This is a genomic window from Streptomyces sp. NPDC059866, assembly GCF_042731325.1.
Taxonomy (GTDB): Bacteria; Actinomycetota; Actinomycetes; order Streptomycetales; family Streptomycetaceae; genus Streptomyces; species Streptomyces flavusporus.
The window spans coordinates 378,843-491,445 of sequence record NZ_JBHWJT010000001.1; the positions used below are offsets into that span (position 1 = coordinate 378,843).

Consider the following 112,603-nt stretch of genomic DNA (forward strand, 5'->3'; position numbering starts at 1 on the left):
GACGACGCCGAGACGGCTGCGTTTCGGCGTGAACAGCTGCGCCTTGGCCCGGAAGTAGTCCTCCATGTCGGAGTGGAACTCCATGTGTTCCGGGCTGAGGTTGGTGAAGACGGCCACGTCGAAGACACAGCCGTCGACCCGGCCGAGGACCAGCGCGTGGCTGGAGACCTCCATGGCGACCGCCCGGACGCCGCGTTCGCGCATGACGGCGAACAGGGCCTGGAGGTCGGTGGCTTCGGGGGTGGTGCGCTCGGACTTGATGCGCTCGTCGCCGATGCGCGTCTCGACGGTGCCGATCAGTCCGGCCGCACGGCCGCCCGTCCGCAGACCGCCCTCGACGAGGTAGGCGGTCGTGGTCTTGCCGGACGTGCCGGTGATGCCGATCTGCAGCAGATCGTGGCCGGGCCGGCCGTAGATCGTGGCCGCCAGTTCGCCCATCCGCGCGCGCGGGTCGTCGACGGTGAGGACCGGCAGGCCCGTGGCGGCGGCGCGTTCGGCGCCGGCCGGGTCGGTGAGCACGGCGACCGCGCCGAGGCCGACGGCCTGGGTGACGAAGTCGGCTCCGTGCGCGCGGGCGCCGGGCAGGGCGGCGTACAGGTCGCCGGGGCGGACGGCCCGCGAGTCGTGGGTGATGCCGGTGACCTCGACGGTGCCGGCCGGTGCGGCGACACCCAGCTGGTCGGCGAGCTCCGCGAGGGGTGTGGCGGAGACCCGTTCCGGCCGCGGCGGGCCCGGATATGTCACGGGAACGCCCTTCTGGGTGGTTTGGGACTGATCAGCGTGTGGCACGGCGGTGAGCGTACCGGGCGCACCCGCTCCGGAGCGAAGTGAGGGGCGAGGGACGCTCTGGTCCTCGGGATCGGGGGTGATCGTTGTCACGGGTGGTTCCTGGGTGCTCGGTGCTGAACGGATGGTTCCGGCTGCTCGCCGCTGATCAGGGTTTGAAGGTGACCGGGAGTTTCGCCGGCGGCGTCCCGGTCGGCGGAACCTGGAGGGTCTTCAGGGCGAACTCCATCACCTTCTTGTAGACGGGGCCGCAGATCTGGCCGCCGAAGTAGCTGCCCTCGGTGGCGTTCTGGATGGCGCAGTACACGGTGACACGGGGCTTGTCCGCGGGGGCGAATCCGGCGAAGGACGAGGTGTAGCCGCGGTACTTGCCGGTGGCCGGATCCACGCGGTTGGCCGTGCCGGTCTTGCCCGCCACCCGGTAGCCGGGGATACGGGCCTTGGCGCCGGTGCCCTCCCTGTCGTCGACGACCGACTCCAGCATCCGGGCGAGCGTCCTGGCCGTCTTCTCGCTGACGACCCGCGTCTTCTCCGGCTTCGGGGCGGGCGTGAAGACGCCGTCGGGGCCCTGCGTGCCGCGCACGAGCGAGGGTTCGACACGGACGCCGCCGTTGGCGATCGTCGAGTAGACGGACGCCGCCTGCATCGCGTTGATGGAGACGCCCTGGCCGAAAGGAATCGTGTACTGCTGCGACGTCGACCAGGTGTCCGGGGAGGCGAGGATGCCCTTGGTCTCACCGGGGAAACCGAGCCCGGTGTAGCTGCCGATGCCGAACTTGCGCAGGTACTTGTGCAGCACCCGGTTGGCCTCCGCCTGGTTCTTGCCGAGCTGGCCGGTCGCCAGGATGGTGCCGATGTTGCTGGACTTGGCGAGCACGCCGTTGAGCGTCAGGTACCAGGTCTCGTGGTCGATGTCGTCCCGGAAGAGCCGGTCGCCGCGGTGCAGCCGGTTGGGTACGACGACATGCGTGGCGGGCGTGGCGACGTTCTCCTCCAGTACGGCGGCCATCGACATCACCTTGGCGGTGGAACCGGGCTCGTAGGCGTCCTGGACGGCCGCGTTGCCCATGGCGGTCGCGTCGGCCGTGGTGAGGTCGTTGGGGTCGAAGCCGGGCGAGTTGGCCATGGCGAGGATCTCGCCGGTGGCGGTGTCCTGCACGATGACATAGCCGCGGTCCGCCTTGGACTCCTTCACCTGTTCGGCGATGGCGTTCTGCGCGGCCCACTGGATGTCCCGGTCGATGGTCAGCTCGATGTCGGAGCCGGGCACCGCGGGGGTCTCGGTGGAGCCGACGGTGGGCACCTGGTGGCCGCCGGACTGGGCGTAGCGGATCTTGCCGTCCTCGCCGGCCAGCTGTCCGTTCAGCTGCTGCTCGATGCCGCCGCCGCCCTTGCCCTCGGCGTTGACCCAGCCCAGTATTCCGGCGGCCAGGTCGCCGTTCGGGTACACGCGCTTGCTGCTGGGTTCGGCGAGGACACCGGCGAGGACGTTGACCGTGCTCTTGTCGGTCTCCGCCTTGTCGGCGAGCGCGGTCCTCAGGTCCTTGATCTGCTTCCAGACCTGCGGGGTCTGCCGGCCGGCGAGCTTGACGTAGCGGAGCTTCTTGTCCTCGGGCCGGAGCTTGCGGGCGAGCTCCGCCTGGTCCTGGCCGAGGATCGGGGCGAGGAGGGCGGCCGCCTGCTCGGGCCCGTCGTCGATCTTCAGCTGCTCGGAGGTGAACAGCGTGGGGTCGGCCGTGATGTCGTACGCGTCCACGCTGGTCGCCAGGGCCACGCCGGTGCGGTCGGTGATCTCGCCGCGCTGGGCGGCGAGGGTGTGCACCACGTACCGGTTCCGCTCGGCCTTCGCGGCGTATGCGCTCGCATCGACGGCCTGCACCTGGAGCAGCCGTACAACGAACACGAGCAGTACGAGGGTCAGCGCCAGGCCGACCATGCGCAGGCGGGGCCGGGGGCTGCCGAGCCGGATGACGTGCGGTGCCGGAGAGCGGGGCGGTGCCGGAGAGCGGGGCGGGGCCGGACGACGGGCCGGGCGGGCGCCGGGGCCGGGGCGCCGTGCGCTGCCGGAGCGGTCGGGCCGTGCGGGTCCGGGCACGCGGCGGTGCGGCGCTTCCCTGTCGGTCACTTCCGTCACCTGCCGGGGGTCGTGGTCGGGGTGGAGGCGGAGCGGGGTGTGGGGGTGGATGCCGAGCGGGGTGTGGCGGGGGCCGTGCGGGTGGCCGGGGTGGGGCTCGGGGCCGGCGAGCCGAACGGCGTCGGGCTGGCCGCGCCCGGCGGGAGCTCATCGGTCATCGCCTCGGGGGCCAGGACGAACGGCGTGCGCACGGAGGCCTGCTCGGCGGCGGAGGGGGCGCCCTTGACGGTGCCGTCGGGGTCGAGGAAGGCGGGGTCCCCGCCGGGCACCATGCCGAGTTCGCGGGCGCGGCGCTGGAGGGCGTCGGGGGCGGAGTAGGCGTCGATGTCCCGCTGGAGGGCCTGTTCCTCGTCGGTGAGGTTCTTGGTCTCCTTCTGCAGGTCGTCGAGTCGGAACGACCCTTCGCTGAGTGCCGAGTTCAGCATCAGCAGTCCGATGAGACCGCCGCCCAGCAGAAGGACGACCAGCAGGACGAACGGAGTCCGGGCGGCCTGCGCCCGACCGGTGGGAAGAAGCCGTGCGAGGCGGGCGGCCCTCCCCTTCAGCTCGGGTTTCCTGCTCGGTTCGGGTTTCCTACTCACTCGCCCTCCCCCGGGCTCGGCACCCGAACGCCCGCCCTTGCCGCCGCCTCACTCGACGTCCTCCCTGATGCGTTCGGCCGCGCGCAGTCGCGCCGGGGCTGCCCTGCGGTTCTCGGCGACCTCTTCCTCGCTGGGAAGTTCGGCACCGCGCGTGAGCAGCTTGAGCCGGGGCTGGTACCGCTCGGGCACGACCGGCAGCCCGGGCGGCGCGGTGCTGGCGGCGCCGGCCGCGAACACCTGCTTGACCAGCCGGTCCTCCAGCGAGTGGTACGACAGCACCGCGATCCGTCCGCCCACGCCGAGGGCCTGCACAGCGGCCGGGATCGCCCGCTCCAGCACGGCCAGTTCGCCGTTGACCTCGATGCGCAGGGCCTGGAAGGTGCGCTTGGCCGGGTTGCCGCCGGTCCGCTTGGCGGCCTGCGGCAGCGCGTCCCGGATCACCTCGACGAGCCGCCCGCTGTTCGTGAACGGCTCCTTCTCCCGTTCGCGTACGACGGCGGCGACGATCCGCTTGGCCTGCTTCTCCTCGCCGTACGCGCGCAGGATCCGCACCAGCTCACCCGCCGGGTAGGTGTTGAGGACCTCGGCGGCGCTGATGCCGGTCGTCTGGTCCATGCGCATGTCGAGCGGGGCGTCCTGCGCGTAGGCGAAGCCGCGGTCGGCCTCGTCGAGCTGCATGGAGGAGACCCCGAGGTCGAACAGAACGCCCTGCACGCGCCCGATGCCGAGCCGGTCGAGGACGTCGGGCAGCTCGTCGTAGACGGCGTGCACGAGCGTGGCGCGGTCGCCGTACGGGGCGAGGCGCTCGCCGGACAGGCGCAGCGCCTCCTTGTCGCGGTCGAGGGCGATGAGCCGGGCCTCGGGGAAGCGGGCGAGCAGTGCCTCGCTGTGGCCGCCGAGGCCGAGCGTGCAGTCGACGACGACCGCTCCGGGGGCCTGGAGGGCGGGGGCCAACAGGTCCAGGCACCGCTGGAGCATCACCGGGACGTGTCGACTCTTGCTCAAGGGGCCCTCTCAGGTCCGGCGGGCCGTACGCACCGCCGGGTCCCCGCCCGCTCGTGAAGGGGAGACCTGCCGGCGCCGGAAGCGTCAGCCGGCCGGGAGCGGGTGGAGGCCGAGCCGTACGTACGCGCCGCGCACGTGGGGAGATCTCCGGCAGCAGTGCCGGGGTCTTCGGGAAGTTCAGTCCAGCGGGGAGAGCCTCGCCTCCCGCTTTCGCGTCACTTTAGTCCACCCTGTCTCGCGGTCAATCAACCGGCCTGCGCGTCGCGGCGGCCGACGGCGAGGAAGCGGCGAACCGGAAGGAACCACTCGAACGGACGCACCCTTCTCACGCCTGTGGGTTAGCTCACAACACGGCGTGATGACGCTCTTTGTCCTCCCTCACAGCAGGACCGGATCGCCCGTGACCAGTACCGTCGTCACCATGACGACTTCCGCATCGGTTCCCGCCGGCTCCGAGGACGCCATAACCCGCGTCGGCACCGTCACCGACCGTCTCGTCGAGGCGAACGAGCGGTACGCCACCGCCTTCACCGACCCGGGTATGGACGCCCGCCCCGTCCTCCGTGTGGCCGTCGTGGCCTGCATGGACGCCCGACTCGACCTGCACGCCGCGCTCGGCCTGGAGCTCGGCGACTGTCACACCATCCGCAACGCGGGCGGTGTCGTCACCGACGACGTGATCCGCTCGCTCACCATCAGCCAGCGCAAGCTCGGCACGCGCAGCATCGTCCTCATCCACCACACCGGATGCGGTCTGGAGAGCCTCACCGAGGAGTTCCGCACCGAGCTGGAGCTGGAGGTGGGCCAGCGCCCGGCCTGGGCGGTGGAGTCCTTCCGGGACGTCGACCAGGACGTACGGCAGTCGATGCAGCGCGTGCGCACCTCGCCGTTCCTGCTGCACACCGACGACGTGCGCGGCTTTGTCTTCGACGTGCGGACGGGTCTGCTGCGCGAGATCGACCCGGCGTGACCGTCACCCGGGGTTCCCGGTTTCCGGGAACCCCGGGCTTCGGATGGAACAAACTGCCGTAAGGCCTGACATATCGCGGCCAGTTGTCCACAGGCGAGTGACACGAATCGGTAACGGCAGCAAGAATGCGGGTTGTGGCGTCGCGCGGAACTTTTCACGCGTGGTGTCCGTGTTTCGGGGTGGGCCGGTTACGCGTCACAGAGCGTCGGCCCGTAAGAAAGAACGGGCCGAGGAGGGCCGGGTGACGACCTATGACGATCGAGCGAGCCTTACTGATCTGACTGCCACCGTGGATCGGGTCCGCAGTTCGGTGGAAGAAGTGATCGAGGGCAAGCCCGAGGTCGTACGGCTTTCGCTGACCGTACTGCTCGCCGAGGGGCACCTCCTGATCGAGGACGTCCCAGGGGTGGGCAAGACGATGCTGGCCAAGACGCTGGCGCGGTCCATCGACTGTTCGGTGCGGCGTATCCAGTTCACGCCCGACCTGCTGCCCTCGGACATCACCGGTGTGTCGATCTGGGACCAGCAGCGCCGGGACTTCGAGTTCAAGCCGGGCGCGATCTTCGCGCAGATCGTGATCGGCGACGAGATCAACCGCGCCTCGCCCAAGACGCAGTCCGCGCTGCTGGAGTCGATGGAGGAGCGCCAGGTCACCATCGACGGGCAGACCTACGAGCTGCCCAGCCCCTTCATGGTGGTGGCCACGCAGAACCCGGTCGAGATGGAGGGCACCTACCCGCTGCCGGAGGCACAGCGCGACCGCTTCATGGCCCGTGTCTCCATCGGCTACCCCAGCGCGGAGGCCGAGCTGCAGATGCTGGACGTGCATGGCGGGGTGAACCCGCTGGACGACCTCCAGCCGGTGGCGCACGCGCACGACGTCGTGAAGCTGATCGAGGCGGTGCGTGGCGTCCACGTCGCCGACACGGTCCGGCGGTACGCCGTGGACCTGGTCGCCGCCACGCGCAACCACCCCGATCTCAGACTCGGCGCCTCCCCGCGCGCGACGCTGCACCTGCTGCGCGCGGCGAAGGCGTCCGCCGCCCTCAGCGGCCGGGAGTACGCCCTGCCGGACGATGTGCAGGCCCTCGCCGTCGCCGTGCTGGCCCACCGTCTGCTGCCCACCGCCCAGGCCCAGCTCAACCGCCGCACCGCGGAGCAGGTGGTCCAGGAGATCCTGCAGCACACCCCTGTGCCGGCGGCGCCCCAGCAGAACGGTTTCGGGCTGGGGCACGGCTCGTCGGCCTACGGCCAGCAGCCGCCCCGGAGGCTGTGATGTCCACCGCGGCGGGCCCGGGCCATGCCGAGACCGACCGGGGCGACAAGGGCGGCGTGCGCACAGCCCTGGCCGGTCTGACCACCCGCGGCCGCTCGTTCCTGGCCGCCGGAGTCGCCGCCGCCGTCTGCGCCTACGTGCTGGGCCAGAGCGACCTGCTCCGGGTGGGGCTGCTGCTGGCGGTCCTGCCGCTGGTGTGCGCGACGGTGCTGTACCGCACCCGCTACCGGGTCGCCGGCAGCCGCAGGCTCTCCCCCGCGCGCGTGTCCGCCGGTGCCGAGGCCCGCGTCCATCTGCGGATGGACAACGTCTCGCGGCTGCCCACGGGTCTGCTGATGCTCCAGGACCGGGTGCCGTACGTGCTCGGCCCGCGCCCCCGCTTCGTACTCGACCGGGTGGAGGCCGGCGGCCGCCGCGAGGTGTCGTACCGGGTCCGTTCCGATCTGCGCGGCCGCTACCCGCTGGGCCCGCTGCAGTTGCGCCTGACCGACCCGTTCGGGATGTGCGAGCTGACCCGGTCCTTCTCGACGTACGACACGCTGACGGTGATCCCGCGTGTGGAGCCGCTTCCGCCGGTGCGGTTCAGCGGGGAGGCGAAGGGATACGGCGACGGGCGGCAGCGCTCGCTCGCCCTGGCCGGCGAGGACGACGTGATCCCGCGCGGCTACCGCTACGGCGACGACCTGCGCCGGGTGCACTGGCGCTCCACCGCCCGGTACGGCGAGTTGATGGTGCGCCGCGAGGAACAGCCGCAGCGCTCCCGCTGCACGGTGCTGCTCGACAGCCGGGGCACGGCCTTCCGCGGTGCGGGCCCGGACTCGGCCTTCGAGTGGGCGGTGGGCGGAGCCGCGTCGGTGCTGGTGCACATGCTCGAACGAGGCTTCTCCGTACGGCTGTTGACGGACACCGGCAGCTCGGTGCCCGGTGAGGGTGCCGACGGGTTCGCGGGCGCGAGCCAGGAGTCGGCGGACGCGGCGGGGCTGATGATGGACACCCTCGCGGTGATCGACCACTCCGACGGCACCGGCCTGTCCCGTGCCTACGACGTGCTGCGCGGCGGGAACGAAGGGCTGTTGGTGGCTTTCTTCGGCGACCTCGACGAGGAGCAGGCCACGGTGGCCGCGAAGATGCGCCAGCGCAGCGGCGGCGCGCTCGCCTTCGTCCTGGACAGCGAGACATGGGGGCGGGAACCGACCGATGTGCCCGGCCCGTTGAACGGGAGCGAGGAGCGGCTGCGGATGCTGCGCGAGGCCGGCTGGACGGTCGTGAGCGTTCCGCGGGGCGCTTCGCTGCACGACTTGTGGCGCCAGGCCGACCGGGAGCGGACGGGCATCGTGGCGGCGGGCGGGACCAGCGGCGGGGAGGGGCGTTGATGAGCGGGCAGGCACGTATGGCGCTGTGCGCGACGGCGGCGACGCTGATGGCCGCGTGTGCCCTGCTGCCGTTGGTCGACGAACCCATGTGGCTCCTCCAGGCGGCCGTGCTGCTGGCGATCCAGGCCGGCGTGGGCGCGGCGGCCCGGCGGGTGCCGCTGGCCCGCCCCCTGACGGTGGCCGTGCAGGCTCTGGTCACACTGATGCTGCTGACCCTGGTCTTCGCCCGGGAGTACGCGCTCGCGGGGCTGTTCCCCGGGCCGGACGCCTTCGTGCACTTCGCCGACCTGCTCCAGCAGGGCACGGACGACGTCGGGCGGTACGCCATCCCCGCGCCGCTGTCCGACGGCATCAAGCTGATGCTCATCGGCGGTGTTCTGGTGATCGGCCTGGCCGTGGACGTCCTCGCGGTGACCTTCCGCAGCGCGGCTCCGGCCGGGCTGCCGCTGCTCGCGCTGTACTCGGTGGCCGCGGGGCTGTCCGACGGCGCCGGCGGCTGGGTGTGGTTCCTGATCGCGGCGGCCGGCTATCTGATGCTGCTGCTCGCCGAGGGGCGGGAGCGGCTCTCGCAGTGGGGCCGGGTCTTCGGCGGGGCACCGCGCACTCCGGGCGGGGAGCCCGGTTCTCCGGTGGCGCCGGTGCGCACCGGGCGGCGGATCGGCGTGGTCGCGCTGGGTGTCGCCCTGGTGGTGCCGCTGGCCCTGCCCGCCATGAACGGCGGACTGCTGGACAGCGCCGGGACGGGCGTGGGCTCGGGCAGCGGGGGCGGCGGCACGATCTCCGCGGTGAACCCGCTGGTGTCGCTGCGCGACAGTCTGAACGTCGACGAGGACCGCACGGTCATGACCGTGCGCACCAGCACCAACGACATCTCCAACCTGTACCTGCGGATCGTCTCGCTGGACGACTTCGACGGCACGACCTGGAAGCCGTCCCGCCGGAACATCGTCGCGGTGCCGGACGAGCTCCCCACGCCCACCGGCCTGGGACCCGACGTCCGGCGCTCGGAGGTCCGTACGCGCGTCGCTGCCGCCGACTGGTACGCGCAGGACTGGCTGCCGATGCCGTACCCGCCGAGCGACGTGCGGGTCGACGGCAGCTGGCGGTACGAGCCGGTGGGGATGACGCTGGTCGGCGACCACGGTCAGAACACCAGGGGCGCGAACTACGAGGTGACCAGCCTCGATGTGCGCCCGACCGCCGAGCAGCTCGCCTCGGCGCCGGCGCCGCCCGGCGCCTTGGAGCGCGAGTTCACCGAGGTACCCGATGCCCTGCCGTCCGTGGTGTCGAGGACGGCCCGCCAGATCACGGACGGCGCGGCCAACCCTTATGAGCAGGCGGTCAAGCTCCAGGAGCACTTCGCCCTGACCGGCGGGTTCCAGTACGACACCGAGGTGGAGGTCGGCGGCGGCTCCGACGCGATCGCCCGCTTCCTGCGGGACAAGCGGGGCTTCTGCGTCCACTTCTCTTTCGCGATGGCATCGATGGCCCGCACGCTCGGGATACCGGCCCGCGTCGCGGTGGGCTTCGCGCCCGGTACGCCGCAGGCGGACGGCACGGTGACGGTGGGGCTGCGCGACGCGCACGCCTGGCCCGAGCTGTACTTCGAGGGCGTGGGCTGGACCCGCTTCGAGCCGACGCCGAACCGGGGCACGACGCCCACCTACACGCAGCCGGAGATACCGGGCAGCAGCGTCCCGGACCTGCCGGAGGCCTCCAGCTCGGCGGACGCGGCTCCTTCGGCGGCGCCGTCGACGAGCGAGAGCTGCTCGGCGGACGACAAGCGGCTCGAGGTGTGCGGTGAAGCGCTGCCGCTGGACCCGGGAACCTCGGACGACGGGGGCCGGCCCTGGTATCAGACCGCGGGCTGGATACTCCTGGGGCTGGCGGTGGTCGTGATACCGCTGCTGCCGATGTTGTGGCGGCTGAGAAGACGGTCGGTGCGGCTGGCGTCGGCCCGGCACACAGCGGCGGCAGCGCAGGGTGTGCTCACCAGGGAGCGGGGCGGCGCGGGCCGTGACGACGGGGTGGAGGCGTCGGCTCTGCAGGTGGAGCCTTCCGAGCAGCATGTCGCCGAGGTGACCGCCGGGCATGTGCTGGCGGTGTGGCGCGAACTCACGGACACGGCCTGGGACTACGGCATCGTGCCGGACGACGCGCTGACTCCGCGGAAGGCGGCCGCCCGGATCGTGCGGCTCGGGCATCTGGACGAACAGACGGCCGAGTCGGTGCACCGGGTGGCGAGCGCCGTGGAGCAGGTGCTGTTCGCACCACGGCCGCGGGCCGAGGCCGGGCTGGCGGACGAGGTGCGCAGGCTGCGCATGGCGCTACGGTCCAGGGCGGGCTGGCGGACCCGGGTGCGGGCGGTCGTCGCGCCCCGTTCGGCCATTCGCGCCGTCTGGGACCTCACCGACCGCTGGACGGCCGTCAAGGCTCGTCTGGCCACCCGCTGGGCGGCGATGGTACGGCGCCCGTCCGGTCAGCAGAGCGGCTGAGGCGACAAGGACGACAGACAGCCGTGGCCCCGTCAGGGCATGCGTGAGGGGTTGCCGCCCGTCGGGTGGCAACCCCTCACCTGTGTCATCGGGAGCTGATCGTGGAAATCAATGGCCCTGTTCGTCGCGGCGTCGCTGCCAGCGCTGTTCGATGCGATCCATCATCGAGCGTCGCTGGCGTCCCTGACGGCCGGCCTGCTGACCACCGCCGGCGGGCTGTTCCCCCGGCTTGGGGGCCTTGCGCCAGCCGGTCACGGCGAGTACCGCGCAGCCCAGCATGACCAGGAAGCCCACCACGCTGAGCCAGACCTGCTTGGCGACCATTCCGGCCATGAGGAGCGCGATACCTACGAGGAAGCCCGCGACCGCCTGGTAGACCCGTCGCCGGGTGTACGTACGCAGCCCGCTTCCCTCAAGCGCTGTCGCGAACTTGGGATCTTCGGCGTACAGCGCTCGCTCCATCTGCTCGAGCATGCGCTGCTCGTGCTCTGAGAGCGGCACGGAGTCCTCCTCATCGTGCAGTCGCCGGGGCGACCCGGGGGTCCCTTCAGGATAGGCAGGGAATCGCCCCCGTGAAACCCGCCCCTCTGCGCCATTTGGCCAACCGGAACCCGCCATGGTCGGACCGGCCCGCTGAGGCTTCCATTCCCCGGCGGCCGACCCGTCATGCCGGTCGGTCTCCCTCGATCATACGGCGGGAAGGCCCCGATCGGGGGGCCTGTGGCGTACTCCATCTGCAACCAACGCGCTGATCAGCGGCGCGCCCCGGCAGGCTGCTCAGGCGTCGGCAGCCCCTGGCGTCTCGCCGAGCACATGAAGCTGCGTGGCCACCGCGTGGAACGCCGGTACCTCGGCCGCCGCCGCCTCCAGCTTCAGCAGGGCGTCCATGGCTCCGGGCTCGGTGTCCACCAGCACACCGGGCACGAGGTCGGCGAAGACCCGTACGCCGTGCACGGCGCCGACCCGGAGGCCGGCGGCCTCGACCAGTTCGGTCAGCTGGTCGGCGGTGAAGCGGCGGGGCATCGGGTCACCCGCGCCCCAGCGGCCGTGCGGATCGCCGAGGGCCTGCTTGGCCTCCTTGAAGTGGCCCGCGAGGGCGCGCGCGAGGACGGCACCGCCCAGACCGGCGGCGAGCAGGCTGAGGACGCCTTCGGGCCGCAGCGCGGCCACCGCGTTGCGGACGCCCTCGGCCGGGTCGTCGACGTACTCCAGGACGCCGTGGCACAGCACCGCGTCGTAGCCGCCGCGCTCGACCACGTCGAACAGGCCGTGGGCGTCACCCTGCACACCCCGCACCCGGTCGGCGACGCCGGCCTCGGCAGCGCGGCGCTCCAGGGCGAACAGCGCGTTGGGGCTGGGGTCCACGACCGTGACCCGGTGGCCGAGGCGGGCGACGGGCACCGCGAAGTTGCCACTGCCGCCTCCGGTGTCGAGGACGTCCAGCGACTCCCGGCCCGTGGCCTTGACCCGGCGGTCCAGAGCGTCCTGGAGGACCTCCCAGACCACGGCGGTACGGAGAGAAGCGCGGGGGCGCATCGGGTCCGACACGGCAGTTGACTCCTCGGCGCGGCACCGCCTCGGGGCGGAGCGAACGGGCTGCCTCCCCGGACCCGGGGTGCGGGAGGGGATGGCTTCAGGCGCTCTCCACCCTATTGCCTCCACGGCCCTGACCGGTCACTCCTGTGGTCCCGCCTCGGTGGGGATCCGAGCCGGGGTCGCGGTCCGCTGCCTCGTCCGCGTCCGGACGTGGCTGGGGCAGGACCGGCTGGAGTACCAGCATCCGCTCGACGAGGCGGATGAACATCGCCACGTCGCGTATCAGGTCGTCGGCGTCCCGGCGGCTGGCTGCGCCCTTGATGCCCGCTTCGGCCCGGGCGCGACGCCGGGCCCCCGAGGCGAACAGGGCGCTCCACTCGGTGAGTTCGGGCGCGATTTCGGGGAGCACTTCCCACGCGCTCCGGATCCGGGCCCGGCGTCGGGGGTTGGTCTCCGGGCGTCCCCGCGCGGCGAGGACGGCGGCGGCGGTGCGCAGGGCGGCGAGGTGGGCCGTCGCGTAGCGCTCGTTCGGCGTTTCGAGGACGGTTGCCTCGTCGAGTCCGGCACGGGCCTGGGCGAGCAGGTCGAGGGCGGCGGGCGGGGCCGTGGCCCGGCGGAGCACGGGGTGCACATCGCTCGCCGGGCCGGTCAGTGAGGGGGCAGGGCCGGTGGCGCGGCGCCGGCGTGCGGCGGCTGCGGACGAGTTGGCCATGACGAACCTCCTGTCGTCTGTGTGACGGCACGCCCTGATACGGGGTGCCGTATGTGCCCATCGTGAGGTATGGCACTGACAATCCGTTCTGACCTGGGCTTTTGCTTCGATCGAAGGTTCGGGTTAGATTTTGCACTGACCAGTCAGTTCAAAAATCCCTGGGGGAATTGTGGGGGGACTCGCTGTCGCCGCCCGCGACTTCGGGCTCAGGGGGCCTCGCGGCTGGGCCTTCCGCGGCGTCTCCTTCACCGCGGAGCCCGGCTCGCTGATCGCGGTCGCGGGACCTTCGGGCTCGGGCCGTACGAGCCTGCTGCTCGCGCTGACCGGACGGATGAAGGCCACCGAGGGGACGGCGGCCGTCGGCGAGGCCCGGCTGCCGAAGCAGTCGGCGGCCCTGCGCCGGGTCAGCGGGCTCGCGCACGTTCCCGGCGTGACCGACCTCGACCCCGCCCTGACCGTGGCGGAGCACCTGCACGAACGGGCCTTGCTGCAGAGCCGCTTCGGGGACTCGCTGCGGGGGCTGCTGCGGCCGCGCGCCGACCGCACGAACGAGGCGAAACTGCGGATCGACACCGCCCTGGCCGCCGCGGGCCTCGACCGGGAGGCCCTGCCCAAGGGCTCCCGGACCGCCGTACGCGACCTGGAGCGCCTGGAGGCGCTGCGCCTGTCCGTCGCCCTGGCCCTCATCGGACGCCCGCGGCTACTGGGCGTGGACGACACCGACCTGAAGCTCTCCCCCGCCGAACAGGGCGAGGTCTGGGCCCTCCTGAGGTCGGTCACCGAGGCCGGGACGACGGTGCTGGCGGTGTGCAGCGAGGCACCGGAGGACGCGGTCGTGGTGTCCACGCAGGCCCGCGACAACGACGTACGGGTGCCCGAGAACCAGCCGGAGGACCAGCCAGAAGGCCGGCCGGAAGACCAGCCCCTGGACGACGAGGTGAAGGAGGCGGCGGATGCGCTCGCCGAAACTGGCCGCTCTTGAGCTGCGCCGCTTCGGGCGCGGCAAGCTGCCCCGCGCCGCCCTGGTGGCGCTCCTGCTGCTGCCCCTGCTGTACGGCGCGCTCTACCTGTGGTCCTTCTGGGACCCGTACGGCCGCCTCGACCGGCTCCCCGTGGCGCTGGTCAACGACGACAAGGGGGCGACCGCGGACGGGAAGAAGGTCAACGCGGGCGACGACATCGTGGCGGGGCTGCGCGACAGCGAGGTCTTCGACTGGCACGAGGTGAGCGCCGCCGAGGCCCGCGCGGGCGTCGAGGACGGCACGTACTACCTGTCGCTGACCATGCCGGCCGACTTCAGTGCGCGTATTGCCTCCAGTGCGGGCGACTCCCCCGAGACGGGCGCCCTTCAGGTCCGTACGAACGACGCGAACAACTACATCGTCGGGCAGATCTCCCGGACGGTGTTCAGCGAGGTGCGTACGGCGGCGTCCACGAAGGCGTCGCGGTCGTTCCTGGACCGGATCTTCATCTCGTTCTCCGACATCCACGGCGAGACGGTGAAGGCCGCGAGCGGCGCCGACAAGCTCAGGAGTGGCATCGGTACGGCGGAGAAGGGCTCGAAGGATCTCGCCGACGGTCTGAAGGACGCCGAGGACGGCAGCGGGAAGCTGGCCAAGGGCCTGAAAAAACTCAACAAGGGCGCCGACGACCTGGAGGACGGTTCGAAGCGGGTCGCGGAGGGGACGCAGGCGCTTGCGGACAAGGTGAACGGGGTCGCGGACAAGGTGGGGCCCTTCCTCGAGGACAACGAGAAGGCCATCGGGGACACGGCCCAGTTCGTCGCCGACTCGTCCGGGGCGATCCGCGACAACCTCGAGACCCTGGTGAAGCGGGCGCCGACGGCCGCCAAGGATGCCCGGGCGGCCTCCGGCACGCTGAACGACGTCCACAAGAGGCGCTGCGAGACTCCCGTACTGCCCGATGCGGCCTGCTCCGACCTGGAGAAGGCCAAGGACGCGGCGGCCGACGTGGCGACGATCGCCGACGACGTCAACACACTGATCACCGATCACGACAGCGACCTGAAGAAGCTGGACGGCCATCTCGCCACCCTGGAGGAGCAGTCCCAGGCCCTCGCCGACCGCGCCCCGCACCTCTCCGAGGACCTCGACGACGCCGTCACCAGGATCAACAAGCTGAACGAAGGTGCCGGAAAGGTCGCCACAGGTGCGAAGTCGCTGCACACCGGGCTCGGCACCGCCAAGACCGGCGCCGTGGACCTCGACAAGGGCGTCGGCGACCTCAGGACGGGCGCGGACGACCTCAGCGGCGGCATGTTCAAGCTCGTCGACGGTTCCGGGAAGCTCGCGAACGGGCTGCACGACGGCGCCGAGCAGATTCCCGACTACGACAAGCAGCAGCGCGACGCGCGGACGGAGGTCATGGCGGACCCGGTCCAGCTCGCCTCCAAGACGCTGCACAAGGCACCCAACTACGGCACTGGTTTCGCCCCGTACTTCATCCCGCTGTCCCTGTGGGTGGGTGCGATGGTGGCGTACATGCTGATCCCGCCGCTCAACCGGCGGGCGCTGGCCACCGGCGCCTCGGCCTGGCGGATCGCCCTGGCGGGCTGGCTGCCGGTGCTGGCGATCGGCGTACTCCAGACGGTGGCCCTGATGTCGGTGCTGCACTGGGCGGTCGGGCTGGAGATGGCGCGGGCGGCCGGGACGGTGGGCTTCCTGTTCCTGGTGACGGCGTGCTTCGCGGCGCTGATCCAGTGGCTGAACGCCCGCTTCGGAGCCGCCGGCCGCATCCTGGTCCTCGCCCTGCTGATGCTGCAGCTGACGTCCGCGGGCGGCACCTATCCCGTGCAGACCAGCCCGGGCTTCTTCAACGCGCTGCACCCCTTCCTGCCGATGAGTCACATCGTCGAGGCCCTCAGGAGGCTCATCTCGGGTGGTGGCCTGGAACCCGTGTGGCACGCGTGCGTGGTGCTGGCCGCCTTCACCGCGGGCGCCCTCGCACTCACCGCGCTGTCGGCCCGGCGCCGGCAGGTGTGGACCCTGGACCGGCTGCACCCGGAGCTGAGCCTGTGAAGACACCTCCCGCCCCTGCGAGGCAGCGGTTTCCTGTGACAATCGGGGCCATGGAAAGCAGCAACACCGCCTCGGGGGCCAGTACGCGCCGAGAGGCCACCCGGCAGAAGCTCTACGAAGCGGCCGTCACGCTCATTGCGGAGCAGGGCTTCTCCGCCACCACGGTGGACGAGATCGCCGAGCGGGCCGGGGTCGCGAAGGGCACGGTCTACTACAACTTCGCCAGCAAATCCGTCCTCTTCGAGGAGCTGCTGCGGCACGGCGTGGGCCTCCTCACCGCCTCCCTCCGGGAGGCGGCCGAGCAGACGGCGAAGGACGGCGGCACCAAGGTGGCCGCACTGGACGCGATGATCCGGGCCGGGCTCGTCTTCATCGACCGCTATCCGGCCTTCACCCAGCTGTACGTGGCCGAGCTGTGGCGTACCAACCGGGCCTGGCAGTCCACCCTGCTGGTGGTCCGGCAGAAGGCGGTGGCGGTCGTCGAGGACGTGCTGCGCGAGGGCATCGAGAACGGCGAGTTCAGCGAGGAGATCGACGTGCCGCTGACGGCGGCGGCGCTCGTCGGCATGGTGCTGGTGGCCGCACTGGACTGGCAGGCGTTCCAGCCGGAGCGTTCCCTGGACGACGTCCACGCAGCCCTCTCACGGCTGCTCCAGGGACGGGTCAGCGGGCGCCCTTAGGCGGCACGTACAGGCAACACGAACAGGCGGCACGAAAGCGCCGGTCCGAGATGGCCGCGTCCCCCGCGGGCCACACTCGGACCGGCGCTTCTCTGTGCGCCCCCGTTTTCCCCCGTTGGGCCCCGTTTTCCCCCGTCGGGCCCCTTCGGTCCTCCCCCGGACTCCCCCGTGCCTCGCTCCCGCCGACCGGGGCCGGCGGAAGGAGCGGATCGTGGGCCGGGCCGTTCCGGCGCCCCGTGTCGCCGGTGCCGGGCCCGTGCCCCTCTCCGTGCCTCCACTCTCTCGTTCGCGCAGGTCGGCCCCCATCCGCGCGCGTACTCATCTCGTCGCCTGAGTACGGATACTCAGCCGTACGCACTCGCCCCCAGGACGCCTCGGCCACGGCTGGTTACAATCGCCTCCGTGTCCGTACTCCCCCTGGTGTTCACCAGCGGCTGGGCCAGCGGCGTCAACGCGTACGCGGTGGTGCTGGTGCTCGGCTTCTTCGGTGCGACGGGGCTGAGCGACGAGGTCCCCGAGTCACTGCAGCGCCCCGAGGTGCTGATCACGGCGGGGGTGCTGTTCCTGGGCGAGGCGGTCGCCGACAAGATCCCGTACGTCGACTCGGCATGGGACTCGGTGCACACGCTGATCCGGCCGGCCGCCGGGGCCTGGATCGGGGCGCTGCTCGCGGGCCAGAGCGGTTCGCTGTCCGATCTGACGGCGGGCGCCATCGGCGGTTCGACGGCGCTGGCCAGCCATGCGGTCAAGGCCGGCACGCGGATGGCGGTCAACAGCTCGCCGGAACCCTTCAGCAATGTGATCATCAGCGTGGCCGAGGATCTCGGGGTCGGCGGGATCGTCACGTTCGCGATGTTCCATCCGGAGGCGGCGGCCGTCATCGCCGGCGTGTTGCTGGTCGCCGGGCTGGTCATGCTGTACTTCCTCGTCTCTCGCATCCGCCGCTTCCGGCGCCGCAGGGCGCAGCGCCGGGAGGAACGGCGATTGGCGGCGCGGGCCGGACCACCGCCCGGCTGACCTCCGGGCCATGGGAGCGTGCAGGTCACAGGCCCGCGGGCGGATTGTCAGTGGCGGCCGATAAAGTCGCAGGCATGGCACGGATTGCGGTGATCGGCGCCGGGATGGGCGCGATGGCGGCTGCTGCCCGGCTGGCCGTCGCGGGCCACCGGGTGGCGGTGTACGAGCGTACGGAGACGTACGGCGGCGCGGTGCGCCGACTGGAGCGGGACGGATTCTCCTTCGACACCGGCCCGGGGCTGCTGCCGCTGCCCGCGGTCCACCGCGACCTGTTCCTCAAGACCGGCAAGGAGCCGCTGGAGGCGTGCGTCGAGCTGGTCCAGGTCGACCCGTCGGCCCGGCATGTCTTCGCGGACGGCACCGAGGTGTCGCTGCCGAACGCCTCGCGCGCGGGAGCGGTCGCCGCCCTGGACGAGGCGCTGGGGTCGGGGGCCGGGGGACGCTGGGGCGACTTCCTGGTGCGGGCCCGCGAGGCCTGGGACCGGACCCGCAGGCCTCTCCTGGAGGAGCCCCTGTGGCCGAACTGGCCGGTGCTGGCCGAGCGTGAGCCCTACCCCGCCGTCCCGCACAAGCGGCTGCTGCGCACCCGCCGGGCCGGCACACTCGCCGAGGTCGGCACCTGGGAGCTGCGCGATCCCCGGCTGGTCGCCCTGCTGGAGAGTCAGGCCCTCGCGTACGGCCTGGACCCGCGCGTCGCTCCGGCCGCCGCCGCCGTGCTGCCGTACCTGGATCACGCCTTCGGCACCTGGTACGTGCGCGGTGGCATCCGGGAACTCGCACGCGCGGTGTACGAGCGCTGCCTGGCCCGGCGGGTCGAGTTCGTCTTCGGCGCCGAGGTGACGACGGTGCTGGAGAAGGACGGCCGGGCCGCGGGGGTGGAGCTCGCCGACGGGACGGTGGCTCAGGCGGACTTCGTGGTCGCCGGTGTCGCACCGGAGGTGCTGAGCCGTGTCGTGCCCGGTACGGCGATACGGGGGGCGGGCGAGGTCCCGGGGCAGCGCGGGCTGCCGAGCCGTCTGACGGTGCTGCTGGCGCTGCGCGGCGGGCGTCCGGAGGGGACGGTTCATCGGACGGTGGTGCACGCGGAGGACCGCGAGCTCGAGCTGGGGTCCGTGTTCGGCACGCCCGCGGGGATGGCCGCCCGTCCCACGGTCACGGTGCTGCGGCCCGACGATCCCCAGCTGGTCCCGGACCCCGCGCACGAGGCGGTCACGCTGACCGCCACCGTCCCCTCCATGCCGGGCGAGTGGAGCTGGGCGGATGCAGAGGTCTTCGACCAGCACGCCGAGGCCATGATCACCATGGCCGGACGCGTCATACCCGACCTGCGGGACCGCCTCCTGTGGCGCGAGGTGCGCACTCCGGCCGACATCGCGGAGGTGACCGGCGCGGAGGGCGGGGCGGTGCCGGCACCGGCGCTGGCGGCGGCCGAGGGCCGGCTGCTGCACCCGTCGAACACGACCGGGCTGCCCGGCCTGTTCACCGTCGGCGGCTGGTCTCACCCGGGCGGCGGTCTCCCCCATGCCGGCATGTCGGGCGCCCTGGTGGCGGGGCTGATCGTGGAGGGGCCGGGCTTCCGGGGATCTCAGTGAAAGGCGGCGTTCAGAAGCGGTACCGCTCGTCGTACTCGTTCCCCTGCGCCTGACCGTCGCCCTGGTACGGGTAGGGCTGCTCGGGCGGGAGTTCCCCGCCGTAGGCGTCGTCGGTGCTGCGCTGCTGCGGTACCCACACGCCGCCGGGCGGGGTCTGGCCGCCGTAGCTGCCGGTGGCGTACTGGTCCTGGCCGTAGGCCTGCTGACCGTACTGCTGCTGGTCGTAGCCGGTGTCGTACGCGGCGCCGCCGTAGGCCTGGGTGCCGGCGTACGGGTCGGAGTACGCGGCGTACTGCTGCTGGCCGGTGGTGTCGTAGCCGTACTGCTGCTGGCCGTAGGAGTAACCGTCGTAGGCGTAGTTCTGATCGGCACTCTGGGCGGCCGTTGCGTACTGGTCCTGGGTCTGCCCCGCGGCTGCGTACGCGGTGTCGCCGTATATGCCGTACGAGCCGGTGTCGTCGGGCATCGGCTGCGGTTCGTACACGGCGGTGGCCTCGGCAGCCGTGGGCTCCGAACGGGCGGGCGTGAACACGTCGTCACGGTCGTAGTCGTCCTGGCCCTGGGAGGCGTTGCGGTGACCGTACTGGGCGCTGTCGTCGCCGTAGTCGCCCGCTTCCAGATCGGAGACCTCGAGGGTCGGGTCCTGGTGCTCCGGCTCGCCGCGGCGGCGCTTGCTGCCGCCCAGGCCCGAACGCCCGGCGACCGCCCAGCCGGCGGCGAAACCGCGGCGGAACGACAGCGTGACGTACGTCTGCCCGACCGCGAAGGCGGCGGCGCCCAGTCCGATCACGACGACGGACGGGATCAGTACACCGACGACGACACCGAGGAAGCCGGCGAACGCCAGCAGCCGCCAGCGAAGCCGTGCCTTGTACTGCAGCAGGACCTCGCCGAGCAGCCACAGCGCGACGATGCCGAACGCGATGTAGAGGACCGTCCAGCCCATGTACGCCCCTCTCCCAGTGGCCGCTACGCAGTGTGTCGTATGAGCGTGCGACCGGTCTAGGCCCGCGGTGGGTGGTGCAGGCCCAGATTCTCGTAGATTTCCAGCGTCGCCGTGGAGTTGTTGAGCGTGATGAAGTGCAGTCCGGGCACTCCCTCGGCCAGCAGCCGCGCGCAGAACTCCGTGGCGAACTCGATCCCCATGGAGCGTACAGCGGCCGGATTGTCTTTTGCTGTGAGGATTCGCTCTTTCAAGGTGGACGGAAGGTGAGCATTACTGAGCTGCGGCAGTCGTTCCAGCATCCGGACGCTGGTCACGGGCATGACCTCCGGGATGACCGGGGTCTCACAGCCGGCCGCGGCGACCCGGTCGCGCAGCCGGAGATAGGACTCCGGCTGGAAGAACATCTGGGTGATCGCGTAGTCGGCGCCGGCGCGGCACTTGTCGACGAAGTGCGTGACGTCCGTGTCCCAGTCGCTGGAGCGCGGGTGCATCTCCGGGAAGGCCGCGACACCGACGCAGAAGTCGCCCGACTCCTTGATGAGCCGGACGAGTTCGGCGGCGTAGGTGAGGCCCGTGGGATGCGGCACCCACTCGCCCATCGGGTCGCCGGGCGGGTCGCCGCGCAGGGCGAGCATGTTGCGGATGCCGGCGTCGGCGAACTGGCCGATGACGTTGCGCAGTTCGGTGATGGAGTGGTCGACCGCGGTGAGGTGGGCGACCGGGGTGAGGGTGGTGTCGGCGACGATCTGCTCGGTCTCCTTGACCGTGCTCGCGCGCGTCGAGCCGCCGGCGCCGTACGTCACGGAGACGAAGTCGGGGGCCACCGCCTCGACCCTGCGGAGGGCGTTCCACAGGCTGCGCTCGCCCTTGGCGGTCTTCGGCGCGTAGAACTCGAACGAGTACGTCGTCTTGCCGGTGGCGAGCATGTCGCGCACGGTACGTGCGCGATCAGTCCTGGTGGATGCGGTTCCGAGGGCCATACGGGCAGGTTAGCCAGGGGGCGGCGGTCCCCCAACCGGATGCCGCAAATTTGCCCGATTTGTCGGCTTGTTGTCCATCCCTTGGACACCTTGGACAAACGTGCGTGTCACGCCTGTCGCAGCCGCTTGGCGAACTCCGCCGCGGCCGCACCAGGGTCGTCCGCCTCCGTGATGGCCCGGACGACCACGACCCGGCGGGCGCCCGCGTCGAGCACCTGGTCGAGGTTGCCGAGGTCGATGCCGCCGATGGCGAACCAGGGGCGGTCGGTGCCGAGCCCCGCCGTGTACCGCACCAGGTCGAGGCCGGGGGCGTGGCGGCCGGGCTTGGTGGGGGTCGGCCAGCAGGGGCCGGTGCAGAAGTAGTCCACACCGTCCTGGACGGCGGCCGCGGCGGCCTCGGACTCCGCGTGCGTGGAACGGCCTATGAGGATGCCGTCGCCGAGGATCGCCCGGGCGGCGGGGACGGGGAGATCGCCCTGGCCGAGGTGGAGTACGTCCGAGCCGGCGGCGTGCGCGACATCCGCGCGGTCGTTGACCGCGAGGAGCCTGCCGTGCCGGGCGCAGGCCTCGGCGAACATCTTCAGGTGCTCCAGCTCCTCGGCCGCCTCCATGCCCTTGTCGCGCAGCTGCACGATGTCGACCCCGCCCGCCAGGACCGCGTCCAGGAACTCCGGCAGATCACCTTGGCGCTTGCGCGCGTCCGTGCACAGGTACACCCGGGCGTCGGCGAGCCTGGCGCGGGCGGTGGCGGCGGTGGCGGTCATGTGTCCCCCGTTGTGGGTGGCGTACGGGCTGCGGGTGAGCGTGCTGGACAGCGGCCGTGGCCTGCGCGCGCCGCGGCCCGTACGCCGGACGGTTTTCGGATCAGACGGCGAGCGCCTGGGCGCGGCGCTTCACCTCCGTGCCGCGATTCTCGCTCAGCGCCTGTGCGGGGGTGCCGGGCAGGGTCGGATCGGGGGTGAACAGCCACTCCAGCATCTCTTCGACCGTGAAGCCGTCGTCCCGCAGGAGCGTCAGGGTTCCGGAGAGGCCCTTGACGACCTTGTCCCCGTCGATGAAGGCGGCGGGGACGTGCAGCGCGCGGTTCTCGCCGCGGCGTACGGCGATGAGCTGGCCGTCCTTGACCAGCTGCCGCACGCGCGTCACCTCGACACCGAGCTTTTCGGCGATGTCGGGAAGGGTGAGCCAGGCGGGGACGAGAGCGTCGATCTTTGTGTCAATCTCGGTCACGGAAACCAGCCTGCCATCCCCCACTGACAGTCGGAAGCCGGACCGGTCCGACCTGGGGCGACGGACCACTGGGACGGACCGGGAGCAAGGGGCCGTCCGGGCGGTGCCTACGACGGCTGCGCCACCGCCGATTTCAGCGGCCGCGCCGGGTCCGCCAGCAGTTCCGGGTTCATCGGTGCGCCGGCCTCGATCAGCCGTCGCCCCTGGGCCAGATCCCTCGGGCGGCCCACCGCCAGCAGGGCGACGAGCCGGTTCTCGCGCAGCCAGCAGACGGTCCAGGCGGGGCCGGACGGGTCGCCGCGCCATACGGTGCGGTCGGCGGACGTGTGGTGGCCGGCGTACTGGACGAAGCGGCCGAACTGCTCGGACCAGAAGTACGGCACCGGGTCGTAGACCACCGGGGCCTCGCCGGTCGCCTCGCCGATGATGTTCGCGGCCACCGTACGAGGGCCCTGCAGGGCGTTGTCCCAGTGGTGGACCAGAAGGCGCTCGCCATATCTTCCCGAAGGGAAGGAGGCGCAGTCGCCCACCGCGTAGACGTCCGGCGCGGAGGTGCGCAGGTGCTGGTCGGCCACGACCTCGCCGTATGCGCCGAGCTCGATGCCGGCGCCGGTGAGCCAGGCGGTGGCGGGCCGGGCGCCGATACCGACCACGACCGCCCCGGCGGGCAGCCGCGAACCGTCGTCGAGCACGACCGCGCCGGGCTCGACCCGCGCCACGCGCGCGTGCGTGCGCAGTACGGCACCGCTGTCCGCGTACCAGTCCGCCATCGGCGCGGCGACCTCGGCGGGCAGCGCCCCGGCGAGCGGGCGGTCCGCGGCCTCCACGACCGTCACGGCGCAGCCCGCCTCGCGCGCGGCCGTGGCGAACTCCGCGCCGATCCAGCCCGCGCCGACGACGACGATGTCGTGCCGGCGGGCGAGCACGGGCCGCAGCCGCTCGGCGTCGTCCAGGGTGCGCAGCAGATGCACGCCGGGGACGCCCTCCGCGCCCGGCAGCGTGATCGGTTCGGCACCGGTCGCGAGGACCAGGACGTCGTACGGCACCGGCCCGGCGGCCGTGTCGAGCTCGTGCTCGTCGGGGCGGACGCCGAGGACCTCGCGCCCGAGGTGCAGCTCGATGTCGAGCGCCTCGAAGTCGACGTCGAAGGCGGAGCCCTCCGCCGTGCCGAGCAGGACGGCCTTGGACAGCGGCGGACGGTCGTACGGCTGGTGGGGCTCGGCGCCGATCAGCGTCACCGTGCCGGTGAAGCCCTGTTCCCGCAGGGCGACCGCGGTCTGCACACCGGCCATGCCCGCACCGACCACGACCACGCGCCGCGGCTGCGACAGCCCCGTCTCCTGCGTCTGCTCGCTCACCTGATCACCATAGTCAACTGACTTTCTGTCAGTCAGCGGTGGGTTCGGTGACCTGCTCCACAACGCTCGTCCCGTTGCCCTGCTGCGACTCCCACTCCCAGGTCTCCTCCAGCCGCACCCGCCCGTCGGGCAGCTCGACGACCCTGGACTCGCAGTGCCCCGAGGACGTCGTCCCGTCCTGCTTGAGCTGCACGTACCGGAAGTCGAGCAGGTCGCCCTCCCGGGTCCCCACCAGGTACCCGCGCACGACGTCGCCGCCCGCGTACTCGGCCCAGATCTCCCCGTCCTGCTCGTGGTACGTGAACCGGGTGCGGGTACCGACCTGACCCGGTGCCTGGTCGGCTACGGGGGCGAGGACGAGGCCGTCGAGCGAGCTGGGCATGACAACAGGCTCCCTTACAGAGGCGTGGATGCAGAGGCTAGGGTGGCCAACGTAGAGCACTCGCGGGAGCCCGGACGCACCGGGCTGAGAGGGAGGCTGGCGGCCTCCGACCGTACGAACCTGATCCGGGTCATGCCGGCGAAGGGAGGGGCGCAGCGCCCGTGTCGTCATCCACACGTACGTCAGACGTCCTCGTCATCGGGGGCGGAATCATCGGTCTGGTCACGGCCTGGCGGGCCGCGCAACGCGGCTTCGCGACCGCCGTCGTGGACCCCGAACCCGGCGGCGGGGCCGCCCAGGTGGCGGCGGGCATGCTGGCCGCCGTCACGGAACTGCACTACGGCGAGCAGACCCTGCTCGGCCTGAACCTGGCCTCGGCCCGCCGCTATCCGGACTTCGCGGCCGAGCTCACCGACCTCACCGGCCACGACCTCGGCTACCGCCGGTGCGGCACGCTCGCCGTCGCCCTGGACGCCGACGACCGCGCCCATCTGCGGGAACTGCACGCCCTGCAACGGCAGTCGGGCCTGGACTCCGAGTGGCTGTCCGGGCGGGACTGCCGGCGCCTGGAGCCGATGCTCGCACCCGGTGTGCGGGGCGGGCTGCGGGTCGACGGCGACCACCAGATCGACCCGCGGCGGCTCACGGGGGCGCTGGTGGCCGCGTGCGAGCGGGCGGGCGTGGTCTTCCACCGGGAGTGGGCGGAAAGGCTCGTGGTCGTACGGGACCGGGCCGCGGGGGTCGTCACACGCGCGGGCACCGAGCTGGCCGCCGGGCAGGTGGTCCTGGCCGCGGGGAGCCTCAGCGGGCGGCTCGCGGGTGTCCCGAACGCCGTCCTGCCTCCGGTACGGCCCGTGAAGGGGCAGGTGCTGCGGCTGACCGTGCCGCAGCGGTACGCGCCGTTCCTGAGCCGGACCGTGCGCGCGGTCGTCCGCGGCAGCCATGTCTATCTGGTGCCGCGCGAGAGCGGCGAGCTGGTCGTCGGGGCGACCAGTGAGGAGCTCGGCTGGGACACGACGGTCACGGCCGGGGGCGTGTACCAGCTGCTGCGGGACGCGCACGAGCTGGTGCCCGGCCTCACCGAGCTGCCGCTGACCGAGACGCGGGCCGGACTGCGCCCCGGCTCGCCCGACAACGCGCCCCTGCTCGGACCGACCGGGCTGGACGGACTGCTGCTGGCCACCGGGCACTACCGCAACGGCGTCCTGCTGACTCCCGTCACCGGCGACGTCATGGCGCATCTGCTCACCACCGGCGAACTCCCGGACGTGGCCCGCCCCTTCACCCCGAAACGCTTCAGCGCAGTACTCACGGAGCAGCCCGCATGAACATCCATGGAGCAGCCGGCATGACCATCTCCGTCAACGGCGAGCCGCGCGAGGTCGAGCCCGGCACGGCTCTCGACGTCCTGGTGAAGACCCTCACGGCAGCCCCCTCCGGAGTGGCCGCCGCCCTCAACGAAACCGTCGTCCCGCGCGCGCAGTGGCCGACCACACCCCTCTCCGAGGGGGACCGTGTCGAAGTCCTCACCGCCGTCCAAGGAGGCTGACCCATGGCCGACGATCCCTTTGTCCTGGGTGGTACGACCTTCACGTCCCGGCTGATCATGGGCACCGGGGGTGCGCCCAGCCTCGACGTGCTGGAGCGGGCGCTGGTGGCTTCCGGAACGGAGCTGACCACGGTGGCCATGCGGCGGGTGAATCCCGATGTGCACGGGTCCGTGCTGTCGGTGCTGGACCGGCTGGGGATTCGGGTGCTGCCGAACACCGCGGGGTGTTTCACCGCGGGTGAGGCCGTGCTCACGGCCCGGCTGGCGCGGGAGGCGCTCGGGACGGAGCTGGTCAAGCTGGAGGTCATCGCCGACGAGCGGACGCTGCTGCCGGATCCGATCGAGCTGCTGGAGGCGGCGGAGACGCTGGTGGACGACGGGTTCATGGTGCTGCCGTACACGAACGACGATCCCGTGCTGGCGCGGAAGCTTCAGGACGTGGGCTGTGCCGCGATCATGCCGCTGGGATCGCCGATCGGGTCGGGGCTCGGGATTCGCAATCCGCACAACTTCCAGTTGATCGTGGAGCACGCGCGTGTGCCGGTGATTCTGGATGCGGGGGCCGGTACGGCGTCGGACGCGGCGTTCGCGATGGAGCTGGGGTGCGCGGGTGTGATGCTCGCCTCGGCCGTGACGCGGGCGCAGGAGCCGGTGCTGATGGCGGACGCCATGCGGCATGCCGTGGAGGCGGGGCGGCTGGCGTTCCGGGCGGGGCGGATTCCACGACGGCACTTCGCGGAGGCGTCCTCTCCTGTGGAGGGGATCGCTGCGCTGGATCCTGAGCGGCCCGCGTTCTAGGTTCGTGGGTTGCGTCACAGGTGCGCTTCAAGTGGGCCCGCAACAGGGCTGAACGGGGGCGGCGTGTCGGTGGCGGCTCGTACACTCGCCTGCGTGGACACGACCCTTCAGGACCCTCTCGTCGGGCAGTTGCTCGACGGCCGTTATCGCGTCGACGCGAGGATCGCGGTCGGCGGGATGGCCACGGTCTACCGGGCCGTGGACACCCGCCTGGACCGCGTCCTCGCGCTCAAGGTGATGCATCCGACGCTCGCGACGGACGGCACGTTCGTCGAGCGGTTCATCCGCGAGGCCAAGTCGGTCGCCCGGCTCGCCCACCCCAACGTCGTCCAGGTGTTCGACCAGGGCGCCGACGGGTCGTACGTCTACCTGGCCATGGAGTACGTCTCCGGCTGCACCCTGCGTGATGTGCTGCGCGAGCGCGGGGCGCTGCAGCCGCGGGCCGCGCTGGACATCCTGGAGCCGGTCCTCGCCGCGCTCGGCGCCGCGCACCGCGCCGGGTTCGTGCACCGCGACATGAAGCCGGAGAACGTCCTGATAGGGGACGACGGCCGGGTCAAGGTCGCCGACTTCGGGCTGGTCCGGGCGGTGGACACGGTCACCAGCACCACCGGCTCCGTCCTCGGCACGGTGTCCTACCTCGCACCGGAGCAGATCGAGCAGGGCAGCGCCGACCCCCGTGTCGACGTGTACGCGTGCGGTGTCGTGCTGTACGAGATGCTGACCGGCACCAAGCCGCACTCCGGGGACTCCCCCGCCCAGGTGCTGTACAAGCACATCCACGAGGACGTCCCGCCGCCCTCGGCCGCCGTGCCGGGCCTGGCGTACGAGCTGGACGAGCTGGTCGCCTCGGCGACATCGCGCACCCCGGACGTCCGCCCGCACGACGCGGTGGCGCTGCTCGCCCGGGTCCGCGAGGCGCGCGGCGCACTCGGCGCGGACCAGCTCGACGCGATGCCGCCGCAGGCGCTCACCGCGGAACACGACAACGCCGACGACCGTACGAGCGTGATCCCGCGCGCACTGACCGCGCTGCGGCAGCTGCCCGTCAACGAGGACGAGGCGCCCCCGCTCAACCGGACCAGCCGGCTGCAGGCCCCGCCGGCTCCGGCTCCGCGGCGCTCGGCCCCGCCCCGGCGCACGCTGTTCACGATCATCGCCGCCGTCCTGCTGGTGCTCGGCGTCGGCACGGGCGTCTGGTACATCAATTCCGGCCAGTTCACCAAGGTCCCGCCGCTGCTGGCGAAGACCGAGGCCGAGGCCAAGGACCGGCTCGCGGACGCCGGGCTCGAGGCCGGGCAGATCGAGCACGCCTACAGCGACACCGTGAAGCGCGGCACGGTCATCAGCACCGACCCGGCGCCGGGCGTCCGGATCCGGCACAACGACTCCGTCGCACTCACCATCTCCGACGGCCCGGAGACGGTGAAGGTGCCCGATCTGGCGGGGTACCGGCTGGACAAGGCACGCGACCTGCTGGAGGACAGCGGGCTGGAGCCGGGCATGGTGACCCGGGAGTTCAGCGACGACGTCACCAAGGGGTTCGTGATCGGCTCGGACCCGCAGACGGGCACTCAGACCCGCGCGGGCACGGCGATCGCGCTCACCGTCAGCAAGGGCAGCCCGGTGGACGTCCCGGACGTCACCGGCCGCGACCTGGACGACGCCCGGAGCGAGCTCCAGGAGGCCGGCCTCAAGGTGCGTATCGCGTCCCAGCGGGTCAACTCGGAGTACGACGCGGGCCAGGTCGCCCGGCAGTCGCCGCAGGCCGACGGCCGGGCCGCCGAGGGCGACACGGTGACGCTGACGCTGTCCAAGGGCCCGGAGATGGTCGAGGTTCCGGACGTGGTCGGTGACAGCGTCGACGAGGCCAGGCAGCAGCTGGAGGACGCCGGCTTCCAGGTCGACGAGGACCGCGGTCTGCTCGGGCTGTTCGGCGACGAGGTGAAGGGCCAGTCGGTGGAGGGCGGCGACACGGCTCCCAAGGGGTCGACGATCACCATCGAGATCGGCTGACGGGGCACACGCGGGGACATGACACCCTGAACGCGTGAAGAGTCAACACCCCTCCCGCAATCCCGTCGGCGGTCACGTCCCCGTCGCCGGCGGTCTGCACTCCGTAGGCCTGACGTACGCCCACGACCTCAAGGCCGAGACCGTGCAGGTCTTCGTCGCCAACCCGCGCGGCTGGGCCACGCCCGTCGGGAACCCGGCGCAGGACGAGGCGTTCCGGGAGGTGTGCGCGACGGAGTCGATACCGGCCTATGTGCATGCGCCGTACCTGATCAACTTCGGCTCGCACACCGAGGCCACCGTGGAGAGGTCGGTGGAGTCGCTGCGGCACTCACTGCGGCGTGGACGGGAGATCGGCGCACGGGGTGTGGTCGTGCACACCGGGAGCGCGACCGGTGGCCGGGACCGCTCGGTGGCCCTGAAGCAGGTACGGGAGTACCTGCTGCCGCTGCTGGACGAGCTCACCCATGACGACGATCCGTACCTGCTGCTGGAGTCCACGGCGGGACAGGGTGCCTCGCTGTGTTCGCGCACCTGGGACTTCGGGCCGTACTTCGAGGCCCTGGACGCCCATCCGAAGCTGGGGGTCTGTCTCGACACCTGCCATGTCTTCGCCGCCGGACACGACCTGACCGGCCCGAACGGCATGCACCAGACGCTGGACCTGCTGGTGGACACGGTCGGCGAGGGCCGGCTGAAACTGATCCATGCCAACGACTCCAAGGACGTGGTGGGCGCACACAAGGACCGGCACGAGAACATCGGCGCCGGACACATCGGCGAGGACCCGTTCCGGGCGCTGATGACCCACCCCGCCACCGAGGGCGTACCGCTGATCATCGAGACACCCGGCGGCAAGGAAGGGCACGCGGCGGACGTGGCCCGGCTGAAGGGGCTCAGGGACGACGGCTGACGCCGAATGTCACAACTCGGGGCCGTCCCCGGGCTCCTCCTGGTAGGAGTAGCGCTGTTCCTTCCAGGGGTCGCCGATGTTGTGGTAGCCGCGCTCCTCCCAGAAGCCACGGCGGTCGGCGGTCATGTACTCCACACCGCGGACCCACTTGGGGCCCTTCCAGGCGTACAGGTGCGGGACGATGAGCCGCAGCGGGAAGCCGTGCTCCGCGGTCAGCAGTTCGCCATCCTTGTGGGTGGCGAAAATCGTGCGCTCGGACGCGAAGTCCGACAGGCGCAGATTGGAGCTGAAGCCGTACTCCGCCCACACCATCACATGGGTGACATTCGGGGCGGGTGGGGCGATCTCCAGGATGGTCCGCGCGGGGATTCCACCCCACTCCGCGCCGAGCATGCTGAACTTCGTGACGCAGTGCAGATCGGCCACTACGGTGGTGTAGGGCAGGGCCGTGAACTCGTCGTGGTTCCAGCAGTGCTTCTCACCGTCGGCGGTGGCGCCGAAGACCCTGAACTCCCAGCGTTCGGGCCGGAACTTGGGCACCGGCCCATAGTGCGTGACCGGCCAGCCGCGCTGCACTCGCTGCCCCGGCGGAAGCTCGCACTGTGCTGCTTCTCCAGATTCGCGCCCCACCGGATGACCCATGGCTCCATCCTGACAGACCCGGCGCAGTGCACTTGACCAGGCCGGTCCAGAATCGGGCAACCCGCACTAAGTGTGTACTTACTTACTAAGTCACCACTTACTGGACGATCTTCGACACCCGGTGCAATCATGCGGCGGCAACCTCCCATTCCCCACGCGGAAGGAGCCGCTGCCATGCAGGGCGACCCCGAGGTCATCGAGTTTCTCAACGAGCAGCTCACCGGCGAGCTGACCGCGATCAACCAGTACTTCCTGCACGCGAAGATGCAGGAGAACCTCGGCTGGTACAAGCTCGCGAAGTACACCCGGAGCGAGTCGTTCGACGAGATGAAGCACGCCGAGATGCTCACCGACCGGATCCTGTTCCTGGAGGGACTGCCCAACTACCAGCGGCTGTTCCACGTACGGGTGGGGCAGACCGTCAAGGAGATGTTCGAGGCGGACCGGCAGGTCGAGGTGGAGGCGATGGACCGGCTCAAGCGCGGTATCGAGGTGATGCGCAACAAGGGCGACATCACGTCCGCGAACATCTTCGAGTCGATCCTCGCGGACGAGGAACACCACATCGACTATCTCGACACCCAGCTGGATCTGGTGGAGAAGCTCGGTGAGGCGCTGTACATCTCGCAGCTGGTCGAGCAGCCGGACAGCTGAGCGACCGCCCGAAGGCTACGCGGCCTCGTCCAGGCCTGCGACCTCGGACAGTACCGGCTTGCCCTGGTCGGCCAGCTCCCGGCGCGGGCACGCGCCCCTGCCGAGGAGCGCCTGGATCCGGCGTACGCACGAGCCGCAGTCGGTGCCCGCCTTGCAGGCCGACGCTATCTGGCGTGGGGTGCAGGCGCCGTTCTCCGCGTGCTGCTTGACCTGCTGCTCGGTGATGCCGAAGCAACTGCAGACGAACACGCGGTCCACCTCCCGCCGGGATCAAAGGGTCGTGCCGTAACCGATGGAGCACGGGCCCGCTTGATCGGTGAGGCAAACCTAACCTTACCCGTCACGGGGGTGCCGTAAAAGTGGGAGGGGGCGCGGATCGTATGTGATCCGCGCCCCACCACACCGTCCGTAACAGGTCGACAACAGGTCGGCCGCTACTGGTCCCGGTACATCTCCGCGACGAGGAACGCCAGGTCCAGCGACTGGCTGCGGTTCAGCCGCGGGTCGCAGGCCGTCTCGTAGCGCTGGTGCAGATCGTCGACGAAGATCTCGTCGCCGCCGCCCACGCACTCGGTGACGTCGTCGCCGGTCAGCTCCACGTGGATGCCGCCCGGGTGGGTGCCCAGCGCCTTGTGGACCTCGAAGAAGCCCTTGACCTCGTCGAGCACGTCGTCGAAGCGGCGGGTCTTGTGACCGGAGGCCGCCTCGAAGGTGTTGCCGTGCATCGGGTCGGTCACCCAGGCCACGGTCGCGCCGGACGCGGTGACCTTCTCGACCAGCTCGGGCAGCTTGTCGCGGACCTTGTCGGCGCCCATGCGGACGATGAAGGTCAGCCGGCCGGGCTCCCGCTCGGGGTCGAGGCGGTCGATGTACTGCAGTGCCTCCTCCGCCGTCGTCGTCGGGCCGAGCTTGACGCCGATCGGGTTGCGGATCTTCGACGCGAACTCGATGTGCGCGCCGTCCAGCTGGCGGGTGCGCTCACCGATCCACACCATGTGCCCGGAGACGTCGTACAGCTGCCCCGTACGTGAATCGACCCTGGTCAGCGCGGACTCGTAGTCGAGCAGCAGCGCCTCGTGCGAGGAGTAGAACTCGACGGTCTTGAACTCCTCCGGGTCGGCCCCGCAGGCGTGCATGAAGTTCAGCGCCTGGTCGATCTCGCGCGCCAGCTGCTCGTAGCGCTGCCCGGACGGGGACGACTTCACGAAGTCCTGGTTCCAGGCGTGCACCTGGCGCAGGTCGGCGTAGCCGCCGGTGGTGAAGGCGCGCACCAGGTTCAGCGTGGAGGCGGACGCGTGGTACATCCGCTTCAGCCGCTCGGGGTCCGGGACGCGGGCCGCCTCCGTGAAGTCGAAGCCGTTGACGGAGTCGCCGCGGTAGGACGGCAGCGTCACGCCGTCACGGGTCTCGGTCGGCTTGGAGCGCGGCTTGGAGTACTGGCCGGCGATCCGGCCCACCTTCACGACGGGCACGGACGCGGCGTACGTCAGCACCGCGCCCATCTGGAGCAGGGTCTTGAGCTTGTTGCGGATCTGGTCCGCGGACACCGCGTCGAAGGCCTCGGCGCAGTCGCCGCCCTGGAGGAGGAACGCCTCTCCCTTGGCGACGGCCGCCATCCGGGCGCGCAGCTGGTCGCACTCGCCCGCGAAGACGAGCGGCGGATACGACTCGAGGTCCGCGATCACTGCGCGCAGAGCCTCGGCGTCGGGGTACTCGGGCTGCTGCGCCGCGGGCAGGTTTCGCCAGGTGTTGCCAGCGCTCGCGCTGGTCTTAGCGTTCACGGTCACGACGTCAACATTACGGGGTGATGTCCGGCTTCCGGCCCGGTGCCCAGCAAATGAGACACCAGTTACGGTCTGCGGACATGGGGTAGGGTGCGACTCATGTTCGCGCACTCGCACCAGACCTGGTGGTGGACCGCTTCTCCGGCGGCCCGCTGACTGCGCGTACCCAAGACTTCGCGAAGGCCGCCCGAGGGGCGGCCTTCGGTGTTTTCCCGACCGGGCCGCTCCTCTCTCAGAGACCCTCAGAGAAGGAGCTCCCGTGAACCTGCTCGAACTGCTCGACGATCCCCGCCCCTTCGCCCTGCTCCGCCGCCGCGCTCCCGGCCACGACCACGACGTGGTGGAGCTGCTGCTCGGCCCGGTCAGGACGTACGACCGGCTCGCCGACCTCCCCGACGAGGGCCTGGCCCTGGTGCCCTTCCGTCAGATCCGCGAGCGTGGCTTCGACGTCCGCGACGACGGCACGCCGCTGGTGGCGCTGACGCCGGAGGAGACGTACGAGATCCCGCTCGCCGAGGCCCTGACCCGGCTCCCCGCGCACGAGGTGCGGGTCGAGGGCGGCGGGTTCGACGTCGGCGACGAGGAGTACGCGGAGATCGTCGGGCGGGTGCTGCGGGAGGAGATCGGGCGGGGGGAAGGCGCGAACTTCGTGATCCGGCGGACGTACGGGGGCCGGATCCCGGGGTTCGGCAGGGCCGATGCCCTCGCTCTCTTCCGGCGGCTCCTCGAGGGCGAGCGGGGCGCGTACTGGACGTTCGTCGTGCACACCGGGGACCGGACGCTGGTCGGCGCCAGCCCCGAGGTGCACGTACGGATGTCCGGCGGCACGGTCGTGATGAACCCGATCAGCGGGACGTACCGCTATCCCGCCGAAGGGCCGACGCCCGAGCACCTGCTCGGCTTCCTCGCCGACGGCAAGGAGACCGAGGAGCTGTCGATGGTCGTCGACGAGGAGCTGAAGATGATGTGCACCGTCGGCGACATGGGCGGGGTCGTCGTCGGGCCGCGGCTGAAGGAGATGGCGCACCTCGCGCACACCGAGTACGAGCTGCGCGGGCGGTCGTCGCTGGATGTGCGGGAGGTGCTGAAGGAGACCATGTTCGCGGCGACCGTGACCGGCTCACCCGTGCAGAACGCCTGCCGGGTCATCGAGCGGCACGAGACCGGCGGGCGGGGTTACTACGCCGGTGCGCTGGCGCTGACCGGGCGAGACGCCGGGGGTGCCCAGACCCTCGACTCCCCCATCCTCATCCGCACCGCCGACATCGACACGGACGGGCGGCTGCGGGTGCCGGTCGGCGCGACGCTGGTACGGGGCTCGGACCCGGCGGGCGAGGTCGCGGAGACGCACGCGAAGGCGGCGGGCGTGCTGGCGGCTCTGGGGGTACGGCCGTCCAGGCCGCGCGAGGAGCGGGCGCGGCCCCGGCTGGCCGACGACCCTCGGGTGCGGGCGGCGCTGGACGGGCGGCGGGCCGCGCTCGCGCCCTTCTGGCTGCGGATGCAGAAGAGGTCGGACGCCCTGGCGGGCCACGCGCTGGTCGTCGACGGCGAGGACACCTTCACGGCGATGCTCGCGCATGTGCTGCGGTCGTCGGGGCTCACGGTCACCGTGCGGAGGTACGACGAGCCGGGGCTGCGGGATGCCGTGCTCGCGCACGAGGGGCCGCTCGTGCTCGGCCCCGGGCCCGGTGACCCGTCCGACCTGGCCGATCCCAAGATGCGGTTCCTCCGGGATCTCACCGCCGAGGTGTTGCGGGGGCAGCGGCACGGTGTGCTCGGCGTGTGCCTGGGGCACGAGCTGATCGCGGCCGAGCTGGGCCTGGAGATCGTACGGAAGGACGTGCCGTACCAGGGGGCGCAGACGACGATCGACCTGTTCGGGCGGGCCGAGACCGTCGGCTTCTACAACAGCTTCGTGGCGCGCTGCGACGACGAGGCGGCCGGGGAGCTGGCCGCGCACGGCGTCGAGCTCAGCCGGAGCGCGACCGGCGAGGTGCACGCGCTGCGCGGGCCCTCCTTCGCCGGGGTGCAGTTCCACCCGGAGTCGGTGCTGACGCTGAACGGCGCCGCGGTCGTGGCGGAGCTGGTCGGTCAGCTGCGCGGCACCAGCACGTTCTCGGAGCGGCGGCCCGCCGTGTAGTCGAGGACGTTGCGCACCGTCGTCTCGACGATCTGGCCGACCGCCTCCTGCGTGTAGTACGCCTGGTGGGAGGTGACCAGGACGTTCGGGAAGGTGACGAGGCGGGCCAGGGTGTCGTCCTCGATGGCCTCCAGGGACTTGTCGAGGAAGAACAGGCCCGCCTCCGCCTCGTACACGTCGAGGCCGACCCCCGTGAAGCGGCCTGCGCGCAGTTCACGTACGAGGGCGGCGGTGTCGATGAGGCCGCCGCGGCTGGAGTTCACCAGGATCACGTCGTTCTTCATCGTCTTCAGGGCGTCCGCGTCGATGAGGTGCTGGGTCTCCGGCATGAGGGGGACGTGCAGGGTGACCAGGTCGGACTCGGCGAGCAGTTGTTCCTTGGCTACGTACCGCATGCCGAGCTGCATGCACGTGGGGTTCTCGGCGATGTCCCAGCCGAGCAGCCGCATGCCGAAGCCGTGCGCGATCCGGGCGAACGCCTCGCCGATCTTGCCGGTGCCGAGGACGCCCGCGGTGCGGCCGTGCATGTCGCGGCCCATCAGGCCGTCGAGACGGAAGTCGAAGTCGCGGGTGCGGGTGGAGGCGCGGACGATACGGCGGTTGACCGCCATGGCGAGGGTCCAGGCGAACTCGGCGACCGCGTACGGGGAGTAGTACGAGACACGGGCGACCGTCATGCCGAGGCGTTCGGCGACGGTGAGGTCGATGTTGTTGAAGCCGGTGGAACGCTGGGCGATCATGCGGGTTCCGGCGGCGGCGAGGGCCTCCAGGATGCGCGGGCCGAGATCGGCGTTGACGCTGGTGGAGATCACCTCGTGGCCGGCCGCGATGGGGACGGTGTCCTCGTTGAGGAAGACGTCCAGGCAGCGGACCTCGTGATGGGCCTGGAAGGCCTGCTCGATCAGGGGCTTCTCGTCGGCCTGTACGCCGAAGGCCAGGATCTCCACGGGTGCCCTCCGGGGGGGTCACCGGAATTGTTGCCGTACGAGGCGAATATACGGGGCTGTGGGTGGGCGTGCTCGGACGACCCTGCGTCCGGGCCGTGCCGTCGCGCACGGCGGGCCGGACGGTGGCGAATGTGCCGGCGTTGCGCTCCAGCAGCACGCGCAGCCCCGGTTCGTTCCACCATCCGGCCATAGCGCCTCCCCCACCGTTCCCGTTCCTTCCAGCGCGGCCTGGGAGTTGACGAGCTGTCAGCCGGAGAACGCCCCGCAAGTCAGCCGAAGAACACCCCGACCTCCTCGTACAGCTTCAGGTCGACCGTCTTCAGCCGGGCCGTGGCCTCGGCGATCGGGACGCGGACGATGTCCGTGCCGCGCAGGGCGACCATCGTGCCGAAGTCGCCGTCGCGGACGCAGTCGATGGCGTGCAGTCCGAAGCGGGTGGCGAGCCAGCGGTCGAAGGCGCTGGGGGTGCCGCCGCGCTGGACGTGCCCGAGGACCGTGGTGCGGGCCTCCTTGCCGGTGCGTTTCTCGATCTCCTTGGCCAGCCACTCGCCGACGCCGGACAGCCGCACATGCCCGAAGGAGTCGAGGGACTCGTCCTTGAGCACCATGTCGCCGTCCTTCGGCACGGCCCCTTCCGCGACGACCACGATGGGCGCGTACGACGCCTTGAAGCGGGAGGTCACCCAGGCGCACACCTGGTCGACGTCGAAGCGCTGTTCGGGGATGAGGATGACGTTGGCGCCGCCGGCCAGTCCCGAGTGGATCGCTATCCAGCCGGTGTGACGGCCCATCACCTCGACGACCAGGACGCGCATATGGGACTCGGCGGTGGTGTGCAGCCGGTCGATGGCCTCGGTCGCGATGCCGACCGCCGTGTCGAAGCCGAAGGTGTAGTCCGTGGCGGACAGGTCGTTGTCTATCGTCTTCGGGACCCCGACGCAGGGCACGCCGTACTCGTCGGACAGCCGCGCGGCGACGCCCAGGGTGTCCTCGCCGCCGATCGTGATGAGCGCGTCGACCTCCTGCTTGGCGAGGTTCTCCTTGATCCGGGCGATACCGCCCTCGTGCTGGAACGGATTGGTGCGCGAGGAGCCGAGGATGGTGCCGCCGCGGGGCAGGATGCCGCGCACGGCCGGGATGCCGAGGCGAATGAGGTCACCGTCGAGCGGACCGCGCCAGCCGTCCCGGAAGCCTACGAAGTCATAGCCGTACTCCTGCACGCCCTTGCGGACGATGGCCCGGATGACGGCGTTGAGCCCGGGGCAGTCGCCGCCTCCGGTCAGTACTCCGACCCGCATGGAATTGTCCCTTCGCCGCGGTGGTCGTATGCCCTGCGAGCACGCTAATGGTGATGCAGGTCACTACGGCATGGTCCGTGCGGGCAATTCCTGGGAATGGCCCAGCGGTTGGGGCCACGTGGCTCACTCCTCGGAGCCCAGGCGGCTCACTCCTCGTCGAGTCCGCGCTCTATCGCGTACCGCACCAGCTCCACCCGGTTGTGCAACTGGAGCTTGCCGAGGGTGTTCTGGACGTGGTTCTGCACCGTGCGGTGGGAGATCACCAGTCGTTCCGCGATCTGCTTGTAGCTCAGGCCCTTGGCGACCAGCCGCAGCACCTCGGTCTCGCGTTCGGTCAGCCGCGGCGCCCTGGGCTCGTCGGTGTCCGGTCCCGCGCCGGGTGCCGGGTCGGAGGCGAGGCGGCGGTACTCGCCGAGGACCAGGCCGGCGAGGCCCGGTGTGAAGACCGGGTCGCCGACCGCCGTGCGGCGCACCGCGTCCAGCAGTTCCTCGGTGGAGGCCGACTTCAGCAGATAGCCGGTGGCACCGGACTTCACGGCCTCCAGTACGTCGGCGTGCTCGCCGCTCGCGGACAGGACCAGGACCCGCAGGGCGGGGTTGTGGGCCACCAGCTCCTTGCAGACCTGGACGCCGGGCTTGGCGGGCAGATTGAGGTCGAGGACGAGAACATCGGGCGCGGCGGCCTTGGCGCGCCGGACCGCCTGTTCGCCGTCGCCCGCGGTGGCGACCACCTCGAAGCCGGACTCGGTCAGGTCGCGGGCGACGGCATCGCGCCACATGGGGTGGTCGTCGACCACCATCACCTTGATCGTGCCCTGCTGTTCACTCATCGCCGCCCCCGCGCCATCGTCGTGTCCTTCGGTACCTTCAGCTCGACTTCCGTGCCCTGCCCAGGGGTTGAGACCAGTTCGGCCGTGCCGCCCAGGTCGCGCAGCCGGCCGCGGATCGACAGGGCCACCCCGAGCCGCCCCTCACCCTCGGCCTGGGCGAGCCGGCCCTCGGGGATGCCCGGTCCGTCGTCGCGTACGGTCACGATCACCGAGTCGGGTTCGTCCTCGACGAGGATCCAGGCCCGGGCGCCCTCCCCGGCGTGCTTGCGGACGTTGTCCAGGGCGGCCGCGACGGCCGCGGCCAGCTCCCGCGCGGCGTTCGGCGGCAGCAGCACGGGAGCGCCGGGCTCGGCGAGGCTGGTCCGGGCGCCGGCGTACGGGACGAGCAGCGCGCGCACATCGACCGGGCCGTCGTCCTCCGGCTCCTCGACGGTGCGTACGACCGCCCCCTCGGCGGCGTCCTCCGACACCCGGGGGACGGGCACCAGCCCGCCGGAGACCAGGGTGCGCAGCGCCACCTCCTGTTCGCCGGCCAGCCGGCCCAGCTCGGCCGCCTCACCGCCGATCACCGCTCCGCGCCGCTGCACCATCGCCAGCACCTGGAGGACGCTGTCATGGATGTCCCGGGCGAGCCGTTCCCGCTCCCGGGTCGCGGCCTCGATCTCCAGGGCACGGGCGAGGGTGCGCTCGGAGGCGCGGGCGACCTCGACGACGTAGCCGATGGCGATGGAGGCGATCCAGACGAGCAGCACCATGTGGACGGTGTCGCGGGTCGGTACGCCGGACCGGTGGACCAGGTTGGCGGCGGCGACCAGCGTGGAGGCGAAGGCCGCCCAGCGCCAGCCCCCCTTGATCGCGAACGCCAGCACGGCACCCGCGGTCCAGATCGACGGCAGGGTCGGCGCACTGGCGTCGATCCGCTCGGGGGTCTCGGCGACCCGGGTGAGCAGGATGCCGGTCAGGGCGATGGCGAGGTCGACGGTGAGGAAGGGCTTGGTGCAGCTCGCGGCGTTCGCGACCCTGGGCAGGGTGGCCAGGGTCCAGACGGCCAGTACCGCGAAGTAGGCGATGGCCACCCGAGGGCGGGCGACCTCGTCGTACGCGCTGATGAAGAGCCCGATCGCGTACACCATCGTCAGGACGCGATAGCCCATGAGCGCACGCCACAGCGGCTGCTCGACCGACATCCTCATGACGCGCTCGCGCCTGGCCATGTTCCCCCCACCCCGGCTCGGCCCGTTCCTGCTGGAAGGCCTGTTCCTACTGGTCGGCCTGGTCCTTTTCCTTCTGCGCCTGTTCCTTCTCGGCCTGCGCGAGCGCGGCCTTGGCCGCCTTGGCCGCTTCCTTCTCCGCCTTGGCCGCCTCCGCGATCTGCCGCTTGGCGGCGGTCGCGTACATGTCGACGTACTCCTGGCCGGAGAGCTTCATGATTTCGTACATGACCTCGTCGGTCACCGCGCGGAGCACGAATCGGTCGTGCTCCATGCCCTGGTAGCGGCGGAAGTCCAGCGGCTTGCCGATGCGGATGCCCGGCCGCATCAGCTTCGGCATGACCTTCCCGGGCGGCTGGATCTTCTCCGTGTCGATCATCGCGACCGGGATGACGGGCGCGCCGGTGGCCAGCGCCACGCGCGCGAGGCCGCCGGGCTTGCCGCGGTAGAGGCGACCGTCCGGCGAGCGGGTGCCCTCCGGATAGATACCGAACAGCTCTCCGCGCTCGATGACCTCGATCCCGCTCCTGATCGCCGCCTCGCCCGCGCCGCGGGCGCCGGAGCGGTCCACCGGCAGCTGGCCGACGCCCTTGAAGAACGCGGCGGTCAGCCGGCCCTTGATGCCGGGGGTGGTGAAGTACTCGGCCTTCGCGATGAAGGTGACCTTGCGGTCGAGGACCGCGGGCAGGAAGAACGAGTCGGAGAAGGAGAGGTGATTGCTAGCCAGGATCGCGGGGCCCTCGGCGGGTACGTTCTCCAGGCCCTCCACCCAGGGCCGGAAGACGAGCTTCAGCGGACCCCCGACGGAAACCTTCATCGCGCCGTACAACAACCGAGTGCCTCCTGTGTCTGTAAATCAGACCTTAACCCGGCGGCCGGGCGAAGAGCCCGACGGCCCTGGTCGGTGTCAGTGCGGTCGCGTACGGTGATGCACACCTGGACTCGTTCTCGCCCCTCTCATGAACAGGAGACCGAAGGTGCCGGTCCTTCCTGGAGCCGAGCCGTACCGCCATGACGGCGGGGAGGTCGGCGTCCTGCTCTGCCACGGCTTCACCGGTTCACCCCAGTCACTGCGCCCCTGGGCGGAGTATCTCGCCGGGCACGGTCTGACCGTCGCCCTGCCGCTGCTTCCCGGGCACGGCACACGCTGGGAGGACATGCAGCTCACGGGCTGGCAGGACTGGTACGCCGAGGTGGACCGCGAGCTGTGGGCCCTGCGCGAGCGCTGCGCGCAGGTGTTCGTGTTCGGCCTGTCCATGGGCGGCGCCCTGGCCCTGCGGCTCGCCGCCAGGCACGGGGACGCCGTCAGCGGCGTCGTGATCGTCAACCCGGGGAACAAGGTGCACGGCCTGTCGGCGTACGCCCTGCCGGTGGCCCGGCATCTCGTCCGGACGACGAAGGGCATCACCAGCGACATAGCCAAGCCGGGCGCGGAGGAGATCGGCTACGACCGGGTGCCACTGCACGCGGCGCACTCCCTGCGGATCTTCTTCCGCCTGGTCGACGGTGAGTTGCCGCAGGTCACCCAGCCGCTGCTGGTCCTGCACAGCCCACAGGACCATGTGGTGCCGCCGGCCGACTCGGCGCGCATCCTCAGCCGGGTCTCGTCGACGGACGTCACGGAGCTGCTGCTGGAACAGAGCTACCACGTGGCGACGTTGGACCACGATGCGGACCGGATCTTCGAGGAGAGCCTCGCGTTCATCGGCCGGCTCGCACCCAGTGTCGGCAAGGAAGGGACGGCGGCAGGTGGCTGAGCACGACTCCGACCGCGAGGACCGCGAGGAGCGCGACGAGCGGCAGGAGCGGGAGCATCGCGAGTCCGGCGAGCAGAACGTGCCGTTCGACGAGGAGGCCGCCTGGGCGGCGATCGTCGCCGGCTACGGGGAGGAGCCGCCGGACCCGCCGGGCGCCAAGCCGTTCAAGTCGGTCGAGGACCTGGCGCTGCTGGAGCCGGAGACCAACGACAGCACGGGCAGCAAGGGCAGCACGGGCGATACGGCCCAGAATGAGCCGGAGCCCAAGCAGGAGACGCCCAAGCCGCTCGGCAGCTCCGTCAGCTTCGCCCCCGGCGTGAGCGGCGGCCCGCGCGACTACAGCCTGCAGGAGCCGTCCGACGACGACCTCGGTGAGGACGACGAGGGCCACTTCGTGCCGCCGGAGCCGCCGCCGCTGCCCTCCGCCGACGCCACCGCCAAGTTCGCGTGGCTGGGTGTGATCGGCGGCCCCGTGCTGCTTCTGCTGGCGGTGCTGCTCGGCTGGGACATGACGTGGTGGCTGACCACACTCAGCATCGGCGGCTTCCTGGGCGGCTTCGCGACGCTGGTGATGCGGATGCGGACGGACGACGAGGACGACGACGATCCGGGTCGGGGCGCGGTGGTCTGACCCGCTTACGCCGGTGGAATTCTGAGGGCGGCCAGGACCGGAAGGTGATCCGTGGCCGCCCTCAGGTCCCGCTCCGTCACACCCGGGTGTCCCCACGGAACACCACAGCCCAGGACCTCGATGCCCTCGGTCGCGAAGATCGCGTCGATGCGCTGATGGGGGTCGGTCGGTGTCGAGGTGTACTCGCTGCCCCAGGGGGCGACGGCCCAGCAGTCCTGGAGGCTGTCGGCCAGGCGTCGGAAGGTGGGTCCGCCGGGGCGTTCGTTGAGGTCACCGCCGGCGATGGCGTGCTCGACACCCAGCCCGGCGAGCCGGTCCAGGAGCATGCCGCCCTGCGCGTACCGCTCGTCCTTCTGCAGCGAGAGATGGCAGCTCAGGACGCCGAGGCGGGCGCCGCCGAAGCGGACCACCGCGGTCGCGAAACCGCGCCGGTGCAGGCCGGGGGTGAGCGGCAGCAGGACGTCCTCGGTGCGCTCCACCGTGGCGCGCAGGGAGCACAGCAGGGCGGGCCCCGCCGCGGGGGCGCCGCCCGAGAGGATCACCTGTCCCGACGCGGCCGCGAGCCGGGCCAGCTTCTTGCGCCAGCGGAAGAACCGCGGGGCCTCCTGGACGAGGACGAGGTCGGGCTCGCAGGCGCTGATCACCCGGGCGAGCGCGTCGGTGTCGTCGCGCATGGAGCGGATGTTGTAGCCGAGCACCCGGATCACGGCCGAACCGTCGGCTCCGGTACCGGAGTTGGGCAGCGGACTCGTCGTCATGGCGATCAAGATACGACGGAGCCCGCCGTCCCCGGGCGGGGCTCGGCGGGCACGGTCGTACCGGACTGCGGCGTCACATGATCGGGTCGGGCTCGCGGGCCAGGTCCGCGGCGCCGACCAGGCCGGCCTTGTTGCCGAGCTGTGCGGCGATCACATCGGCGACCGGGCGCCAGTTGCCGCCGACCAGCCAGCGCTTGTACGACTTGCGGATGGGGTCGAGGACCAGCTCGCCCTCCTCCGACAGGCCGCCGCCGACGATGAAGGCGGACGGGTCGAAGAGGGAGGCCAGGTCGGCGAGGCCCGCGCCGGCCCAGCGGGCGAGCTCGCGGTAGGAGTCGACGGCGACCGGGTCGCCCTGGCGGGCGGCCATGGAGATGTGCTTGCCCTCGATGCCCTCGGGGGTGCCGTCACCGAGGGAGAGCAGCACCTCGGCGTTCTCGGGGGTGGCGTTGGCGCGCTGCTTGGCGTACCGGACGAGCGCGCGCCCGGAGGCGTACTGCTCCCAGCAGCCCTGCGAGCCGCAGCCGCACAGCAGGCCGTCCGGCACCATCCGGATGTGGCCGAACTCGGCGGCCACGCCGTAGTGCCCGCGGCGCAGCTTGTTGCCGATGATGATGCCGCCGCCGAGGCCGGTGCCGAGCGTGATGCAGATGACGTTGCGGTGGCCCTTGCCCGCGCCGAACTTGTACTCGCCCCACGCGGCGGCGTTGGCGTCGTTCTCCACGACGACGGGGAGGCCGGTACGGGCCTCGACCTTCTCCTTCAGCGGCTCGTTGCGCCAGTCGATGTTGGGCGCGAAGTAGACCGTCGAGCGCTGCCGGTTGACGTATCCGGCGGCACCGATGCCCACGCCGACGATCTCGTGCCCCGCGCGCGCACCCTCCACTGCCGAGGCGATGGCGTCCACGATGGCCTCGGGGGTGGTGGGCGTCGGCACCTTGAAGGTCGAGAGGATGTTGCCTTCCTCGTCGACCACGCCGGCCGCGATCTTCGTGCCGCCGATGTCGACGCCGATGGTGAGTCCCATGAATCCCTCAGTTTCGGTCGAGCCCCGCTATGGCCAACCGTACCCGAGGCCCTGTGGTCGGGTGCCTGCCGTCCGCCCGGAGGGCGGGGCCGGTGACGACCGGGTCAGTGGCCGTCAGTCCAAGTCGATGCGTTGGCCGGGGCCGGTGCCCTCGCCCCGGTCGTCGCGGTCGTCGGGCTCGTCCAGCTCGTCCATGCGGCCGGTCCAGCGGCGCTCCTGTGTCTCGACCGCGGAGCGGTAGGCGGCGAGCAGCTCGTTACCGGCCGCTGCCAGGTGCTCGAAGACATCCGGGTTGCGTTCGATGACGGGCTCGACGGCGGCCTTCGCCTGCTGGACGACCTGCTGCAGCATCTGCTGGGCGGCGGGCCCGGCGACCGCCCCGAGCAGCGGGGACTGCAGGCCGGACAGCTTGTCCGCGACGGTGTCGACGAGCCGGCGCAGCTCCTCGGCGGCCGAGCCCGCGGGCGGGCCGTGCTGGGCACGGATGCGGGCCTTCTCCGCTGCGAGGTCCTCGGCACACGCGGTCGCCCAGGCGTCGTCGTCGGTGACCGACGGCACCTCGTCGGCCGCCTGCTCCTGAGCGGCGTCGGACGGGGGGCGCTCTTCGCTCATGGCGGACTCCTGACTACGGCTTGTCCCTACGACGTTACCCGAACGGCGGTAGCCGCTTCACCGTGCCGCGGGCCACAGTCCGGGGTCCGGTGCGAAGCGGATGCGGAGCTCGTCGTCGCGCAGGGCCGCGCCGTCGACGGTGCAGCGGCGCAGGGCGGACGGCAGGGGGAGGACGCGGCGGAACTGTCCGGCGGTGACGACGAGTTCGTCGCCGCGCCGGACGAGGTCGAGGTCCTCGCGTACGGCTCCGGGCAGCGGGATGTGCCAGACGAGCACGCCGTCCGGGACGAGCCGGTCGACGACGGGCCGGTCGACCCTGGCGTCGGCCGGCCCGGCCTCCGGCACGGCGAGCGCCAGCAGGTCCTCGGGGCCGCGCGGGTCGCGGCCCAGGTGGGCGACGGTGCGGACGTCGTACGAGGTCTGCCACTCGTCGATGACCTTGCGCTGCTGGGCGAGCGGACCGGCGAGCCAGCCGTCCCCGCCCTCTTCCGGGAACACCCGGTTGGCGATCAGCCGGTCCGGGCGCAGGCCGCGCAGGGCGAGGCCGAGGGCGGCGGTGTGGACGGCGTCGGCGCCGGCCGGGGAGGGTTCGGCGACCAGCCGTACGGTCGTGTCCCGGTCCGCGAGGACCGCCTCCACGGCGGCGAGTTCGACGTCCCAGCGGGCGGCCGTCTCGTACAGCCACTCCGCGGGCATGGGGACGCCGGCGAGCCGGCCGAGGACGGGGCGCAGGGCGCGGGCCGCCTGGCGTTCGGGCGGGAGCAGACGGCGCAGATAGCGGCGGAGCTCCTCCGGGAGGGCGAGCAGGTCGAGGGCGTGCGGGAGGGGCGGCAGGTCCACCACGAGGAGGTCGTGGCGCTCGGCGAGGGCGGCGTCGCGCAGGGCGCGGAGTACGGCGATCTGCTCGGCGCCGGGCAGGGGGGTGAGCTCCTCCGGGTCGAGGCGGGAGGCGCCGAGGAGGTCGAGGGCGGCGGAGGCGCGGTCCTGGAGGGCGGTGAGGTCGTCCCGGAAGCCGGCGGCCGGGTCGGGGCGCCAGGCGGCGAGGTGCGGGGCGATCTCGACCGGGGCCGGGCCGGTCGCCGCGCCCAGGGCCGCGCCGAGGGTGTCGGTGCGGTCGGTGCCCAGGAGGAGGGTGCGGGTGCCCTGGCGGGTGGCGGCGAGCGCGGTGGCTGCGGCGACGGTGGTACGGCCGGTGCCGCCTGGGCCGGTGATCAGGATGGTGCGCATGGGGCTGAACCGTAACGGACGTTTGGGTTCAGCCGCGTTGCACCGTTGCCCGGCGTGGTTGCTCGGAGGTGGGTCGCGCTGCCCGGCGCTGACGGGGTGCCGCCCGCGCCCACCCGTGCCGCCCCAGGCGGCACGAATGCCCGCGGCTCAACGAAAAGCTACTCCCCCGACTCCACGCGCTTCTTCAGGCCCGCCAGTGCGCGGTCGATGATGACCTTCTCGGCCTTGCGCTTGATCATGCCCAGCATGGGGATCTTGACGTCGACGGTGAGCTGGTAGGTCACCTCGGTGGCGCCCGTGCCCGCCGGCTTCAGGAGGTACGAGCCGTCCAGCGACCGCAGCATCTGGGACTTCACCAGCGTCCAGGAGACCTCGTGGTCGCCGGTCCAGGTGTACGCCAGCACCTGGTCGTCCTTGATCGCGCCGGCGTCCATGACGAGGCGGACCTGCTCGGCGCGTCCCTGGGCGTCGGTCTCGAGGACCGCGGCCTCCTTCACCTCACCGGTCCAGTCCGGGTAGCGGGCGAAGTCGGCGATCACCGCCATGACGTCGGCCGGGGACGCCTCGATCTCGATGCTCGAGCTGGTGTGTTCCGCCATCGCCGTGGCTCCTCCAGATGCGGTCCGGCAAGAGGTGGTCGTGCGCACGTGTGTGCAGCGTGAAGGCTACCGCGCGCCGACCGGCCCGACGTCACCCCTACCTGGGCATACCGGAGGCGGACTCACCATTCCAGCGCCCACGGCCGCCCCGTCCCGGCGAAGTGCCCCACGTTCACGCACTCGGTCGCCCCGATCCGCATCCGCCGGACGAGCGGCTGGTGCACATGGCCGAAGAGTGAATAGCGGGGCCGGGTGCGGCGGATGGCGTCGAGCAACGCCCGGCTGCCCCGCTCGAAGCGCCGCGCCACCGTGTCGTAGACCAGCTCCGGCACCTCCGGCGGGATGTGCGTGCACAGCACGTCGACCTCGCCCAGCGCCTCGATCTTCGCCGCGTACTCCTCGTCGCTGATCTCGTACGGCGTCCGCATCGGTGTGCGCAGCCCGCCGCCGACGAAGCCGAAGACCCAGCCCCCGATCTCCACCCGCTCCCCGTCGAGCACGGTCGTACCGGGACCGGCGTACTCCCGCCACAGTGGCGGCATGTCGACATTGCCGTAGGTGGCGTACGTCGGCGTGGGGAACGCGGCGAACAGTTCGGCGTACTGCTTGCGCACCGCCTGTTCGATCACCGCCGCCCGGTCCTCCCCGACCCCGGCCCACAGCCGGGCACCGAACGCGCGTGCCTCCTCGTAGCGGCGGGCGGTGCGCAGGGCGACGATGCGGTCCGCGTTCTCGACGCCGAACAGGTCGGGGAAGATGCCGCGCGAGTGGTCGGCGTAGTCGAGGAAGAGGACCAGGTCCCCGAGGCAGACGAGCGCGTCCGCACCGTCCCCGGCCCGTGCCAGGTCACGCGCATTGCCGTGCACATCGCTGACCACGTGGATGCGCGTCCTGCGATTACCGGCTGGTGTGGGTGCCATGGCGATCAAGGGTAGGCGTGTGGGACATACGTGAACAGTGGCGGCCGGACCTGCGATTACTCGCCAGTGGGGAAAACCGTGGACTACTGTGCGTGCAGGAACACCAATCAGTGTGACGCAGCGAACATCTCGCCGGGCCCCCCTGTCGTAGACGCCATACCGGCGGGTAACGTCCGGGCAGTCCAGTCGTGCTCAGGTTTTCAACAAGTGGGCCCCTACGACTCATGATGGATTCCTGAGCACCTGCCCGAGCCTTGGACCGGACCGTCGCATCACACAACGTCGTGGCGCCGGCGCCCTAGAGGAGCAGCAGTCTTGCGCGAGTTCAGCCTTCCGGCTTTGTACGAGGTCCCCTCGGACGGCAACCTGACCGACATCGTCCGCAGAAACGCCGCGCAGCATCCCGACGTCGCCGTGATCGCCCGCAAGGTCGGTGGCAACTGGCAGGACGTGACGGCCACCGCCTTCCTCGCCGAGGTACGAGCTGCCGCCAAGGGGCTCGTCGCCGCCGGCGTCCAGCCGGGCGACCGGGTCGGCCTGATGTCCCGGACGCGTTACGAGTGGACGCTCCTCGACTTCGCGATCTGGAGCGCGGGCGCGGTCACCGTGCCGGTGTACGAGACCAGTTCGCCGGAGCAGGTGGCCTGGATCCTCGGCGACTCGGGGGCGACGGCCTGCATCGTGGAGCTGGACGGGCACGCGGCCGCCGTCGAGTCGGTGCGCGACCGGCTGCCCGCCCTGAAGCACGTCTGGCAGATCGAGCGCGGCGGTGTCGAGGAGCTGGGCCGCCTGGGCAAGGACCTGAGCGACGACACGGTCGAGGAGCGCAGCTCGCTGGCGAAGGCCGACGACCCGGCGACGATCGTCTACACCTCCGGCACCACCGGCCGCCCCAAGGGCTGTGTGCTCACCCACCGCAGCTTCTTCGCCGAGTGCGGCAACATCGTCGAGCGGCTGCGCCCGCTGTTCCGTACCGGCGAGTGCAGCGTGCTGCTGTTCCTGCCGCTGGCGCATGTCTTCGGCCGGCTGGTCCAGGTCGCGCCGATGATGGCGCCGATCAAGCTGGGCGGCGTCCCGGACATCAAGAACCTCACGGACGAACTGGCCGCGTTCCGGCCGACGCTGATCCTGGGCGTGCCGCGCGTCTTCGAGAAGGTCTACAACTCGGCCCGTGCCAAGGCGCAGGCGGACGGCAAGGGCAAGATCTTCGACAAGGCGGCGGACACGGCGATCGCGTACAGCAAGGCGCTGGACACCCCGTCCGGCCCGTCGCTCGGTCTGAAGATCAAGTACAAGGCCTTCGACAAGCTCGTCTACAGCAAGCTGCGCGCGGTGCTCGGCGGTCGCGGTGAGTACGCCATCTCCGGCGGCGCCCCGCTGGGCGAGCGGCTCGGGCACTTCTTCCGCGGCATCGGCTTCACGGTCCTGGAGGGCTACGGCCTGACCGAGTCCTGTGCCGCCACCGCCTTCAACCCCTGGGACCGGCAGAAGATCGGCACGGTCGGTCAGCCGCTGCCGGGTTCGGTGGTGCGGATCGCGGACGACGGGGAGGTGCTGCTGCACGGTGAGCACCTGTTCAGGGAGTACTGGAACAACCCGGGCGCGACCGAGGAGGCCCTGGCCGACGGCTGGTTCCACACCGGCGACATCGGCACCCTCGACGAGGACGGCTACCTCAGGATCACCGGCCGCAAGAAGGAGATCATCGTCACCGCCGGCGGCAAGAACGTCGCCCCGGCCGTGATCGAGGACCGGATCCGCGCGCACGCCCTCGTGGCGGAGTGCATGGTGGTCGGCGACGCGCGGCCGTTCGTGGGCGCGCTGATCACCATCGACGAGGAGTTCCTGGGCCGTTGGGCGGCCGAGCACCGCAAGCCGGCCGGCTCCACCGCGGCCTCGCTGAAGGACGACCCCGACCTGCTGGCCGCGATCCAGACCGCGGTCGACGACGGCAACGCCGCGGTGTCGAAGGCGGAGTCGGTACGCAAGTTCCGCATTCTCCCCTCGCAGTTCACCGAGGAGTCGGGCTACCTCACGCCGTCGCTGAAGCTGAAGCGGAACGTGGTGGCGAAGGACTTCGCGTCCGAGATCGAGGCCATCTACCAGAAGTAGGCACGGCATGTGACGCAGCGTCATGGCGCGGGCCCCGGCGACGGGACCCGCGCCATCGCTGCTACAACAGCTCCTTCAGCCGCTCCGCGAGCAGATCCCAGCGCCACTTCTCCTCGACCCAGCTCCGGCCCCGCTCCCCCATCCGGCGGCGCAGTTCGGAGTCCCCGAGGAGGGTGACGATCCGGTCGGCGGCGTCCTCGGCGGAGCCGCCCCGTACGACCCAGCCGGTCTCCCCGTCGAGCACCGCGTCGGGCGCGCCGCCGGAGTCCCCGGCGACGACGGGCAGGCCGGTCGCGGACGCCTCCAGGTAGACGATGCCGAGGCCCTCGACGTCGAGCCCGCCGCGCCGGGTGCGGCACGGCATGGCGAAGACGTCGCCGGCGCCGTAGTGGGCGGGCAGCTCCGACCAGGGCACCTCGCCGGTGAAGACGACCGACTCCTCGACCCGGGTCTCCCGCGCGAGTTTGCGCAGCTCCTTCTCGTACGGCCCGCCGCCGACGATCAGCAGGACCGCGTCGGGCTCCTTGGCCAGGATCCGCGGCATGGCGAGGATGAGCGTGTCCTGGCCCTTGCGCGGCACGAGCCGGGAGACGCACACGACCACCGGCCGGTCGGTGAGCCCGAGCCGGGCGCGCACCCGGTCGCCGCCGGAGTCCGGATGGAAGGTCCTCTCGTCGACCCCGGGCGGCAGTTGCACCATGCGGGCGGTGGCGTCCGGGGTCAGCGCGGTGGCGATCCGTGACCGGGTGTACTCGCCGAGGTAGGTGATGGTGTCCGTGGACTCGCCGATCCGGCGCAGCAGGTGCCGGGCGGCGGGCAGTTGGGCCCAGCCGGCCTCGTGCCCGTGGGTGGTGGCCACCAGCCGCTCGGCACCCGCCCTGCGCAGCGCCGGTGCCATCAGCCCGAGCGGCGCCGCCGCCCCGAACCACACCGACGTACATCCGTGTGCCCGCAGCAGCGCGACGGCCTGGCGGGTCGCGGCGGGCATCGGCAGCAGCATGGTCGTCCGGTCGCGCACGACGGTGAAGGGCTGCTCGGCGTCGAAGGCGGCCGTCGCCTCGAGGCCCTCCCGGCCGCGCTTCCAGGTGGAGGCGTAGACGACGAACCGCTCGGGGTCGAGCCGGAGTGCCATGTTGTGCAGAAATGCCTGAATACCGCCCGGCCGGGGCGGGAAGTCATTCGTCACGATCAGGGTCTTGCGCATCGACGCCGACCTTACCCAACGTACACTCGCAGCTCGGTACGGCCGCGCTGCACGGCTCTCGCACAGGCGGCCGGGAGATCATGGCCCCGCACACGAGGGGCAGCGCCCCGAAGGCGGACACGGACCACGAACAGGGGCTTCGGTGGACAGGACGCAGGGCACGCGGTCCCTGGCAGGGCTGCTGGTGGTCTGGGGACTGACCCGCCTGGCACTGCTCCTGTTCGTCTTCAAGGTCCTCGTCTTCCCCGGCCCGGACGTCACCAGCGACGTCTCCGTGATCTACCAGGGCTGGTACGAGGTGCTGCGCACCGGAACGTTCCCGCTGGACGACGTCACCTGGCAGTACCCGCCCGCCGCCGCGCTGCCGGTCCTCTCCCCGGCGCTGCTGTTCTTCCTCGACTACGCGCAGGCCTTCTTCGTCCTCGCCTGCCTCGCCGACCTCGTCGTCCTCGCCCTGCTGCTGTACGCGGGCCTGCGGCCGGGCCGGTCGGTGCGCGGCGCCTGGGTGTGGGTGGTGGGCGTGCCGCTGCTCGGGCCGACCGTGTACGCGCGCTACGACGTGATGGTCACCGCCGTCGCGGTGGCCGCGCTCCTCGCGGGCCAGCGGCATCCCCGGCTGATGGGGGCGCTGGCCGGGTTCGGGGCGATGCTGAAGGTGTGGCCGGTACTGCTGCTGATCGGTGCCGTGCGGCGCCGGGCATGGGCCGCGGCGACGGTGACGGCCGGGGCGCTCGCGGCGCTGTTCGCGCTCGCCATGCCCGGCGCGTTCGCCTTCCTGACCTTCCAGCGCGACCGGGGCACCGAGGTGGAGTCGCTGGGCGCCCTCGTCTTCCATGTGGCGCGGCACTACGGCTGGGACGGGCGGGTGCTGCTCAACTACGGCTCGGTGGAGTTCCTCGGCCCGTACGTCGACATCGTGAGCTCCGCCGCGCTGGCGCTCACCGGGATGGCGTTCGGCTGGCTGCTGCTGTGGCGGCTGATGGCCTCGCGGTTCCTGTCGCACACGCTCGCGGATGCGGCGTTCGTGGCGGTGCTGATGTTCACGACCACGAGCCGGGTGATCAGCCCGCAGTACATGGTGTGGCTGGTCGGTCTCGCGGCGGTGTGCCTGTGCTTTCCCCGCAGCGGGATGCGGCTGCCGGCCGGCCTTGTCCTGGCGGCGTCCTTCGTGACGATGCTGGAGTTCCCGCTCTGGTTCTCGCACGTCGTCGCGAGCGACACCCTCGGCATCACCCTCCTGATCCTCCGCAACGGCCTCCTGGTCCTCGCCACCCTCACCGCGGCCCGCACCCTGTGGCGCTCGACGGTGCCCCGGCCCGCCACGAAAGCCCCGTTCCCCCGTCACCCGGCCCGCACCGAGGAGACCCCGGTCTCCTCCTGACACCGTGCCCGCCGGAAGAGCACCAGGACCGCATCCCCTCGCGAGCGCCGACGCCAGGCACACGGCCGGCAGCCCGAGTCCGGACAGCCCGTACGCCGGCACCGGCTGGACCCGCCTCAGCCGAACTGATCCCGCAGATACTGCCGCCACTGCGCCGTGAACTCCTCCGGCGTCGTCCCGAGCACGTCCTGCATCGCACCCTCGACCGCCCCCGCCCGCTTCTCGTGCGCGCCGACCGCCCGGTAGAACTCGCCCAGCCGCGCCTCACCCCACCGGTCCGCGATCATCCGGCAGGCCATCCAGCCGCCCTCGTACGCCCGGGCCAGCGAGGTGGAAGCGCCGGTGAAGCCGAAGTCGGCGTCGGTCGGCAGCGCGGCCGGGACGTCACCCGAGGTCACGGCGTGGGCGAGTTCCGGCGCGGCCTGGGCCGGGGGGCGCCCGCTGTCGCGGTAGCCGACCCAGTCGGCGTATCCCTCGGACAGCCACAGCGGGGTCGCGGCGTTGGTATGGGCGCGGGTGGCGACATGGGTCGCCTCGTGGGTGAGGACGACCTGCTTGCCGACGTCGCCGAGAACCCCGTACGCGTCGGGGTTGACGATGATCCGGTCGGCGGGCGCCTGTTCCGCCCCCGTCTCGCCGGTCGTCACGGCGGCGATCCCGCGGTAGGAGGAGGCGGGCGAGCCGAGCAGCCCCGCCATCCCCTCCAGCGACCTGGGCACGAGCAGCACGACCTGCCGGCTCCAGGCGGTGCCCCAGGCGTCCGCCACGGCGGGCACCGCGCGGTCCCCCAGGTCGGCGAAGACGTGCAGCGCCGCGCGGGACCGGCCGACGCCCAGCACGAGGCTGTGCTCGCCCCGTACCACCGTCACCGGGCCCTGGTCCCACAGCTGCTGGCCGGATGTGCGGGCGGGCCGGTCGGAGACCACGGTCCACCGCCCGTCGGCGGCACGGCCGAGGCCCAGGGTGCGGCCGGCGGTGACCGGCGCCTTGTCGTGGCCGTCGAGGCGGTAGCGCAGTTCGGCGTCGGCGGTGGCCGTGTCGCCGGTGCGGTGCACGGCGGTGACCTCGTACGACCAGTCGGCGAGCGGCACCGCGCGCAGGTTGGTGAAGCCCACCGCCGTACCGGTCCGCCGGTAGGCGCTCTCGTCGCGGTCGAGGAGGGCGGCCGCCCGCCGGTCGAGCAGCCGCTGCACTTCGGCCTCGGCGCGGTCGGCGGCGGGCCGGCCGCCGCAGGCGACCAGCGAGCCGAGCAGGGAGACGAGCACCAGACAGAGCGCCACGACTCCGGATCCCGACGCACGCCCTCGACCAGCCATCCTCCCGATCGTACGGGGAGTGCTAGGGCCTGGTGACTGCCGAGACCGGCATCATCCCGACCGGGTCGTAGCGCACGGGCGCGCCGGGGTAGGGGGCGTGGATCACCTGGCCGTTGCCCATGTACATCGCGACATGGCTGGCGTCGGAGCGGTAGGTGACCAGGTCGCCGGGCCGGGCCTCGGAGAGCGGTACCTGCCGGCCCGCCGCCCGCTGGGCCTGCGAGGTACGCGGCAGAGCGACCCCGGCCTGCGCGTACGACCACTGCATGAGGCCGGAACAGTCGAAGCCGCTGGGACCGTTCGCGCCCCACACGTACGGCCTGCCGACCGCGGACATGGCGGCCGCGGCCGCCGCGGCCGCGCGGCCCGAGGCGGGGACGGCGCCGCCGAAGCCGGGCAGGCCGGAGCGGCCGGAACGGGAGGCCCGGTCGTAGGCGGCGCGTTCGTCGGCCGGGAGGGCGTTGAGGAGCCGGCGGGCCTTGGCGAGCTTCTTCTCGACGGTGCGTTTGTGGGAGGCGACGGCCTTGCGGCTCTTCTCCAGTTCGCCGAGCTTCTCGGCCGCCTCCGCGCGCTCCTGGCTGAGTTCGCGCATGGCCTCCTGAAGGTCCTTCAACTGCCCGGCCTGGTGGGCGGTGATCCGGTTCAGGACGGACGCCTTGTCGAGGTATTCGTCCGGGTCGTCGGAGAGCAGCAGCGCGAGGGAGGGGTCGATGCCGCCCGAGCGGTACTGCGCGCCGGCCAGCGAACCCAGCGCGTCCCGCAGGGTGTTGATGCGCTCCTGCTGCCGGGCGACCCGGTCCTGCGCCCGGCTCACCTGCCCGCGCAGTGCGTCGGTGCGCTCGTCGGCCTTGTTGTAGGCCTCGGTGGCCTTCTCGGCCTCCGTGTAGAGGCGGTCCACCTCGGCGCGGGTGTCGTCGTGCGGCGCGGCCTGCGCCGGGAGGGTGCCGAGGGCGGCCGCGGTGGCCGACAGGACGGACAGCGCCACGCAGGCGCCCCGGTCGAACCCGGACGGTGCAAGGCGGCGATGGGACCCCACGGGTAGCCGCGCTCCTTCCACTGGCGGACAGGAAAATCCCCCGGTGCCGGGACGGGAGCCCGGCGGTGGGGAAACGCGGCAGACAGTAGCCCCGTCGCGGGGTGCCGGCCAAAGAGATCCGCGGCCACACAACGTGACGCCCCGCCGCTGACGCAGGTCACCGGCGGGGCGTGGGGTCAGTCGCGGTTGCCGTAATTCGCCCGTTCGGGCGGCACGCCGTGCTGATCTTGAAGGGTCGCGGCCCGTGGATCAGATCCGGACGCCGAACTGGTACGGCATGTTGTTGATCGACTCGTAGCGCACGACCGTGCCGGTGCGCGGGGCGTGCAGCACCTGGCCGTTGCCCGCGTAGAAGCCGACGTGGTGCAGGTCGCCGTAGAAGATGACCAGGTCACCGACCTTGAGGTCGGACTGGCTGTAGATGCGCGTACCGGCGTTGGCCTGGTCCTGCGAGATGCGCGGTATGGCGACGCCGGCCTGGGCGAAGGCCCAGGAGGTCAGGCCCGAGCAGTCGAAGGAGGACGGGCCGGAGGCGCCGTAGACGTAGGGCGAGCCGATCTTGCTCTGGGCGGCCTGGAAGGCGGCCATGGCCCGGCCGGAGGCGGCGCCGGTGTTGCCGAGGTCCACGCGGGCTTCGGACGACCGGCTGGCGCGCTCCTCCTCGGCGGCGAGGGCGGCCTTCTCGGCGGCCGTCAGCGTGTTGAGCAGCTTCTGCGCCTCGGCGAGCTTGGCCTGAACTTCCTTCTTCTTCTTGCCCAGTTCGGTGCGGGTGGAGGCGAGGTCCTTGAGCTTGTCGGAGGCCTCGGCACGCTCCTGGGCGAGTTCGCGCTGCTTCTCCTGGATCTTCTTGAGCGCCTCGACCTGCTGGCTGCTCAACTGGTCGAGCGTGGAGGCCTTGTCGAGGTAGTCGTCCGGGTCGGCGGAGAGGAAGAGCTGGACGGAGGGGTCGATGCCGCCGGAGCGGTACTGGGCGGTGGCCATCGAACCGAGGCCGTCGCGCAGCTCGTTGACCTCTTCCTGGCCGCGGGCGACGTTGTCCTGGATGGTGGAGATCTCCTTCTGGAGCTTCTCCTGCTTCTCCTTGGCCCCGTTGTACTTCTCGGTGGCCTGCTCAGCCTCTTCGTAGAGCTTGTCGACCTTGGCCTTGACCTCGTCCTTGCTCGGCTTCTCGCTCGGCGCGGCGTTGGCGGCCTGCGAGCTCAGGGCCACGGCAGCGGCGGCTGCGGTGGTCAGCACGGTCACTCGTGCGCGACTCGGCTGCTTGGGTCGACGGTGGGACGCCACGGGGGCGAGCTCCTTCATGTGAGTGATCACCCGGTAGGAGGTTCGAGCAGACCCTAGTGACCCGACTGTGATCAGTTCAAATCCTCAGCTGAAAAATCCCGTCACACCCTGCATTCTTTACTCACAACTCACATGATGTGACGTCCACCTGACGCTACGTTGTGCACAGATATGACCAATTCAGGCAAGCGGTCCGTGCGTTGCGATTGGGGCGTTACGTAGTGCATGGGACGTACGCCGCACAGGCTCAAATCCGTTGAAAACGGACTCAACCTCGTTGAAATCGCTTGAGAAGCACCACCGACGCCACCGGCCGTGCTCCCGCCCGTGCCACCCCGTCGGCCACCTCACGGTCGGTCGAGACGACGATGACCGGACGGCCCGGCGGTTCGGCGCGCACCAGCTGGCGGATCAATTCGTCCGCGGTGACGCCCGGTTTGGAGAACAGCACCCGCACCCCACGCGGCGGCGCCAGCAGCACCGGCGCGGCCAGCTCGGCCCCGTCGAAGACACAGGTCACCTCGGCACCGGACTGGGCGGCGAGCTGCGAGAGCTGCCCGAGCAGCCTCAACCGCTGTTTCTCCAGAGGCATTTGGGGATAGCCGGTCTTGGTGACGTTGTAGCCGTCGACGACCAGATGCGCCTGCGGCAGCGCGAGGAGCTGATCGAGGATCGCGGGGTCGTTCTCGGACAGGGCCCGCGCGGCGATGTCCTTCGGGGTCATTCGTCCCGGTTCGACCGCGTCCACGGTCTCGGCGGGACGTACGGACACCGGCGGCAGCGCCAACTCCCGCCTGAGCCCCTGCGCCGCGTCCAGCACGGTGTCGAGCAGCAGCCGCACCCGCATGTCCTCGACGCTGCGCCCCTCGCGCGCGGCCTTCCGGGTGGCCTCCAGGGCGGCCTCGGCCTCCCCCAGCCGCGCCTTGAGCCGCCGCGACTCGCTCTCGGCGGCGGACACCTGTGTGTGCCCCTCGGCGCGTACGGCCTCGATCTCGCCCTGCACCTTGCGCAGGGCCGCCTCACCGCGCTTGACGTCGCTGAGCGCGGCACGCAGCTTGCGGTGAAGCGATTCGGCTTCCTTCTTGGCGGCTTCCAGCTCGGCGCGCAGCCGCTCGGTCTCGGTGCGGGTGTGGTCACGGGCGGCGGCGAGTTCGGCGCGCAGCCGCTCCAGTTCGGCCCGGTTCTCGTCGTCGGCGCGCTCGGCGTCCGCCCGCAGGGCCTCCTCGCCGGCGGCGGTCACGAGCTTGACCCAGCCGGTGGGGCGCAGCACATAGGCCGCGGCGGCCACGTCCAGCGGGTCCGCGGCCGGCGGCGGCGCACCGGAGTCGAGGGCGCCCGCGAGCTCCGGTTGAGCCTCCCTCAGCTTCTCGCCGATGCGCTGCCGGAACAGCGGGTCCGTCTCCAGCGCCGCGGCCATGGCGTTGCCGGCGAACTTGGCGCGGCGATTCGGGGCGAACCGGGCGTACTGCCTCAGTTGTGTGGGCAACTCGGCGACGGTCAGCCCGCCGAAGCCGTCGGAGACGATCTGCACGACCCTCCGGCGCACCCCTTCGGGCAGCGGTCGGTCGAGCACCTCAGCGGCGCCGTCGCCCGGCCCCCCGCCTGCGGTCTCCACCATCCGTCACCCCAATGCCCGTAGGGGCCCGCTCCCGGTCAGGAGCCGGCGCCCGGCCTGTCCACGAGTTCCACCTGATCCACGGCGTTGCACCACCGGCAGCGCACCGACTCGATGGTCTCACTGACCACCTCGCGCTCCTCGACCTTCGGCTCACCGGCCAGATCGAGGTGGACGTATTCGACGACCTTCGACGAGCGGGTCACATCGAACCGGGTGAGGTTGCCGCAGAGCGTGCAGCGCCACCGCGTGGTGGCGGTGGGCAGGGGAACCGTCATCGTGGCTGTGCTCTTTCCTTCTAGGTCTTCTATTTTCCGTGATGCGCCAGTTTCCCTGGAGCGTGTGGCTCGTAACCCTACGGCCTGGCGCATACTCACCGCCGGTCTGCTCCCGGCGGCGAGGCGGTCTGCGCTGTTGCGTCCGCTTACGTCATGCTCTGTGTTCATGATCAGCAAGTGGAGTGCGGTGGCCCGCCGGGCGGTCCGGCGGCCGACGGCGCCGGTGACGTACGGACTGATCGCCCTGTGCTGCCTGATCTTCCTGACCGGCCCCGCCTCGGGCCTCTCTCCGGCGTACGGCTCCGGCGACGCGCTGCTCGCCGTGCAGCAGGCCTACTTCCGCCACTGGGGCGTCGTGCCCGCAGAACTGTTCGAGGGTGCCCCGAGGGCAGCCCTGACCCCGGCCACGGCCCTCTTCGTCCATGGCAGCTGGCTGCATCTGCTCGGCAACATGCTCTTCCTCTACGTCTTCGGGGTGATGACCGAGGAACGGATGGGCCGGGTCGAGTTCACCTGTTTCTACGTCGGCTGCGGCTACCTCGCCCTGCTCGGGTACGCGGGCGCCCACGCCGGCTCCGAGCAGTCGCTGGTCGGCGCCTCGGGGGCGATCTCGGCGGTGCTGGGCGCGTTCCTGTTCCTTTTCCCCCGCGCCCGGGTGACCAGCCTCCTGCCCTTCCTGCTCTTCCTGCCGCTGCGCTTCCCGGCGTGGGTGGTGCTGCCGTTCTGGGTGGCCCTGCAGTGGCTGGCGGCGGGACAGGCGACCGGCGGGCCGGGGGTGGCCTACCTGGCCCACCTGGTGGGCTTCGCGCTGGGCTTCCTCTACGCGTGGGCGCGGTTCGGCCGGACAGCTAGAGTGAAGGCCGCCCCAGCTCCGGCCACCGAGGGAGAGAACCAGCCGTGATCACCGCGATCGTCCTGATCAAGACCAGCGTGGACCGGATCCCCGAGATCGCCGAGCAGATCGCCTCGCTGGACTCCGTCAGCGAGGTCTTCTCGGTCACGGGCACCTACGACCTGATCGCGATGGTCCGGGTCAAGCAGCACGAGAACCTGGCCGACGTCATCCCCGGCCGGATCAGCAAGATCCCCGGCGTGGAGGCGACGGACACGCACGTGGCGTTCCGGACGTACTCGCAGCACGACCTGGAGGCGGCGTTCGCCATCGGCCTGGACTCCTGAGCCAGGCCTAGACCACGGGCACGCAGCGGCCCTCCTCCGTCCGGTACTGCCACTTCGCGCCGTGCCGGACGAGTTCCTGCACGGCCTTCACGAAGCGCTCCACATGCTCGTCCGGCGTCCCCGCGCCGAAGCTGACGCGGATCGCGTTGAGGGACTTCTCGCCGGGCGCGGCCTCGGGGGCACCGCACTCGCCCTGGCTCTGCGGGTCGCTGCCCAGCAGGGTGCGGACGAGGGGGTGGGCGCAGAAGAGGCCGTCGCGGACGCCGATGCCGTACTCGGCGGACAGGGCGGCGGCGAAGTGGGAGCTGTTCCAGCCGTCGACCACGAAGGAGATCACGCCGACCCGCGGGGCGTCGTCGCCGAACAGGGACAGCACCCTGACCTCCGGGACCTCGGCGAGCCCCGCACGCACGGTGTCGATCAGGTGCCGCTCGCGGGCGACGAGGGTGTCGAAACCCGCCTCGGTGAGCGCCTTGCAGGCGGACGCGACGGCATAGGCGCCGATGACGTTGGGCGACCCGGCCTCGTGCCGCGCGGCGCTCTCGTGCCACTCCACGTCCACTCCCCCGTCCGCCCGCCGGGTGACCTTGCGGCTGGCGCCGCCGCCCGCGAGGTACGGCTCGGCCGCGCGCAGCCAGTCGGCACGGCCGGCCAGCACACCGGAGCCGAACGGGGCGTACAGCTTGTGCCCGGAGAAGGCGACCCAGTCGACGTCGAGGTCCTGCACCGACACCGGGTGGTGCGGGGCGAGTTGGGCGGCGTCCAGGACGATCCGGGCGCCGTGCGCGTGCGCGGCCGCGGCGAGTTCCCGTACGGGCCACAGCTCGCCGGTGACGTTGGAGGCCCCGGTGACGCACACGAGGGCGGGGCCGTGGGGGTCGCGGTCGGCCAGGGCGCGCTCCAGGGTCCGCACGGCCTGCTGCGGGGTGCGCGGGGCGTCGAGGTAGCTGACGCGGGCGTCCTGCCAGGGCAGCAGCGAGGCGTGGTGCTCGGTCTCGAAGACGAAGACCTGGCAGTCGGCGGGGAGCGCGGCGGCGAGCAGGTTGAGCGAGTCGGTGGTGGACCGGGTGAACACCACCTGGTCGTCCGCCCGGCAGTCGAGGAACTCGGCGACGGTCCTGCGGGCGTTCTCGAAGAGGTCGGTGGACAGCTGGGAGAGGTATCCGGCGCCGCGGTGGACACTGCCGTAGTACGGCGCGTACGCCGCGACGTCGTCCCAGACCCGCTGCAGCGCGGGCGCGCTGGCGGCGTAGTCGAGCGCGGCGTAGGTGACTTCGCCACCCGTGACGAGCGGGACGGTGACATCCCGCCCCAGAACGGGCAGGGGGGAGCAAACGGACTGGGCGGCGGCAGCGGTGGAGACGGACATGGGTGTACTCCCGTGATCGCAGGCGAAGATGACCGCGCGAGCGGCACGGCTCAAGCGCGGAAAGGGGTGAAAAGGGTGTGCGGAGGCGGGGCTCTGCGGCCCTAGCGCATTCGCTTGCTCACGGAAGGCTCCCTCGACGACCAGGACCCCTGGTCCCACACTCGTTCCCAAGTGTGCGAGGGGTCCGCGCTTGTCGTAGACCTCGCTGCCTACGACCTGGTCTTCACCCGGGGCACCCCGCCACGGACGGAGGGTTGCCGGACAGCCGGCCGGGGCCTTTCAGCTGTCGCTCATGACCTGGTACAGCATCCTGCCATACGATCTTCGATGCGCAAGGGCGCAGTCCAGGATCCGGACTGCGCCCTGTATCACACCAGCTCGGTCTCAGGCGTTGCTGGCGGCCACCCACCGTTCCAGGACCCGCTTCGCCGCACCGGAGTCGATCGATTCCGCCGCCTTCTCCATCCCGGCCCGGATCTGCTCGGTCAGCGGCGCAGCCGTCGGCGCCAGCGCCACCAGCGCCGCCGCCGAGTTCAGCAGCACCGCATCTCGCACCGGGCCCTGCTCCCCGTCGAGCAGCCGCCGGGCGACCTCGGCGTTGTACGAGGCGTCGGCGCCGCGCAGCGCCTCCAGCGGCACCAGCTCGATCCCGACGTCCCGCGGGTCGAGGCGCTCCTCGGTCACCTTGCCGTCCCGGACGACCCAGACCCGGGAGGTGGACGCGGTCGTCAGCTCGTCGAGGCCGTCGTCGCCGCGGAACACCAGGGAGGAGTTGCCGCGTTCGGCGAAGACGCCGGCCACGATGGGCGCCATCCTGAGGTCGGCGACACCCACCGCCTGTGCCTTCACCTTGGCCGGGTTGGTCAGCGGACCGAGGAAGTTGAACGTCGTCCGGATGCCCAACTGCCCGCGCGCCGCCGCCACATGACGCAACGCCGGGTGGAACTTCACCGCGAAGCAGAAGGTGATCCCGGCCTCCTCGGCGACCTCCGCGACCCGCTGCGGCGTCAGCTCCAGATTGACGCCGAGCTTCTCCAGCACATCGGACGCCCCGGACGCCGAGGACGCGGCCCGGTTGCCGTGCTTGACGACCTTCGCACCGGTGCCGGCGATGACGATCGCGGACATCGTGGAGATGTTGACGGTCTTCGCGCCGTCGCCGCCGGTGCCGACGATGTCGACGGTGTCGCCCGGCACCTCGATCACGTTCGCGTGGTCGTACATCGCCCGGACGAATCCCGCGATCTCCTCGACGGTCTCACCCTTGGCGCGCAGTGCCACCGCGAACCCGGCGATCTGGGCGTCCGTCGCCTCGCCCCGCATGATCAGGTCCATCGCCCAGGCGGTGTCGTCCGCGCTGAGGTCGTGGCCCTGAAGCAGGCCGTTCAGCAGGGCGGGCCAGGAACGGCCCGCCGCGGTGTCGCCTCCAGCGGGGGTCACAGCGCTCATAAGCCGCTCCTGGGTCAGTCCCGTACACCGGGACACGAGTCTCGAACAGGTCCACCCTATCCAGCCGCGGGCACGGCGAAGGGCCCCGTCCGAACAACGGACGGGGCCCTTCGCTGTGGCGTGGCTGACGCAGTGATCAGTGGTGGCCGTGGCCGCTCGTGATCTCCTTGTACTCCTCGACGGTGGGCTTGGGGATCTGGGCGTCCTCGCCGTAGTACGCCTCGCTGAGCTTGGCGCGCAGCTTCTCGGAGCCCTTCACCTTGCGCTCGACGCCGTGCTCGTCGACCGTCGGGCCGATCTCGGCCGGCTGGTACTGCTCGTGCGCCGTGATCGTGTGCAGCTGCTCCTGGCTGAGCGGCTCGTGCACCTCGATGAACTCACCGTGCGGCAGGCGCTTGATGGTGCCGGTCTCCCGGCCGTGCAGCACCTTGTCCCGGTCCCGGCGCTGCAGGCCGAGGCAGATCCGCTTGGTGACGATGAACGCGATGACCGGTCCGACGAAGAAGCCGATCCGGACGAACCAGGTGACCGCGTTGATCGACAGGTGGAAGTGGGTGGCGATCAGGTCGTTGCCACCACCGACCAGCGTGATCATGTACAGCGTGATCCAGGCGACGCCGAACGCGGTACGCGTCGGGGCGTTGCGCGGGCGGTCCAGGATGTGGTGCTCACGCTTGTCGCCGGTGATCCAGGCCTCGATGAACGGGTAGAGGGCGAGCACCACCAGGACCAGACCGAAGAGCACCAGCGGGATGAACACGCCCAGGACGAGCGTGTGACCCCAGAGATTGATCTCCCAGCCCGGGAAGTAGCGGACCAGACCCTCGGCGAAGCCCATGTACCAGTCGGGCTGGGCGCCCGTGGACACCTGGTCCGGGCGGTAGGGGCCCATCGCCCAGATCGGGTTGATCTGCGCGATCGCCGCGATGGCCGCGATGACACCGAAGACCAGGAAGAAGAAGCCTCCGGCCTTGGCGATGTAGACCGGCAGGAACGGCATGCCGACGACGTTCTTGTTGCTCTTGCCGGGGCCCGCGAACTGCGTGTGCTTGTGGTAGAAGACCAGGATCAGGTGGCCGACCACCAGGCCGAGCATGATGCCCGGCAGCAGCAGGATGTGGATCGAGTAGAAGCGGGCCACGAAGTCGGTGCCCGGGAACTCTCCGCCGAACAGGAAGAACGAGATGTACGTGCCGACGATCGGCATGGACAGGATCGCGCCCTGCGTGAAGCGGACACCGGTGCCGGAGAGCAGGTCGTCCGGGAGCGAGTAGCCGGTGAAACCGGTGAACATGCCCAGGACGAACAGCAGGAAGCCGAACAGCCAGTTGACCTCACGCGGCTTGCGGAACGCGCCGGTGAAGAACACCCGGAACATGTGCACGAACATCGCGGCCAGGAAGATCAGCGCGGCCCAGTGGTGGATCTGCCGGATGAGCAGACCGCCCCGGACGTCGAAGCTGATCTCCAGCGTCGAGGCGAACGCCTCCGACATGAGCTGGCCCTGCAGCGGGACGTAGCTGCCGTGGTACTCCACCTCGTTCATCGACGGGTGGAAGAACAGCGTCAGGTACACACCCGTGAGGATGATGATGATGAAGCTGTAGAGCGCGATCTCACCCAGCATGAAGGACCAGTGGTCCGGGAAGATCTTGCGCATGTTGGCCTTGGCCAGGGAGTAGATCCCCAGCCGGCCGTCGGCCCAGTCGGCGACGCGCTCGCCGGCCGGTGCCTTCCCGCGAGAGCGGGCATCGGAGGTGGTCGTAGTGCTCATCCGCGCTCCCAGAATGCAGGGCCGACGGGCTCTGCGAAGTCGCCGAGCGCCTCGAGGTAGCCCTCGTCGTTCACGCCGATGCGCAGCTGCGGAAGGGCGTGGCCGGCGGGGCCGAAGATGACCCGGGCACCGTCGGAGAGGTCGAAGGTGGACTGGTGGCAGGGGCACAGCACGTGGTGCGTCTGCTGCTCGTACAGCGAGATCGGGCAGCCGACGTGGGTGCAGATCTTCGAGTACGCCACGATGCCCTCGTGCGACCACTCGAGCTCGCGCTTGTCCTTGATGTCGCCCGGCTGGAGCCGCACGATCATCAGGGCCGCCTTGGCGATCTCGTTCTGGAAGTCGTGGTCGTGCTCCTCCAGGCCCTCGGGCTTGGCGAACGTGAGCGAGCCGACGGCGACGTCCGAGGGACGCAGCGGCTCGTTCGTGTTCATGTTGACGAGGAGCTTGCCCTTCTTCCACAGCGTGTGGCGCAGCTTGGTCTCGGGCAGCGGGCCGAGGTCGCGCAGCAGGACGACGCCGGAGAGCGGCACCAGGGTGAGCGCGCCGAGCATCGTGTTGCGGATCAGCTTGCGGCGGCCGAGCGCCGACTCCTTGGCGCCCTGCTTGAAGTCCGCGTGGACCTTCGCACGGACCTCGGGGGACGCCTCGATCGGGTGGCGCTCGTCGGCGATCTCCACGTCGGACATCAGGGTGCGGGCCCAGTGGACCGCGCCCGCGCCGATGCAGAACAGCGCGATGCCGAGCGTCAGACCCAGCGCGAAGTTCAGGGCGCTGAGGTGACCGATCGGGAAGACGAAGATCGACTTGTCGACCGGGATCGTCACATACGCGGCGATGAAGCCGACGGTGGCCAGCATCGACACCGTGAACAGCAGGGCGACCGTACGCTCGGACCGCTTGGCGGCCCGCTCGTCGATGTCCTGGATCCGGTGCTCGTGGGGCGGCAGGCCCGGGTCGGCGAACGGGTTCTTCTCGTCCGCGACCGCTACGGCGCGGTCCTGCTCAGCGGGCAGGTTCTCTTCTGGAATGTCTTGGCTACTCATGACTTCTTGGCCTTTGCGGTCCGAGCGGCGACCCAGACGGCGACCGCGACGAGCGAGCCCAGACCGAAGACCCACGAGAACAGGCCCTCAGTGACCGGCCCGAGGCCGCCCAGCTCCAGACCGCCGGGGTTCTCCGTGTGCTCGGTGTTGACCGCCTCCAGGTACGCGATGATGTCCTTCTTGTTCTGCTCGGACAGCGTCGTGTCGGGGAAGGAGGGCATGTTCTGCGGGCCGGTCTGCATGGCCTCGTAGATGTGCTTCGGGTCCACATCCTCGAGGGTCGGCGCGTACTTGCCCTCGGTGAGCGCACCGCCCTTGCCGGTGAAGTTGTGGCACTGCGCGCAGTTGTTGCGGAAGAGCTCGCCGCCCTTGCCGATGTCCGCGCCCTCCGTGCCGTACTGCTCCTTGGTCGGGACGGTCGGGCCGGCGCCGAGCGAGGAGATGTACGCCGCGAGCTGGTCGATCTCGGCCTGGGTGTACTGGACCTTCTTCCGCGGAAGCTGGGCGCCCTGCGAGGTCGCCGCCGGCATGCGTCCGGTGCCGACCTGGAAGTCGACCGCCGCCGCGCCCACGCCGACCAGGCTCGGACCGTCGGTGGTGCCCTGACCTCCGGTGCCGTGGCAGCTGGCGCAGCCGACGGCGTAGAGCTTCTTGCCCTCGTCGATGGCGAGGGACTGGGCGGTCTCATCGGCCTGCGCCTTGCCCGCGGGAGCGAGCGCGGTGTACAGCCCCCCAGTGGCCGCCAGCGCGAGGAGTAGGACGACGACCGCCGCCAGCGGATGGCGTCGTCGTGCGGAGAGCTTTTTCACGGATTACCCCGGTGTCAGGATCTTCTGCGTCGATGCTTCTGGAATGGGTGCTCGGGAGTCGGTCCCGGGCTACTTGATCATGTAGATCGTGGCGAAGAGGCCGATCCAGACGACATCGACGAAGTGCCAGTAGTAGGACACGACGATGGCGGCGGTCGCCTGCTCGTGAGTGAACCTCCGAGCCGCGTAGGTACGGCCGAGGACCAGCAGGAAGGCGATGAGACCGCCCGTCACGTGCAGGCCGTGGAAGCCGGTGGTCAGGTAGAACACCGAGCCGTACGGGTCGGAGGACAGCGAGAGGCCCTCGTGCCTGACCAGCTCGGTGTACTCGTAGACCTGACCGCCGATGAAGATCGCACCCATGACGAAGGTGACGATGAACCACATCCGGAGCTTCTTCACGTCACCGCGCTCGGCGGCGAACACGCCGAGCTGGCAGGTGAGGGAGGAGAGCACCAGGATCGTGGTGTTCGTCGCCGAGAACGGGAAGTTCAAGGCCGCGGCCTTCTCACTCCAGAACTCGGGTCCGGTCACCGATCGCAGGGTGAAGTACATCGCGAAGAGGGCCGCGAAGAACATCAGCTCGGAACTCAGCCAGATGATGGTTCCGACGCTGGTGAGGTTCGGCCGGTTGACCGACGGGTGCGCGTGCCCGGTATCTACTGTCGTTGCTGTCGCCACGACCGACATTATGTCGGTCGCTTATCCCGCCCTCACTCCGGGGGGTGCCGTTCGGAGTGTTCGCAGCGTGTGGACTGCCCGTATGGCCCATCGAAGACGTGTCCGAACCGGTGTTGACGAGGTGTTCAAGGGAGTAGCATCCGCGGCATCGGGCCTTTCCGTCCGGCCTTTCCGTACGACACTGACGTCTCGGAGGAAGCATGCAGCCGACCGCCACGGTGCTGGTCTACAGCGACGACTCCAACACGCGCGCACAGGTGCGGTTGGCCTCCGGCCGGAGGCCGGCTCCTGACGTCCCTGTCGTGGAGTTCGTCGAGTGTGCGACTCCGGGTGCCGTCATCAGGGAGCTGGAGAAGGGCGGGATCGACGTCTGTGTGCTGGACGGTGAGGCCGTGCCCATGGGGGGCATGGGGGTGTGCCGGCAGATCAAGGACGAGGTGTTCAACTGCCCGCCGGTGCTGCTGCTCATCGGACGGCCTCAGGATGCGTGGCTGGCTACGTGGAGTCGGGCTGATGCGGCGGTGACGTTGCCGGTGGAGCCGGTGGAGTTCGCGGGGGCGTTGGCTTCTCTGTTGCGGCAGAAGAGGCTGGCCACCGCCTGAGGGGCAGGGCGACAGGGTTTCGGCTGCGGGGCGCGCTCACACAGCCGTTGGTCGCAGTCTTGGCGTCTCCTTGGAGCCCGGGGCCTCCGGGTTGCCCACCAGCAGGGCGCTGCCCTGGCGCCACTTCTTCCAGTCGACGTTCCAGTCGCCGTAGCCGTTGCCGAAGGGTTCCATCATCTTGCCGTTGGAGTTGACGACCTGGACCACGTCGCCCTCGCGGACGTTCTCGTAGAACCAGCCCGCGTTGGTGGTGTTCATGCCGATGCAGCCATGGCTGACGTTGGCGGAGCCCTGGTCGCCGACGGACCAGGGGGCGGCGTGCACGTACTCGCCGCTCCAGGTGACCCGGGTCGCGTAGTAGACGGGCAGGTCGTACGACTCCGAGGTGCCCTCGGCGATGCCGACCGTGGTGCCGCGCATGCGTACGAAGTACTCCTTGCCCAGGACGACCTTGACGCCGTTGCGGGTCTCGAAGCCCGACTTGCCCATGGTGATCGGGATGGAGTTGATCTCCTTGCCGTTCTTGTAGATCGTCATCCGGTGGGTGTCGGCGTCCCCGACGGCGATGACCTGGTCACCTGTGGTGATCTTCAGGGGCTTCGCCGGGCCGCCCCAGAGGTGGTCGCTGATCTTGATGCCGTCCAGGGTGCTGCGGACCCGGATGGTGGCGTGGGCGGGCCAGTATTCCTTGGGGCGGTAATGGAGCTTCTTGTCGTCGACCCAGTGCCAGGAGCCCTCCACCGTGGGGGTGGACTCCACCTTGAGGCCGCGTTCGACGATGGCGCGCTGGGCCCTGTCCCGGACGGGCTGGTTCAGGTCGGCGGTGATGGGCTGGCCGACGCCGTACGTGCCCGCCACGGGGCCGAAGGCGGCGTTCAGTCGCTTCTTGGCGCGGGGCTTGCCGGTGTCGAAGGTGAGGACCCGGCGGCCGGGTGCCCCCTCCTCGTCCTCGGTGCTCACGCGGACCGTGTAGTGGGCGTCCGCGGCCAGCGGAGAGGTGCTGTGCCAGCGGCCGCCGTCCGCGGAGAGTTCGCCGGAGACACGGCGCCCTGCGGCGTCCATGGCCGTGACGTCCGTGATACGGCCCTCTGAGGCGTCGGCGGTGACCTCCAGGGGCTTGTCCGGCTCGACCTTCTTCCCGGTGTCGGCGGGGCCGTTGAAGGCGATCAGCTCCGCCGCGTCGTAGGGCTCGGCGGACAGCGGGTGGCCATCGCTGCCGCAGGCGGTGACGCCCGCACCGAGAGCGATGACCACCAGCGTGCAACCGGCGGCTGTGCGGGTGCCCCGAAGGTGTGCTGTGTGGCTCATGACCTCACGCTATGGAGCTTCGTCAACGTCGGCGCGGTGAGTCGTCCGGACGAGGGAGTGAGGGGCTGGGAAAGGGCCGGGGAAAGGGAGAAGCCCGGACGCTCCTGACGGAGTGTCCGGGCTTCGGCGACGCTCAGCGCGTCCTACTGGGTGCGGTTCTCACCGCGGTAGTACTCGAAGACCCAGCCCCACAGGCCGACCAGCAGGATCGGCGCGGAGAAGTACACCAGCCACCAGCCGACCGCGATACCGAGGAAGGCGAGGGCGCCACCGACGGCCAGCGCCAGCGGCTGCCAGCTGTGCGGGCTGAAGAAGCCCAGCTCGCCGGCGTCGTCCGCGACATCGGCCTCCTTGTCGTCCTGTGCACCCGCGTCGACCCGCCGGGCCGTGAAGCCCAGGTAGAAGCCGATCATGATGGACAGGCCGAAGGCCAGGAAGAGGGCTGTGGTGCCGGCCGGCTCCTTCGACCACACGCCGTAGACGATCGCCACGACGAGGATGAAGACGCTCAGCCACATGAACATCTTGCCCTGGATTCTCACTTGCCGGCCTCCTTGCCACCCGCGAGGGCGCTGGCACCGTGGCCGCCGTGCCCGAGCTCCTCGAGGGCGGCGATGTCCGGGTGATGCAGGTCGAACGCCGGGGACTCGCTGCGGATCCGCGGCAGGGTGAGGAAGTTGTGCCGCGGCGGCGGGGAGGAGGTGGCCCACTCCAGGGAGCGGCCGTAGCCCCAGGGGTCGTCGACGCCGACCGGCTTGCCGTACTTGGCCGTCTTCCACACGTTGTAGAAGAACGGCAGGACCGACAGACCCAGCACGAACGAGCTGATCGTCGAGATCGTGTTCAGGGCGGTGAAGCCGTCGGCGGCCAGGTAGTCCGCGTAACGGCGCGGCATGCCCTCGGCGCCCAGCCAGTGCTGGACCAGGAACGTGCCGTGGAAGCCGATGAACAGCGTCCAGAAGGTGATCTTGCCGAGCCGCTCGTCGAGCAGCTTGCCGGTGAACTTCGGCCACCAGAAGTGGAATCCGGCGAACATCGCGAAGACGACCGTACCGAAGACGACGTAGTGGAAGTGCGCGACGACGAAGTACGAGTCGGAGATGTGGAAGTCCAGCGGCGGCGAGGCCAGGATGACACCGGTCAGACCACCGAAGGTGAAGGTGATCAGGAAGCCGGTCGCCCAGAGCATCGGTGTCTCGAAGGACAGCGAGCCCTTCCACATCGTGCCGATCCAGTTGAAGAACTTCACACCGGTCGGGACGGCGATGAGGAACGTCATGAAGGAGAAGAACGGCAGGAGCACACCGCCGGTGACGTACATGTGGTGAGCCCACACCGTCACGGACAGACCCGCGATCGCGATGGTCGCCGCGATCAGACCCGAGTAGCCGAACATCGGCTTGCGGGAGAAGACCGGGATGATCTCACTGATGATGCCGAAGAACGGCAGCGCGATGATGTACACCTCTGGATGGCCGAAGAACCAGAAGAGGTGCTGCCAGAGCAGCGATCCGCCATTGGCCGCGTCGAAGATGTGCGAGCCGAACTTGCGGTCCGCCTCCAGCGCGAACAGGGCCGCGGCCAGGACCGGGAAGGCCAGCAGGACGAGGACACCGGTCAGCAGGACGTTCCAGGTGAAGATCGGCATGCGGAACATCGTCATGCCGGGTGCGCGCATGCAGATGATCGTGGTGATGAAGTTGACCGAGCCGAGGATGGTGCCGAACCCGGACAGCGCCAGACCCATGATCCACATGTCGGAGCCGACGCCCGGCGAGCGAACCGCGTCCGACAGCGGGGAGTAGGCGAACCAGCCGAAGCTCGCCGCACCGTTCGGGGTGAGGAAGCCGCCCACCGCGATGAGCGAGCCGAACAGGTACAGCCAGTAGGCGAACATGTTCAGCCGCGGGAACGCCACGTCCGGGGCGCCGATCTGCAGCGGCATGATCCAGTTCGCGAAACCGGCGAACAGCGGCGTCGCGAACATCAGCAGCATGATCGTGCCGTGCATCGTGAACGCCTGGTTGAACTGCTCGTTCGACATGATCTGCGTGCCCGGGCGGGCGAGCTCGGCGCGCATGAAGAGCGCCATCACGCCACCGATGCAGAAGAACGCGAACGACGTGACGAGATACAGGGTGCCGATCGTCTTGTGGTCAGTGGTCGTCAGCCACTTCACCACGACGTTGCCGGGCTGCTTGCGCCGGACGGGCAGCTCGTTCTCGTAGGAGCCGGCCTCGGCGGCACCCGCGGGTTCGTTGAGGATGCTCACAGCTGGTTCGTCTCCCGGTTCTTCTCGTGGCTCGTCTGCGCGATGCCGGCGGGAACGTAACCGGTCTGCCCCTTCTTGGCGAGGTCCTTGAGGTGCTGCTCGTAGCGCTCCGGCGAGACGACCTTCACGTTGAACAGCATCCGGGAGTGGTCGACGCCGCACAGTTCGGCGCACTTGCCCAGGAAGGTGCCCTGCTTGTTGGGGGTCACCTGGAAGGCGTTGGTGTGGCCCGGGATGACGTCCTGCTTCATCAGGAACGGCACCACCCAGAAGGAGTGGATGACGTCACGCGAGGTGAGGACGAAGCGGACCGTCTTGCCCTCGGGCAGCCACAGCGTGGGGCCGGGGTTGCCGGTCTGCGGGTTCCGCTCGCCCGGCGTACCGCAGGTGTAGACCCCGCCCGCGTCCGCGGGGAAGTCCTCCTTGTACCGCTTCGGAACGGCGTCGAGTTCCTTGGCGGTCTTGGCGTCGCCCGTGGAACCCTCGACGTTCTCGATGTAGTTGAAGCACCAGCTCCACTGGAAGCCGACCACGTTGACCGTGACGTCGGGCTTCTTCGACAGGTCGAGGAGCTTCGACTCGTCGCGGGCCGTGAAGTAGAAGAAGACCGAGACGATGATGATCGGAACCACCGTGTACAGCGCCTCGATGGGCACGTTGTACCGGGTCTGCGGAGGAATCTCGACCTTGGTGCGGCTGCGCCGGTGGAAGATGACACTCCACAGGATCAAGCCCCACACCAGCACGCCGACGGCGAGCGCGGCAGCCCAGGATCCCTGCCACAGGGAGAGGATCCGCGGAGCCTCTTCCGTGGTGGGGGTGGGCATACCAAGGCGGGGGAAGTCCTCGTATGTGCAACCGGTAGCGGTCGCCAGGACCAGGCCCGCGGTCAGTGCCTGCAGCAGCTTCCGCCGCATCGGGCGCCGCGGCGAGCGGTCGGAGCCGTTGGGACTCACGTAGCGCCTTCCCGAGAGTCTCGCCCGCGCGTCGGCTGCGGCCTTCTCGCTGGTCGGTCGCCGCCCTGCGTCGGGCAGGGGTTTGGATGTTTATGCGGACCAAACCCTACTGGACGCTATTTGGGGTCGCGCGGGGAGGGTACCCAACGCGCCGCGGGTCACCCCGAAGGGATGCCGTGCCCGTCCGGGGGACGCCCTCCGGACCTTCGAGTGCCCGCCTCGGGACCGGTTCTGACACCTCCTCCGGAGCAGGAGTTAGCGTGGGCGTGTGCCCTACTTCGATGCTGCCTCCTCGGCCCCGCTCCATCCCGTGGCCCGCCAAGCCCTGCAGGCCTCCCTGGACGAGGGCTGGGCCGATCCCGCACGTCTCTACAAAGAGGGACGCCGGGCCCGGTTGCTGCTGGACGCGGCGCGGGAGGCGGCCGCGGAGGCCGTGGGGTGCCGGGCGGACGAGCTGGTGTTCACCACCTCCGGGACCCGTGCCGTGCATGCCGGTGTCGCGGGGGCGCTGGCGGGGCGGCGGCGGGTCGGACGTCACCTGATCGTGTCGTCGGTCGAACACTCCTCGGTGCTTCACGCGGCCGAGGTGCACGAGGCGGACGGCGGGACGGTCACCCAGGTCGCGGTGGACCGCGCGGGGGCCGTGACACCTCAGGCGTACGCCGCGGCGCTGCGGCCCAACACCGCGCTGGCGTGTCTGCAGTCGGCCAACCACGAGGTCGGCACCGTGCAGCCGGTGGCCGAAGTGGCCGACGTGTGCCGGGAGGCGGGGGTGCCGCTGCTGGTGGACGCGGCGCAGTCGCTGGGCTGGGGCCCGGTGGCGGGCGACTGGTCGTTGCTGACCGCGAGCGCCCACAAGTGGGGCGGGCCGTCGGGTGTCGGACTGCTGGTGGTCCGCAAGGGAGTGCGCTTCGCTCCGCAAGGGCCCGCGGACGAGCGGGAGTCGGGGCGGGCGGCCGGGTTCGAGAACATTCCGGCGATCGTGGCCGCGGCCGCCTCCCTGCGCGCCGTACAGGCGGAGGCGGCCGAGGAGGCGGTACGGCTGCGGGAGCTGACGGACCGGATCCGGGCGCGGGTGCCGGAGGGTGTGGGGGATGTGGAGGTGGTGGGTGACCCGGTGCGCCGGCTGCCCGGGATCGTCACCTTCTCCTGTCTCTATGTCGACGGGGAGACTCTGCTGCACGAGCTCGACCGCTCCGGCTTCTCCGTCTCGTCCGGGTCGTCTTGTACGAGCAGCACGCTGACGCCGAGCCATGTGCTCAAGGCGATGGGGGTGCTGAGCGAGGGCAACGTCCGGGTGTCGCTGCCGTCCGGGGCGTCGGCGGAGGACGTCGAGCGGTTCCTGCAGGTGCTGCCCGGGGCGGTCGCGGGGGTCCGGGAGAAACTGGGGGCGCCCGCTCCCGAGACGGCGGTACGGGGGGACTCCCTCGTCGTGGACGCGGTGGGCAAGCTCTGCCCGATCCCGGTCATCGAACTGGCCAAGGTCATCGGCGACGTGCCGGTGGGCGGCACCGTGCGCGTACTGGCGGACGACGAGGCGGCACGCCTGGACATCCCGGCGTGGTGCGCGATGCGGGGGCAGGAGTACGTGGGTGAGGAACCGGCGGACCAGGGCTCTGCCTATGTGGTCCGCCGGTTGACCTAGGGGCTGCTGCCCCCCGGCGGACCCTGGTCAGCTCAGGTGCGCCCTGACGTCGTCGGCGGCGTCATGGCCGTACGCCTTGGTGAAGCGGTCCATGAAGTGGGCGCGGCGCAGCGCGTACTCCTGGGTGCCGACCGTCTCGATGACCAGCGTGGCCAGCATGCAGCCGACCTGCGCGGCGCGCTCCAGGGAGACGCCCCAGGCGAGGCCGGAGAGGAAACCGGCGCGGAAGGCGTCGCCGACGCCGGTGGGGTCGGCCTTGCGCTCCTCCTCCGGGCAGCCGACCTCGATGGGGTCCTCGCCGGCCCGCTCGATGCGTACGCCGCGCGAGCCGAGGGTGGTGACGCGGTGGCCGACCTTGCCGAGGATCTCCTCGTCCGTCCAGCCGGTCTTGGACTCGATGAGGCCCTTCTCGTACTCGTTGGAGAAGAGGTACGTCGCCCCGTCCAGCAGTATCCGGATCTCCTCGCCGTTCATGCGGGCGATCTGCTGGGAGAAGTCGGCGGCGAACGGGATGGACCGGGAGCGGCACTCCTCGGTGTGCCGGAGCATCGCCTCCGGGTCGTCGGCGCCGATGAGGACGAGGTCGAGGCCGCCGACGCGGTCCGCGACGGTCTTCAGCTCGATCAGGCGGGCCTCGCTCATGGCACCGGTGTAGAAGGAGCCGATCTGGTTGTGGTCGGCGTCGGTGGTGCAGACGAAGCGGGCCGTGTGCAACGTCTCGGAGATGCGCACGGAGGCGGTGTCGACGCCGTGCCGGTCCAGCCAGGCCCGGTACTCGTCGAAGTCGGAGCCCGCGGCGCCGACCAGGACCGGCCGGGTGCCGAGCTGGCCCATGCCGAAGGCGATGTTGGCGCCCACGCCGCCCCGGCGTACATCGAGCTTGTCGACCAGGAACGACAGCGAGACCGTGTGCAGCTGGTCCGCGACGAGCTGGTCGGCGAAGCGGCCGGGGAAGGTCATGAGGTGGTCGGTGGCGATGGAGCCGGTGACTGCGATGCGCACGGCGTGGAATCTCCCGGGTGGAGGGGGTTGACAGTCCACGCTACCGAATAGGGACGGCGGCGCTGAAGCGGATGGCCGAGGGTGGCGGGTTGTGCCGCAACGGGCGAGGGCGGCGGTGAAGCAGGTAAAACTACCCGATAGTAGATCTTTCTTCGCGGGCCTCGGCGTGCCTACGGTTTCATCATGACGAATCTCGACGCCCCTGCTCCCGCCCCAGCCGACCTGGAAGGCGACCTGGCGTCGCTGCGCGGCGACTGCGCCCGGATGGCTCCGCACTGGACGGTCCCCGACCGGATCGCCACCCGTCCGGTCCCGCCCTCGCTCATCCACGGTGTGACCGTGCCGCCGAAGTCGGCGCGGCTGCTGGAGGCGATGTCGGACTACGGCGACTGAGCCGACCCGCCCGGGAACCGTGTGCTCCCCCGCTGCGTCCCATCGCTGTCCCCTGTAAAGGGGATACGGGATACGACCCATCAGCGGCCCCCTTCCGGCAGGGCCGGGTCACCAGGGACAGCTGTGCAGCCGAAGGAGCGATGCGGTGAACACCGAGCGACCCGACAACGACGACGTCTCGGGCGAGACCGGCGCCACCGAGCCGACCGAGGACGCGCGGGGCGCTGCGGAGGCTTCGGGGACGGCGGATGCGTCTGTTTCTGAGGCGCCGGAGCCTGCTTCGGAGGCGTCGGATACGCCTGCTTCGGAGGCGTCGGATGCGGCAGACACGTCCGCTTCGGAGATGCCGGAGCCTGCTTCGGACGAGTCGGACACCGTGGACGTGTCTGTTTCGGGGGCGTCGGACACGAGCACCGGTGAGTCCGAGGGCGACGGCGACCCCCGGCCTGCCCGGCGTCGCTCCCCCGCGGTCATCGCGTCGGTCGCTGCCGCGGTGCTGCTCGTCGGGGGTGGTGGGGCGTATCTCGCGGCGTCCGCCGGTGGTGGGGCGGGCGGTGGTGTGGGGTCCGGGGCGCCGGCCGGGGACGGTACTCCCCCGCCGCTGGCCCTCGACGGCTACTCGGAGGGCGCCACGAACGGCATCGCCCCCGGTGAGCCCGACCCGAACGGTGTCACCTACCGGGCCTCCGGCGCGCTCCCGGACGGCCCCGGCTCGGCGCCCGTGTACCGGGCGACGGGTGAGGTCACGAAGGCGGAGGTGACACGGCTCGCCAAGGCGCTCGGCCTCGACGGGACGCCGGTCGGCGAAGGGCAGGCGTGGCGGATCGGGGGCCAGGACGGTCAGGGGCCCAGCCTCCAGGTGAACCGGCAGGCGCCCGGGACCTGGACGTTCAGCCGGTACGTCCCCGGCACCGACAACTGCGAGAGCACCACCGTGTGCGCCAAGGATCCCGGCGCCCCGGCCGCCGACCCGGTGAGCGAGGCGACGGCGAGGAAGGCGGCCGCACCCGTCCTGAAGGCGGTCGGGCAGGACGACGCCGAGGTGGACGCCGGCCAGGTCATGGGCGCCCAGCGGGTGGTGAACGCCGAGCCGGAGATCGGCGGGCTCGTCACATACGGCTGGCCGACCGGGATCACCGTCGGCGCCGGGGGCGAAGTGGTCGCCGGCAGCGGCCAGTTGAAGGCGCCGGTGAAGGGCGACACGTATCCCGTGCTCAGCGCGGCCGAGACGCTGAAGCTGATGAACGCGGCGCAGGAGCCGGGCCACCGGGTCGGCATCGGCGGCTGCGCCAGTCCCGTACCGCTGGAGGACCGGCCTCAGGCGACCTGCGGAGAGGCGACCGGCGCCGCCCCCCGGCCGGAGCCGATCATGGTCGAGGACGCGGTGTTCGGGCTGGCCTCGCACTTCGTCCAGGCACGGCAGACGCTGGTGCCGTCCTGGCTGTTCGAGGTACGGACGCCCGGCGCCGAGGACGGTTTCACGGTCACGTATCCCGCGGTCGACCCGAAGTACCTCACCTCGACGACGCCCAGCGCGCAGCCCAGCCCGCGGCCGAGCGCGCCGGGCGACGAGCCGACGTCGGCGCCGGCCACACGGGACGTGCGAGTGGAGGGCTACACCGCCGAGGGCCGGGAGCTGACCGTGAGCTTCACGGGCGGGGTGTGCGCCGACTACGAGGCGAAGGCGACCGAGAGCGCCGACCGGGTGACGGTGACCGTGACCGAGACGCCGTGGAAGGACAAGGTCTGCATCCTGATCGCCAAGGTCCATCACCGCACCGTGCAGCTCGACGAGCCGCTCGGTGACCGGAAGGTGGTCGGGTCGGACGGCAAGGGGATTCCGCTGGAGAAGCCGGGGGCCCGGCTGCCCGAGTAGGAGCCGAGCCGTACAGCATGAAGGCGGCGGCCCCCGTCTCGGGGCCGCCGCCTTCATGCTGTGTTCAGTTGTTCAGCTCGGTGCACGGCTCAGCTGAAGGAGTCGCCGCAGGCGCAGGAACCGGTCGCGTTCGGGTTGTCGATCGTGAAGCCCTGCTTCTCGATCGTGTCCACGAAGTCGATGGTGGCGCCGCCCAGGTACGGAGCGCTCATACGGTCGGTGACGACCTTGACCCCGCCGAAGTCCTTCTCCACGTCACCGTCGAGGGAACGCTCGTCGAAGAAGAGCTGGTACCGCAGGCCGGAGCAGCCGCCGGGCTGGACGGCGACGCGCAGCGCGAGGTCGTCGCGGCCTTCCTGGTCGAGCAGCGCCTTGACCTTGGACGCGGCGGCGTCGGTCAGGATGATGCCGTCGGTGACGGTGGTGGTCTCGTCCGATACGGACATCTACATCTCTCCCGGGTTGTACGGAGACTGCTTGCCGACGAGTGCAACCGGCAAGGCCGCGGATTCATTCCGGGCCGAGCACTTGCCTTTCTTCTTCTTCATGCTCGCACATGCGTGGCAGGCCGCACAGCGCCCTGTGGACAACGCGACAACGCATCGCGACGCCCAGGTGTCGGGATTCACGTCACATCGACGCTATGGCCATCGTCAAACTGACGTGAAGCGGTTATGATAGATAGCGTCATTTCGACGAAAAGTCGAAAAGGTGTCCCGTATGTCCCGCCGATCCGGATTCCCCGGGTCGGCGAGCCGCAGAAAAGAAAGGGTGCGTGTCGTGACCACCGCCCAGACCCAGGAGCTCGACGTACAGCCGACGCCCCTCGCCCTGCTGCTGCTCGGCCGTGAGGCCGACCCGAGGAGCGAGCGGGGCGTGGAGTGTCCCGGCGACCTGCCCTCGCCGTCCGACCCGGACCTGGTCGAGCGCGCCCGCGCGGCCAAGGAGAAGCTGGGCGACAAGGTCTTCGTGCTCGGCCATCACTACCAGCGCGACGAGGTCATCCAGTTCGCCGACGTCACGGGCGACTCCTTCAAGCTGGCCCGGGACGCCGCCGCGCGCCCCGAGGCCGAGTACATCGTCTTCTGCGGTGTGCACTTCATGGCGGAGTCCGCGGACATCCTGACGAGCGACGACCAGAAGGTCGTGCTGCCCGACCTGGCGGCCGGCTGCTCGATGGCCGACATGGCGACGGCCGAGCAGGTCGCCGAGTGCTGGGACGTGCTGACCGAGGCCGGGATCGCCGAGCAGGTGGTGCCGGTCTCGTACATGAACTCGTCCGCGGACATCAAGGCGTTCACGGGCAAGCACGGCGGCACGATCTGCACGTCGTCGAACGCCAAGCGCGCCCTGGACTGGGCCTTCGAGCAGGGCGAGAAGGTGCTGTTCCTGCCCGACCAGCACCTCGGCCGCAACACCGCCGTCCGCGACATGGGCATGTCGCTGGAGGACTGTGTCGTCTACAACCCGCACAAGCCGAACGGCGGGCTGACCGCCGACGAGCTGCGCGCCGCGAAGATGATCCTGTGGCGGGGCCACTGCTCGGTGCACGGCCGCTTCAACCTCGACTCGGTCAACGACGTGCGCGAGCGCATCCCGGGCGTCAACGTCCTGGTCCACCCCGAGTGCAAGCACGAGGTGGTCTCGGCCGCGGACTACGTCGGCTCGACGGAGTACATCATCAAGACCCTCGAGGCGGCGCCGGCCGGATCCAAGTGGGCCATCGGCACCGAGCTGAACCTGGTCCGCCGTCTGGCGAACCGTTTCGCGCCCGAGGGCAAGGAGGTCGTCTTCCTCGACCGGACGGTGTGCTTCTGCTCGACCATGAACCGCATCGACCTGCCGCACCTCGTCTGGGCGCTGGAGTCCCTCGCCGAGGGCAACCTCGTCAACCGCATCGAGGTGGACAAGGAGACGGAGGCGTTCGCGAAGCTGGCGCTGGAGCGGATGCTGGCACTGCCGTAAACGCTGGTCCGGCTCTGCCGTAAACGCCGGTAAGGGGTGCCCTCCCAGGGAGGGCACCCCTTACTCATGCGATCGGTGAGCCTCAGACTCCGGCCGGCTCCGGGGACTTGTCCTCGTCGGCCAGGGGTGCCGCGCCGGACTTCTTCGCCCGCTTCGCCGCCCGCTTCTTCGCCCGGCGCTCCTTGCGGAGCTCCAGCATCGCGTACAGCGTCGGGACCAGGAGCAGGGTCAGCAGCGTGGAGCTGATCAGACCGCCGATCACGACCACCGCCAGCGGCTGGGCGATGAAGCCGCCCTCGCCGGTGATGCCCAGGGCCATCGGCAGCAGGGCGAAGATCGTCGCCAGGGCCGTCATGAGGATCGGGCGCAGACGGTGGCGACCGCCCTCGACCACGGCCTCGACGACGCCGTAACCCTGCCTGCGGTACTGGTTGATGAGGTCGATCAGCACGATCGCGTTGGTCACCACGATGCCGATCAGCATCAGCATGCCGATCATCGCGGGGACGCCCATCGGGGTGTCCGTGGCGATCAGCAGGCCGATCGCGCCCGTCGCGGCGAACGGGATCGACACCAGCAGGATCAGCGGCTGGGCGAGCGAACGGAACGTCGCGACCAGCAGCATGAACACGATCGCGATCGCCGCCAGCATCGCCAGACCCAGGTTGGCGAAGGCCTCGTCCTGGTCCTCGGAGACACCGCCGATCTCGGCCGTGGCGCCCTCCGGGAGGTCCAGCGCGTTGATCTCCGACTGGAGGTCGGCGCTCACCGCACCCGTGTTGTCGCCGGTCGGCTTGGCGGTGATGGTCGCCGCGCGCTGACCGTCGATCCGGGTCATGGAGACCGGCCCGTCGACGACCCGCACGGTCGCGATGTCACCCAGCTTCACCGGGCCCAGGGAGAGGTTCTTCAGCTGGGCCATGGTCTCGGCCGGCTTCGCCGACTTGATGACGACGTCCCGCTCGGTGTCGTCCAGCGTCGCCTTGGCCGCGGTCGTACCGCGCACCGCCTGCGCCACCGCGGCACCCAGCGTCTGGTCGTTGAAGCCGGCGGCGGCCGCCTCGTCCTTGGCCGTCACAGAGATGCGCGGCACGCTCTGCGCCAGGTCGCTGGTGACGTCGGTGACGTCGTCCAGGCCGGCCACCGCCTTGCGGACCTCCTCGGCGGCCGTGCGCAGCACATCCGCGTCGGCCGCCTTCACGACCACGCTCAGGTCCTGGCTGCCGAAGCCGTCACCGGCGGCGATGGTGGTCGTACCGATACCCGAGAGGTCCGCCAGGCCCTTCTCGAGGCGGTCGTGGACGTCCTCGTACGAGGCCGAGTCGTCCAGCATGACCGAGTACAAGGCCTGGTTGGTGTCCGTGCCGCCGCCGAAGGCGGCCATGAAGCCGGACGAACCGACCGTCACCTGGTAGTCCTTGACGCCCTCGGTGTCGGCGAGGAGCTGCTCGACCTTCTGCGCCTGGGCGTCGGTCGCCGCCAGACTGGTGCCCGGCTTCAACTCCTGCTTGACGGTGAGGACCTCCTGCTCGCCCTGGTCGAAGAAGTTGGTCTTCAGCAGCGGCGCCATGCCGAAGGTGCCGATGAGGACCACGACCGCGATCGCCACGCTGGTCAGGCGGCGACGGGTGGCGAAGCGCAGGACGGGGACGTAGAGACGCTGGAGCCTGCTCTTCGCCTCCTTCTCCTCCGCCTGCCGGCGCGCCTCGTCGGCGTCCTCGGGGGTGCCCTTCGGGGCGCGCAGGAACCAGTACGACAGGACCGGCACGACCGTCAGCGAGACCAGCAGGGACGCCAGCAGGGCGGCCGTGACGGTCAGGCTGAACGAGCCGAACAGGGCGCCCACCATGCCGCCGACCAGGCCGATCGGCAGGAACACCGCGACCGTGGTGAGGGTCGAGGAGGTGACCGCGCCCGCGACCTCGCGGACCGCCTTGAGGATCGCCTCCTGGCGCTCCTCGCCGTAGCCGAGGTGCCGCTTGATGTTCTCCAGGACCACGATCGAGTCGTCGACGACCCGGCCGATCGCGATGGTCAGGGCGCCCAGGGTGAGCATGTTCAGGGACAGGTCCCGCGTCCACAGCACGATCAGGGCCAGGACGACGGAGAGCGGGATGCTCACCGCCGTGACCAGGGTCGAGCGGATCGACGCCAGGAAGACCAGGATGACGAGGACCGCGAAGACCAGGCCCAGCGCGCCCTCCGTCGTCAGGCCCTCGATGGACTTCGACACCGCCGGGCCCTGGTCGCTGACGACCGTGACGGTGGCACCGGAGCCGAGGTCCTCCCGCATCTCGGGCAGCTTGTCCTCGACCGCGTTCGAGATGGCGACCGCGCTGCCGTCGTGGTCCATGGTGACGGCGACGGCGAGGCTGGGCTTGCCGTTGGTGCGGGTGAGGGAGTCGGCGGTGGCCTGCTCCTCCTTCACCGTGGCGACATCGCCCAGGCGTACGGGCTTGTCGACGCCCTCGCCGGTGATCATCAGGTCCTTGATCTGCTTCAGCGAGGTGAAGGCGCCGCCGACCTGCACGGTGCGGTTGCTGCCGTCCTCGTCGAAGGAGCCGGCCGGGACGGTGGCGCCGCCCGCCTGGAGGGCCTGTGCGAGGGTCTGCGTGGTCAGGCCCGCCTTGGCCAGCTCCCGGTCGTCCGGGGTGACGGCGACCTGGAGGTCCCGTACGCCCTCCACGGAGACCTGGCGGACACCGTCGATGCCCTTCAGGTCCGGGACGACGGTCCGGTCGAGCCGGTCGGCGAGGGCCTGCTGGTCCTCGTCGGAGGTGACGGCGAGGATGACGGTCGGTATGTCGTCCGTGGAACCGGCGACGACCTGCGGGTCGACGTCGTCCGGGAGCTGCACGCGGGCCCGGTTGACGGCCTGCTGGACATCGGCGACGAGCTGCTTGGTGTCGTTGCCGTAGTCGAAGGACGCCATGATCACGGCGTTGCCCTCGCTCGCCGTGGAGGTGACGCCTGTGATGCCGTCGACGGCCTCGAGGTTGTCCTCGATGGGCTCGACGACCTGCTTCTCGACCACGTCCGGGGACGCGCCCTGGTACGGCGCGAGGACCGACACCATGGGCAGTTCGATGGTGGGCAGCAGCTGCTGCTTGAGCTGCGGGATCGCGATCGCACCGAAGGCGAGCGCGATGATGGACATCAGCCCTATCAGGGCCCGTTGCGCGAGGCTGAATCTTGACAGCCAGGACATGGGTCAGCGTCTCTCTTCCGTGGCCTGAGCGGAGGGGCGGGCGCACAGGTGAGCGCCCACCCCACCACCCTGAGCCATGGGAAACCGCCGATCCGTCGCCCCCAGGTCCATTTCCTTATACGGCGCATACTGCGGGTGGAGTAGGGACGCGATGCGGTCAGTCCACCCTTGGACGTACCAGCCCCGACTCGTACGCGATCACCACGAGCTGCGCCCGGTCCCGCGCGCCGAGCTTGGCCATGGCCCGGTTGACGTGCGTCTTCACCGTGAGCGGGCTGACCTCCAGCCGCTCGGCGATCTCGTCGTTGGAGTGCCCGCCCGCCACCTGGACCAGCACCTCGCGCTCGCGCCCGGTGAGCGCGTCGAGCCGCTCGGAGCGGGCTGGATCGCGGTCCGGGGAGTCGCCGCCCTGGGCGAGGAAGCGGGCGATCAGGCCCTTGGTGGCGACCGGGGAGAGCAGCGCCTCCCCGTCGGCCGCGACCCGGATCGCGGTGAGCAGTTCGTCCGGCTCGGAGCCCTTGCCGAGGAAGCCGGAGGCGCCCGCGCGCAGCGACTGCACCACGTAGTCGTCGACCTCGAACGTCGTCAGGATGACGATCCGGACATGGGCGAGAGCGGGGTCCGCGCTGATCATGCGGGTGGCGGCGAGACCGTCCATGCCGGGCATCCGGATGTCCATCAGGACGACGTCGGCCCGCTGCTCCTTCGCCAGCCGTACCGCCTCCGCGCCGTCGGACGCCTCGCCGACCACCTCCATGTCGGGCTCGGAGTCGACGAGCACGCGAAAGGCGCTGCGGAGCAGCGCCTGGTCGTCGGCGAGCAGGACACGGATCGTCATACGGGGTCCTTCGCTGGGCTGCTGCGGGTCTTGACCGGCAGGATCGCATGGACGCGGAAACCGCCGCCGTAGCGGGGACCGGTGGTGAGGGTGCCGCGCAGGGCGGTGACCCGCTCGCGCATGCCGAGCAGTCCGTGGCCGCCGCCGGTCACCGGGCCGTCGTCGAGGACGGTGCCGTCGTCGAGGACGGTGATCTCGATGTTCGGTCCCACGCGGACGATGCTGACCTCGGCCTTGGCGGCGGCGCCGGCGTGCTTCTGCACATTGGTGAGGGCTTCCTGGATGACGCGGTACGCGGCCAGGTCGACGGCGGCGGGCAGGGTCGTGCCGTGGTCGGCGCGGGCGACCTCGATGTGCAGGCCGGCGCTGCGGAAGGTGCCGACGAGTTCCTCGAGGCGGTCCAGGCCCGGGGCCGGTTCCGTGGGGGCCTCGGGGTCGTCGGACTGGCGGAGCAGGCCGACGGTGGCGCGCAGCTCGTTGAGCGCGGAGCGGCTGGCTTCGCGTACGTGCGCGAGGGCCTCCTTGGCCTGGTCGGGGCGCTTGTCCATGACATGGGCGGCGACCCCGGCCTGGACGTTGACCAGAGCGATGTGATGGGCGACGACGTCGTGCAGGTCACGAGCGATACGCAGCCGCTCCTCGGCGACGCGGCGGCGGGCCTCCTCCTCGCGGGTGCGTTCCGCCTTCTCGGCGCGCTCACGGATGGCGTGCACGAAGTCGCGGCGGCTGCGGACGGCGTCGCCACCGGCGGCGGCCATGCCGGTCCAGGCGAAGATGGCGAGATTCTCCTGCGCGTACCAGGGTAGGGGGCCGGCGAGCATGGCCGCGCCGGTCAGCACGGTCATGGTGAGCAGACCGACGCGCCAGGTGGTGGGGCGGTCGGTGGTGGAGCCGACGGTGTAGAGGGCGACCACCGCGGACATCGCGACGGGAGCTCTGGGGTCGCCGGTGATGCACTCGACGACGGAGAGGGTGCCGGTGATGAGGAGGATCCGCATCGGCGCGCGGCGGCGGAACACCAGGGCGGCTGCGCCGAGGGCCATGAGGACGAGGCTGAGGGGGTCCGGGGTGCGTACGCCCCAGCTGACGGCGTACTTGCCGTGCGGGTCCACGAACGAGCCGGCCACCATGCAGATCAGTACGCCGGCCGCCAGTGCCGCGTCCAGTGCCATGGGGTGCGCCTTCAGCTGGCGGCGGGCGCGGTCGAGGGTGGTCACGGGTGTTTACGGTAGCTGGGGTGGGGGTCGCTGCGAATGGTGCCCGGCGTTCGGTGGGGGTGGGAGCGCGGCCCGGCGCTTACGGGGTGCCGCCCGCGCCCACCCTCCCCCACTCTCGGCTTCGCTCGAGCGGGGGGACCCCCATCGCCCTGGGGTCCCCCTCTAGGAGGAGGCACGACTGCCCGCAGCTACGCCGGGTTCAGCCCGGGATCAGGTCGTCGTCGCTCAGGAGTTCGCGGACCTCCTCCAACGTCGCGTCAGGGGACGGGAGGATGAGTTCCGATGGTTCCAGGGAGTCGTCGGGGAGCGGGTCGCCCAGGTCGCGGACCGTGGTCAGGAGGGCCTGGAGGGTGCGGCGGAAGCCGGGGCCGTCGCCGTTCTCCATTTCGGCCAGGAGTTCGTCGTCCAGCTTGTTCAGCTCGGTGAGGTGGCTGTCGGCCAGCCTCACCTGCCCCTCCCCCATGATCCGTACGATCATGTCGCCCTCCTCGGCGTGGGCCCTACTGCTTGTCGAAGCGCGGGGTGTCCTGCGGCTGCTGCTGGGACTGCTCCTGCGACTGGCCCGTGCCGCCTTCGATGGCCTGCTGGCCACCGGACGTGCCACCTGCCAGCTCCGCCTTCATGCGCTGCAGTTCCAGCTCTACATCCGTACCACCGGAGAGCCGGTCCAGCTCGGCCTGGATGTCGTCCTTGGCCATGCCGGTGGGGTCGTCGAGGGCGCCGGAGGCGAGGAGTTCGTCGATCGCGCCGGCGCGGGCCTGGAGCTGCGCCGTCTTGTCCTCCGCCCGCTGGATGGCCAGACCGACGTCACCCATCTCCTCGGAGATGCCGGTGAACGCCTCACCGATGCGGGTCTGGGCCTGCGCCGCCGTGTACGTCGCCTTGATCGTCTCCTTCTTCGTACGGAAGGCGTCGACCTTGGCCTGGAGGCGCTGCGCCGCCAGGGTCAGCTTCTCCTCCTCGCCCTGAAGCGTCGCGTGCTGCGTCTCGAGGTCCGTCACCTGCTGCTGGAGCGCGGCGCGGCGGGACAGCGCCTCGCGGGCCAGGTCCTCGCGGCCCAGCGCCAGCGCCTTGCGGCCCTGGTCCTCCAGCTTGGTGGACTGCGACTGGAGCTGGTTGAGCTGCAACTCCAGGCGCTTGCGCGAGGTCGCGACGTCCGCGACTCCGCGGCGCACCTTCTGGAGCAGCTCCAGCTGCTTCTGGTACGAGTAATCGAGGGTCTCGCGCGGGTCCTCGGCCCGGTCAAGGGCCTTGTTCGCCTTCGCGCGGAAGATCATCCCCATACGCTTCATGACACCGCTCATGGGCTTCGCGCGCCCCCTTCTGACGTCCAGCTCCAGCTCTGCGACAGAACCCACAGTACGGGCCCTGCATCCATTGACGCACTGTTCGGGGACGGATGCGCTCATCCCCAAGGACGACTGAGTACGCTCCTGCTCCGGCGTAGGGAGTAGGTGGTCCCCGGGTATGCCCCGAGGGGACCCGAGGGCGTACACATCGTCCCCTCTGTCCCCTTACAGACGACTGGTGTTGCGGGATCGTTCCCCGCGGGACTGGGGTCCATGCCCCCGTACCCCGTACCCTTGGGTTTTGTGTTCCGTAGCCGTGCCAAGGAAGAGAAGGCCGCAGTCGCCGACAAGGCGTCGCTGACCGACTCCAAGCAGACCCGTGACCCGCAGGCCCCGAAGGGCCGGCCGACGCCCAAGCGCAGTGAGGCCCAGTCCCAGCGCCGCAGCGTCGCCAATACGTCGATGACGCGCAAGGAGGCCGCCAAGCGGCAGCGCGAGGAGCGCCGTGCCGCGCTGGACCGGCAGCGCCAGGCGCTGGCCTCCGGCGACGAGCGGTATCTGCCGGCGCGGGACAAGGGGCCGGTCCGCAAGCTGGCGCGCGACTTCATCGACTCGCGGTTCAACATCGCGGAGTTCTTCCTGCCGATGGCCGTGGTCATTCTCGTGCTGAGCATGGTGCGGGTGCCCGCGCTGCAGACCATCGCGCTGCTGCTGTGGCTCGTCGTGATCGTGCTGATCGTGCTCGACTCGTTCGTCACCGGCTACCGCCTGAAGAAGCGGCTCGCCGAGCGCTTCCCCGACGACAACAAGCGCGGTGCGGTCGCCTACGCGCTGATGCGCTCCCTCCAGATGCGCCGACTCCGGCTGCCGAAGCCGCAGGTCAAGCGCGGAGAGCGGCCCTGAGCGCGGCTTCGTTCTCCGGGGGTGCAGCAGGTACCTGGCTCAACGGTCTCGACGGGCTGCGGGATGTCGTATCACTGGAACTGGTGGCCCGGCAGCTCGACGAGCAGATAGCCGGGCGGTTTCCGGTCGGGCAGCGGCTGCGGGTGCTCGACGTGGGGATGGGCCAGGGGACGCAGGCGCTGCGGCTGGCCCGGGCCGGTCACCAGGTGACGGGGATAGAGAAGGACTGCGCGATGCTGTCCGCGGCGCGGACGGCGCTCGCCGCGGAGCCGGAGGGGATCCGGGAGCGGGTGCGGCTCCTCGAGGGGGACGGGCGGGACACGGGGGTGCACTTCCTGCCGGGCAGCTTCGACGTGGTGCTCTGTCATGGCGTGCTCATGTACGTCGACGATCCCGATCCGCTGCTGGCGGGCCTGGCGCGGATGCTCGCTCCGGGCGGGCTGCTGTCGCTGCTGGTGCGCAACGGTGACGCGTTGGCCATGCGGCCGGGGCTGTCCGGGGACTGGAGTGCCGCACTGGCGGCCTTCGACACGACCGCGTACCGGAATCGGCTGGGGCTCGATGTACGGGCGGACCGGCTGGGCACGCTGACCGCCACCCTCGCCGGGATCGGCGCGCCGCTGCACGCGTGGTACGGGGTGCGGGTCTTCACGGACACCGCTACGGACGGGGCGGAGCTGCCGGCCGACGTGTCGGTACTCCTGGCAGCGGAGGAGCGGGCCGGGCGGACGGATCCGTATCGGGGGGTCGCTGCGTTGCTGCATCTCTGCGGAGTGCGTGGATAGCAGGCTGGGGGCTGCCCGTTCGGGTGAGCAGCGCAGGGCGGACGCGTCGTGCCGAGGGGAGACTCGGGGCATGGCCGCTCCCTCGTTCTTGATCGTGACCCACGCCCTGCGTCGCCTCGTCCTCGTCGGTGCTCTCTCGGCCGCCCTTGCGCTCGTCGCCGGGTGCACCGGCTCCGGTTCGTCGGGCGAGCCGGAGTCGACGACCAGGCAGGCCGCGCTGCCGGTGGCCGCCAAGGACCTGCAGGACGACTACCAGAGGGTGATCGAGGACGTCCTGCCGTCGGTCGTGCAGATCCAGGGGCGCGACGAGCTGGGATCGGGCGTGGTGTACGACGACCGGGGGCACATCGTCACCAACGCGCATGTCGTCGGCAAGCAGAGGACGTTCGCCGTGACGACGGCGAACAGCGAGGACGTGCTCACCGCCGCACTCGTCTACTCGTACCCGGAGCAGGACCTCGCCGTCATCAAGCTGGACAAGGCCCCGAAGGGCCTGAAGGCGGCGGCCTTCGCGGACTCGGCCAAGGTCGAGGTGGGGCAGATCGTGCTGGCGATGGGTTCGCCGCTCGGGCTGTCGTCGAGCGTGACGCAGGGGATCGTGTCGGCGACCGGACGGACCGTCACCGAGGGCAGCAGCGACGGCGGTACGGGCGCGACGATCCCCAACATGGTGCAGACGTCGGCCGCCATCAACCCCGGCAACAGCGGCGGCGCGCTGGTGAACCTCGACAGCCGGGTCATCGGCATCCCGACGCTCGCCGCCGTCGACCCCGGCCTCGGGGACAGCGCCGCGGCCGGCATCGGGTTCGCGATCCCGGCGTCGATGGTGAAGACGGTCGCCGACCAGATCATCAAGGAAGGCAGGGTCACCGACTCGGGCCGGGCGGCGCTCGGCATCACCGGCCGTACGGTCGTGGACGACCGGTACCGGCCCGCCGGGGTCGCCGTCGTCGAGGTGATCGAGGGTGGGGCGGCCGAGCAGGCGGGGATCGAACCCGGGGACATCATCACGCGGCTGGGCGACGACGACATCACGACCATCACCTCGCTCGCCGAGGCGCTGGCGACCGCGCGGCCGGGCGAACGGACCACGGTGACGTTCACCCAGAACGGCGACGAGCGGACCGTCGGCGTGAAGCTGGGCGAGCAGTGAGGACGGGGCGGCCCGGCCGCCGGCCGCCCCCTGCCCCGGCTACGCCTCGTCCGCGTGCAGGCTCATCGGTCCGTAGATCTCCGTGGCGTCCTCGAACAGCCGCACCTGGTCCGCGCCTCCGGCGAGCAGTTCCTTCCAGTACTCCCCGATCCAGGACTCGGCGTCCCCCTGCGTGGTGAACTCCTCGGGCTGCACCGCGGGCTGGACCTCCGTCCCGTCGGCCTTCTCGAACCGCCACGTCCATGCCGCCATGTACGCCTCCCAGGTGTCAGCACGCCGGATCTTGGTCCGGCTCCCGCCCTGAGCCTATGCGTTCCGCCGGGTGCCGTCTTGGGGCTGCGGGTGATCTGTCACCGTGCGGGCTGTGGGGGCTGGTCCCGGCCTTTTCGCTCGCCCGCGCCTGCGGGGTGCCGCTGCGCCCACCCTCCCCCACTCTCGGCTTCGCTCGAGCGGGGGGACCCCCATCGCCCCGGGGGTCCCCCCAGGCCCTTGAGGCACTGGGGGAGGCACGACTGCCCGCAGCTGCGTAGGCGGCGGGGCCCGGGCGCGCAGTGTCGGCGGCCAGCGGTGAAAATCGGGTTCGTGGAACTGACTCTGCTCGGCACCGGTGCCCCGGCGGGACTGCCCCGCCCCGACTGTCCCTGCGCGGCCTGCGCGACCGCGCTCGGCGTGGATGCGCGGGCGGCCACCGCCGCCCTGGTGGACGGGGCGCTGCTGCTCGATCTGACGCCGGGTGCGGCGTTCGCGGCGGCGCGGGCAGGGCGTTCGCTGTCGGGCGTACGGCAGGTGCTGCTGTCGCATCCGCACGACGGTCCGCCGGTGGAGGTGCCGGCCGGGCTGCCGCAGCCCGGACGGGTGCCGGACGGGCGGGAGTTGGTGCTGCTGACGGGGCATCGGGTGCGGGCGGTGGCGATGGACTCGCCGGGCACGGGGTACGCGGTCACCGGGCCGGACGGCCAGCGGGTGCTGTATCTGCCGCCGGGCGGCGCACCGGCCGGACTGGAGGAGGGCTCCGCCCAGGCCGAGCCGTACGACATGCTGCTCGCGGACGTGGTGGGGCGGCCGGACGGACTGGCCCGGTTGCGGGCGGTGGGCGCGGTGGGGCCGACGACCGATGTCGTCGCCGTCCATCTGGACCACGACGTGCCGCCGGGGGCCGAGTTGCGGCGGCGGCTGGCGGCGGCCGGGGCGCGCGCGGTGCCGGACGGGACGACGCTGGCGGTGGGGGCGTACGAGGATGTGCCGGACGTGCCGCGGCGGACGCTGGTGCTGGGCGGGGCGCGGTCGGGGAAGTCGGTGGAGGCGGAGCGGCGGCTGGAGGCGTTCCCCGATGTGCTGTACGTCGCGACGGGCGGCACCCGGAACGGGGACGGCGAGTGGGCGGAGCGGGTCGCCGCGCACCGGGAACGACGACCCGGGTCGTGGCGGACGACGGAGACGTGCGATCTGGTGCCGTTGCTGAAGGAGGACGGGCCGCCGCTGCTGATCGACTGTCTGTCGCTGTGGCTGACCGACGCGATGGACTCCGTCGGGGCGTGGGACGACGCCGAGTGGGCCGCCGGGGGTGAACGTGCGTTGCGGGAGCGGGTGCGCGAGCTGACGGAGGCGGTGCGGCAGACCCGGCGGGTCGTGGTCGCCGTGTCCAACGAGGTCGGGTCGGGGATCGTGCCGGCCACGGCGTCGGGGCGGCGGTACCGGGACGAACTCGGGCGGCTCAACGCGGCGTTCGCGGGTGAGTGCGAGCAGGTGCTGCTGGTGGTGGCGGGGCAGGCGGTGCTGCTGCGGGGGTGACCGTCCGCCGCCGCTGCAGGGTCAGGTGCGGCGGGCGACGATCCGGTAGGCGTTGGCGAAGCGGGTGCGGCGGAGCAGGGGCGCCAGGGTGTGGTCCGCGGCGCCGGCTGCCGCCGTCAGGGGCAGGGCGGCGCACCGGAAGGTCGTACGGACTGTCTGCTGGAGCGGGGTCGGTGCGATCGGCCGCCACGGGGTGTCCGGGTCCGGCAGGACGTGGGACAGAGCCAGGGACAGGGCTGTTGACAGGTCGTGGGGCCGGTGGGCCGGGTGGTGGTCGGCGGTGACGATCGTGCAGCCGTGGGACTCCAGTTCCCTGCGGAGGTTGTCCAGCGGGATCAGGTGCAGATGGCGGGGCAGGGTGTGCGGGAGCCACCACTTGCCGAGCAGCCGGGCGAACACGCACTTCGGGTCGGGGGCTTCGAGGATGAGGTGGCCGCCGGGGCGCAGCGCGGTGACGGCGGCCCGGATTTCCGCGCGGGGGGCGGGGGTGCGGTCCAGGTGGTGGAGCAGGCTGACGACGTCGTAGCGGGCGCTCACGCGTGCGGTGAGGCCGGGGGCGGCGAGGTGGCCGACGTACGCCTCCTCGATGTGGCCGGCCGCGCGGGCCCGCAGCACACGGTGGGTGGGGTCGACGCCGTCGAACGCCGTGTACGGGAAGAGTTCCCGCGCCGCCTGCGGGAAGTGCGCGTCGCCCGTGCCGACGTCCAGCCAGCTCTCCGGCTCCGGGAAGGGCAGCAGCGCGCGGGCGGCCGCCCGGAGCCGGCGCCGGCTCGGCCGGGGGTCGTGCGGGTACCGGTGGTGGAAGGCGAGGCCCTCGGGTGAGAGAGGCGGGTTCAGGAAGGTGTGGCCGCAGTCCCGGCACTCGTCGAGCGTGAAGGTGCCCGGCTTGTGCTGGAGCAGGTCCGGGGCGGTGAAGCGGGTGAGCAGGCGGGCCGAGCCGCACCAGGGGCAGTCGGCGCGGCGCGGGGCGTGGAAGCGGTCGGTGCCCAGGGCGAGTTCGGCGAAACAGGCGGCACGGCGTCGCTCGGCCGCCGCTGTGTCGGGGGGCGTGGGTGGCATCGGCGGCTCCCGGGAGACGACGGACGGAGACCTACGGCAATCCGCTGCAAACCGGAACGTATGGGATCACGATCTTGGGTGCAATGACATCGTGGGTGAGCGATGGCCATGTGGCGCCGTCCTGTTCGATCGAGGCCGGTACTGTTCGGCGAATGAGCTCGCTTAATCTCGACGACTTCACCGATCTGATCGAGCGCCCCGACGGTGGGGTGCGCCGCGACGCCGAGGCGCGCCGGGAGCGTCAGATCGTGCCGCCCGGTTCGCTCGGGCGCCTCGACGACCTGGGTGAGTGGCTGGCCGCGGCGCAGGGCGCCGTACCGGTGCGGCCGGTGGAACAGCCGCGCGTGGTGCTGTTCGCCGGTGACCACGGTGTCGCGGAGTTGGGAGTGTCGGCGCGGCCCGCGGGCAGCGCCGCGGAGTTGGTGCGGGAGGTGCTGGAGGGCGGCCGTCCGGTGTCCGTGCTCGCCCGGCGGCTCGGTGTGCCGGTGCGGGTCGTCGACATGGCCCTGGACTGCGATCCGGGGACGCTGCCCGAGGACGTCGTACGGCATCGGGTGCGGCGCGGCAGCGGCCGGATCGACATCGAGGACGCGCTGACGGCCGAGGAGGCGGAGGCCGCCTTCCGGGCCGGGGTCGCGGTGGCCGACGAGGAGGCCGACTCCGGTACGGATCTGGTCGTGCTGGGCGATGTGAGCGTGGGCGGCACGACGGCGGCCGGGGTGCTGGTCGCCGCGCTGTGCGGAACCGACGCCTCCGTGGTGACCGGGCGGGGCGGCCTCGCGATCGACGACCTGATGTGGATGCGCAAGTGCGCCGCGGTCCGGGACGCGCTGCGGCGGGCGCGGCCGGTGCTGGGAGACCAGTTGCGGCTTCTGGCGACGGTGGGCGGTGCCGACCTCGCCGCGATGACCGGGTTCCTGCTGCAGAGCGCCGTGCGGAAGACGCCGGTGATCCTGGACGGGGTGGTCGTCGCCGCGTGTGCGCTGGTGGCCCAGCGGATCGCGTTCCGGGCGCCGGACTGGTGGCTGGCCGGGCACAACAGCGGGGAACCGGGACAGGCCAAGGCGCTGGACCGGATGGCCCTGGAGCCGCTCCTCGACCACGGGATGAAGGTCGGCGAGGGCGTGGGCGCCCTGCTGGCACTGCCCCTGGTACAGGCCGCGGCGGCACTGGCGGCGGAGCTGCCCGAGAAGGCGGAGCCCGAGAAGGCGGACTCGGTGACGGAGGAGCAGACGGAGGCCGGCGAGACGGCGTAGGAAGCTGCGCAGGCGGCGAGTGCGGGCGTCCCGGTGGCGGCCGGGGCCGTCCGGCGGGGTGCCGCTGCGCCCGCCCGGTGAGGGCCGTACGGGCCGATCAGCGGTGTTCGAGGGCGTGGGGCCGGTCCGGGTCGGGCGTGCCGCCGATCCAGTCCTGGAGTCTGCGGCTGGGGCCCGCCCAGCGGCGGTCGTGGTGGTAGGCGCGCAGCTGGGCCCGGGCGCGGGCGCGGGGGCGGCGGCGGTAGAGGCGTTTCGCCCAGGGGGAGCCGGGGCGGGCCAGACGGATCGCGCCGAAGAGGGCGACGAAAGGAAGGACCACCCCGAAGATCGCGATACGCACCTTGCCCTTGGCGAGGGCGATGAGGGCGAGCAGGAAGTTCCCGGCGATCACGCTGATCGCCGACCCGCGGTCCTGGAGGTCGTCCTCGCTGAGGTCGTTCACCCCGAACGGGGCGAAGCCGAGGAGGATCAGGCCGACCAGGGCGGTGGTGAGCACGACCGCCTCGACGCTCTTGCGGCCGGCCTCGGTCCAGTAGACGTCGGCCAGATGCAGGATCAGCGCGAACTCGTCCAGGACCAGGCCCGCGCCGATCCCGAAGACGACGGCGGCGAGGGCCGAGCCGAAGCCGTGCTGCCCGCCGGCGACGGCACAGAAGCCGCCGATGACCGTGAGGACCACGCCGGGGACGACGTGGTGGATGTGCACGCCGCCCGCGCTGACGTTGCCGAAGGGGCCCTTGCCCGCCCGGATGAGGCGGGTGATGACCCGGGTGATCACGAAGGTGACGACGAAGGCGGTCAGGGCGAGGAGCAGGGGGAGCTTGCCGGGTTCGACGATGTTGCGCTCCAGCCACACTCCCATGGGTCCAGTTTGACCAGGTTCTCCGCAAGGTGCTCCCCAAGTCCTCGCGTACGCTGCCGGGATGCCCGAGTTCCCGCCCCTGCACGGCCTTCGCTTCGCCTTCGGCACGCTCACCGCCCTTCCCGTCACGGTGATCCGCTGGGACCGGGGAGCGGCGCGGGGCGGAATGCTGTGCGCGCCGGTCGTCGGCCTCGTCGTCGGGGGCTGTGCCGCGGGGGCCGGCCTGCTGCTGCTCCTGCTCGGCGCCGGTCCGCTGCTCGCCGCCGTCGGCGGTGTCGCCGTGCCGGCGGCGCTCACCCGAGGGCTGCATCTCGACGGGCTGGCCGACACCGCGGACGGGCTGGGCAGCGGCAGGCCCGCCGAGGACGCGCTGCGGATCATGAAGCAGTCGGACATCGGGCCGTTCGGGGTGATCACGCTCGTCTTCGTGCTGCTCGCCCAGGTGGCGGCGCTGGCGCAGCTCTACGACGCCTCCTGGGCGCGCGGTGCGCTCGCCGCCGTCGTCTCGGCGGCCGCCGCCCGGCTGGCGCTGACCCTGGCCGCCCGTGGCGGGGTGCCGCCGGCCCGGCCGGAGGGGCTGGGCGCGGCCGTCGCCGGAGTCGTCCCGGCGCGCGGTGCGCTCGGCGCGGCCCTCGCGGTCACGGGGGCCGCCGCTGCCCTGGGGGCGCTCTTCGGACCGTACGACATCGCCCGTACCGCCCTCGCGGTCGTCGCCTCCGTCACGGTCGCCGAACTCCTGCTGCGCCACTGCATCCGCCGCTTCGGCGGAGTCACCGGCGACGTCTTCGGCGGCCTCGCCGAAACGGCGGCGACGACCGCGCTGGTGGTTCTCGCACTCGGCCAGTGACCCCACGGGTGTGACCCGGCTCATGAAGTGCGAGGATCGGGACATGGCGACGACGCCACCCAGAGGTGAACGCCTGCAGGCATGAGGGAAAGCCTGCCGGGCGTAGTCTCGTGTCCGGTGTCCACGTGCCCGGACGAATACCGCGCGTGAGGTGCACCTGGGGTCGGCTGTCGGGCCCGGTCGACCCACCCCGTTCGACCCCTGCAACTTCACATCGGAAGCGAGATTTCACCACCGTGACTGCTCTGACTCTCAGCACCGCCGCGGCGCCCGGCCTGCGGGCCGACGCGATCGTGATCGGTGTCTCCAAGGGCGACAAGGGCCCGGTCGTCGCACCGGGCGCGGAGGCCGTGGACCAGGCGTACGACGGCGGGCTGGCCGGCGTCCTCGAGACCCTCGGTGCCTCCGGGGCCGAGGGCGAGATCACGAAGCTGCCCGCGCCGTCCGGTTTCAAGACGCCGCTCGTGGTGGCGGTGGGCCTGGGCGCACTGCCCGAGAAGGACGTCAACGGGGGCGCGTACGGCGCGGAGGCGCTGCGCAGGGCCTCCGGCCTCGCCGCCCGCGCGCTGGCCGGCTCCAAGAAGGCGGCGTTCGCCCTGCCGGTCGCGGACGCGGCCGCCGTCGGCGCGATCGGCGAGGGCGCGCTGCTCGGCGCGTACTCCTTCGACGTGTACAAGGAGAACGCGCAGAACGGCACCGCCGCCAAGGGCAAGAAGAACGGCAAGGCCCCGCTCGCCGAGGCCGTCGTGCTCGGCGCCAAGCCCCGCGACAAGGCGCACAAGGCGGCCGTCGAGCGTGCCACCGCCGTGTCCGAGGAGCTGAACCGCGCCCGCGACCTGGTCAACACCCCGCCGAACGACCTCAACCCGGAGGCCTTCGCCGCGGTCGCCCAGGCCGCTGCCAAGGAGAACGGCATCAAGGTGCAGGTGCTCGACGAGAAGGCGCTGGCCAAGGGCGGCTACGGCGGCATCCTCGGCGTCGGCTCCGGCTCGGCGTCGGCGCCGCGCCTGGTGAAGCTGTCGTACACCCACTCCAAGGCGAAGAAGCACCTCGCCTTCGTCGGCAAGGGCATCACCTACGACTCGGGCGGCATCTCGCTGAAGCCCGCCGGTCACAACGAGACGATGAAGTGCGACATGAGCGGCGCGGCCGCGGTGTTCGCGGCCGTCGTCACCGCCGCGCGCCTCGGGCTGGAGGTCAACGTCACGGGGTGGCTGGCGCTGGCCGAGAACATGCCGTCCGGTTCGGCGACCCGTCCCGGTGACGTGCTGCGGATGTACAGCGGCAAGACCGTGGAGGTGCTGAACACCGACGCGGAGGGGCGGCTGGTCCTCGCTGACGCGCTGTGGGCGGCGTCCGAGGAGAAGCCGGACGCGATCGTGGACGTGGCGACGCTGACCGGCGCGATGGTGCTGGCGCTCGGCAACCGGACGTTCGGTGTCATGGCCAACGACGAAGCGTTCCGCTCCGCGGTGCACGAGGCCGCGGAGGAGGTCGGGGAGCCGGCCTGGCCGATGCCGCTGCCGGAGCACCTGCGCAAGGGGATGGACTCGCCGACCGCCGACATCGCGAACATGGGTGAGCGGATGGGCGGCGGGCTGGTCGCCGCGCTGTTCCTGCGGGAGTTCGTGGGTGAGGGCATCACGTGGGCACACCTCGACATCGCCGGGCCCGCCTTCAACGAGCAGGGGCCCTTCGGATACACGCCGAAGGGTGGTACGGGGTCCGGGGTGCGGACGCTCGTCCGGCTTGCCGAGCTGACCGCTTCGGGTGATCTGGGCTGAGGTTCGCCCACTGACTCGGGGCTCCTTGTCGTACGGCGGCTCCGCCGGGCGGTCGCGCCCGCCCGGCGGAGCCGCAGATCGACAAACGAGCGTGCGACGTATCACACCCCGGCCCCGCGTCTCGTCCCGCGATGACAAGTGCGAAGATGGGGCTCGGCAGGACAGGGCCCCCCAAAGGGCCGAAGCAAAGCGGCCGGACACCAGCCGCCCAGCCGGTCATCGTCGACCGGCGTACGGCGCACATGCATGGAGGACGTGACGTGGCGAACGACGCCAGCACCGTTTTCGACCTAGTGATCCTCGGCGGTGGTAGCGGTGGTTACGCCGCGGCCCTGCGCGGGGCCCAGCTGGGCCTGGACGTCGCCCTGATCGAGAAGGACAAGGTCGGCGGCACCTGCCTGCACCGGGGTTGCATCCCCACCAAAGCCCTGCTTCACGCGGGCGAGATCGCCGACCAGGCGCGCGAGAGCGAGCAGTTCGGCGTCAAGGCGAGCTTCGAGGGTATCGACGTCGCCGGTGTGCACAAGTACAAGGACGAGGTGATCTCCGGCCTGTACAAGGGTCTGCAGGGGCTCATCGCCTCCCGGAAGGTCACCTACATCGAGGGTGCGGGCCGGCTGTCCTCCCCCACCTCGGTGGACGTGAACGGTCAGCGGATCCAGGGCCGCCACGTACTGCTGGCCACCGGCTCCGTGCCGAAGTCGCTGCCGGGCCTGGAGATCGACGGCAACCGCATCATCTCCTCGGACCACGCCCTGGTCCTGGACCGCGTGCCGAAGTCGGCGATCGTGCTCGGCGGCGGTGTCATCGGCGTCGAGTTCGCCTCCGCCTGGAAGTCCTTCGGTACGGACGTCACGGTCATCGAGGGCCTGAAGCACCTCGTCCCCGTCGAGGACGAGAACAGCTCGAAGCTGCTCGAGCGCGCCTTCCGCAAGCGCGGCATCAAGTTCAACCTGGGCACCTTCTTCCAGAAGGCCGAGTACACGGCCGACGGTGTCAAGGTCACCCTCGCCGACGGCAAGGAGTTCGAGGCCGAGGTCCTCCTCGTCGCCGTCGGCCGCGGCCCGGTCTCCCAGGGCCTGGGCTACGAGGAGGCCGGGGTCGCCATGGACCGCGGCTACGTCCTCGTCGACGAGTACATGCGGACGAACGTCCCGACGATCTCCGCGGTCGGCGACCTGGTCCCGACCCTCCAGCTCGCGCACGTCGGCTTCGCGGAGGGCATCCTGGTGGCGGAGCGGCTGGCCGGTCTGAAGGTCGTCCCGATCGACTACGACGGCGTGCCCCGGGTGACGTACTGCCACCCCGAGGTCGCCTCCGTCGGTATCACCGAGGCCAAGGCCAAGGAGATCTACGGCGCGGACAAGGTCGTCGCCCTGAAGTACAACCTGGCGGGCAACGGCAAGAGCAAGATCCTCAAGACCGCGGGCGAGATCAAGCTCGTCCAGGTCAAGGACGGTGCCGTGGTCGGCGTCCACATGGTCGGCGACCGCATGGGCGAGCAGGTCGGCGAGGCCCAGCTGGTCTACAACTGGGAGGCGCTGCCCTCCGAGGTCGCCCAGCTCATCCACGCCCACCCGACGCAGAACGAGGCCCTCGGCGAGGCCCACCTGGCCCTGGCCGGCAAGCCGCTGCACTCCCACGACTGACGCTCTCGGTCATCGGGCGCGACGACACAGACTTCCGCAATTCGTAAGGAGCAACCGAAACCATGGCGGTTTCCGTAACCCTTCCGGCGCTCGGCGAGAGCGTCACCGAGGGCACTGTCACCCGCTGGCTGAAGGCCGAGGGTGAGCGCGTCGAGGCCGACGAGCCGCTGCTCGAGGTCTCCACCGACAAGGTCGACACCGAGATCCCGGCCCCGGCCGCCGGTGTCCTGGCCTCCATCAAGGTCGCCGAGGACGAGACCGTCGAGGTCGGCGCCGAGCTGGCCGTCATCGACGACGGCACGGGCGTGCCCGCTGCCGCCCCGGCCCCGGCCGTCGAGGAGGTGCCCGCTCCGCCGGCTCCCGAGCCGGCTCCGGTCGCCGAGGCCCCGGCCGCCCCGGCCCCGGCTCCGGCTGCCGCCCCCGCGGCTCCGGCCGGTGGCGCCGCCGAGGGCACGGACGTCGTCCTGCCCGCGCTCGGCGAGTCCGTCACCGAGGGCACCGTCACCCGCTGGCTGAAGTCGGTCGGCGACAGTGTCGAGGCCGACGAGCCGCTGCTCGAGGTCTCCACCGACAAGGTCGACACCGAGATCCCGGCGCCCACCTCGGGTGTACTGCTGGAGATCACGGTCGGCGAGGACGAGACCGCCGAGGTCGGCGCCAAGCTGGCCGTCATCGGCGCTCCCGGTGCGGCTCCGGCCGCTGCCCCGGCCCCGGCCGCCCCGGCCCCGGCCGCTGCTCCGGCACCCGCGGCCCCCGCCGCACCGGCTCCGGCACCCGCCGCACCGGCTCCGGCGCCCGCTGCTCCGGCCGCGCCCGCCGCTGCCGCCCCGGCTCCCGCGGTCCCGGCCCAGCCCGCTGCTCCGGCGCCCGCGCCGGCCGCTCCGGCTCCGGTCACGCCGACGGCTCCGGTACCCGCCGCCGCTCAGCCGACCGACGAGGGCGCCTACGTCACCCCGCTGGTGCGCAAGCTCGCCGCCGAGAACGGCGTCGACCTGTCCACCGTCAAGGGCACCGGCGTCGGCGGCCGGATCCGCAAACAGGACGTCCTGGCCGCCGCCGAGGCCGCGAAGGCCGCCGCCGCTGCTCCGGCTCCGGCCGCTGCCGCTGCTCCGGCCGCCAAGAAGGCGCCGGTCCTGGAGGTTTCCCCCCTCCGTGGCCAGACCGTCAAGATGCCGCGCATCCGCAAGGTCATCGGCGACAACATGGTCAAGGCGCTGCACGAGCAGGCCCAGCTGTCCTCGGTCGTCGAGGTCGACGTGACCCGTCTGATGCGGCTGCGCGCCCAGGCCAAGAACTCGTTCGCGGCACGCGAGGGCGTCAAGCTCTCCCCGATGCCGTTCTTCGTCAAGGCCGCCGCGCAGGCGCTGAAGGCCCACCCGGTCATCAACGCCAAGATCAACGAGGCCGAGGGGACCATCACCTACTTCGACACCGAGAACATCGGTATCGCGGTGGACTCCGAGAAGGGCCTGATGACCCCGGTCATCAAGAACGCCGGTGACCTCAACATCGCCGGTATCGCCAAGGCCACGGCCGACCTGGCGGGCAAGGTCCGCGGCAACAAGATCACGCCGGACGAGCTCGCGGGCGCGACCTTCACCATCTCCAACACCGGCTCGCGTGGCGCGCTGTTCGACACGATCATCGTGCCGCCGGGTCAGGTCGCGATCCTCGGCATCGGTGCCACGGTCAAGCGCCCGGCCGTCATCGAGACCGAGGAGGGCACGGTCATCGGCGTCCGCGACATGACGTACCTGACGCTCTCCTACGACCACCGCCTGGTGGACGGCGCCGACGCGGCCCGTTACCTGACGGCGGTCAAGGCGATCCTGGAGGCGGGCGAGTTCGAGGTCGAGCTCGGCCTCTGATTTCTCCGACAGCACCTGACAGGTCGTACGGCGCCCCCGCCCGGAGCTTTCCGGGCGGGGGCGCCGCGCGTTACCGGGGCGTGTAAGTCTCGTCTCACCTGCGCGAAAGCGCCCCCGCGCGCCCCTCAGGGACGGTCCGGCGGCCTTATTGTCTAAACGTCAAACGCCCCGGGGTCTGGATTGCCCCTCCCTAAGGAGCCCTCATGACCGCGCCCGTCGTCCACTCGCTGCGCGAACAGATCCGCGAGCACATCCTCGAGGGGATCATCAGCGGACGCTGGCAGCCGGGCGAGCGGATCGTGGAGCGGCGCATCGCCACCGAACTGGAGGTCAGTCAGACGCCGGTGCGGGAGGCGCTGCGCGAGCTGGAGTCGCTGCGGCTGATCGAGTCGGCGCCGAACAAGGGCGTACGGGTGCGGAACCTGACGGCGGCCGACCTGGAGGAGAGCTACCCGGTCCGGGCCGGTCTGGAGGCGATCGCGGCGGAGCTGGCCGCGGAGCGGCTGTCCCAGGACTGTTCGGCCCTGCAGCCGCATGTCGCCGCCCTGTACGAGGCCGACCGCAAGTCCGACGGCACGGCCCAGGTACGGCACACGGTCGCCTTCCACCGCGAGCTGGTCCGGGCGGCCGGCAACTCGGTGCTGCTGCACACCTGGGAGGGCCTCGGCATCGAGGTCTTCACGACGCTTTCCATCCGCTGGCTGGGCACGGTCCAGCAGTCCTACGCCGAGGAGCACGAGGAGTTGGTCGAGGCGTTCCGGCGGCGCGATCCGGACATCGGCCGCCTGGTGAAGGAGCACGTGCTGGGCTGCGCGCCGCGCGCCGCCGACGATCACGCCTGATTTCGGGATTCGCTCATGCCGTAAGCGGGCACTCGGACTCTCCCCCGTCGGCCGATGGTGGAGGCCGCGCGTGATCTGGCCACAGCTGTCCTCCGTGCTCACCAGGCCCGTGCTGCCCGCGTCCGTGGTGCCCTCGACGACGGCCGCCGTCGCCTCGACGGTCCGGGCCGTCGCACAGGGGCTGACCGGCGTACCGGCGGCGCTGCCGTTGGTCGGGCCGATGCTGCGGCCCCACGGGCCCCGGCTCTGGCGGACCCCCGGAGGCGTGCAGATCGAGGTACGGCGCCTGGGACGGGCCGGGACGGCATCCGCGGCACGTGAGCTGGAGGCCGCGCTGCGCCGGGTGACGGGGGTGAGCCGGGCCGAGGTGAACGGCACGCTGGGCTGCGTGTACGTGGGCTGCGGGCCGGAGACCGATCCGGAGACCCTGGTCGGCGTCGTCGCCGCCGCGGACGCGGCCGCCGAGGAGGAGGCGCTCCGTGCCGGGCGCGCCGGGGGCGTGGATGCGGGGCGGTCGCCGGTGGGCTACCCCGGGGCGGCGGGGGCGCGGATCGGCTCGGCCGTACGGCTCGGAGCGGGCCTGGTGGCGGTGGGCGTGGCATCGGTGGGGAACGCCGTCGGGCTGCGGGGTCTGCCGCCGGTGGTGATCTCGGCGCTCCAGCTCGTGGAGTCGATGCCGCCGCTGCGTGAGGGCCTCGCCCGCCGGATCGGCGAGCCGGCCGCGGAGCGGGGCTTCGCCGCGGCAAACCTGGTGGTGACGACGCTGACGTACCGGCCGCTGGGTGCGATGGTGGCCGCCGTACTGGCCGCTGCCCGGTACGCGGAGGTGCAGGCCCGCCGCGCGGCGTGGGGGAACTGGGCGCGCAGGCTGGCCGTGCACGAGGGCACGTACCGCCACGACGCCGTCCCGGGCTACGAGCGGCCCGCACCGCTGCCCCCGGGCCCGGGCGAGCGGTACGCGAACGTGGCGGCGCCGGCCTCCCTCGCGGCGTACGGGCTCACCACGCTCGGCAGGCTCGGTCACGACCGCGCGCTGGCGCTGCTGATCGCGGGGACGCCGAGGGGCCCGCGGTTCGGCCGGGAGGCGTTCGCGTCCTCGGTGGGCCGGGCCGTCTCCGACCGCGGGGCCCTGGTGCTGCGGCCGGAGCCGCTGCGCCGGCTGGACCGCATCGACACGGTGGTCCTCGACGCCCGGGTACTGGCCGACGGCGCCTGGACGGTGGAGAACGTCCTGCGGCTGCCCCCACCCGGCCCCCTGAGGCCGGGCCCGCCGGACCCCGGGGGACACACCGGCGGCACCCCGCAGACCGGCGATCCCAAGGGCGACGGGCCGGGAGACGACGAGATTCACGCACGTATCCACGAGCTGATCGCGCCCGACGGCCCGCCGCCCAGGTGGCGGGCCCGGCACGGTGGAGTGCCGTTGCCTGCGCGGCAGTTGGGGGGCTGGGAGCTGCGGCCGTTGACGGGAGCAGCCCTCGCTCCGGGCGGTACCGGCGCACCCGCGGCGACGGCCGCACAGGCCCGGCAATGGGCCGAGGAGGGCGCGCAGGTGATGTTCGTCCTGCGGGACGGCACCCCGGTGGCCGTGGCCGCCCTGGTGCCCCAACTGCACCCGCTCGCCCACCACTTGGTGCGCGCGGCGCGGGAGTGCGGGCAGGTGCGGCTGGTGGGCGGCCCGCCCGGTCTGCACCGCCGGTTCGGGCTCGCTCAGGCCGCGCCCACCGGGCACCGGCGTACGGCCGCCCTGGTGCGCTCCCTCCAGGCCGACGGGCACGGTGTCGCGGTGGTCTCGGCACGGACCCGGCGCGCGCTCGTCCGCGCGGACCTGGGCATCGGGGTGATCACCGTCGCCCGGCACGTGCCGTGGGACGCCGATGTCGCCGCCCCGCCCGATGTCGTCCACCTGCTGCTGACGGCCCTGCCGGAGGCCCGGCGGATCAGCCGGCTGTGCACCCGGCTGGAGGTCGTCGGCGCCGCGGCGGGCTCGGGCCTCGCCCTCCTGGTGCCCCGCCCACGGGCCTGGGTGCGGGCCCGCCTGGTGACCGACGGGGTGACCATCGCCGGGATCGCGGCGGGCTTCTGGGCAGGCTGGCAACTGCACGGCCGTCCCGCCCCGGCCGCCGCCGAGCGCACGCCCTGGCACGCCATGACGGTACGTCAGGTGATGGCCCGTCTGGGCACCTCGTCCCGCGGCCTGGACGAGGCCGAGGCCGCCCGGCGCAGGCAGTTCGAGGGCCATGACCGGCACGACGGCGCCGTCACCCTGATCGGCCGGGTCGCGGAGGAACTGGCCAATCCGCTCACGCCCGTTCTGGCGATCGGCGGCGGCATCTCGGCGGCGCTCGGCTCGGTGCTGGACTCCCTGCTGATCGGCGGGGTGCTCGGCGTGGACGCACTGGTCGGCGGGGTGCAGCGGCAGCAGGCCGACGAGGCGGCGGAACGGCTGGTCGAGGCGACCTCGGCGCGGGTGCGGGTGCGGCGGCCCGGCCGGGCCGAGACGGTGGAGGCGGCCGGTGAGCATCTGGTGCGCGGCGACGTGATCGAGCTGCGGGCCGGGGACGCGGTGCCGGCGGACTGCCGGGTGGTGCGGGCGACGGGTCTGGAGGTGGACGAGTCCAGTCTCACCGGTGAGTCGCTGCCGGTCGTGAAGAGCGCCGCGCCGACCGCGGCCCGGACGGTCGCGGACCGGACGTCGATGCTCTACCAGGGGACGACGGTGGCGGCCGGCCAGGCCCTCGCCGTGGTCGTCGCCACCGGGACGGCCACCGAGGCGGGCAGTGCGGCGGAGGCGGGCCCCGAGGGCGAGCCGCCGGAGAGCGGTGTGGAGCGGCGGCTGAAGGCGCTGGGCCGGTGGTTCCTGCCGCTGTCCATCGCCGCCGGGGTCGTCCTGTTCGCCGTCGAACTGCTGCGCAGGCGACCCGCGGGCGCCGCCCTGGGCTCCGCGGTCAGCCTGTGTGTCGCGGCCGTACCGGAGGGGCTGCCCTTCGTCGCGACGGTCGCGGAGCTGGCCGCGGCGCGCCGGCTGTCCACCCGCGACACCCTCGTCCGCAGCGCCTCCACCATCGAGGCGCTGGGCCGCACCGACGTCCTGTGCTTCGACAAGACCGGCACGCTCACCGAGGGCCGGATCAGCCTCCAGCAGGTCTCCGACGCCCTGGAACGCCGTCCGCCCGACCGGCTCACCCCGGCGCTGCGCCGGATCGTCGCCACGGCGGCCCTGGCGGGTCCGCGGGGCCCGGCCGCAACGCTCGCCCACCCCACCGACCGTGCCATCGCGGCGGGGGCCGAGCTGCTCGGCGCCGCCCCGGAGCGGGCCGCCGGGCTCGGCTCGGACAGCTGGGAGCAGCTGGCGGAGCTGCCGTTCGAGCCGGGGCGCGGCTTCCACGCCGTGCTGGGGCGGGCGGACTCCGAGGCGCGGATCGCCGTCAAGGGCGCACCAGAGGTGGTACTGGCCCGCTGCGACCGGATCCGCCGCGATGATGCCGCCGAACCGTTCGGGGACCGGCAGCGGGAGGAGATCGAGGCGGAGATCGACCGGCTGGCCCGGCGCGGTCTGCGGGTCCTCGCGGTCGCCGAGCACGTCCTGCCGACGGGCGGGCCGCCGGAAGGTCCCGCCGAACTCGCTGACGAGGACGTCGACGGGCTGTGTCTGCTGGGCCTGCTGGGCCTGGCGGACCCGGTGCGGGCCACGGCCGCTCAGAGCGTGGACCGGCTGTCCCGGGCAGGCGTACGCATCGTCATGCTCACCGGGGACCATCCCAGCACCGCCGCCGCGATCGCCCGGGAGCTGCGGCCCGAGGAGGAGCCCCGGCTGATGACCGGGGCGGAACTGGACGCCCTGGACGACGACGCGCTCGCCCGGACGCTGCCGGACATCACGGTGTTCGCCCGGGTCACCCCGGCCCACAAGGTCCGTATCGTCACCGCGCTGCGCTCGGCCGGCCGGATCGTCGCCGTCACCGGCGACGGTGCCAACGACGCGCCCGCCATCCGGATCGCCGACGTCGGTATCGCCCTCGGTTCACGGGCCACCCCGGCCGCCCGCGCCGCCGCCGACGTCGTCGTCACCGACGACCGTATCGAGACGATCGTCGACGCCTTCGTCGAGGGCCGGGCCATGTGGGCCTCGGTGCGCAAGGCGCTGGGCATCCTGCTCGGCGGCAACCTGGGAGAGATCGTCTTCACCCTGGCGACCACGCTGCTCACCGGGCGCAGCGCGCTGAACGCACGCCAGCTCCTCCTGGTGAACCTGCTCACCGACATGCTGCCCGCCATGGCGATCGCCGCCCGGCCGCCCGCCGACCACGCCGGCCGGCTGCTCGCGGAGGGGCCGGAGGCCTCGCTCGGCAGGGCGCTGACCCGCCACATCCGGCTGCGCGCCGTCCTCACCACGGCGGCGGCCACCGTCGCCTGGGTGCTCGCCCGGGCGACCGGCACCCGGGGGCACGCCGACACGGTCGCCCTGGTCGCCCTGGTGACGTCCCAGTTGCTCCAGACGCTGGTGGACGCGGGCCGCGATCCGGTGGTCGCGTCGGCCGTGGCGGGGTCCCTGGTGGTGCTGGGTGTGGTGGTGAGCGTGCCCGGGCTCAGCCACTTCTTCGGCAGCCGGCCGCTGGGCCCCGTGGGCTGGACGATCGCGCTGGCCTCGGCGGCGGGGTCGGTCGTCGTGCCGGCCGCGGCGCAGGGCATCGCCGGGATGCAAGGCAGATTTCACCTGATGGACACCGTAGTGCAGCCTCGTGGATGACATCGACCCGGACAAAGGATCCGTACCCCGCACACTGCACACGAAAGGCGGCTCACCATGCCGCACATCCTCACCACGATCGTCACCCAGGTGGCCGTCGCCCTGATCGAGGCCGCCCTGGTGCGCCTGTTCATGCAGCTCTGGAAGTCGTTCGGCGCCACCGCACGTCCGGTGGCCGCCCACGCCTGACCGGACCACGGAGTCCCCCTGAACGCACGGGGCGTTCGGGGGACCGCCCCTTCCGCACCCCGAGCCTGGGCGAGCCGCCCAAGTTAGCCACCCGCACCTCATCTGAGCAGGGAAAACGCGGCACCGCGTGCCTGCCGCAAAGGCACCGCGTGCCTACTTTCTCGCAATCAAGAGGTTTTCCCCCTCAACCCTTTGATCGATCATCGATCAGAGAGTTACAGTCGCCGACGGGCCACGCGGCGGAAGCCGCAAGGTGCCACAGCACCAGAGCCTCACGCCCTGTCCTGCCAAAGACCAAGGGCACCCCCGAACCCTTACCGATGAGGGAACCCCCTTCGACTGAGGAAGGCGGCGACATGACCGACCCCAACGCCATCCAGCCGAGCGAGCTCGACCAGCTCCCGGACCGCGACCCGGAGGAGACCGCCGAATGGCAGGCCTCCCTGGACGCTGTCGCCAAGGCGGCCGGGCCGCACCGTGCCGCGTACCTGATGCGCCGCACGCTGGAGCGCGCCGAGGGCGCCGGCATCGCGCTGCCCAAGCTGCTCGAGACCGACTACGTCAACACCATCCCCACCGCCGCCGAGCCGTCCGTGCCCGGTGACGAGGAGATGGAGGCCCGGATCACCGCCTGGAACCGCTGGAACGCGGCCGCCATGGTGACCCGCGGCTCGAAACACGGCGTCGGCGGCCACATCGCCACCTTCGCCTCCGCGGCCTGGCTGTACGAGACCGGCTTCAACCACTTCTTCAAGGGCAAGGAGGCCGACGGGTCCGGCGACCAGCTCTACATCCAGGGCCACGCCTCCCCCGGCATCTACGCCCGCGCCTTCCTCGACGGCCGGCTCAACGAGCACCACCTCGACAACTTCCGCCGCGAGTCCGGCGGCAACGGCCTCCCGTCGTACCCGCACCCGCGCCGCCTCCCCTGGCTGTGGGAGTTCCCGACGGTGTCGATGGGCCTCGGCCCGCTCTCCGCGATCTACCAGGCGCGGTTCAACCGCTACCTCACCAACCGCGGCATCAAGGACGTCTCCGCCTCCCACGTCTGGGCCTTCCTCGGCGACGGCGAGATGGACGAGCCGGAGTCGACGGCGGCCCTCGCGCTGGCCGCCCGTGAGGAGCTGGACAACCTCACCTTCGTCATCAACTGCAACCTGCAGCGCCTCGACGGCCCGGTCCGCGCCAACTTCAAGATCGTGCAGGAGCTGGAGGCCCAGTTCCGCGGCGCCGGCTGGAACGTCGTCAAGACGCTGTGGGGCTCCGCCTGGGACGAGCTGTTCCAGCTCGACACCACGGGCGCGCTCGTACGCCGCCTGCGCCAGGTACCCGACGCCCAGGTGCAGACGTACCAGACGCGCGACGCCGCCTACATCCGCCAGGACTTCTTCGGCGCCGACCCGGCGCTCGTGGAGATGGCGAAGCTGCTGAGCGACGACAAGATCCTCGACTGCTTCCACTTCTCCCGCGGTGGTCACGAGCCGCGCAAGGTGTACGCCGCGTACAAGGCCGCCGTCGAGCACAAGGGCGCCCCGACCGTGATCCTGGCCCAGACGGTCAAGGGCCACACCCTCGGTACGGGCTTCGCGTCGAAGAACGCCAACCACCAGATGAAGAAGCTGTCGGTGGACGAGTTCAAGGCGATGCGGGACCTGCTGGGCCTGCCCATCGCCGACAGCGCGTTCGTCGACGGTGTCGTGCCCTACGCCCACCCCGGTGCCGACTCCCCCGAGGTGCGCTACCTCCAGGAGCGCCGCGCCGCCCTCGGCGGTCCGGCCCCGGCGCGTCGCGTCCACCCGGTCGCGCCGCTGCCCGCGCCCGCCGAGAAGGCCTTCGCCTCCTTCGACAAGGGCTCCGGCTCGCAGAACCTGGCGACCACGATGGCCTTCGTCCGCCTGGTCAAGGACCTGGTCCGCGACAAGGAGACGGGTAAGCGCTGGGTGCCGATCGTCCCCGACGAGGCGCGCACCTTCGGCATGGAGAGCCTGTTCCCCTCCCTCGGCATCTACTCGCCCAAGGGCCAGACGTACGAGCCGGTCGACCGCGACCAGCTGATGTACTACAAGGAGGCCAAGAACGGCCAGATCCTCAACGAGGGGATCACCGAGGCCGGTTCGATGGCCGACTTCATCGCCGCGTCCACGTCGTACGCGACGCACGGCGAGACGATGATCCCGTTCTACATCTTCTACTCGATGTTCGGCTGGCAGCGCACGGCCGACCAGATGTGGCAGCTCGGCGACCAGCTCGGCCGCGGCTTTCTCGTCGGCGCCACGGCCGGTCGTACGACGCTGACCGGTGAAGGCCTGCAGCACGCCGACGGCCACTCCCCCGTCATCGCCGCGACCAACCCGGCCGCGCTGACGTACGACCCGGCGTTCGCCTACGAGATCGCGACGATCGTGAAGGACGGTCTGCGCCGCATGTACGGCGAGGCCGCGCCCGGCGAGGACCCGGACGTCTTCTACTACCTGACCGTCTACAACGAGCCGCTGCCGCAGCCCGCGAAGCCGTCGGGCCTCGGCATCGACGAGGGCATCGTCAAGGGCCTGTACCGCTTCAACACGGCGGAGTCGGCGGGGCTGTCCCCGGCGGCGAACGCCCCGCGCATCCAGCTGCTGGGCTCCGGCACGGCGATCCACTGGGCGCTCAGGGCGCAGCAGCTGCTCGCCGAGGAGTGGGGCGTGGCCGCCGACGTGTGGTCCGCGACCTCGTGGAGCGAGCTGCGCCGGGACGCGCTGGAGGCCGACGAGGCGCTGCTGCGCGGCGAGGAGCGGGTGCCGTACGTCCGTCAGGCGCTGCAGGGCGCCGAAGGGCCGGTGCTGGCTGTCTCCGACTACATGCGCCAGGTCCCGGACCAGATCGCGCAGTGGGTCGAGCAGGACTACTCCTCGCTGGGCGCCGACGGCTTCGGTCTGTCGGACACCCGTGAGGCCGCCCGCCGCCACTTCGGCGTCGACGCCGAGTCGATCGTCGTCGCGTCCCTGGCCCAGCTCGCGAAGCGGGGCGAGGTCAAGGCGACAGCGGTGAAGGAGGCGCGGGAGCGGTACGGCCTGTAGGTCCGGAGGGGGTTTTCGCCCCCGCCGCCCCTGCCCGTCCCGTCCTTCTGGGGCTCCGCGCCTCAGACCCCACTCCTCGAACGCCGGAGGGGCTGAGTGGTTCAGCCCCTCCGGCGTTTGCGCGCGAGGCGCTGCAGGACGCGGACGCCCCGGACGCCGGCTGGTGGGCGACGCCGGCCCTCCCCGGGGAGCCCGAGGAGGTCACCCACACGCGGCTCGCGGAGCTCTGCCGTCGATAACAATCCGCCGCACTCCACGTGCGTCCCATCCGTCCAGGCCCGATGCTGGACCCGTGATGGACGAGACGGAGTTCTGGGAGCTCGTGGACACCACCCGCGAGGCCGCCGAGGGCGACCCCGAGGAACAGGCCGACCTGCTCGTCGACCGGCTCTCGCAGATGGACCCCGAGTCGGTGCTCGACTTCGCCCGTCACTTCGAGGCCCGCTACAACCGCTCCTACCGCTGGGACCTGTGGGGCGCCGCCTGGGTGCTGCTCGACGGGGCCAGCGACGACGCCTTCGACTTCTTCCGGTGCTGGCTGATCGGCCAGGGCCGCGAGGTGTTCGAGGGCGCCCTGCACGACCCGGACTCGCTCGCCGACCTGCTGGACGACTTCGACGAGGAGATCGACGGCGACGGCGAGGAGCTCGGCTACGCGGCCGACGAGGCCTACGAGCAGCTCACCGGCACCGTCGCCCCCGATCTCGGCATCCCGCCCGCCGCCGCGGAACCGGAGGGCACGCCGATCGACCTCGAGGACGACCGGGTGCTGGCCGAGCGGTATCCGCGGCTGTGGGAGCGCTTCAAGGAGTGACGCCCGCTCAGGCGGCCCTGCGCCGGCTCGGGTCCGACGGGATGTACGCCTGCGTCTGACCGGCCTTCATCAGGTGGTGCAGCGGGGCCGCGTTGGCCTGGTCCAGGGCCGAGGCGGTGACCGCCGCCGGTCCCAGAACGACCGTCACGACCGCGCAGAGCACCGTCCAGGGGCCGCGCCGAGCCCCGGCCCACGTGGACGTCCCGGTTTCCGTACGACTGCTGCTGCTCATGATCCCCACCTCCGGTCGGCTGGTGGCCACGACGGTAGGGCGGCCGCCTCTGAGCGGGCTGCGGCGCGGCTGTGGCCTCCCTGTGGGCCTCATGTTCTGCCCTGGAGCCGGGCGGCCCGTTCCCTGATCTCCGGCAGCCGTGCGGTCAGGGCCGCGCCCGGGCAGCTGGTCTGGAAGCCGTCGGTGTGGCCGGCCAGTGCCGGCAGTCTGGCGGAAGTACCGGCGGTGAAGCGGCTCTTGCTGTTGCTGGAGACCAGGCGGACCCGGGTACGCGGGTCGGTGTCCGACAGGCCCAGCTTCCAGGCGGCCAGCGCCGCTATCGCGTCGGTCATCACCTTCGGTGTCTCGACACCCGCGGTGAAGGTGCCGATGGCGGCGATGCCGGCGGTGCGGTGGTTGAAGCCCTGGGTGTGGGCGCCGGTGACGGGGCGGTCGACGCCGCCCGCACGGCCCTCGTAGATCGTGCCGCAGCGGTCGACGAGGAAGTTGTAGCCGATGTCGTCCCAGTGGCGGACGCCGGTCTGGCCCGTGTACAGGTGGCGGATGATGCGGGGGGCGTCGGCGCACTTGTAGCCGTTGGGCGAGTCGGTGTGGTGCACGAACACGGCGACGACCTTGTCGTCGTAGCGCGGCGGTGGCTGCCGGCCGGGGGCCCCGCCCTGCTTCAGCCATACCGACCTCGGAACGACCCGCGGCTTGGGCGCGGTGTACGGGGCGGCATGGCGGGCCGCGAGCGCACGGTCGGCCCGGGCGGCCGTCCCGGAGCGGTCCACGCCGTGCGCGCACAGCGCCAGAACGGCCACCGCGGTGAGCCCGGGCAGGCAGCCCAGCAGCCCCACCGCGGTGCCGGGTCCGTGCACGGCACGTCGTCGAGCGCCTCGCCCTCGCCAAGGGCCATGAGGGAACACGCACATGACCCCACTGTCGGCCGGATGCGGTCCGCCCGCGATGTGTGGTGTGCCACCCGGTGGAACCGTCGTCCTGGTCCGCGGCGTTTTCCGAGGTACATGCATGCGTGGCCGGTTTCCGACCGACACGCGCGCGTGGCTGATCATTGGGCTCTTCTCACGCGTACTAAGACGTGCCGGGCGCGTACCGACGCGTACCGACGGGGACTGGAGAAAGGCGGCTCCGTGGACCTGCTCGACATCCTGCTGGTGCTGGTGATCCTGGTCTACGCCGGTTCCGGGTACCGGCGCGGACTGGTGGCCGGCTGTGTCTCGCTCGCCGGGTTCGTGGGCGGTGCGGTCATCGGCGTGTGGATCCTGCCATGGGTGATGGACCTGGCAACGCCGGGGACGACGGCGGCGACGGTGACCGCGGTGCTCACGGTGCTGGTCCCGGCGGCGGTGGGTCATGAGCTGGCCGGGCGGCTGGCGCTCAGGCTGCGGCGCGAGCTGGACCGGGGGCCGCTCAGGGTGGCCGACGGGATCGGCGGGGCCGCGGCCAACTCGGTGGCCGTGCTGATCGTGGCCTGGGTGGTGGCGAGCGTGCTGGCCGCGTCCTCGTCGCCGCTGCTGACCTCGTCGATACGGGACTCGCGGCTGCTCGGTGCGGTGCAGAACGCGATGCCGGACACCACGCCCGCGTGGTTCTCGCAGGCCACGTCGGCGCTCACCGAGGCGGGCTTCCCGCAGGTCTTCAACCCCTTCGAGAACGAGTCGACCGCCGAGGTGGCCAAGCCCTCCGGGGACAGCGTCACGGCGCGCGCGACGAACGCCGCCAAGCTGAGCACGGTGAAGGTGGAGGGCGTCGCGGGCGGCCAGGGCCGTGAGGGCAGCGGGTTCGTGTACGCCGCGGAGCATGTGATGACCAACGCCCATGTGGTGGCGGGCATCGACGCCCCCACCGTGCGGGTCGGCGGGATCGGGCAGGCGTACGAGGCGCGGGTGGTGCTCTTCGCCCCCGACCGGGACGTGGCGGTGCTCCACGTGCCCGGTCTGCGCGCCCCCGTCCTGGACTTCGTCGACGACGCCGAGCGCGGCGAGGCGGCCGTGGTGGCCGGCTATCCGCAGGACGGCGGCCTGGACCTGCAGGCGGCCACGGTGGCGAACCGGGTGCGGGCGACCGGCCAGAACATCTACAACGACGAGAGCGTCACCCGCGAGATCTACTCGATCCGCTCCACGGTCCGCCCCGGCAATTCCGGCGGCCCGCTGCTGACCACCGACGGCCGGGTGTACGGCGTGGTCTTCGCGCGTTCCACCTCCGACGCGGAAACCGGCTACGTCCTGACGGCCGACGAGGTCGCCGGCGACGCCGCGCGGGCGGCGGACGCCACGACACCGGTGGACACGGGCGAGTTGATCACGTCGTAGGCGCTGCCGGTGCGAGCTGCAGCGAACGCCCCATCAGGACGTCGTCGACGTATGCGCCGTCGATGAAGAACTCCTCGGGCAGGACCCCCTCCACCACGAACCCCTCGGACTCGTACAGCTTGCGGGCGGGGGTGTTGTGGCCGAGGACGCGCAGGGTGATGCGGCGGGCTCCCTGGCGCCGTGCCTCGTCCTGCGCGGCACGCAGCAGCGCACGGGCGACCCCGGCGCCGCGCGCTTCCTCGGCGACGGCCAGCCCCTGGATCTGGCGGACGTGGGCGTTGCACTCCAGCGGTGTGGGAAGGCCCAGCCGGATGTAGCCGACCACCGCGTCGCCGCGTCCGGCGAGCTCGGCGACGAGATGGTCCAGCGGCCCGAACCGGTCGTTGAAGAAGGGCTCGTACGGCGGCCGGGGGCGGGGCTGGACGGCGTGCAGCGGAGACCAGGTGGCGCGGTCGAGCCGGCCCAGCGCCTCCTCGTCCTCGTACAGGGCATGACGTATGTGTATCTGCGGATCCGGCATGACGGTCAGCGTACGTCGCCCGGGCGAGGCGCCCTCGGGGATTTCGGCGGCGCCGGCGGCATGATGGCCGTATGAAGCATTCCCGAATCGCGGTGGCCGGTGCGTCCGGTCTGATCGGCAGTGCCCTGGTGCGGTCCCTGACCGCGGACGGGCACGAGGTGGTGCGGCTGGTGCGCCGGGCGGCCCGGCCCGCGGACGAGGTCTGCTGGGACCCCCAGGGCAGGTATGTGGACACGGCCGGGCTCGCGGGGTGCGACGCCGTGGTGAACCTGGCGGGCGCCGGGATCGGCGACCACCGGTGGACCGAGGCGTACAAGGCGCGGATCCGGGACAGCCGGGTGCTCGGCACGCGGGCGCTGGCCGAGGCCGTCGCCGCACTGCCGGCGCAGGAGCGGCCGAAGGTGTTCGTCAACGGCAGCGCGATCGGCTACTACGGGGAGACCGGGGAGCGGCCGGTCGACGAGAGCGCGCCCGCGGGGGCCGGATTCCTGCCCGAGCTGTGCGTTCAGTGGGAGGCCGCCGCGGCGCCCGCGCAGGAGGCGGGCGTGCGCACGGTGTTCCCGCGGACCGGGCTGGTGGTGGCCCGCGGGGGCGGCGCCTGGGGGCGGCTGTTCCCGCTGTTCCGGGCCGGACTGGGCGGGCGGCTGGGCGACGGGCGGCAGTACTGGTCGTTCATCGCGCTGCACGACGAGGTCGCCGCGATCCGGCATCTCCTCGACCACGACGACCTGTCGGGACCGTTCAACCTGACGGCTCCGCAGCCGCTGACGAACCGTGAGATCACCGCGGCGATGGGCCGGGTGCTGCACCGGCCGACGCTCTTCGCGGTGCCCGCGCCGGTGCTGCGGGCCGTGCTGGGCGAGCTGGCCGGGGACGTGCTGGGCAGTCAACGGGTGCTGCCGATGCGGCTGTTGGAGTCCGGGTTCTCGTTCGCGTTCCCCGGGATCGAGGAGGCGATCCGGGCCGCGGAGTGACCGGCGCGACAGTCGGGTTCCGACCGTGTGCGACCGCTGTGCGACCGTGCCCTGTCCATGCGCGACTGCCGACGGCCGATCACCGCCCTAACCTCGACCCGAACTCGGGTATCCCCGGCGCCGGTTGGGGGCATGAGGTCTCCACCGGCCGCGCAACCTCGAGGAGGGGCACGTGCTAGAGCCCGCATTTCAGGCGGACGTCGTCGTCGTGGGAGCCGGGGTCGCCGGACTCTCGGCTGCACATCGGCTGACCCGTGCAGGAGTCACCACCACGGTTCTGGAGGCCGCCCCTTGCGCGGGCGGCCGTATGGCGACCGAGAAGGTCGACGGTTTCCGGCTCGACCGCATCGGACAGCTCCTGTTCACGTCGTATCCCGAACTGCGCCTGACGCCGGGGCTCGACGCGCTCACCCTGCGGCTGTTCGCCCCGGGCGTCCTGCTGCACAGCGACGGCCGCCGGCAGCGGGCGGGCGCTCCGGCGGGCGGAGGGAGCGCAAGGGGCGCATTGCACGCCGTGCGCGCCCTGGCGAGCGCCCCCAGGGTGCCACCGCCGGCCCGGGCCCCTCGCGCGCTGCCGTCGGCCGCACCGCGCCCGGCCTCCGTGCCGCGGGGGCGGGCGGGCGCCCCACTGGGGGGCGCCGTCGACCAGGCACGGCTCGGGGCCGCGCTCGCCCGGATCGGGAGCATGCCCGTCGAACGGCTGCTCGCCCGCCCGGAGTCACCCGCCGCACAGGCCCTCGCGGAGCGCGGACTGCCCGCCCGCACGATCGACGGCTTTGTGCGCCCGCTGCTCGCCGCCCTGCTGTGCGACCCGGACCTGACCACCTCCAGCCGGTGCGCGGACCTCGCGCTGCGGGCGTTCGCCGGGGGGCGGATGGGCCTTCCGGAGGGCGGGGCCGAGGCGCTGCCCGAGCTGCTCGCGCGGGCGCTGCCGCCGGGCACGGTGCGCACCGGCGTGCAGGTCACCTCGGTCGCCACGACATCGGTGACCACGGCCGAGCACGGCGAGTTCCGCTGCCGGGCCGTCCTGCTGGCCACGGACGCGCGCACCGCCGCGGAACTGCTGCCCGGCCTGCGGGTGCCGGACTTCCATCCGGTGACGGTGGTGCACCACACGACCGACGATCCGCCGCGGACCGGGGCGTCGCTGCTGCTCGACGCCGACCGGGGCGGGCCGGTGGCGCACACGGCGGTGGTCAGCGCCGTGGACCCGACCCGGGCGCCGCAGGGCCGGGCGCTGATCTCGTCGACGGTGCTCGGCGTCCCGCCGGCCGGCGTCGACACGGCCGTACGGATGCACCTGGCACGCCTCTACGGCACCTCCACGGCACGCTGGGAGACCCTTGCCGTGCACCACACCGCCGAGGCCGTGCCCGCGATGCGGCCGCCGCACGATCTGCGGCGGCCGGTGCGGCTGATGACGGGCCTGTACGTGTGCGGCGA

At 71.5% G+C, this 112,603-nt stretch carries 101 protein-coding genes and 2 riboswitches (1 of these 103 running past the window's edge); of the genes, 45 read left to right on the forward strand and 56 right to left on the reverse strand.

All coding sequences use genetic code 11. The features are described from left to right. The 4 genes from ACFV7R_RS01755 to rsmH all read right to left on the reverse strand — a co-directional run. On the reverse strand, window positions 1–744 hold the 5' end (the start) of the coding sequence (locus ACFV7R_RS01755; RefSeq protein WP_385258669.1) for a UDP-N-acetylmuramoyl-L-alanyl-D-glutamate--2,6-diaminopimelate ligase. The gene continues 780 nt to the left of window position 1, outside the view; the window shows 744 of its 1,524 coding nt (coding positions 1–744); the start codon lies at window positions 742–744; its stop codon lies off the left edge, out of view. Between the two features lie 190 nt (window positions 745–934). Continuing rightward, on the reverse strand, window positions 935–2,911 hold the full coding sequence (locus ACFV7R_RS01760) for a peptidoglycan D,D-transpeptidase FtsI family protein (RefSeq protein WP_385258672.1): 1,977 nt from the start codon (window positions 2,909–2,911) through the stop codon (window positions 935–937). A gap of 5 nt (window positions 2,912–2,916) precedes the next feature. After that, window positions 2,917–3,501, reverse strand: a complete 585-nt coding sequence (locus ACFV7R_RS01765) for a septum formation initiator family protein (protein ID WP_385258673.1) — start codon at window positions 3,499–3,501, stop codon at window positions 2,917–2,919. A gap of 48 nt (window positions 3,502–3,549) precedes the next feature. Then, the gene (rsmH, locus tag ACFV7R_RS01770) at window positions 3,550–4,506 is read right to left on the reverse strand and encodes a 16S rRNA (cytosine(1402)-N(4))-methyltransferase RsmH (protein ID WP_385258676.1); all 957 of its coding nucleotides are present in this window, start codon (window positions 4,504–4,506) and stop codon (window positions 3,550–3,552) included. 421 nt (window positions 4,507–4,927) lie between these two features. On the opposite strand from rsmH, the gene ACFV7R_RS01775 reads away from it, so the two are divergent. From ACFV7R_RS01775 to ACFV7R_RS01790, 4 genes are all read left to right on the forward strand, one after another. Further along, window positions 4,928–5,476, forward strand: coding sequence for a beta-class carbonic anhydrase (locus tag ACFV7R_RS01775; protein WP_385258678.1), 549 nt, complete (start codon window positions 4,928–4,930; stop codon window positions 5,474–5,476). 241 nt (window positions 5,477–5,717) lie between these two features. Next, window positions 5,718–6,752: a MoxR family ATPase gene (locus ACFV7R_RS01780; RefSeq protein WP_129797415.1), complete on the forward strand. Its 1,035-nt coding sequence runs from the start codon at window positions 5,718–5,720 to the stop codon at window positions 6,750–6,752. Further along, complete coding sequence (locus tag ACFV7R_RS01785; RefSeq protein ID WP_385258681.1) at window positions 6,752–8,125, forward strand: DUF58 domain-containing protein; 1,374 nt, start codon at window positions 6,752–6,754, stop codon at window positions 8,123–8,125. Before ACFV7R_RS01780 ends, ACFV7R_RS01785 begins: the two co-directional genes overlap by 1 nt. After that, window positions 8,125–10,620 carry a DUF3488 and DUF4129 domain-containing transglutaminase family protein gene (locus ACFV7R_RS01790; protein WP_385258682.1) on the forward strand — a complete coding sequence of 832 codons (2,496 nt, stop codon included), beginning with the start codon at window positions 8,125–8,127 and terminating at the stop codon, window positions 10,618–10,620. Before ACFV7R_RS01785 ends, ACFV7R_RS01790 begins: the two co-directional genes overlap by 1 nt. Before the next feature lie 108 nt (window positions 10,621–10,728). Here the strand turns inward: ACFV7R_RS01790 and ACFV7R_RS01795 are convergent, their stop codons facing one another. From ACFV7R_RS01795 to ACFV7R_RS01805, 3 genes are all read right to left on the reverse strand, one after another. Further along, a complete protein-coding gene (locus ACFV7R_RS01795) occupies window positions 10,729–11,121 on the reverse strand; it encodes a DUF3040 domain-containing protein (protein ID WP_129797418.1) in 393 nt (130 codons plus the stop codon). Window positions 11,122–11,397: 276 nt separating this feature from the next. Then, window positions 11,398–12,168 (reverse strand): methyltransferase, encoded by a 771-nt coding sequence (locus ACFV7R_RS01800; protein ID WP_385258685.1) that lies wholly within the window; start codon window positions 12,166–12,168, stop codon window positions 11,398–11,400. An 85-nt stretch (window positions 12,169–12,253) separates the two neighbouring features. After that, entirely contained in the window at window positions 12,254–12,868 is a 615-nt protein-coding gene (locus ACFV7R_RS01805) for an SAV_6107 family HEPN domain-containing protein (protein WP_240797297.1), read from the reverse strand. Between the two features lie 169 nt (window positions 12,869–13,037). On the opposite strand from ACFV7R_RS01805, the gene ACFV7R_RS01810 reads away from it, so the two are divergent. The 5 genes from ACFV7R_RS01810 to ACFV7R_RS01830 all read left to right on the forward strand — a co-directional run bounded on the left by ACFV7R_RS01810 (window position 13,038) and on the right by ACFV7R_RS01830 (window position 19,195). Then, complete coding sequence (locus tag ACFV7R_RS01810; protein WP_385258688.1) at window positions 13,038–13,850, forward strand: ATP-binding cassette domain-containing protein; 813 nt, start codon at window positions 13,038–13,040, stop codon at window positions 13,848–13,850. Next, on the forward strand, window positions 13,822–15,906 hold the full coding sequence (locus tag ACFV7R_RS01815) for a YhgE/Pip family protein (protein ID WP_385258691.1): 2,085 nt from the start codon (window positions 13,822–13,824) through the stop codon (window positions 15,904–15,906). Before ACFV7R_RS01810 ends, ACFV7R_RS01815 begins: the two co-directional genes overlap by 29 nt. Before the next feature lie 50 nt (window positions 15,907–15,956). Continuing rightward, complete coding sequence (locus ACFV7R_RS01820; RefSeq protein ID WP_385258693.1) at window positions 15,957–16,586, forward strand: TetR/AcrR family transcriptional regulator; 630 nt, start codon at window positions 15,957–15,959, stop codon at window positions 16,584–16,586. Between the two features lie 402 nt (window positions 16,587–16,988). After that, a complete protein-coding gene (locus tag ACFV7R_RS01825; RefSeq protein ID WP_224736123.1) occupies window positions 16,989–17,603 on the forward strand; it encodes a DUF4126 domain-containing protein in 615 nt (204 codons plus the stop codon). 74 nt (window positions 17,604–17,677) lie between these two features. Further along, complete coding sequence (locus ACFV7R_RS01830) at window positions 17,678–19,195, forward strand: phytoene desaturase family protein (RefSeq protein WP_385258696.1); 1,518 nt, start codon at window positions 17,678–17,680, stop codon at window positions 19,193–19,195. Between the two features lie 10 nt (window positions 19,196–19,205). Here the strand turns inward: ACFV7R_RS01830 and ACFV7R_RS01835 are convergent, their stop codons facing one another. The 6 genes from ACFV7R_RS01835 to ACFV7R_RS01860 form a co-directional block, all read right to left on the reverse strand. Continuing rightward, the gene (locus ACFV7R_RS01835; protein WP_385258698.1) at window positions 19,206–20,141 is read right to left on the reverse strand and encodes a hypothetical protein; all 936 of its coding nucleotides are present in this window, start codon (window positions 20,139–20,141) and stop codon (window positions 19,206–19,208) included. A gap of 56 nt (window positions 20,142–20,197) precedes the next feature. Further along, a complete protein-coding gene (gene metF, locus ACFV7R_RS01840; protein ID WP_129797425.1) occupies window positions 20,198–21,121 on the reverse strand; it encodes a methylenetetrahydrofolate reductase [NAD(P)H] in 924 nt (307 codons plus the stop codon). 107 nt (window positions 21,122–21,228) lie between these two features. Next, on the reverse strand, window positions 21,229–21,885 hold the full coding sequence (thiE, locus tag ACFV7R_RS01845; protein ID WP_385258701.1) for a thiamine phosphate synthase: 657 nt from the start codon (window positions 21,883–21,885) through the stop codon (window positions 21,229–21,231). Between the two features lie 100 nt (window positions 21,886–21,985). Beyond that, the gene (locus tag ACFV7R_RS01850; protein ID WP_385258703.1) at window positions 21,986–22,351 is read right to left on the reverse strand and encodes an Rv2175c family DNA-binding protein; all 366 of its coding nucleotides are present in this window, start codon (window positions 22,349–22,351) and stop codon (window positions 21,986–21,988) included. 107 nt (window positions 22,352–22,458) lie between these two features. Next, window positions 22,459–23,709: an NAD(P)/FAD-dependent oxidoreductase gene (locus ACFV7R_RS01855; protein WP_385258706.1), complete on the reverse strand. Its 1,251-nt coding sequence runs from the start codon at window positions 23,707–23,709 to the stop codon at window positions 22,459–22,461. Window positions 23,710–23,737: 28 nt separating this feature from the next. Further along, the gene (locus ACFV7R_RS01860) at window positions 23,738–24,091 is read right to left on the reverse strand and encodes a hypothetical protein (RefSeq protein WP_385258708.1); all 354 of its coding nucleotides are present in this window, start codon (window positions 24,089–24,091) and stop codon (window positions 23,738–23,740) included. 52 nt (window positions 24,092–24,143) lie between these two features. After that, a riboswitch (TPP riboswitch) is annotated at window positions 24,144–24,256 on the forward strand. On the opposite strand from ACFV7R_RS01860, the gene thiO reads away from it, so the two are divergent. From thiO to ACFV7R_RS01885, 5 genes are all read left to right on the forward strand, one after another. Continuing rightward, window positions 24,253–25,419 carry a glycine oxidase ThiO gene (thiO, locus tag ACFV7R_RS01865; protein ID WP_385258711.1) on the forward strand — a complete coding sequence of 389 codons (1,167 nt, stop codon included), beginning with the start codon at window positions 24,253–24,255 and terminating at the stop codon, window positions 25,417–25,419. (Overlaps the previous riboswitch by 4 nt.) Window positions 25,420–25,439: 20 nt before the next feature. After that, window positions 25,440–25,640, forward strand: coding sequence for a sulfur carrier protein ThiS (gene thiS / locus ACFV7R_RS01870; protein WP_385258713.1), 201 nt, complete (start codon window positions 25,440–25,442; stop codon window positions 25,638–25,640). Between the two features lie 3 nt (window positions 25,641–25,643). Beyond that, the gene (locus tag ACFV7R_RS01875; protein ID WP_385258716.1) at window positions 25,644–26,438 is read left to right on the forward strand and encodes a thiazole synthase; all 795 of its coding nucleotides are present in this window, start codon (window positions 25,644–25,646) and stop codon (window positions 26,436–26,438) included. 93 nt (window positions 26,439–26,531) lie between these two features. After that, the gene (pknB, locus tag ACFV7R_RS01880; RefSeq protein WP_385258717.1) at window positions 26,532–28,454 is read left to right on the forward strand and encodes a Stk1 family PASTA domain-containing Ser/Thr kinase; all 1,923 of its coding nucleotides are present in this window, start codon (window positions 26,532–26,534) and stop codon (window positions 28,452–28,454) included. A 34-nt stretch (window positions 28,455–28,488) separates the two neighbouring features. Then, on the forward strand, window positions 28,489–29,364 hold the full coding sequence (locus ACFV7R_RS01885; protein WP_385258719.1) for a deoxyribonuclease IV: 876 nt from the start codon (window positions 28,489–28,491) through the stop codon (window positions 29,362–29,364). 9 nt (window positions 29,365–29,373) lie between these two features. Here the strand turns inward: ACFV7R_RS01885 and ACFV7R_RS01890 are convergent, their stop codons facing one another. Then, window positions 29,374–30,006, reverse strand: coding sequence for a sulfite oxidase-like oxidoreductase (locus tag ACFV7R_RS01890; protein WP_385258721.1), 633 nt, complete (start codon window positions 30,004–30,006; stop codon window positions 29,374–29,376). 174 nt (window positions 30,007–30,180) lie between these two features. Here ACFV7R_RS01890 and bfr point away from each other — a divergent pair, with 174 nt between their 5' ends. Beyond that, a complete protein-coding gene (gene bfr, locus ACFV7R_RS01895) occupies window positions 30,181–30,660 on the forward strand; it encodes a bacterioferritin (protein ID WP_129797434.1) in 480 nt (159 codons plus the stop codon). 15 nt (window positions 30,661–30,675) lie between these two features. On the opposite strand, the gene ACFV7R_RS01900 is transcribed toward bfr, so the two are convergent. Both ACFV7R_RS01900 and ACFV7R_RS01905 read right to left on the reverse strand, forming a co-directional pair. After that, window positions 30,676–30,909: a bacterioferritin-associated ferredoxin gene (locus tag ACFV7R_RS01900; RefSeq protein ID WP_206306777.1), complete on the reverse strand. Its 234-nt coding sequence runs from the start codon at window positions 30,907–30,909 to the stop codon at window positions 30,676–30,678. Window positions 30,910–31,094: 185 nt separating this feature from the next. Then, the gene (locus ACFV7R_RS01905) at window positions 31,095–32,447 is read right to left on the reverse strand and encodes a class II 3-deoxy-7-phosphoheptulonate synthase (protein WP_385258724.1); all 1,353 of its coding nucleotides are present in this window, start codon (window positions 32,445–32,447) and stop codon (window positions 31,095–31,097) included. A gap of 96 nt (window positions 32,448–32,543) precedes the next feature. Here ACFV7R_RS01905 and ACFV7R_RS01910 point away from each other — a divergent pair, with 96 nt between their 5' ends. After that, window positions 32,544–32,600: a trp operon leader peptide gene (locus tag ACFV7R_RS01910; RefSeq protein WP_385258902.1), complete on the forward strand. Its 57-nt coding sequence runs from the start codon at window positions 32,544–32,546 to the stop codon at window positions 32,598–32,600. A gap of 103 nt (window positions 32,601–32,703) precedes the next feature. Then, complete coding sequence (locus ACFV7R_RS01915; RefSeq protein ID WP_385258727.1) at window positions 32,704–34,584, forward strand: anthranilate synthase family protein; 1,881 nt, start codon at window positions 32,704–32,706, stop codon at window positions 34,582–34,584. Here ACFV7R_RS01915 and ACFV7R_RS01920 read toward each other — a convergent pair. The 5 genes from ACFV7R_RS01920 to ACFV7R_RS01940 form a co-directional block, all read right to left on the reverse strand. Then, complete coding sequence (locus ACFV7R_RS01920) at window positions 34,536–35,531, reverse strand: 2-hydroxyacid dehydrogenase (RefSeq protein ID WP_385258730.1); 996 nt, start codon at window positions 35,529–35,531, stop codon at window positions 34,536–34,538. The two genes, ACFV7R_RS01915 and ACFV7R_RS01920, sit on opposite strands and share 49 nt — an antisense overlap. 269 nt (window positions 35,532–35,800) lie before the next feature. Next, complete coding sequence (locus tag ACFV7R_RS01925) at window positions 35,801–36,829, reverse strand: 6-phosphofructokinase (protein ID WP_385258733.1); 1,029 nt, start codon at window positions 36,827–36,829, stop codon at window positions 35,801–35,803. 146 nt (window positions 36,830–36,975) lie between these two features. Then, on the reverse strand, window positions 36,976–37,659 hold the full coding sequence (locus ACFV7R_RS01930) for a response regulator transcription factor (RefSeq protein ID WP_224737339.1): 684 nt from the start codon (window positions 37,657–37,659) through the stop codon (window positions 36,976–36,978). Continuing rightward, window positions 37,656–38,873 (reverse strand): MacS family sensor histidine kinase, encoded by a 1,218-nt coding sequence (macS, locus tag ACFV7R_RS01935; protein WP_385258736.1) that lies wholly within the window; start codon window positions 38,871–38,873, stop codon window positions 37,656–37,658. The genes ACFV7R_RS01930 and macS overlap by 4 nt, the downstream gene beginning before the upstream one ends. A gap of 46 nt (window positions 38,874–38,919) precedes the next feature. Beyond that, complete coding sequence (locus ACFV7R_RS01940; RefSeq protein ID WP_385258739.1) at window positions 38,920–39,687, reverse strand: lysophospholipid acyltransferase family protein; 768 nt, start codon at window positions 39,685–39,687, stop codon at window positions 38,920–38,922. A 160-nt stretch (window positions 39,688–39,847) separates the two neighbouring features. Here ACFV7R_RS01940 and ACFV7R_RS01945 point away from each other — a divergent pair, with 160 nt between their 5' ends. Further along, window positions 39,848–40,627, forward strand: coding sequence for an alpha/beta hydrolase (locus tag ACFV7R_RS01945; protein ID WP_385258741.1), 780 nt, complete (start codon window positions 39,848–39,850; stop codon window positions 40,625–40,627). Beyond that, complete coding sequence (locus ACFV7R_RS01950) at window positions 40,620–41,258, forward strand: hypothetical protein (RefSeq protein WP_385258744.1); 639 nt, start codon at window positions 40,620–40,622, stop codon at window positions 41,256–41,258. The genes ACFV7R_RS01945 and ACFV7R_RS01950 overlap by 8 nt, the downstream gene beginning before the upstream one ends. A 5-nt stretch (window positions 41,259–41,263) precedes the next feature. Here the strand turns inward: ACFV7R_RS01950 and ACFV7R_RS01955 are convergent, their stop codons facing one another. The 6 genes from ACFV7R_RS01955 to ACFV7R_RS01980 form a co-directional block, all read right to left on the reverse strand. Then, complete coding sequence (locus ACFV7R_RS01955) at window positions 41,264–42,016, reverse strand: endonuclease/exonuclease/phosphatase family protein (protein WP_385258746.1); 753 nt, start codon at window positions 42,014–42,016, stop codon at window positions 41,264–41,266. 73 nt (window positions 42,017–42,089) lie between these two features. After that, window positions 42,090–43,043 (reverse strand): ROK family glucokinase, encoded by a 954-nt coding sequence (locus tag ACFV7R_RS01960; RefSeq protein WP_385258748.1) that lies wholly within the window; start codon window positions 43,041–43,043, stop codon window positions 42,090–42,092. A gap of 114 nt (window positions 43,044–43,157) precedes the next feature. Further along, the gene (locus tag ACFV7R_RS01965; protein ID WP_385258751.1) at window positions 43,158–43,655 is read right to left on the reverse strand and encodes a DUF5304 domain-containing protein; all 498 of its coding nucleotides are present in this window, start codon (window positions 43,653–43,655) and stop codon (window positions 43,158–43,160) included. Between the two features lie 57 nt (window positions 43,656–43,712). Continuing rightward, entirely contained in the window at window positions 43,713–44,882 is a 1,170-nt protein-coding gene (locus ACFV7R_RS01970) for an ArsA family ATPase (RefSeq protein ID WP_385258753.1), read from the reverse strand. 158 nt (window positions 44,883–45,040) lie between these two features. Then, window positions 45,041–45,481 (reverse strand): SRPBCC family protein, encoded by a 441-nt coding sequence (locus ACFV7R_RS01975; protein WP_224737331.1) that lies wholly within the window; start codon window positions 45,479–45,481, stop codon window positions 45,041–45,043. 122 nt (window positions 45,482–45,603) lie between these two features. Continuing rightward, window positions 45,604–46,401, reverse strand: a complete 798-nt coding sequence (locus ACFV7R_RS01980) for a metallophosphoesterase (RefSeq protein ID WP_385258756.1) — start codon at window positions 46,399–46,401, stop codon at window positions 45,604–45,606. A 315-nt stretch (window positions 46,402–46,716) separates the two neighbouring features. On the opposite strand from ACFV7R_RS01980, the gene ACFV7R_RS01985 reads away from it, so the two are divergent. Beyond that, window positions 46,717–48,513 (forward strand): AMP-dependent synthetase/ligase, encoded by a 1,797-nt coding sequence (locus ACFV7R_RS01985; protein WP_385258758.1) that lies wholly within the window; start codon window positions 46,717–46,719, stop codon window positions 48,511–48,513. A gap of 61 nt (window positions 48,514–48,574) precedes the next feature. Here the strand turns inward: ACFV7R_RS01985 and ACFV7R_RS01990 are convergent, their stop codons facing one another. After that, window positions 48,575–49,717 carry a glycosyltransferase family 4 protein gene (locus tag ACFV7R_RS01990; RefSeq protein ID WP_385258761.1) on the reverse strand — a complete coding sequence of 381 codons (1,143 nt, stop codon included), beginning with the start codon at window positions 49,715–49,717 and terminating at the stop codon, window positions 48,575–48,577. 142 nt (window positions 49,718–49,859) lie between these two features. Here ACFV7R_RS01990 and ACFV7R_RS01995 point away from each other — a divergent pair, with 142 nt between their 5' ends. Beyond that, the gene (locus tag ACFV7R_RS01995; protein ID WP_385258764.1) at window positions 49,860–51,098 is read left to right on the forward strand and encodes a glycosyltransferase 87 family protein; all 1,239 of its coding nucleotides are present in this window, start codon (window positions 49,860–49,862) and stop codon (window positions 51,096–51,098) included. A gap of 116 nt (window positions 51,099–51,214) precedes the next feature. Here the strand turns inward: ACFV7R_RS01995 and ACFV7R_RS02000 are convergent, their stop codons facing one another. The 5 genes from ACFV7R_RS02000 to ACFV7R_RS02020 all read right to left on the reverse strand — a co-directional run bounded on the left by ACFV7R_RS02000 (window position 51,215) and on the right by ACFV7R_RS02020 (window position 56,627). Further along, on the reverse strand, window positions 51,215–52,414 hold the full coding sequence (locus ACFV7R_RS02000) for a hypothetical protein (RefSeq protein ID WP_385258766.1): 1,200 nt from the start codon (window positions 52,412–52,414) through the stop codon (window positions 51,215–51,217). 22 nt (window positions 52,415–52,436) lie between these two features. Continuing rightward, window positions 52,437–53,450 carry an NlpC/P60 family protein gene (locus ACFV7R_RS02005; RefSeq protein ID WP_385258767.1) on the reverse strand — a complete coding sequence of 338 codons (1,014 nt, stop codon included), beginning with the start codon at window positions 53,448–53,450 and terminating at the stop codon, window positions 52,437–52,439. 249 nt (window positions 53,451–53,699) lie between these two features. Continuing rightward, window positions 53,700–54,734: an NlpC/P60 family protein gene (locus ACFV7R_RS02010; RefSeq protein WP_129797455.1), complete on the reverse strand. Its 1,035-nt coding sequence runs from the start codon at window positions 54,732–54,734 to the stop codon at window positions 53,700–53,702. Window positions 54,735–55,002: 268 nt separating this feature from the next. Then, complete coding sequence (locus tag ACFV7R_RS02015; protein ID WP_385258770.1) at window positions 55,003–56,352, reverse strand: NYN domain-containing protein; 1,350 nt, start codon at window positions 56,350–56,352, stop codon at window positions 55,003–55,005. 35 nt (window positions 56,353–56,387) lie between these two features. Further along, window positions 56,388–56,627 (reverse strand): hypothetical protein, encoded by a 240-nt coding sequence (locus ACFV7R_RS02020; RefSeq protein WP_055541554.1) that lies wholly within the window; start codon window positions 56,625–56,627, stop codon window positions 56,388–56,390. Between the two features lie 166 nt (window positions 56,628–56,793). On the opposite strand from ACFV7R_RS02020, the gene ACFV7R_RS02025 reads away from it, so the two are divergent. Continuing rightward, window positions 56,794–57,528: a rhomboid family intramembrane serine protease gene (locus ACFV7R_RS02025; protein WP_385258774.1), complete on the forward strand. Its 735-nt coding sequence runs from the start codon at window positions 56,794–56,796 to the stop codon at window positions 57,526–57,528. Further along, complete coding sequence (locus ACFV7R_RS02030) at window positions 57,525–57,806, forward strand: Lrp/AsnC family transcriptional regulator (RefSeq protein ID WP_224734452.1); 282 nt, start codon at window positions 57,525–57,527, stop codon at window positions 57,804–57,806. The genes ACFV7R_RS02025 and ACFV7R_RS02030 overlap by 4 nt, the downstream gene beginning before the upstream one ends. 7 nt (window positions 57,807–57,813) lie before the next feature. Here the strand turns inward: ACFV7R_RS02030 and ACFV7R_RS02035 are convergent, their stop codons facing one another. From ACFV7R_RS02035 to ACFV7R_RS02060, 6 genes are all read right to left on the reverse strand, one after another. After that, on the reverse strand, window positions 57,814–59,175 hold the full coding sequence (locus ACFV7R_RS02035; RefSeq protein WP_385258776.1) for an aminotransferase class V-fold PLP-dependent enzyme: 1,362 nt from the start codon (window positions 59,173–59,175) through the stop codon (window positions 57,814–57,816). Window positions 59,176–59,356: 181 nt separating this feature from the next. Beyond that, window positions 59,357–59,473: riboswitch (SAM riboswitch) on the reverse strand. Between the two features lie 86 nt (window positions 59,474–59,559). After that, on the reverse strand, window positions 59,560–60,624 hold the full coding sequence (trpD, locus tag ACFV7R_RS02040; protein ID WP_385258779.1) for an anthranilate phosphoribosyltransferase: 1,065 nt from the start codon (window positions 60,622–60,624) through the stop codon (window positions 59,560–59,562). A 136-nt stretch (window positions 60,625–60,760) separates the two neighbouring features. Next, window positions 60,761–62,398, reverse strand: coding sequence for a cytochrome bc complex cytochrome b subunit (locus ACFV7R_RS02045; RefSeq protein WP_385258782.1), 1,638 nt, complete (start codon window positions 62,396–62,398; stop codon window positions 60,761–60,763). Further along, window positions 62,395–63,444, reverse strand: coding sequence for a Rieske 2Fe-2S domain-containing protein (locus ACFV7R_RS02050; protein ID WP_385258785.1), 1,050 nt, complete (start codon window positions 63,442–63,444; stop codon window positions 62,395–62,397). The genes ACFV7R_RS02045 and ACFV7R_RS02050 overlap by 4 nt, the downstream gene beginning before the upstream one ends. Further along, complete coding sequence (locus ACFV7R_RS02055) at window positions 63,441–64,253, reverse strand: c-type cytochrome (RefSeq protein ID WP_385258788.1); 813 nt, start codon at window positions 64,251–64,253, stop codon at window positions 63,441–63,443. The genes ACFV7R_RS02050 and ACFV7R_RS02055 overlap by 4 nt, the downstream gene beginning before the upstream one ends. A 69-nt stretch (window positions 64,254–64,322) precedes the next feature. Beyond that, window positions 64,323–64,943, reverse strand: coding sequence for a heme-copper oxidase subunit III (locus ACFV7R_RS02060; protein WP_385258790.1), 621 nt, complete (start codon window positions 64,941–64,943; stop codon window positions 64,323–64,325). A gap of 191 nt (window positions 64,944–65,134) precedes the next feature. On the opposite strand from ACFV7R_RS02060, the gene ACFV7R_RS02065 reads away from it, so the two are divergent. Continuing rightward, on the forward strand, window positions 65,135–65,536 hold the full coding sequence (locus tag ACFV7R_RS02065) for a hypothetical protein (RefSeq protein WP_385258792.1): 402 nt from the start codon (window positions 65,135–65,137) through the stop codon (window positions 65,534–65,536). 36 nt (window positions 65,537–65,572) lie between these two features. Here the strand turns inward: ACFV7R_RS02065 and ACFV7R_RS02070 are convergent, their stop codons facing one another. From ACFV7R_RS02070 to coxB, 4 genes are all read right to left on the reverse strand, one after another. After that, window positions 65,573–66,844 (reverse strand): Ig-like domain-containing protein, encoded by a 1,272-nt coding sequence (locus ACFV7R_RS02070; protein WP_385258795.1) that lies wholly within the window; start codon window positions 66,842–66,844, stop codon window positions 65,573–65,575. Between the two features lie 143 nt (window positions 66,845–66,987). Continuing rightward, the gene (locus ACFV7R_RS02075) at window positions 66,988–67,386 is read right to left on the reverse strand and encodes a cytochrome c oxidase subunit 4 (RefSeq protein ID WP_385258797.1); all 399 of its coding nucleotides are present in this window, start codon (window positions 67,384–67,386) and stop codon (window positions 66,988–66,990) included. Next, complete coding sequence (gene ctaD / locus ACFV7R_RS02080) at window positions 67,383–69,116, reverse strand: cytochrome c oxidase subunit I (RefSeq protein ID WP_385258798.1); 1,734 nt, start codon at window positions 69,114–69,116, stop codon at window positions 67,383–67,385. The genes ACFV7R_RS02075 and ctaD overlap by 4 nt, the downstream gene beginning before the upstream one ends. Further along, entirely contained in the window at window positions 69,113–70,072 is a 960-nt protein-coding gene (coxB, locus tag ACFV7R_RS02085) for a cytochrome c oxidase subunit II (protein WP_129803770.1), read from the reverse strand. The genes ctaD and coxB overlap by 4 nt, the downstream gene beginning before the upstream one ends. Window positions 70,073–70,340: 268 nt before the next feature. Here coxB and ACFV7R_RS02090 point away from each other — a divergent pair, with 268 nt between their 5' ends. Next, window positions 70,341–71,717 carry a cysteine desulfurase/sulfurtransferase TusA family protein gene (locus ACFV7R_RS02090; protein ID WP_385258801.1) on the forward strand — a complete coding sequence of 459 codons (1,377 nt, stop codon included), beginning with the start codon at window positions 70,341–70,343 and terminating at the stop codon, window positions 71,715–71,717. Between the two features lie 27 nt (window positions 71,718–71,744). On the opposite strand, the gene ACFV7R_RS02095 is transcribed toward ACFV7R_RS02090, so the two are convergent. Beyond that, window positions 71,745–72,719, reverse strand: a complete 975-nt coding sequence (locus ACFV7R_RS02095; RefSeq protein WP_385258803.1) for a carbohydrate kinase family protein — start codon at window positions 72,717–72,719, stop codon at window positions 71,745–71,747. A gap of 183 nt (window positions 72,720–72,902) precedes the next feature. Here ACFV7R_RS02095 and ACFV7R_RS02100 point away from each other — a divergent pair, with 183 nt between their 5' ends. Then, a complete protein-coding gene (locus ACFV7R_RS02100) occupies window positions 72,903–73,112 on the forward strand; it encodes a hypothetical protein (RefSeq protein WP_129803767.1) in 210 nt (69 codons plus the stop codon). A gap of 145 nt (window positions 73,113–73,257) precedes the next feature. After that, on the forward strand, window positions 73,258–74,988 hold the full coding sequence (locus ACFV7R_RS02105; RefSeq protein ID WP_385258806.1) for a hypothetical protein: 1,731 nt from the start codon (window positions 73,258–73,260) through the stop codon (window positions 74,986–74,988). A gap of 89 nt (window positions 74,989–75,077) precedes the next feature. On the opposite strand, the gene ACFV7R_RS02110 is transcribed toward ACFV7R_RS02105, so the two are convergent. Then, entirely contained in the window at window positions 75,078–75,434 is a 357-nt protein-coding gene (locus tag ACFV7R_RS02110; RefSeq protein ID WP_006135694.1) for an iron-sulfur cluster assembly accessory protein, read from the reverse strand. Between the two features lie 334 nt (window positions 75,435–75,768). On the opposite strand from ACFV7R_RS02110, the gene nadA reads away from it, so the two are divergent. Further along, window positions 75,769–76,953 carry a quinolinate synthase NadA gene (gene nadA / locus ACFV7R_RS02115; protein ID WP_129803545.1) on the forward strand — a complete coding sequence of 395 codons (1,185 nt, stop codon included), beginning with the start codon at window positions 75,769–75,771 and terminating at the stop codon, window positions 76,951–76,953. Between the two features lie 82 nt (window positions 76,954–77,035). On the opposite strand, the gene ACFV7R_RS02120 is transcribed toward nadA, so the two are convergent. From ACFV7R_RS02120 to ACFV7R_RS02140, 5 genes are all read right to left on the reverse strand, one after another. Then, window positions 77,036–80,161 carry an efflux RND transporter permease subunit gene (locus ACFV7R_RS02120; protein ID WP_385258809.1) on the reverse strand — a complete coding sequence of 1,042 codons (3,126 nt, stop codon included), beginning with the start codon at window positions 80,159–80,161 and terminating at the stop codon, window positions 77,036–77,038. A 157-nt stretch (window positions 80,162–80,318) separates the two neighbouring features. Further along, window positions 80,319–80,999, reverse strand: a complete 681-nt coding sequence (locus tag ACFV7R_RS02125) for a response regulator (protein ID WP_385258812.1) — start codon at window positions 80,997–80,999, stop codon at window positions 80,319–80,321. Further along, window positions 80,996–82,216 (reverse strand): sensor histidine kinase, encoded by a 1,221-nt coding sequence (locus tag ACFV7R_RS02130; protein ID WP_385258814.1) that lies wholly within the window; start codon window positions 82,214–82,216, stop codon window positions 80,996–80,998. Before ACFV7R_RS02130 ends, ACFV7R_RS02125 begins: the two co-directional genes overlap by 4 nt. 199 nt (window positions 82,217–82,415) lie before the next feature. Then, a complete protein-coding gene (locus ACFV7R_RS02135) occupies window positions 82,416–82,694 on the reverse strand; it encodes a hypothetical protein (RefSeq protein ID WP_385258817.1) in 279 nt (92 codons plus the stop codon). 22 nt (window positions 82,695–82,716) lie between these two features. Then, window positions 82,717–83,520, reverse strand: a complete 804-nt coding sequence (locus tag ACFV7R_RS02140; protein ID WP_129803841.1) for a PspA/IM30 family protein — start codon at window positions 83,518–83,520, stop codon at window positions 82,717–82,719. A gap of 258 nt (window positions 83,521–83,778) precedes the next feature. On the opposite strand from ACFV7R_RS02140, the gene ACFV7R_RS02145 reads away from it, so the two are divergent. The 3 genes from ACFV7R_RS02145 (at window position 83,779) to ACFV7R_RS02155 (ending at window position 86,346) form a co-directional block, all read left to right on the forward strand. Continuing rightward, window positions 83,779–84,408, forward strand: coding sequence for a DUF3043 domain-containing protein (locus tag ACFV7R_RS02145; protein ID WP_385258820.1), 630 nt, complete (start codon window positions 83,779–83,781; stop codon window positions 84,406–84,408). Between the two features lie 83 nt (window positions 84,409–84,491). Beyond that, complete coding sequence (locus ACFV7R_RS02150; RefSeq protein WP_385258822.1) at window positions 84,492–85,193, forward strand: class I SAM-dependent methyltransferase; 702 nt, start codon at window positions 84,492–84,494, stop codon at window positions 85,191–85,193. 70 nt (window positions 85,194–85,263) lie between these two features. Beyond that, entirely contained in the window at window positions 85,264–86,346 is a 1,083-nt protein-coding gene (locus tag ACFV7R_RS02155; RefSeq protein WP_385258824.1) for a S1C family serine protease, read from the forward strand. Between the two features lie 39 nt (window positions 86,347–86,385). On the opposite strand, the gene ACFV7R_RS02160 is transcribed toward ACFV7R_RS02155, so the two are convergent. After that, a complete protein-coding gene (locus ACFV7R_RS02160) occupies window positions 86,386–86,598 on the reverse strand; it encodes a hypothetical protein (protein ID WP_129803862.1) in 213 nt (70 codons plus the stop codon). Window positions 86,599–86,928: 330 nt separating this feature from the next. Between ACFV7R_RS02160 and ACFV7R_RS02165 the strand changes: the two genes are divergently transcribed. Continuing rightward, window positions 86,929–88,137, forward strand: a complete 1,209-nt coding sequence (locus tag ACFV7R_RS02165; RefSeq protein ID WP_385258827.1) for a bifunctional adenosylcobinamide kinase/adenosylcobinamide-phosphate guanylyltransferase — start codon at window positions 86,929–86,931, stop codon at window positions 88,135–88,137. 21 nt (window positions 88,138–88,158) lie between these two features. Here the strand turns inward: ACFV7R_RS02165 and ACFV7R_RS02170 are convergent, their stop codons facing one another. Next, complete coding sequence (locus tag ACFV7R_RS02170) at window positions 88,159–89,196, reverse strand: class I SAM-dependent methyltransferase (RefSeq protein WP_385258829.1); 1,038 nt, start codon at window positions 89,194–89,196, stop codon at window positions 88,159–88,161. Between the two features lie 152 nt (window positions 89,197–89,348). Between ACFV7R_RS02170 and cobT the strand changes: the two genes are divergently transcribed. Further along, a complete protein-coding gene (cobT, locus tag ACFV7R_RS02175) occupies window positions 89,349–90,452 on the forward strand; it encodes a nicotinate-nucleotide--dimethylbenzimidazole phosphoribosyltransferase (RefSeq protein ID WP_385258831.1) in 1,104 nt (367 codons plus the stop codon). 97 nt (window positions 90,453–90,549) lie between these two features. Here cobT and ACFV7R_RS02180 read toward each other — a convergent pair whose 3' ends face one another. Further along, complete coding sequence (locus ACFV7R_RS02180; RefSeq protein WP_385258834.1) at window positions 90,550–91,314, reverse strand: hypothetical protein; 765 nt, start codon at window positions 91,312–91,314, stop codon at window positions 90,550–90,552. Window positions 91,315–91,375: 61 nt separating this feature from the next. Here ACFV7R_RS02180 and ACFV7R_RS02185 point away from each other — a divergent pair, with 61 nt between their 5' ends. From ACFV7R_RS02185 to ACFV7R_RS02225, 9 genes are all read left to right on the forward strand, one after another. Further along, a complete protein-coding gene (locus ACFV7R_RS02185) occupies window positions 91,376–92,161 on the forward strand; it encodes an adenosylcobinamide-GDP ribazoletransferase (RefSeq protein ID WP_385258837.1) in 786 nt (261 codons plus the stop codon). A gap of 236 nt (window positions 92,162–92,397) precedes the next feature. Further along, window positions 92,398–93,945 carry a leucyl aminopeptidase gene (locus ACFV7R_RS02190; RefSeq protein WP_385258839.1) on the forward strand — a complete coding sequence of 516 codons (1,548 nt, stop codon included), beginning with the start codon at window positions 92,398–92,400 and terminating at the stop codon, window positions 93,943–93,945. Window positions 93,946–94,205: 260 nt separating this feature from the next. Continuing rightward, entirely contained in the window at window positions 94,206–95,594 is a 1,389-nt protein-coding gene (gene lpdA / locus ACFV7R_RS02195) for a dihydrolipoyl dehydrogenase (protein ID WP_165396587.1), read from the forward strand. Window positions 95,595–95,656: 62 nt separating this feature from the next. Next, window positions 95,657–97,462 carry a 2-oxoglutarate dehydrogenase, E2 component, dihydrolipoamide succinyltransferase gene (sucB, locus tag ACFV7R_RS02200; protein ID WP_385258842.1) on the forward strand — a complete coding sequence of 602 codons (1,806 nt, stop codon included), beginning with the start codon at window positions 95,657–95,659 and terminating at the stop codon, window positions 97,460–97,462. Between the two features lie 203 nt (window positions 97,463–97,665). Further along, entirely contained in the window at window positions 97,666–98,304 is a 639-nt protein-coding gene (locus tag ACFV7R_RS02205; RefSeq protein ID WP_224739404.1) for a GntR family transcriptional regulator, read from the forward strand. 70 nt (window positions 98,305–98,374) lie between these two features. Further along, entirely contained in the window at window positions 98,375–103,054 is a 4,680-nt protein-coding gene (locus tag ACFV7R_RS02210; protein ID WP_385258843.1) for an HAD-IC family P-type ATPase, read from the forward strand. A gap of 57 nt (window positions 103,055–103,111) precedes the next feature. After that, entirely contained in the window at window positions 103,112–103,243 is a 132-nt protein-coding gene (locus ACFV7R_RS02215; protein WP_385258845.1) for a hypothetical protein, read from the forward strand. Window positions 103,244–103,599: 356 nt separating this feature from the next. Continuing rightward, complete coding sequence (gene aceE, locus ACFV7R_RS02220) at window positions 103,600–106,302, forward strand: pyruvate dehydrogenase (acetyl-transferring), homodimeric type (protein WP_385258848.1); 2,703 nt, start codon at window positions 103,600–103,602, stop codon at window positions 106,300–106,302. Between the two features lie 295 nt (window positions 106,303–106,597). Then, entirely contained in the window at window positions 106,598–107,116 is a 519-nt protein-coding gene (locus tag ACFV7R_RS02225) for a DUF4240 domain-containing protein (RefSeq protein ID WP_385258903.1), read from the forward strand. Between the two features lie 7 nt (window positions 107,117–107,123). On the opposite strand, the gene ACFV7R_RS02230 is transcribed toward ACFV7R_RS02225, so the two are convergent. Both ACFV7R_RS02230 and ACFV7R_RS02235 read right to left on the reverse strand, forming a co-directional pair. After that, complete coding sequence (locus ACFV7R_RS02230; protein WP_385258851.1) at window positions 107,124–107,348, reverse strand: hypothetical protein; 225 nt, start codon at window positions 107,346–107,348, stop codon at window positions 107,124–107,126. Between the two features lie 89 nt (window positions 107,349–107,437). Beyond that, complete coding sequence (locus ACFV7R_RS02235) at window positions 107,438–108,361, reverse strand: peptidoglycan recognition protein (protein WP_385258853.1); 924 nt, start codon at window positions 108,359–108,361, stop codon at window positions 107,438–107,440. A 120-nt stretch (window positions 108,362–108,481) separates the two neighbouring features. Here ACFV7R_RS02235 and ACFV7R_RS02240 point away from each other — a divergent pair, with 120 nt between their 5' ends. Next, complete coding sequence (locus tag ACFV7R_RS02240; RefSeq protein WP_385258856.1) at window positions 108,482–109,666, forward strand: MarP family serine protease; 1,185 nt, start codon at window positions 108,482–108,484, stop codon at window positions 109,664–109,666. Here ACFV7R_RS02240 and ACFV7R_RS02245 read toward each other — a convergent pair. Continuing rightward, window positions 109,656–110,186 carry a GNAT family N-acetyltransferase gene (locus ACFV7R_RS02245; RefSeq protein ID WP_385258859.1) on the reverse strand — a complete coding sequence of 177 codons (531 nt, stop codon included), beginning with the start codon at window positions 110,184–110,186 and terminating at the stop codon, window positions 109,656–109,658. The two genes, ACFV7R_RS02240 and ACFV7R_RS02245, sit on opposite strands and share 11 nt — an antisense overlap. Window positions 110,187–110,257: 71 nt before the next feature. Between ACFV7R_RS02245 and ACFV7R_RS02250 the strand changes: the two genes are divergently transcribed. Both ACFV7R_RS02250 and ACFV7R_RS02255 read left to right on the forward strand, forming a co-directional pair. Beyond that, a complete protein-coding gene (locus ACFV7R_RS02250) occupies window positions 110,258–111,160 on the forward strand; it encodes a TIGR01777 family oxidoreductase (RefSeq protein WP_385258862.1) in 903 nt (300 codons plus the stop codon). 172 nt (window positions 111,161–111,332) lie between these two features. Continuing rightward, on the forward strand, window positions 111,333–112,603 hold a 1,271-nt coding region (locus ACFV7R_RS02255; protein ID WP_385258865.1), incomplete at its 3' end, for an FAD-dependent oxidoreductase.

What these genes read in the sequence shown, in the direction of transcription:
- ACFV7R_RS02205 (WP_224739404.1), top strand. Translation starts at nt 97,666, where the DNA reads ATGACCGCGCCCGTCGTCCACTCGCTGCGCGAACAGATCCGCGAGCAC.
- ACFV7R_RS02025 (WP_385258774.1), top strand. Translation starts at nt 56,794, where the DNA reads ATGATCAGCAAGTGGAGTGCGGTGGCCCGCCGGGCGGTCCGGCGGCCG.
- sucB (WP_385258842.1), top strand. Translation starts at nt 95,657, where the DNA reads ATGGCGGTTTCCGTAACCCTTCCGGCGCTCGGCGAGAGCGTCACCGAG.
- ACFV7R_RS02170 (WP_385258829.1), bottom strand. Translation starts at nt 89,196, where the DNA reads ATGCCACCCACGCCCCCCGACACAGCGGCGGCCGAGCGACGCCGTGCC.
- ACFV7R_RS02070 (WP_385258795.1), bottom strand. Translation starts at nt 66,844, where the DNA reads ATGAGCCACACAGCACACCTTCGGGGCACCCGCACAGCCGCCGGTTGC.
- ACFV7R_RS01970 (WP_385258753.1), bottom strand. Translation starts at nt 44,882, where the DNA reads ATGCGCACCATCCTGATCACCGGCCCAGGCGGCACCGGCCGTACCACC.
- bfr (WP_129797434.1), top strand. Translation starts at nt 30,181, where the DNA reads ATGCAGGGCGACCCCGAGGTCATCGAGTTTCTCAACGAGCAGCTCACC.
- ACFV7R_RS01790 (WP_385258682.1), top strand. Translation starts at nt 8,125, where the DNA reads ATGAGCGGGCAGGCACGTATGGCGCTGTGCGCGACGGCGGCGACGCTG.
- ACFV7R_RS02230 (WP_385258851.1), bottom strand. Translation starts at nt 107,348, where the DNA reads ATGAGCAGCAGCAGTCGTACGGAAACCGGGACGTCCACGTGGGCCGGG.
- ACFV7R_RS01830 (WP_385258696.1), top strand. Translation starts at nt 17,678, where the DNA reads ATGGCACGGATTGCGGTGATCGGCGCCGGGATGGGCGCGATGGCGGCT.
- ACFV7R_RS01820 (WP_385258693.1), top strand. Translation starts at nt 15,957, where the DNA reads ATGGAAAGCAGCAACACCGCCTCGGGGGCCAGTACGCGCCGAGAGGCC.
- ACFV7R_RS02060 (WP_385258790.1), bottom strand. Translation starts at nt 64,943, where the DNA reads ATGTCGGTCGTGGCGACAGCAACGACAGTAGATACCGGGCACGCGCAC.
- ACFV7R_RS01965 (WP_385258751.1), bottom strand. Translation starts at nt 43,655, where the DNA reads ATGAGCGAAGAGCGCCCCCCGTCCGACGCCGCTCAGGAGCAGGCGGCC.
- ACFV7R_RS02065 (WP_385258792.1), top strand. Translation starts at nt 65,135, where the DNA reads ATGCAGCCGACCGCCACGGTGCTGGTCTACAGCGACGACTCCAACACG.
- ACFV7R_RS01835 (WP_385258698.1), bottom strand. Translation starts at nt 20,141, where the DNA reads ATGGGCTGGACGGTCCTCTACATCGCGTTCGGCATCGTCGCGCTGTGG.
- aceE (WP_385258848.1), top strand. Translation starts at nt 103,600, where the DNA reads ATGACCGACCCCAACGCCATCCAGCCGAGCGAGCTCGACCAGCTCCCG.
- ACFV7R_RS02180 (WP_385258834.1), bottom strand. Translation starts at nt 91,314, where the DNA reads ATGGGAGTGTGGCTGGAGCGCAACATCGTCGAACCCGGCAAGCTCCCC.
- ACFV7R_RS02110 (WP_006135694.1), bottom strand. Translation starts at nt 75,434, where the DNA reads ATGTCCGTATCGGACGAGACCACCACCGTCACCGACGGCATCATCCTG.
- ACFV7R_RS02245 (WP_385258859.1), bottom strand. Translation starts at nt 110,186, where the DNA reads ATGCCGGATCCGCAGATACACATACGTCATGCCCTGTACGAGGACGAG.
- ACFV7R_RS02000 (WP_385258766.1), bottom strand. Translation starts at nt 52,414, where the DNA reads ATGGCTGGTCGAGGGCGTGCGTCGGGATCCGGAGTCGTGGCGCTCTGT.
- ACFV7R_RS02015 (WP_385258770.1), bottom strand. Translation starts at nt 56,352, where the DNA reads ATGGTGGAGACCGCAGGCGGGGGGCCGGGCGACGGCGCCGCTGAGGTG.
- ACFV7R_RS02120 (WP_385258809.1), bottom strand. Translation starts at nt 80,161, where the DNA reads ATGTCCTGGCTGTCAAGATTCAGCCTCGCGCAACGGGCCCTGATAGGG.
- ACFV7R_RS01975 (WP_224737331.1), bottom strand. Translation starts at nt 45,481, where the DNA reads ATGGCGGAACACACCAGCTCGAGCATCGAGATCGAGGCGTCCCCGGCC.
- thiS (WP_385258713.1), top strand. Translation starts at nt 25,440, where the DNA reads ATGACCATCTCCGTCAACGGCGAGCCGCGCGAGGTCGAGCCCGGCACG.
- ACFV7R_RS01860 (WP_385258708.1), bottom strand. Translation starts at nt 24,091, where the DNA reads ATGCCCAGCTCGCTCGACGGCCTCGTCCTCGCCCCCGTAGCCGACCAG.
- ACFV7R_RS01980 (WP_385258756.1), bottom strand. Translation starts at nt 46,401, where the DNA reads ATGGCACCCACACCAGCCGGTAATCGCAGGACGCGCATCCACGTGGTC.
- metF (WP_129797425.1), bottom strand. Translation starts at nt 21,121, where the DNA reads ATGGCCCTCGGAACCGCATCCACCAGGACTGATCGCGCACGTACCGTG.
- ACFV7R_RS01960 (WP_385258748.1), bottom strand. Translation starts at nt 43,043, where the DNA reads ATGGGACTCACCATCGGCGTCGACATCGGCGGCACGAAGATCGCGGCC.
- ACFV7R_RS02225 (WP_385258903.1), top strand. Translation starts at nt 106,598, where the DNA reads ATGGACGAGACGGAGTTCTGGGAGCTCGTGGACACCACCCGCGAGGCC.
- ACFV7R_RS02140 (WP_129803841.1), bottom strand. Translation starts at nt 83,520, where the DNA reads ATGAGCGGTGTCATGAAGCGTATGGGGATGATCTTCCGCGCGAAGGCG.
- ACFV7R_RS02035 (WP_385258776.1), bottom strand. Translation starts at nt 59,175, where the DNA reads ATGTCCGTCTCCACCGCTGCCGCCGCCCAGTCCGTTTGCTCCCCCCTG.
- ACFV7R_RS01955 (WP_385258746.1), bottom strand. Translation starts at nt 42,016, where the DNA reads ATGACGACGAGTCCGCTGCCCAACTCCGGTACCGGAGCCGACGGTTCG.
- ACFV7R_RS01890 (WP_385258721.1), bottom strand. Translation starts at nt 30,006, where the DNA reads ATGGGTCATCCGGTGGGGCGCGAATCTGGAGAAGCAGCACAGTGCGAG.
- ACFV7R_RS02250 (WP_385258862.1), top strand. Translation starts at nt 110,258, where the DNA reads ATGAAGCATTCCCGAATCGCGGTGGCCGGTGCGTCCGGTCTGATCGGC.
- ACFV7R_RS02145 (WP_385258820.1), top strand. Translation starts at nt 83,779, where the DNA reads ATGCCCCCGTACCCCGTACCCTTGGGTTTTGTGTTCCGTAGCCGTGCC.
- ACFV7R_RS02155 (WP_385258824.1), top strand. Translation starts at nt 85,264, where the DNA reads ATGGCCGCTCCCTCGTTCTTGATCGTGACCCACGCCCTGCGTCGCCTC.
- ACFV7R_RS01785 (WP_385258681.1), top strand. Translation starts at nt 6,752, where the DNA reads ATGTCCACCGCGGCGGGCCCGGGCCATGCCGAGACCGACCGGGGCGAC.
- ACFV7R_RS02020 (WP_055541554.1), bottom strand. Translation starts at nt 56,627, where the DNA reads ATGACGGTTCCCCTGCCCACCGCCACCACGCGGTGGCGCTGCACGCTC.
- ACFV7R_RS01775 (WP_385258678.1), top strand. Translation starts at nt 4,928, where the DNA reads ATGACGACTTCCGCATCGGTTCCCGCCGGCTCCGAGGACGCCATAACC.
- macS (WP_385258736.1), bottom strand. Translation starts at nt 38,873, where the DNA reads ATGGCCAGGCGCGAGCGCGTCATGAGGATGTCGGTCGAGCAGCCGCTG.
- ACFV7R_RS02215 (WP_385258845.1), top strand. Translation starts at nt 103,112, where the DNA reads ATGCCGCACATCCTCACCACGATCGTCACCCAGGTGGCCGTCGCCCTG.
- ACFV7R_RS01930 (WP_224737339.1), bottom strand. Translation starts at nt 37,659, where the DNA reads ATGAGTGAACAGCAGGGCACGATCAAGGTGATGGTGGTCGACGACCAC.
- ACFV7R_RS01925 (WP_385258733.1), bottom strand. Translation starts at nt 36,829, where the DNA reads ATGCGGGTCGGAGTACTGACCGGAGGCGGCGACTGCCCCGGGCTCAAC.
- ACFV7R_RS01805 (WP_240797297.1), bottom strand. Translation starts at nt 12,868, where the DNA reads ATGGCCAACTCGTCCGCAGCCGCCGCACGCCGGCGCCGCGCCACCGGC.
- ACFV7R_RS01815 (WP_385258691.1), top strand. Translation starts at nt 13,822, where the DNA reads ATGCGCTCGCCGAAACTGGCCGCTCTTGAGCTGCGCCGCTTCGGGCGC.
- ACFV7R_RS02135 (WP_385258817.1), bottom strand. Translation starts at nt 82,694, where the DNA reads ATGATCGTACGGATCATGGGGGAGGGGCAGGTGAGGCTGGCCGACAGC.
- ACFV7R_RS01990 (WP_385258761.1), bottom strand. Translation starts at nt 49,717, where the DNA reads ATGCGCAAGACCCTGATCGTGACGAATGACTTCCCGCCCCGGCCGGGC.
- cobT (WP_385258831.1), top strand. Translation starts at nt 89,349, where the DNA reads ATGAGCTCGCTTAATCTCGACGACTTCACCGATCTGATCGAGCGCCCC.
- ACFV7R_RS02050 (WP_385258785.1), bottom strand. Translation starts at nt 63,444, where the DNA reads ATGAGTAGCCAAGACATTCCAGAAGAGAACCTGCCCGCTGAGCAGGAC.
- ACFV7R_RS02100 (WP_129803767.1), top strand. Translation starts at nt 72,903, where the DNA reads ATGACGAATCTCGACGCCCCTGCTCCCGCCCCAGCCGACCTGGAAGGC.
- ACFV7R_RS02125 (WP_385258812.1), bottom strand. Translation starts at nt 80,999, where the DNA reads ATGACGATCCGTGTCCTGCTCGCCGACGACCAGGCGCTGCTCCGCAGC.
- trpD (WP_385258779.1), bottom strand. Translation starts at nt 60,624, where the DNA reads ATGAGCGCTGTGACCCCCGCTGGAGGCGACACCGCGGCGGGCCGTTCC.
- ACFV7R_RS02160 (WP_129803862.1), bottom strand. Translation starts at nt 86,598, where the DNA reads ATGGCGGCATGGACGTGGCGGTTCGAGAAGGCCGACGGGACGGAGGTC.
- ACFV7R_RS01875 (WP_385258716.1), top strand. Translation starts at nt 25,644, where the DNA reads ATGGCCGACGATCCCTTTGTCCTGGGTGGTACGACCTTCACGTCCCGG.
- ACFV7R_RS01940 (WP_385258739.1), bottom strand. Translation starts at nt 39,687, where the DNA reads ATGAAGGTTTCCGTCGGGGGTCCGCTGAAGCTCGTCTTCCGGCCCTGG.
- ACFV7R_RS02185 (WP_385258837.1), top strand. Translation starts at nt 91,376, where the DNA reads ATGCCCGAGTTCCCGCCCCTGCACGGCCTTCGCTTCGCCTTCGGCACG.
- ACFV7R_RS02235 (WP_385258853.1), bottom strand. Translation starts at nt 108,361, where the DNA reads ATGCATGTACCTCGGAAAACGCCGCGGACCAGGACGACGGTTCCACCG.
- ACFV7R_RS02045 (WP_385258782.1), bottom strand. Translation starts at nt 62,398, where the DNA reads ATGAGCACTACGACCACCTCCGATGCCCGCTCTCGCGGGAAGGCACCG.
- thiE (WP_385258701.1), bottom strand. Translation starts at nt 21,885, where the DNA reads ATGACCGCCACCGCCGCCACCGCCCGCGCCAGGCTCGCCGACGCCCGG.